General features: G+C 43.2%; 99 protein-coding genes, 1 tRNA gene and 1 pseudogene (1 of these 101 running past the window's edge). 47 read left to right on the plus strand and 54 right to left on the minus strand.

The window, feature by feature from the left end; translation table 11 throughout:
- Nucleotides 1-402: 402 nt before the first annotated feature.
- Nucleotides 403-969, minus strand: coding sequence for a DNA glycosylase (locus tag ACI2IW_RS10460; protein ID WP_404693678.1), 567 nt, complete (start codon nt 967-969; stop codon nt 403-405).
- Between the two features lie 482 nt (nt 970-1,451).
- On the opposite strand from ACI2IW_RS10460, the gene upp reads away from it, so the two are divergent.
- Nucleotides 1,452-2,111: a uracil phosphoribosyltransferase gene (upp, locus tag ACI2IW_RS10465; RefSeq protein ID WP_057761878.1), complete on the plus strand. Its 660-nt coding sequence runs from the start codon at nt 1,452-1,454 to the stop codon at nt 2,109-2,111.
- A 73-nt stretch (nt 2,112-2,184) separates the two neighbouring features.
- Nucleotides 2,185-2,934, plus strand: coding sequence for an SDR family NAD(P)-dependent oxidoreductase (locus ACI2IW_RS10470; protein WP_404693606.1), 750 nt, complete (start codon nt 2,185-2,187; stop codon nt 2,932-2,934).
- A 69-nt stretch (nt 2,935-3,003) separates the two neighbouring features.
- Here the strand turns inward: ACI2IW_RS10470 and ACI2IW_RS10475 are convergent, their stop codons facing one another.
- Nucleotides 3,004-3,684 carry a hypothetical protein gene (locus ACI2IW_RS10475; protein ID WP_404693607.1) on the minus strand — a complete coding sequence of 227 codons (681 nt, stop codon included), beginning with the start codon at nt 3,682-3,684 and terminating at the stop codon, nt 3,004-3,006.
- 223 nt (nt 3,685-3,907) lie between these two features.
- Between ACI2IW_RS10475 and ACI2IW_RS10480 the strand changes: the two genes are divergently transcribed.
- Nucleotides 3,908-4,876, plus strand: a complete 969-nt coding sequence (locus ACI2IW_RS10480; protein ID WP_404693608.1) for an alpha/beta fold hydrolase — start codon at nt 3,908-3,910, stop codon at nt 4,874-4,876.
- Nucleotides 4,877-4,962: 86 nt separating this feature from the next.
- On the opposite strand, the gene ACI2IW_RS10485 is transcribed toward ACI2IW_RS10480, so the two are convergent.
- Together ACI2IW_RS10485 and tyrS are read right to left on the minus strand one after the other, a co-directional pair.
- Entirely contained in the window at nt 4,963-5,190 is a 228-nt protein-coding gene (locus tag ACI2IW_RS10485) for a DUF1653 domain-containing protein (RefSeq protein WP_404693609.1), read from the minus strand.
- A gap of 99 nt (nt 5,191-5,289) precedes the next feature.
- The gene (gene tyrS / locus ACI2IW_RS10490) at nt 5,290-6,501 is read right to left on the minus strand and encodes a tyrosine--tRNA ligase (RefSeq protein ID WP_404693610.1); all 1,212 of its coding nucleotides are present in this window, start codon (nt 6,499-6,501) and stop codon (nt 5,290-5,292) included.
- A 143-nt stretch (nt 6,502-6,644) separates the two neighbouring features.
- Here tyrS and ACI2IW_RS10495 point away from each other — a divergent pair, with 143 nt between their 5' ends.
- The 3 genes from ACI2IW_RS10495 to ACI2IW_RS10505 all read left to right on the plus strand — a co-directional run bounded on the left by ACI2IW_RS10495 (nt 6,645) and on the right by ACI2IW_RS10505 (nt 10,467).
- Nucleotides 6,645-8,003 (plus strand): anhydro-N-acetylmuramic acid kinase, encoded by a 1,359-nt coding sequence (locus ACI2IW_RS10495; RefSeq protein WP_404693611.1) that lies wholly within the window; start codon nt 6,645-6,647, stop codon nt 8,001-8,003.
- Nucleotides 8,004-8,156: 153 nt separating this feature from the next.
- Nucleotides 8,157-9,491: a beta-ketoacyl-ACP synthase II gene (fabF, locus tag ACI2IW_RS10500; protein ID WP_404693679.1), complete on the plus strand. Its 1,335-nt coding sequence runs from the start codon at nt 8,157-8,159 to the stop codon at nt 9,489-9,491.
- Between the two features lie 130 nt (nt 9,492-9,621).
- Complete coding sequence (locus ACI2IW_RS10505) at nt 9,622-10,467, plus strand: hypothetical protein (RefSeq protein ID WP_404693612.1); 846 nt, start codon at nt 9,622-9,624, stop codon at nt 10,465-10,467.
- Nucleotides 10,468-10,605: 138 nt separating this feature from the next.
- Here the strand turns inward: ACI2IW_RS10505 and ACI2IW_RS10510 are convergent, their stop codons facing one another.
- From ACI2IW_RS10510 to ACI2IW_RS10530, 5 genes are all read right to left on the minus strand, one after another.
- The gene (locus tag ACI2IW_RS10510; protein ID WP_404693613.1) at nt 10,606-12,423 is read right to left on the minus strand and encodes an aminopeptidase P family protein; all 1,818 of its coding nucleotides are present in this window, start codon (nt 12,421-12,423) and stop codon (nt 10,606-10,608) included.
- A gap of 435 nt (nt 12,424-12,858) precedes the next feature.
- Nucleotides 12,859-14,427 (minus strand): peptide MFS transporter, encoded by a 1,569-nt coding sequence (locus ACI2IW_RS10515; protein WP_404693614.1) that lies wholly within the window; start codon nt 14,425-14,427, stop codon nt 12,859-12,861.
- A gap of 299 nt (nt 14,428-14,726) precedes the next feature.
- Nucleotides 14,727-15,191 (minus strand): hypothetical protein, encoded by a 465-nt coding sequence (locus ACI2IW_RS10520; protein ID WP_404693615.1) that lies wholly within the window; start codon nt 15,189-15,191, stop codon nt 14,727-14,729.
- Nucleotides 15,192-15,383: 192 nt separating this feature from the next.
- Complete coding sequence (lnt, locus tag ACI2IW_RS10525; protein ID WP_404693616.1) at nt 15,384-16,958, minus strand: apolipoprotein N-acyltransferase; 1,575 nt, start codon at nt 16,956-16,958, stop codon at nt 15,384-15,386.
- 275 nt (nt 16,959-17,233) lie between these two features.
- Nucleotides 17,234-18,133, minus strand: a complete 900-nt coding sequence (locus ACI2IW_RS10530) for a CBS domain-containing protein (RefSeq protein ID WP_290178559.1) — start codon at nt 18,131-18,133, stop codon at nt 17,234-17,236.
- 288 nt (nt 18,134-18,421) lie between these two features.
- Here ACI2IW_RS10530 and ACI2IW_RS10535 point away from each other — a divergent pair, with 288 nt between their 5' ends.
- Entirely contained in the window at nt 18,422-19,756 is a 1,335-nt protein-coding gene (locus tag ACI2IW_RS10535; RefSeq protein ID WP_404693617.1) for a DUF4105 domain-containing protein, read from the plus strand.
- A 7-nt stretch (nt 19,757-19,763) separates the two neighbouring features.
- Here ACI2IW_RS10535 and ACI2IW_RS10540 read toward each other — a convergent pair whose 3' ends face one another.
- Entirely contained in the window at nt 19,764-20,288 is a 525-nt protein-coding gene (locus ACI2IW_RS10540; RefSeq protein ID WP_404693680.1) for a YcgN family cysteine cluster protein, read from the minus strand.
- Between the two features lie 234 nt (nt 20,289-20,522).
- On the opposite strand from ACI2IW_RS10540, the gene ACI2IW_RS10545 reads away from it, so the two are divergent.
- The 5 genes from ACI2IW_RS10545 (at nt 20,523) to mutY (ending at nt 28,641) form a co-directional block, all read left to right on the plus strand.
- Entirely contained in the window at nt 20,523-21,260 is a 738-nt protein-coding gene (locus tag ACI2IW_RS10545; RefSeq protein WP_102078159.1) for a dienelactone hydrolase family protein, read from the plus strand.
- Between the two features lie 172 nt (nt 21,261-21,432).
- Nucleotides 21,433-24,645, plus strand: a complete 3,213-nt coding sequence (locus tag ACI2IW_RS10550; protein WP_404693618.1) for a DUF2339 domain-containing protein — start codon at nt 21,433-21,435, stop codon at nt 24,643-24,645.
- A 131-nt stretch (nt 24,646-24,776) separates the two neighbouring features.
- Nucleotides 24,777-25,733, plus strand: coding sequence for a ribosome biogenesis GTPase YlqF (gene ylqF, locus ACI2IW_RS10555; RefSeq protein ID WP_057761911.1), 957 nt, complete (start codon nt 24,777-24,779; stop codon nt 25,731-25,733).
- Between the two features lie 130 nt (nt 25,734-25,863).
- Nucleotides 25,864-27,261 (plus strand): P-loop NTPase fold protein, encoded by a 1,398-nt coding sequence (locus ACI2IW_RS10560; protein WP_404693619.1) that lies wholly within the window; start codon nt 25,864-25,866, stop codon nt 27,259-27,261.
- Nucleotides 27,262-27,366: 105 nt separating this feature from the next.
- Nucleotides 27,367-28,641, plus strand: a complete 1,275-nt coding sequence (gene mutY / locus ACI2IW_RS10565) for an A/G-specific adenine glycosylase (protein WP_404693620.1) — start codon at nt 27,367-27,369, stop codon at nt 28,639-28,641.
- 86 nt (nt 28,642-28,727) lie between these two features.
- Here mutY and ACI2IW_RS10570 read toward each other — a convergent pair whose 3' ends face one another.
- Nucleotides 28,728-29,630 carry an acyl-CoA thioesterase II gene (locus ACI2IW_RS10570; protein ID WP_057761915.1) on the minus strand — a complete coding sequence of 301 codons (903 nt, stop codon included), beginning with the start codon at nt 29,628-29,630 and terminating at the stop codon, nt 28,728-28,730.
- A gap of 360 nt (nt 29,631-29,990) precedes the next feature.
- Nucleotides 29,991-32,879, minus strand: coding sequence for an RNA polymerase-associated protein RapA (rapA, locus tag ACI2IW_RS10575; protein WP_185156624.1), 2,889 nt, complete (start codon nt 32,877-32,879; stop codon nt 29,991-29,993).
- 434 nt (nt 32,880-33,313) lie between these two features.
- On the opposite strand from rapA, the gene ACI2IW_RS10580 reads away from it, so the two are divergent.
- Nucleotides 33,314-34,261: an NAD(P)-dependent oxidoreductase gene (locus tag ACI2IW_RS10580; protein ID WP_404693621.1), complete on the plus strand. Its 948-nt coding sequence runs from the start codon at nt 33,314-33,316 to the stop codon at nt 34,259-34,261.
- Nucleotides 34,262-34,272: 11 nt separating this feature from the next.
- Here ACI2IW_RS10580 and ACI2IW_RS10585 read toward each other — a convergent pair whose 3' ends face one another.
- Entirely contained in the window at nt 34,273-35,898 is a 1,626-nt protein-coding gene (locus tag ACI2IW_RS10585; RefSeq protein ID WP_404693622.1) for a flavin-containing monooxygenase, read from the minus strand.
- A gap of 93 nt (nt 35,899-35,991) precedes the next feature.
- Nucleotides 35,992-36,705 (minus strand): RluA family pseudouridine synthase, encoded by a 714-nt coding sequence (locus ACI2IW_RS10590; RefSeq protein ID WP_404693623.1) that lies wholly within the window; start codon nt 36,703-36,705, stop codon nt 35,992-35,994.
- 476 nt (nt 36,706-37,181) lie between these two features.
- Between ACI2IW_RS10590 and trxA the strand changes: the two genes are divergently transcribed.
- From trxA to ACI2IW_RS10605, 3 genes are all read left to right on the plus strand, one after another.
- On the plus strand, nt 37,182-37,508 hold the full coding sequence (gene trxA / locus ACI2IW_RS10595; RefSeq protein WP_057761928.1) for a thioredoxin: 327 nt from the start codon (nt 37,182-37,184) through the stop codon (nt 37,506-37,508).
- A gap of 525 nt (nt 37,509-38,033) precedes the next feature.
- Nucleotides 38,034-39,302 carry a transcription termination factor Rho gene (gene rho, locus ACI2IW_RS10600; protein ID WP_055125334.1) on the plus strand — a complete coding sequence of 423 codons (1,269 nt, stop codon included), beginning with the start codon at nt 38,034-38,036 and terminating at the stop codon, nt 39,300-39,302.
- Nucleotides 39,303-39,621: 319 nt separating this feature from the next.
- Nucleotides 39,622-39,849: a hypothetical protein gene (locus ACI2IW_RS10605; RefSeq protein ID WP_057761930.1), complete on the plus strand. Its 228-nt coding sequence runs from the start codon at nt 39,622-39,624 to the stop codon at nt 39,847-39,849.
- 194 nt (nt 39,850-40,043) lie between these two features.
- Here ACI2IW_RS10605 and ACI2IW_RS10610 read toward each other — a convergent pair whose 3' ends face one another.
- Nucleotides 40,044-40,931 (minus strand): neutral zinc metallopeptidase, encoded by an 888-nt coding sequence (locus ACI2IW_RS10610; protein ID WP_201580081.1) that lies wholly within the window; start codon nt 40,929-40,931, stop codon nt 40,044-40,046.
- A 544-nt stretch (nt 40,932-41,475) separates the two neighbouring features.
- Between ACI2IW_RS10610 and ACI2IW_RS10615 the strand changes: the two genes are divergently transcribed.
- Nucleotides 41,476-41,832: a hypothetical protein gene (locus ACI2IW_RS10615; protein WP_165598186.1), complete on the plus strand. Its 357-nt coding sequence runs from the start codon at nt 41,476-41,478 to the stop codon at nt 41,830-41,832.
- 246 nt (nt 41,833-42,078) lie between these two features.
- Here the strand turns inward: ACI2IW_RS10615 and ACI2IW_RS10620 are convergent, their stop codons facing one another.
- The 5 genes from ACI2IW_RS10620 to rpmI form a co-directional block, all read right to left on the minus strand.
- Nucleotides 42,079-42,378 (minus strand): integration host factor subunit alpha, encoded by a 300-nt coding sequence (locus ACI2IW_RS10620; RefSeq protein WP_057761935.1) that lies wholly within the window; start codon nt 42,376-42,378, stop codon nt 42,079-42,081.
- 215 nt (nt 42,379-42,593) lie between these two features.
- Entirely contained in the window at nt 42,594-44,993 is a 2,400-nt protein-coding gene (gene pheT, locus ACI2IW_RS10625; RefSeq protein WP_404693624.1) for a phenylalanine--tRNA ligase subunit beta, read from the minus strand.
- Between the two features lie 188 nt (nt 44,994-45,181).
- Nucleotides 45,182-46,237 carry a phenylalanine--tRNA ligase subunit alpha gene (gene pheS / locus ACI2IW_RS10630; RefSeq protein WP_057761938.1) on the minus strand — a complete coding sequence of 352 codons (1,056 nt, stop codon included), beginning with the start codon at nt 46,235-46,237 and terminating at the stop codon, nt 45,182-45,184.
- A gap of 327 nt (nt 46,238-46,564) precedes the next feature.
- Nucleotides 46,565-46,921, minus strand: a complete 357-nt coding sequence (gene rplT, locus ACI2IW_RS10635) for a 50S ribosomal protein L20 (RefSeq protein WP_011281252.1) — start codon at nt 46,919-46,921, stop codon at nt 46,565-46,567.
- 119 nt (nt 46,922-47,040) lie between these two features.
- Nucleotides 47,041-47,238 (minus strand): 50S ribosomal protein L35, encoded by a 198-nt coding sequence (gene rpmI / locus ACI2IW_RS10640; RefSeq protein WP_057761939.1) that lies wholly within the window; start codon nt 47,236-47,238, stop codon nt 47,041-47,043.
- A 435-nt stretch (nt 47,239-47,673) separates the two neighbouring features.
- On the opposite strand from rpmI, the gene ACI2IW_RS10645 reads away from it, so the two are divergent.
- The 7 genes from ACI2IW_RS10645 to ACI2IW_RS10675 all read left to right on the plus strand — a co-directional run bounded on the left by ACI2IW_RS10645 (nt 47,674) and on the right by ACI2IW_RS10675 (nt 54,047).
- Nucleotides 47,674-48,117: a thioesterase family protein gene (locus tag ACI2IW_RS10645; RefSeq protein ID WP_102093896.1), complete on the plus strand. Its 444-nt coding sequence runs from the start codon at nt 47,674-47,676 to the stop codon at nt 48,115-48,117.
- Nucleotides 48,118-48,305: 188 nt separating this feature from the next.
- Nucleotides 48,306-49,163: a bifunctional phosphoribosyl-AMP cyclohydrolase/phosphoribosyl-ATP diphosphatase HisIE gene (gene hisIE / locus ACI2IW_RS10650; RefSeq protein WP_404693625.1), complete on the plus strand. Its 858-nt coding sequence runs from the start codon at nt 48,306-48,308 to the stop codon at nt 49,161-49,163.
- 205 nt (nt 49,164-49,368) lie between these two features.
- A complete protein-coding gene (gene tatA / locus ACI2IW_RS10655; RefSeq protein WP_057761945.1) occupies nt 49,369-49,608 on the plus strand; it encodes a Sec-independent protein translocase subunit TatA in 240 nt (79 codons plus the stop codon).
- A 26-nt stretch (nt 49,609-49,634) separates the two neighbouring features.
- Entirely contained in the window at nt 49,635-50,336 is a 702-nt protein-coding gene (gene tatB, locus ACI2IW_RS10660; protein WP_404693626.1) for a Sec-independent protein translocase protein TatB, read from the plus strand.
- Nucleotides 50,336-51,223 (plus strand): twin-arginine translocase subunit TatC, encoded by an 888-nt coding sequence (tatC, locus tag ACI2IW_RS10665; protein ID WP_404693627.1) that lies wholly within the window; start codon nt 50,336-50,338, stop codon nt 51,221-51,223. The genes tatB and tatC overlap by 1 nt, the downstream gene beginning before the upstream one ends.
- A 216-nt stretch (nt 51,224-51,439) precedes the next feature.
- On the plus strand, nt 51,440-52,939 hold the full coding sequence (locus ACI2IW_RS10670; RefSeq protein ID WP_057761950.1) for a UvrD-helicase domain-containing protein: 1,500 nt from the start codon (nt 51,440-51,442) through the stop codon (nt 52,937-52,939).
- Nucleotides 52,940-53,012: 73 nt separating this feature from the next.
- Nucleotides 53,013-54,047, plus strand: coding sequence for a tRNA dihydrouridine synthase (locus ACI2IW_RS10675; RefSeq protein WP_404693628.1), 1,035 nt, complete (start codon nt 53,013-53,015; stop codon nt 54,045-54,047).
- Nucleotides 54,048-54,093: 46 nt separating this feature from the next.
- On the opposite strand, the gene ACI2IW_RS10680 is transcribed toward ACI2IW_RS10675, so the two are convergent.
- Together ACI2IW_RS10680 and ACI2IW_RS10685 are read right to left on the minus strand one after the other, a co-directional pair.
- Nucleotides 54,094-54,522, minus strand: coding sequence for an MAPEG family protein (locus ACI2IW_RS10680; protein ID WP_394125067.1), 429 nt, complete (start codon nt 54,520-54,522; stop codon nt 54,094-54,096).
- A gap of 11 nt (nt 54,523-54,533) precedes the next feature.
- Entirely contained in the window at nt 54,534-54,947 is a 414-nt protein-coding gene (locus ACI2IW_RS10685) for an OsmC family protein (protein ID WP_114701777.1), read from the minus strand.
- 475 nt (nt 54,948-55,422) lie between these two features.
- On the opposite strand from ACI2IW_RS10685, the gene ACI2IW_RS10690 reads away from it, so the two are divergent.
- Nucleotides 55,423-55,941 (plus strand): RNA pyrophosphohydrolase, encoded by a 519-nt coding sequence (locus ACI2IW_RS10690; RefSeq protein WP_057761956.1) that lies wholly within the window; start codon nt 55,423-55,425, stop codon nt 55,939-55,941.
- A 96-nt stretch (nt 55,942-56,037) separates the two neighbouring features.
- Here the strand turns inward: ACI2IW_RS10690 and ACI2IW_RS10695 are convergent, their stop codons facing one another.
- Both ACI2IW_RS10695 and ACI2IW_RS10700 read right to left on the minus strand, forming a co-directional pair.
- Nucleotides 56,038-56,865 (minus strand): NRDE family protein, encoded by an 828-nt coding sequence (locus ACI2IW_RS10695; protein ID WP_404693629.1) that lies wholly within the window; start codon nt 56,863-56,865, stop codon nt 56,038-56,040.
- 108 nt (nt 56,866-56,973) lie between these two features.
- Entirely contained in the window at nt 56,974-58,626 is a 1,653-nt protein-coding gene (locus ACI2IW_RS10700) for a DUF4139 domain-containing protein (protein WP_404693630.1), read from the minus strand.
- A 412-nt stretch (nt 58,627-59,038) separates the two neighbouring features.
- Here ACI2IW_RS10700 and urtA point away from each other — a divergent pair, with 412 nt between their 5' ends.
- From urtA to ACI2IW_RS10740, 8 genes and pseudogenes are all read left to right on the plus strand, one after another.
- Nucleotides 59,039-60,391, plus strand: coding sequence for an urea ABC transporter substrate-binding protein (gene urtA / locus ACI2IW_RS10705; RefSeq protein ID WP_347163574.1), 1,353 nt, complete (start codon nt 59,039-59,041; stop codon nt 60,389-60,391).
- Nucleotides 60,392-60,703: 312 nt separating this feature from the next.
- Nucleotides 60,704-62,449, plus strand: coding sequence for an urea ABC transporter permease subunit UrtB (gene urtB / locus ACI2IW_RS10710; RefSeq protein WP_404693681.1), 1,746 nt, complete (start codon nt 60,704-60,706; stop codon nt 62,447-62,449).
- Nucleotides 62,450-62,459: 10 nt separating this feature from the next.
- A complete protein-coding gene (gene urtC, locus ACI2IW_RS10715) occupies nt 62,460-63,530 on the plus strand; it encodes an urea ABC transporter permease subunit UrtC (protein WP_404693631.1) in 1,071 nt (356 codons plus the stop codon).
- Nucleotides 63,531-63,628: 98 nt separating this feature from the next.
- Nucleotides 63,629-64,384 (plus strand): annotated as a pseudogene (gene urtD / locus ACI2IW_RS10720) (urea ABC transporter ATP-binding protein UrtD); the annotation flags it as partial.
- A 78-nt stretch (nt 64,385-64,462) separates the two neighbouring features.
- A complete protein-coding gene (gene urtE, locus ACI2IW_RS10725) occupies nt 64,463-65,161 on the plus strand; it encodes an urea ABC transporter ATP-binding subunit UrtE (RefSeq protein WP_101204888.1) in 699 nt (232 codons plus the stop codon).
- A gap of 305 nt (nt 65,162-65,466) precedes the next feature.
- Complete coding sequence (gene lgt, locus ACI2IW_RS10730) at nt 65,467-66,351, plus strand: prolipoprotein diacylglyceryl transferase (RefSeq protein ID WP_404693632.1); 885 nt, start codon at nt 65,467-65,469, stop codon at nt 66,349-66,351.
- A 148-nt stretch (nt 66,352-66,499) separates the two neighbouring features.
- Nucleotides 66,500-67,369 (plus strand): thymidylate synthase, encoded by an 870-nt coding sequence (locus ACI2IW_RS10735; RefSeq protein ID WP_404693633.1) that lies wholly within the window; start codon nt 66,500-66,502, stop codon nt 67,367-67,369.
- A gap of 64 nt (nt 67,370-67,433) precedes the next feature.
- Complete coding sequence (locus tag ACI2IW_RS10740) at nt 67,434-68,006, plus strand: dihydrofolate reductase (protein WP_404693634.1); 573 nt, start codon at nt 67,434-67,436, stop codon at nt 68,004-68,006.
- A gap of 133 nt (nt 68,007-68,139) precedes the next feature.
- On the opposite strand, the gene uvrC is transcribed toward ACI2IW_RS10740, so the two are convergent.
- Complete coding sequence (gene uvrC, locus ACI2IW_RS10745; protein ID WP_404693635.1) at nt 68,140-69,984, minus strand: excinuclease ABC subunit UvrC; 1,845 nt, start codon at nt 69,982-69,984, stop codon at nt 68,140-68,142.
- Nucleotides 69,985-70,138: 154 nt separating this feature from the next.
- The gene (locus tag ACI2IW_RS10750) at nt 70,139-71,662 is read right to left on the minus strand and encodes a DUF3360 family protein (protein WP_404693636.1); all 1,524 of its coding nucleotides are present in this window, start codon (nt 71,660-71,662) and stop codon (nt 70,139-70,141) included.
- Between the two features lie 512 nt (nt 71,663-72,174).
- Here ACI2IW_RS10750 and ACI2IW_RS10755 point away from each other — a divergent pair.
- Entirely contained in the window at nt 72,175-72,735 is a 561-nt protein-coding gene (locus ACI2IW_RS10755) for a DUF4442 domain-containing protein (protein WP_102093128.1), read from the plus strand.
- A gap of 239 nt (nt 72,736-72,974) precedes the next feature.
- Here ACI2IW_RS10755 and rplS read toward each other — a convergent pair whose 3' ends face one another.
- The 4 genes from rplS to rpsP all read right to left on the minus strand — a co-directional run bounded on the left by rplS (nt 72,975) and on the right by rpsP (nt 75,413).
- Entirely contained in the window at nt 72,975-73,397 is a 423-nt protein-coding gene (gene rplS / locus ACI2IW_RS10760; protein ID WP_057761981.1) for a 50S ribosomal protein L19, read from the minus strand.
- 205 nt (nt 73,398-73,602) lie between these two features.
- Nucleotides 73,603-74,367, minus strand: a complete 765-nt coding sequence (gene trmD / locus ACI2IW_RS10765; RefSeq protein WP_102092093.1) for a tRNA (guanosine(37)-N1)-methyltransferase TrmD — start codon at nt 74,365-74,367, stop codon at nt 73,603-73,605.
- A 77-nt stretch (nt 74,368-74,444) separates the two neighbouring features.
- Nucleotides 74,445-74,978, minus strand: coding sequence for a ribosome maturation factor RimM (gene rimM / locus ACI2IW_RS10770; protein WP_101205950.1), 534 nt, complete (start codon nt 74,976-74,978; stop codon nt 74,445-74,447).
- Between the two features lie 165 nt (nt 74,979-75,143).
- Nucleotides 75,144-75,413 (minus strand): 30S ribosomal protein S16, encoded by a 270-nt coding sequence (gene rpsP / locus ACI2IW_RS10775; protein WP_021812802.1) that lies wholly within the window; start codon nt 75,411-75,413, stop codon nt 75,144-75,146.
- Nucleotides 75,414-75,839: 426 nt separating this feature from the next.
- Between rpsP and ACI2IW_RS10780 the strand changes: the two genes are divergently transcribed.
- Entirely contained in the window at nt 75,840-77,315 is a 1,476-nt protein-coding gene (locus ACI2IW_RS10780) for an ATP-binding protein (RefSeq protein ID WP_404693637.1), read from the plus strand.
- A 38-nt stretch (nt 77,316-77,353) separates the two neighbouring features.
- Here ACI2IW_RS10780 and ACI2IW_RS10785 read toward each other — a convergent pair whose 3' ends face one another.
- From ACI2IW_RS10785 to ACI2IW_RS10845, 13 genes are all read right to left on the minus strand, one after another.
- Nucleotides 77,354-77,533, minus strand: a complete 180-nt coding sequence (locus ACI2IW_RS10785; protein ID WP_057761990.1) for a hypothetical protein — start codon at nt 77,531-77,533, stop codon at nt 77,354-77,356.
- A 191-nt stretch (nt 77,534-77,724) separates the two neighbouring features.
- Nucleotides 77,725-79,422: an ATP-binding protein gene (locus ACI2IW_RS10790; protein WP_290178526.1), complete on the minus strand. Its 1,698-nt coding sequence runs from the start codon at nt 79,420-79,422 to the stop codon at nt 77,725-77,727.
- 329 nt (nt 79,423-79,751) lie between these two features.
- Nucleotides 79,752-80,468 carry a response regulator gene (locus ACI2IW_RS10795; RefSeq protein ID WP_057761994.1) on the minus strand — a complete coding sequence of 239 codons (717 nt, stop codon included), beginning with the start codon at nt 80,466-80,468 and terminating at the stop codon, nt 79,752-79,754.
- A gap of 600 nt (nt 80,469-81,068) precedes the next feature.
- Nucleotides 81,069-81,485 carry a F0F1 ATP synthase subunit epsilon gene (locus ACI2IW_RS10800; protein WP_057761996.1) on the minus strand — a complete coding sequence of 139 codons (417 nt, stop codon included), beginning with the start codon at nt 81,483-81,485 and terminating at the stop codon, nt 81,069-81,071.
- Between the two features lie 114 nt (nt 81,486-81,599).
- On the minus strand, nt 81,600-83,033 hold the full coding sequence (gene atpD, locus ACI2IW_RS10805) for a F0F1 ATP synthase subunit beta (RefSeq protein ID WP_057761998.1): 1,434 nt from the start codon (nt 83,031-83,033) through the stop codon (nt 81,600-81,602).
- A 38-nt stretch (nt 83,034-83,071) separates the two neighbouring features.
- Entirely contained in the window at nt 83,072-83,953 is an 882-nt protein-coding gene (gene atpG, locus ACI2IW_RS10810) for a F0F1 ATP synthase subunit gamma (RefSeq protein ID WP_102093132.1), read from the minus strand.
- Nucleotides 83,954-84,169: 216 nt separating this feature from the next.
- The gene (atpA, locus tag ACI2IW_RS10815; RefSeq protein ID WP_057762002.1) at nt 84,170-85,714 is read right to left on the minus strand and encodes a F0F1 ATP synthase subunit alpha; all 1,545 of its coding nucleotides are present in this window, start codon (nt 85,712-85,714) and stop codon (nt 84,170-84,172) included.
- Nucleotides 85,715-85,807: 93 nt separating this feature from the next.
- Entirely contained in the window at nt 85,808-86,431 is a 624-nt protein-coding gene (locus tag ACI2IW_RS10820) for a F0F1 ATP synthase subunit delta (RefSeq protein ID WP_057762004.1), read from the minus strand.
- A 13-nt stretch (nt 86,432-86,444) separates the two neighbouring features.
- Entirely contained in the window at nt 86,445-86,915 is a 471-nt protein-coding gene (locus ACI2IW_RS10825; RefSeq protein WP_101205956.1) for a F0F1 ATP synthase subunit B, read from the minus strand.
- 117 nt (nt 86,916-87,032) lie between these two features.
- On the minus strand, nt 87,033-87,281 hold the full coding sequence (gene atpE, locus ACI2IW_RS10830; RefSeq protein WP_010197960.1) for a F0F1 ATP synthase subunit C: 249 nt from the start codon (nt 87,279-87,281) through the stop codon (nt 87,033-87,035).
- Between the two features lie 33 nt (nt 87,282-87,314).
- Nucleotides 87,315-88,181 (minus strand): F0F1 ATP synthase subunit A, encoded by an 867-nt coding sequence (atpB, locus tag ACI2IW_RS10835; protein WP_101205957.1) that lies wholly within the window; start codon nt 88,179-88,181, stop codon nt 87,315-87,317.
- Between the two features lie 677 nt (nt 88,182-88,858).
- Nucleotides 88,859-89,257 carry an ATP synthase subunit I gene (locus ACI2IW_RS10840; protein WP_102093133.1) on the minus strand — a complete coding sequence of 133 codons (399 nt, stop codon included), beginning with the start codon at nt 89,255-89,257 and terminating at the stop codon, nt 88,859-88,861.
- 277 nt (nt 89,258-89,534) lie between these two features.
- On the minus strand, nt 89,535-90,428 hold the full coding sequence (locus tag ACI2IW_RS10845) for a metal ABC transporter solute-binding protein, Zn/Mn family (protein WP_404693638.1): 894 nt from the start codon (nt 90,426-90,428) through the stop codon (nt 89,535-89,537).
- 210 nt (nt 90,429-90,638) lie between these two features.
- On the opposite strand from ACI2IW_RS10845, the gene ACI2IW_RS10850 reads away from it, so the two are divergent.
- The 6 genes from ACI2IW_RS10850 to gluQRS all read left to right on the plus strand — a co-directional run bounded on the left by ACI2IW_RS10850 (nt 90,639) and on the right by gluQRS (nt 96,333).
- The gene (locus ACI2IW_RS10850; protein ID WP_404693639.1) at nt 90,639-91,217 is read left to right on the plus strand and encodes a Fur family transcriptional regulator; all 579 of its coding nucleotides are present in this window, start codon (nt 90,639-90,641) and stop codon (nt 91,215-91,217) included.
- A gap of 78 nt (nt 91,218-91,295) precedes the next feature.
- A complete protein-coding gene (locus ACI2IW_RS10855; RefSeq protein WP_404693640.1) occupies nt 91,296-92,093 on the plus strand; it encodes a metal ABC transporter ATP-binding protein in 798 nt (265 codons plus the stop codon).
- Nucleotides 92,094-92,204: 111 nt separating this feature from the next.
- Nucleotides 92,205-93,008: a metal ABC transporter permease gene (locus ACI2IW_RS10860; RefSeq protein ID WP_114701802.1), complete on the plus strand. Its 804-nt coding sequence runs from the start codon at nt 92,205-92,207 to the stop codon at nt 93,006-93,008.
- A gap of 316 nt (nt 93,009-93,324) precedes the next feature.
- Complete coding sequence (locus ACI2IW_RS10865; protein ID WP_404693641.1) at nt 93,325-94,164, plus strand: metallophosphoesterase; 840 nt, start codon at nt 93,325-93,327, stop codon at nt 94,162-94,164.
- Between the two features lie 493 nt (nt 94,165-94,657).
- Nucleotides 94,658-95,095, plus strand: a complete 438-nt coding sequence (gene dksA / locus ACI2IW_RS10870) for an RNA polymerase-binding protein DksA (protein WP_057762021.1) — start codon at nt 94,658-94,660, stop codon at nt 95,093-95,095.
- 242 nt (nt 95,096-95,337) lie between these two features.
- The gene (gene gluQRS / locus ACI2IW_RS10875) at nt 95,338-96,333 is read left to right on the plus strand and encodes a tRNA glutamyl-Q(34) synthetase GluQRS (protein ID WP_404693642.1); all 996 of its coding nucleotides are present in this window, start codon (nt 95,338-95,340) and stop codon (nt 96,331-96,333) included.
- Nucleotides 96,334-96,465: 132 nt separating this feature from the next.
- On the opposite strand, the gene ACI2IW_RS10880 is transcribed toward gluQRS, so the two are convergent.
- Nucleotides 96,466-97,662, minus strand: a complete 1,197-nt coding sequence (locus ACI2IW_RS10880) for an FtsW/RodA/SpoVE family cell cycle protein (protein WP_182176715.1) — start codon at nt 97,660-97,662, stop codon at nt 96,466-96,468.
- A gap of 277 nt (nt 97,663-97,939) precedes the next feature.
- Nucleotides 97,940-99,364: a UDP-N-acetylmuramoyl-L-alanine--D-glutamate ligase gene (murD, locus tag ACI2IW_RS10885; RefSeq protein WP_404693643.1), complete on the minus strand. Its 1,425-nt coding sequence runs from the start codon at nt 99,362-99,364 to the stop codon at nt 97,940-97,942.
- A 708-nt stretch (nt 99,365-100,072) separates the two neighbouring features.
- On the opposite strand from murD, the gene ACI2IW_RS10890 reads away from it, so the two are divergent.
- The 4 genes from ACI2IW_RS10890 to ACI2IW_RS10905 all read left to right on the plus strand — a co-directional run bounded on the left by ACI2IW_RS10890 (nt 100,073) and on the right by ACI2IW_RS10905 (nt 104,788).
- Complete coding sequence (locus ACI2IW_RS10890; protein ID WP_057762027.1) at nt 100,073-101,572, plus strand: SulP family inorganic anion transporter; 1,500 nt, start codon at nt 100,073-100,075, stop codon at nt 101,570-101,572.
- A 174-nt stretch (nt 101,573-101,746) separates the two neighbouring features.
- On the plus strand, nt 101,747-102,601 hold the full coding sequence (locus ACI2IW_RS10895; RefSeq protein WP_057762029.1) for a universal stress protein: 855 nt from the start codon (nt 101,747-101,749) through the stop codon (nt 102,599-102,601).
- Nucleotides 102,602-103,080: 479 nt separating this feature from the next.
- Complete coding sequence (locus tag ACI2IW_RS10900) at nt 103,081-103,419, plus strand: P-II family nitrogen regulator (protein WP_010197981.1); 339 nt, start codon at nt 103,081-103,083, stop codon at nt 103,417-103,419.
- 106 nt (nt 103,420-103,525) lie between these two features.
- The gene (locus ACI2IW_RS10905; protein WP_057762031.1) at nt 103,526-104,788 is read left to right on the plus strand and encodes an ammonium transporter; all 1,263 of its coding nucleotides are present in this window, start codon (nt 103,526-103,528) and stop codon (nt 104,786-104,788) included.
- A gap of 194 nt (nt 104,789-104,982) precedes the next feature.
- Here ACI2IW_RS10905 and ACI2IW_RS10910 read toward each other — a convergent pair whose 3' ends face one another.
- The 3 genes from ACI2IW_RS10910 to ACI2IW_RS10920 form a co-directional block, all read right to left on the minus strand.
- Nucleotides 104,983-105,366, minus strand: coding sequence for a DUF2147 domain-containing protein (locus tag ACI2IW_RS10910; RefSeq protein WP_057762037.1), 384 nt, complete (start codon nt 105,364-105,366; stop codon nt 104,983-104,985).
- A gap of 261 nt (nt 105,367-105,627) precedes the next feature.
- On the minus strand, nt 105,628-105,891 hold the full coding sequence (locus ACI2IW_RS10915; RefSeq protein WP_057762038.1) for a hypothetical protein: 264 nt from the start codon (nt 105,889-105,891) through the stop codon (nt 105,628-105,630).
- 71 nt (nt 105,892-105,962) lie between these two features.
- Nucleotides 105,963-106,808 (minus strand): DNA/RNA non-specific endonuclease, encoded by an 846-nt coding sequence (locus ACI2IW_RS10920; protein WP_404693644.1) that lies wholly within the window; start codon nt 106,806-106,808, stop codon nt 105,963-105,965.
- 177 nt (nt 106,809-106,985) lie between these two features.
- On the opposite strand from ACI2IW_RS10920, the gene ACI2IW_RS10925 reads away from it, so the two are divergent.
- Nucleotides 106,986-107,076, plus strand: a tRNA-Ser gene (locus ACI2IW_RS10925).
- Nucleotides 107,077-107,425: 349 nt separating this feature from the next.
- Here the strand turns inward: ACI2IW_RS10925 and ACI2IW_RS10930 are convergent.
- Both ACI2IW_RS10930 and ACI2IW_RS10935 read right to left on the minus strand, forming a co-directional pair.
- A complete protein-coding gene (locus tag ACI2IW_RS10930) occupies nt 107,426-108,742 on the minus strand; it encodes a DUF3100 domain-containing protein (RefSeq protein WP_404693645.1) in 1,317 nt (438 codons plus the stop codon).
- Nucleotides 108,743-108,820: 78 nt separating this feature from the next.
- A complete protein-coding gene (locus ACI2IW_RS10935; RefSeq protein WP_404693646.1) occupies nt 108,821-109,984 on the minus strand; it encodes a M20 aminoacylase family protein in 1,164 nt (387 codons plus the stop codon).
- Nucleotides 109,985-110,556: 572 nt separating this feature from the next.
- On the opposite strand from ACI2IW_RS10935, the gene ACI2IW_RS10940 reads away from it, so the two are divergent.
- The gene (locus tag ACI2IW_RS10940; RefSeq protein WP_404693647.1) at nt 110,557-111,276 is read left to right on the plus strand and encodes a hypothetical protein; all 720 of its coding nucleotides are present in this window, start codon (nt 110,557-110,559) and stop codon (nt 111,274-111,276) included.
- A 94-nt stretch (nt 111,277-111,370) separates the two neighbouring features.
- Here ACI2IW_RS10940 and ACI2IW_RS10945 read toward each other — a convergent pair whose 3' ends face one another.
- The 4 genes from ACI2IW_RS10945 to murF all read right to left on the minus strand — a co-directional run.
- Nucleotides 111,371-111,655, minus strand: a complete 285-nt coding sequence (locus tag ACI2IW_RS10945; protein ID WP_404693648.1) for a hypothetical protein — start codon at nt 111,653-111,655, stop codon at nt 111,371-111,373.
- Nucleotides 111,656-112,031: 376 nt separating this feature from the next.
- Nucleotides 112,032-112,979 (minus strand): putative RNA methyltransferase, encoded by a 948-nt coding sequence (locus ACI2IW_RS10950; RefSeq protein WP_404693649.1) that lies wholly within the window; start codon nt 112,977-112,979, stop codon nt 112,032-112,034.
- 139 nt (nt 112,980-113,118) lie between these two features.
- Nucleotides 113,119-114,237 carry a phospho-N-acetylmuramoyl-pentapeptide-transferase gene (gene mraY, locus ACI2IW_RS10955; protein WP_101205970.1) on the minus strand — a complete coding sequence of 373 codons (1,119 nt, stop codon included), beginning with the start codon at nt 114,235-114,237 and terminating at the stop codon, nt 113,119-113,121.
- 3 nt (nt 114,238-114,240) lie between these two features.
- Nucleotides 114,241-115,343, minus strand: the 3' portion of a protein-coding gene (gene murF, locus ACI2IW_RS10960; RefSeq protein WP_404693650.1) for a UDP-N-acetylmuramoyl-tripeptide--D-alanyl-D-alanine ligase. Its footprint extends 343 nt past the window's final position; the window shows 1,103 of its 1,446 coding nt (coding positions 344-1,446); the start codon falls outside the window, past its right edge — the gene reads right to left on this strand; it ends in the stop codon at nt 114,241-114,243.

Genomic DNA, 115,343 nt, shown 5'->3' on the forward strand with positions numbered 1-115,343 from the left:
CCAATGTGGCTTATCCTATTTAGCGAGCTGACCATCATATCATGTTTTAATAGTCTGTCAACTTCTTTTTTTAATTTGTTTCAACAAGTTAACTGAGTTATTTATATGTAATCTACACACTAGCTACTTCCAGCTCGTCTTGATGAGGTGCGTATTATAGACGGTTTAACTTTTGTGTCAACCCGTTTTATTAATGTTTTTAATCTTATTTTAAGAAAGAAATAAATCTGTATTTCTTTCAATGGGTTATCATTTAATTAATTTCAATAGGTTTAAAGACTGACTATAGATGTACTATTTACTATAATTTATAACACCAAAAACTCCGCTTTACTAGATAGATATCTCATACTATCTCTGAGCCTTATCTTCTATTAAAGCGACCACTTCTCTATTTGCACCTTATAACTTACCCATCTTTTCAAAAAACGCTTTATACGCCGCTACTTTCTTATCCAACGATAACGGATAGGCACGTGAGGTTGAAGGCAATCTATATAAGGTTAGATTATTCACATCAGCTTTCTGATTATCTGTACTCTGCCATTGATAAGGGTAATCCATACTTTGATTGGTTTTCGGATGCTTTGATTTGGCAATTGGCTCGTCTAATAACCCAAGCAGTACTTCGGTCGCCTTGCCTCCTGTCGTAAATAATGACTCTACCTTTGGCACTTGCGGCAAAATAACATCTAGATCAACAGGTGTGACTACTGTTAAATTTTTATCCGAAGCATTACCCGTCTCACGGATGGCCTGTTTTACTGTCGGGCAAGAAGCAATGCCACGTTCAAACATAAAATCTCGGATACGCTCAGGGTCAAAGCGTTTTTCATCGCCTACTCTAAAGTAGTCAGCATCGTCAAAAAACACTCGGCCATATATCCGCCACATATCATTATAAAAATTAGGATAATGAAAGCTCATCGCCCATTTATCAGCAGTCGGTGGAAACGTACCCATCATCATGACTGTGGCATTGGGCGGTAAGACAGGCTCAAAAGGATGGGTTTCAAGCTCTGTGGCCCCTCCTTCAAGTGAGGTCAGTTCAATATTAGTGGTTTTTTGAGTGCTTGGCGTTTTTATAGTCATGATATTCTTCATCAGAAAAGCGGTTTTTTTGGTATCATAGCAAGTCTAAACACTACCTCACTTATAATCACGTTATATAGTCAAACTTAGTCGGTTCAATCAGTTGACTTAAGACAGCGCGATGTCATCTTACTTAGCCTGAATTGCTTAGGCTTTGATGGCAGCTGTGAACGCAAATATTGTCATTGCGATAAATGAGCACTGTCGTAAAGTAGTTTATTAGCTTAATTGTGAAGGATTCAACTTTACTATTTATGAGCTAAGGATATGGTTAAAGTGCGGTAAGTGTTTGTATCTTTTATACTAATAGCAACCGCAGTAACTGCGCAAGCATCAGACAAGAAACCAAGAGAGTACTTATGAGTGACTTAAACAGCGATTTAAAAATTACGGTAATCGATCATCCACTAGTCCGTCATAAACTCAGCCTTATGCGCGAAAAAGACTGTAGTACTTATAAATTTCGTACATTGACCAAAGAGCTTGCGCGCTTGATGGCTTATGAAGCAAGCCGTGACTTTGAAATCGAAACTTTCCCAATGGAAGGCTGGTGTGGCGAGATCACTGGTGAGCAAATCATCGGTAAGACGGCGACGATCGTACCGATTTTACGCGCAGGTATTGGCATGCTTGATGGGGTGCTCGACCTGATCCCTACTGCTAAGATTTCTGTGGTCGGTCTACAACGTGACGAAGAAACGTTGCAGCCAGTACCGTTCTTTGAAAAATTCGTGAGCCACATGGACAAACGTCCTGCGCTGATCATTGATCCAATGCTAGCCACGGGCGGCTCAATGGTTGCGACCATCGAGATGCTCAAGAAAAACGGCTGTACTAATATTAAAGCATTGGTATTGGTTGCTGCACCTGAAGGCGTACGCTTGGTAAATGAAGCGCATCCTGACGTGACTATCTATACCGCGGCCCTAGATAGCCATTTAGATGAGCACGGTTACATCATTCCAGGTCTAGGCGATGCTGGTGATAAGATTTTTGGTAAGCAGTTATCGAATAGATAAGTCTCATTAGGGTAAATAAAGCCGTCATCAAAGTTATGGCAACAGCAGACAGCATCAATAATAAGGATAGATCATGAATGTATTGATTACAGGAGCTAGCGCGGGTTTTGGTAAAGCGTTGGCAGAGCGTTTGGTTGCTAACGGCCATCGCGTGATTGGTTGCGCCAGACGCCTTGATAAACTGAATGCTTTGGCAGAGACTTTAGGTGAGGCTTTTTTACCCGTGGTTATGGATGTGAGTGATACAACTTCTATCCCGCAAATCATTGCTGACTTGCCTGATGATTTTAAACAAATCGATGTCTTGGTCAATAATGCAGGATTGGCACTGGGTACAGAGCCTGCTCACAAAGCCAGTCTAGATGACTGGATGCGTATGACTGATACCAACATTAAAGGCTTGATGGCGTTGACTCATGCGGTCTTGCCAGCGATGGTCGCTCGCGATAGCGGTTATATTATCAATGTCGGTTCGATTGCTGGTAGCTGGCCTTACTTTGGTGGCAACGTTTACGGCGCAACTAAAGCGTTTGTAAAACAGTTCAGCTTAAACTTGCGAGCAGATCTGATTGGTACCCAAGTGCGTGTGACCAATCTTGAACCTGGTAATGTGGCTGGCACTGAGTTTTCAAACGTGCGCTATCACGGCGACGATGACAAAGCTGCCAAGGTGTATGACGGTTTTAGAACCATGACAGGTGAAGATATTGGCGATATTTTATTATGGCTAATTGAGTCACCTGCTCATATCAACGTCAACCGTCTAGAAGTAATGCCAGTCGCCCAGACCTATAATGGACTGACGATTGCCAAGCAAGATTAATATTAACTGTTCGGCTAGTTATAGTATTAACGTTGATTATCAATATATCTCTTATTAACACCGAACCTGTTAGCGTATCTCATAAGATCGAAGCAATATAGAGTCATCTATATTGCTTTTTTTTATGTCTTCAATGGCTTGCTCATTGACCAAACGCAAATCCTGAAAGTCCAAAATCAGCACTTCGTTACGCAGACGTTTGCTAGTACGTTTATTGTGACGTATCGCAAACCCTAATACTTGCTTACCAGTGATGGTTATCTGATTAATAATTATCCTTGAATTATTCACTTTCAGCTTTTTGGACAAATTCTCAGACATTGTCTGAGCATTTATTATTGCCGTCGCTGGATTCACCGTCGTGGTTAACGTCTTAGTCTGTCGTACACTTTTGGGCATATCTCCTGCAAAAAACAATACCTGACCTAATGGTAAATACTGCGCGTGCCGTACTAATTCTTGTCGGAACAATGCAGGCATATCTGTATTAAAACTGTCTTCTGTCTGCTGATAAAATGCGGTAAAGTTACGATGCAAATAACGCCCGAACACCGTAGTATTAATCCATTCTTGATAAACATCATCTGCCAATAACTGCTTAGTAAAAGCACTGGCATCAATTGTGACCTCCCTACTCAAAGTAGCAGACAGCATCGATAGTAAAAGCGCTTGCGGACTGGCAAATGTTTGCTGCTGCCACACTTGTGGATATAGGCTACTATCGAGTAATGGCAATGTTGATTTACTCATGCACTTGGATCCTCAACGATAATTTCTAGCCACTACATAGCACTAGTATAGTCTCACTGTTGACTTTTACCCTTAGCCAAATTCTATGCTATGGTCAGGTGACAGCTTTAATATAGCAGTCTTTTATTCGCGGTATAACTATTTTGTAGCGGTGTACTCTACCGCAATACTTTCTTAGCTAAATTGACCGAGACAGCTTGAAAAATCAAAGAGATATCACTCTATGAAAAAAGACCTTATACCCCTTCCTACTCCTTACCAGCTAAAGACCATTACTGTCCAAACAGCTGATGGAACGTTGCTGCCCGTCTCTGTCATTGGCAAAGGTAAACCCGTCCTATTAATGCACGCTTTTGGTATGGATGCGAGGCAATTTCTACCATTTATTTTACCGCTAATTCAGCACTACTGTTTTTACTTGCCGCATTTTAGAAGGTTTGGTTTGGCCAGTGACCTAACGTTGCCAACGTTTGATTTTATTGAGCAATATGCACAGGATACCCAAGATGTGTTTGAGTACGTGAGTAAAGAAACTGGTGTTGAGGCTTTTCCTGTTGCCGCGATATCAATGGGGGCATTGGTCATGTGGGCGTATTTTCAGCGCTTTGGCACTCAGCGCGTGAGTCGTTATCTGAACATTGACCAAGCACCGATTATTCATAATCAGCCAGACTGGCAAGGTGGCGGTGTATTTGGTACACGACAAACCGAATTGTTTGCGCAATTTACGCGGTTGATTACTGACACTGCTCCTTATCTACAAGCCGAGCAAATAGTTGACTTCCGTCACCTGCCCTATCGATTAAAAGTGAATTTGTTAGACATGGAACGCTCTTTTTCTCTACTCTCTGTCAGTAGCAAACCTTCGCAATTATTGGTAACAGCCCTCAGTTATCGGGCACCACACAAAATCTCACTAATGGAGCACGCGACTTGGCAACACAAACTGCGCTGTCTATCTGCTTATGTTGCGCTGCCCTACGATTACCGCGATGTGTTGCCAACGGTCAATATTCCGACTACCTTACTGATTGGTGCGCGCTCGCAGTTATATAATGCAGAGTGGCAACAGCGTTTGACCACTCTGCTGCCCAATGCGCACAGTATTATCTTGCCGACATCAGGCCATGCCGTGCCGATGGATGCACCTGTGGCATTTTATAAAGTATTGAAAGAGTTTCTGAACGCTTAATTGTGAGTTTGCGATAATGCACAAAAAAAACGACCTCAACGGGTCGTTTTTTTGCGCTAAATTCAATCTAAATCATTGGCTAAGTATTAATCATTTAATGGTTTAATCAATTCAAATCGCGGAATTTCTTTACCATCGACCGTTACTGTTTCAGCGAACATCGCAAGCGGACGTGCCCACACGCCGTATTCACCGTATAGGCAACGATATACCACTAGCGACTCTTCGGTTTCTGAATGCTGCGCCGTATGCAATACTTGATACAAACTGCCTTTATAGTGGCGGTAAATGCCTTGGGGAATGGTTTTAGTCATAGCAAACTCCTACTATTAAAAAATGGCTGCTAATTATCGCTTCATAAAAAAGGTCGACAATTACTGCCGACCTCACTCTTAATCATTTTTATAGATTATCTAACCAACCGTCACTTTCGCATAAGCTTTTTTACCTGCTTGAATCACGACCGTCTGACCTGAGGTTAGACTAAAGCCGCCATCAACGACTTCGCCATCTACTTTTACCGCGCCACGTTTTACCATGTCTTTGGCAGCTGAGTTGTTTTTAGCGAGCTTAGCTTGGTTCAAGATCTGGGTGATAAATAACGCATCTTGCCCTTCTAGATCCAACATGATTTCTGGCAAGTCAACCGGTAGCTCGCCATCTGCTAAGACGTTACCCGCAGATTTGTGCGCATTAGCAGCGGCATCAGCATCATGGAAGCGCTCGATTAACTCTTCGGCTAAGATACGTTTGATTTCTTGTGGGTTACGGCCACCTTCCATGTCTGCCATCAAGCTTGCCACTTCCTCCATTGGCTTAAAGCTTAAGAACTCAAAGTAACGATGAATCAGTGTGTCCGGCATAGACAGGATTTTTTGATACATGGTGCCTGGTGCGTCGTAGATAGCGACATAGTTGCCCAGTGATTTGGACATTTTATTGACACCATCTAGCCCTTCTAAGATTGGCACAGTAATACAAACTTGTGGTTCTTGGCCATAGCGTCCTTGCAGCGTGCGACCCATTAGCAAGTTAAAGGTCTGATCGGTACCGCCAAGCTCAACATCGGCTTTAAGTGCAATAGAATCGTAGCCTTGTACTAACGGATAAAGAAACTCATGGATTGAGATGGGCGTTTGTGATGCATAGCGTTTTGAAAAATCATCACGCTCTAGCATACGCGAGACGGTTTGCTGACTGGCTAGCTGAATCATATCAGCGGCACTCATGTCATTGAACCACTCAGAGTTAAAGACCACGCGAGTCTTTTCTTTGTCCAAGATTTTAAATACTTGCTCAGCATAAGTCGTAGCGTTGGCTTTGATTTGCTCATCAGTCAACGGTGGACGCGTGCTGTTTTTGCCAGAAGGGTCACCAATCTTGGCCGTATAATCGCCAATTAAGAAATAAATCTCATGACCCAAATCTTGAAAATGCTTAAGCTTATTAATCAATACTGTATGACCTAAATGCAGATCAGGTGCGGTAGGATCAAAGCCTGCCTTGATACGTAATGGACGATTGAGCTTTAGCTTAGCCACTAAATCATCTTCAGATAATATCTCTTGCGTACCACGCTGAATAAGGGCCAGTTGTTCTTCTAGGGTGTAAGTTTGATTGGTCATGATGCTCTCTATATATCACTTTAATTGGGATTTTTATGAATGACGGTTACTGGCTCAACACCTTAGGAAGTTTAGAACCTCAAAAGGTCAGAAAAAATGCTAGAATTTGACGGATATACTAGCGTTTTTTAAGGTAAATTGCCATGACCAACCCCGCATCGATTGCTGATACTGACCATAATGCCCTCGCAGACTTGCTTATGAATAGTGGTTTGGATAACCCTTCAGACGATATTGATGATTTGACCTCTGATAATTCGAATTATGCCACCCTAACGGATGCCCTTGAGCAAACGGTGTTTGAAAGCTTCGATGATGGCTTATATATCGGCATGATGTCTGGCACCAGTTTGGACGGTATGGATGCTGTTCTTTGTCAATTTAATCCTGAGATGAGCACCGAAGATAGTACCCAACCGCCAATGCGACTGCTTGCGACCTATAGCCAAGATTTTCCGCCACGTCTGCGTGAAGTATTATTAGCATTGTGTCAGCCGAATGGTGTGAATCAACTCGTACCAGAGACTGATGAACCAAGCAGTGAGTTGGATTGGTTCGGCTGGGCAAGTCGCGCGTATGCTGAGTTCGCGAGTGAAGTGGTCAATACGCTATTGCAGCAATCAAATACCGATCCTGAGTCAGTGTTAGCGATTGGCTGTCATGGACAGACCGTACGCCATCGCCCGCATATGGGATTCACGTTGCAACTGGTCGATGCCAATATCATCGCGGAGCGCACAGGCATCAGCGTGGTCAATGATTTCCGACGTCGTGACATGGCAGTTGGTGGTCAAGGTGCGCCTTTAGTACCTGCGTTTCATCAGGCACTATTTGCCAATCCTGATAGCACACGTGTGCTATTAAACTTAGGCGGTATTGCCAATATAACCATCTTGCCAGCCAATGAAGAAATTCAAGTTGTTGGCTACGATACTGGACCTGCCAACTTGTTATTGGATGCGTGGACAGCGTTGCATACTGATAATAGCTATGATGCGAGCGGTGCTTGGGCGCAGTCTGGAACACTCATTGAGCCATTATTACAGCAACTTTTGGCACATCAGTTTTTTGCTCAGTCTCATCCAAAAAGCACAGGCCGTGAGGACTTTAATTTAACTTGGTTGCAAGATGAGCTACAGGCTTTTGAGCAAGCCAATGCTAACATCAGTTATTCAGCAGCCGATGTGCAAGCAACCTTGACTGAGCTAACGGCTACCAGTGCCAGTACGCAAATCAATACGTTTATCAGTCATGCAAAAAACAGCTCGGTTTATGTTTGCGGTGGCGGCGCATTGAATGGCTATTTAATGACGCGCCTGCAAGCTCATCTACCTCATTGCACAGTAAAAACCACTGAACATTTAGGACTTGCGCCAACATGGGTCGAGGCCGTTGCTTTTGCATGGTTGGCTAGACAAACATTGATGGGTGAAACTGGTAATTTACCGGCGGTAACTGGTGCAAATAAAGGCGTGGTATTGGGTCAAGTATGTTTTGCCTGACCAGTTAAATTTTAGTTTACATACGTGCACCTATGTGTTTTATAATGACTTTTGAAACGCCATCCTCTTAGGACCTGTAAGTATAGGATATATCGCATGAGCCAGAATAGTAGTTCACCTATCGACCAAGCCACCACTGATGACACAAATAATATGACTGCAGCACCTGTACATAAATCGCGTCAAAAACCACCTCACTACGAGCGTTCTGATGATACGCGTGTGGTAGTCACAGGTATGGGCGCCATTACGCCGCTCGGTCTAGACGTCGATAGCTCATGGACCAAATTGCTCAATGGCGAGAGTGGTATCTCACCGATTACGCATTTCGATGCCACAGGTTACCGTGCGCAAATCGCAGGCGTGATCAAAGACTTTGATGCCAAGCAATATATGAATGCTAAAGATGCACGTCGTTATGATGAGTTCATGCATTATGGGGTTGCCGCTTCTGCCATGGCCCTAAAGCACGCTGGTTTTATCGATGAAGTCAGTGCTGCTGATGCGCCTGTGCAAGGCGTTGACCAAGATCGCTTTGGTATTATTTTAGGTTCAGGTATTGGCGGTATCCAAACGATTGAAAACAGTCGTGATACCCTACACGAAAAAGGCGCGGGCAAAGTCTCACCTTTTATTATCCCAGGCTCTATCGTTAATATGGCCGCTGGACTGGTAGCAATTAAGCATAAGTTAAAAGGCCCAAACCTTGCGACATCAACAGCTTGTACCACGGCGACTCATGCTATGGGTCTTGCTGCTCGTTTGATTGCTTATGGTGATGCTGACGTTATGTTGGCTGGCGGCAGTGAAAAAGGCTCTAGCCCACTTGGTATAGCTGGCTTTAGTGCTATGCATGCACTCTCTACACGCAATGACGAGCCAACCAAAGCCTCGCGTCCATTTGATAAAGGTCGTGACGGATTTGTCCTTGGTGATGGTGCTGGCGTGGTGGTATTAGAAAGTCTTGCCCATGCCAAAGCGCGTGGTGCAACAATATTGGCAGAACTAGTCGGTTTCGGTATGAGCGATGATGCCAGTCATATTACTGCACCACCAGAAGACGGTAGCGGTGCGGCCAGAGCGATGCAAAATGCGCTAAACGATGCGGGTATCGAGTCATCAAGCGTCGGTTATGTCAACGCTCATGGTACTAGTACTCCTGCGGGTGACGTGGCTGAGTCTATTGCTATCGAAACTGTGTTCTCTCCTGTAAAAGACAGCATCTTAGTTAGCTCAACCAAGTCAATGACCGGTCACTTACTTGGTGCCGCTGGCGGAGTTGAAGCTATCTTTACAGTATTAGCGCTACAGCATCAGCATGTACCACCTACGATCAATCTAGACGATATCGAGGACAACTGTAATCTTGATTATGTGGCTAATCAATCGCGCAAAGTTGATAACTTGCAGTATGCAGTATCTAACAGCTTTGGCTTTGGTGGTACCAATGGCTCATTGGTATTTGCTCGCTGGCCTATCAGTCAATAACAGCCACCCAACTACCTCGCAGCGCATGGTAATGAAAGCGTTGTAACGTTGGTGTCAGATTTGCTACGTTTGTCCACTTGCAGCCCCTTATCGTACTTGCGTATGATAAGGGGTAATTTTTGGAACATTTATGGAAGATACCATGTCAAGCTACTCATTTTCCCATCAGTTTTATCAACGCTGGACGTGTGCACCTGAGCCAGTACGCGCAGCGATTACCCAAGAACTAAAAGACATCACTACTCTGCTGCAATCTGACACCTCATTTGAAGACTTCACTTTTAATACCCATGACTTAGATGCGCATGTAGACGAGCTATACGACAACTACAATGCTGAGCAAGCCATTGCTAAAGCAATTACGGACAAACAAGATCTAGAAGACGCGGCCGCTGCAAAACAAAAGCTAGAAGAAGAGCAGAAGAAAAAAGAAGCAGAAGAAGCCACGCGCAAGGCAGAAGCGACTCAAAAAGAACAAGAGAAAAATGAGCAGTCAGCGTTAGAGGCAGACAATGACAAAGAACTGGCTGCTACCGACGTAGCTAAATCAAACACAGATAAAGTCGTGACAGATAGCGCCGTTACTGACGATTTTGTTACTGATAATTCTAGTGCAAAGACTGAAAAAGCGGCATTAGAAGTCGTAAATACTGAAGGCAATACTAGCGATAGTAAAAATGCTGATAACAAAACCATTGGCGAACAGGCACATACGCTTAGCGATAACCACATTAAAGATATTAATAATAAAGCCAGTGCAGCGATTAATTTGGCCTTAAAAGACGCTAAGCTAGATGCAACACATCAACAGCTAATCCGCGAGCTAGAAACACAGGTCGATGACTATCTCAGTGAGCAAATGATGCTAATGTCTGAAAATCTAAAGTCTTGGCTACGTGCTGAGGTCACTCAACACTTTAGCGAACAGAATGACTCAACTACTAATAATGAAGCTGTTAAGAAAAGCATCCACTAACAGTAATTATTTTTCAGTGTTGAACCTACAGTTAGAAACAGACACTCAATAGTAAGTATTAAATAACGAACATTAAAAAGCCCCGTAAATAATTTACGGGGCTTTTTAGTACTTTTAGTTAATGTTTTGAGCTTGGTATTAAATGGCTTTGGTACGTTCAGTCAACCATTCAAGCGCTGACCCTTCAACACGATCTTTTAGCTCTGCAAAGACTTGGCTATGATAGCTATTTAACCAATTAATCTCGGTTTGATCCAATAATGATGGCTCAATCAGACGCGTATCAATTGGGCAGTAAGTGATGGTCTCAAAGTTCAAGAAATTACCAAACTCTGTCTCAGTAGGCTTAGCAACTGGCGTATTTACTACCAAGTTCTCGATACGAATACCCCATTTGCCTTCGCGGTACAGACCTGGCTCATTACTAGAAATCATACCGACTTTCATCGCGCGCTCTTTTGGCGTGCTAGCGCTATAGGCAATGACTTGTGGGCCTTCATGTACATTCAAGAAATACCCAACGCCATGACCTGTACCATGACCATAGTCCATCTGTGCTTGCCACAACGGCGCACGGCAAATGGCATCAATCAACGGTGAGGCGATACCATCAGGGAAATGAGCGCGAGCCAGCGCAATGTGGGCTTTTAACACAATCGTAAAGTCGCGTTTATGCTCAGCAGTGACTTGTCCAATACCAACTACGCGGGTGATATCAGTCGTACCATTCTGATATTGTGCGCCTGAGTCAATCAGTAGCAATCCGCCTTCGCCCTCGGCCACATCAAGGTAGCTGAATTTTTCTGGCGTTGCACGGTAATGTGGCAATGCGCCATTTTCGTTAAAGCCTGCGATGGTTGGGAAGCTTGGCGAGACATAATGCGGCTGACGACTGCGCACGTCTATCAACATGCTATCAACATCTAGTTCACTTAAACGCTCGCCGTTTGCTAGACGCTGCTCAAATGTGGCAAAAAACTCAGCCAAAGCAGCACCATCTTGACGCATCGCTTCACGGACATGATCGATATCTGCATCAGATTTTACAGATTTGAGTAATGTGCTAGGTGCCATTTGCTCAATGAAGCCAACATCGTCTGCCATTTTTGAGAGTGTGCCTACTGCGACTTTACTCGGATCTAACAATAATAAATCGTCTGGCGTTAATGCACTTAATGCATCTTGCACAGCAGAATAGTCAGCCAATGCGATACCGCTGTCTTTTAGACTCTGTGCGATATCTTCGCTTACTTTATTAATATCAACAAACAACGTTGCTTTGTCTTCGTCAATCAACATATGTGACAAGAATACCGGATTATAATCAACATCAGCGCCGCGCAAGTTCGTCAACCAAGCGATATCGTCTAGACTTGAGAGTAAATGATGGGTCGCACCTGCTTCTGCCATGCCTTCGCGTACTGCAGTCAGCTTTGAGGTGGCAGACTGAGCAAGGAACTGCTCATCATGAGTATATAATTTGGCCGCTGGTAGTGCTGGGCGATCTGTCCAAATCTCTGTCAGCACATCACGCTCAGTAATCAAAGTAATATCATTGGCATCAAAAGCATTTAACAGGCGATCTTGCTCAGCGATAGATAACACATTGCCATCCACTGCTACGCTATCCCCTTCTTGCAAATGCTCGGCTAGCCAATCGATATGATTTGGCTGACCTGGCGCAAGCTTTTCTAAAGTAATACCTGTGCCTTCTAGCTGGTCGGCAGCATGTACCCAATAACGGCTGTCCGTCCATAGACCTGCAAAATCAGCAGTCACGACCAGCGTACCGACAGAACCGGTAAACCCTGACAGCCATAAGCGTGCTTGCCAGTACTCTGGTAAATATTCAGATAAATGGGGATCAGCAGAGGGTACGATGATTGCGGTGAGATCTTGCGCTGCTAAGGTGCTACGTAAATTAGCAATACGTTCGTGAATGGCTTGTTTATTCATTGAATGTGTCCTTATAGAAATTATAAAAATATAATGAGGGAGCGATTATTTACAATCGTCTTGTTCTAATAGTCATCTTGTTCTAATAGTCGTCTTGTTTGAGTTGTTGATACCGCTTTAGTTTTAATAAGACATTTATTATCGATAGCAATTATTCAAGCAAACAATCTACTTATTTAGCTATCTAACTATGCTTGCTTGGGTAATTACTTCTACCTATTGAGAGTATAAAATTGAATTAATATAGGCTTATAAAACGCTGTACTACTGTTTATCGTGAGCTATCATTAGATGTTTGGTCAGATAGTAAGCTTTCAATAGCTCGTGCCAAATATCTCACCAACTAAAACAATAAAACGTGCTACCAGTAATGGTAACACGTCTCACCATGTGTCACTTGTGCTGTTGTTAATCACAAATGTACATCAGACTATCTTATTGCTTAGCCAGTTGTTTCTCATGCTCGCTTTCTTTAAGCATTTTGTTTATAGGTTTTGCTAGTATCAATAATAGTACAGCGGTAACTACCAAGAAGATGGTCATGGTAGTAAATAGACCTGGTAAGCCTTCGATTTTGTCAGCAGATACATGCCCACCAAAGAAGGCGGCAACCAAGTTACCCATAGCGATAGAAGCAAAGAACAGCCCCATCATTTGGCCTTGCATACCTTCTGGCGCCAGCTTCGTCATTGCAGACAAACCAACTGGGCTTAGTGCTAACTCACCTAGTGTCAATAGTAATAAACTACCAACCAACCATAGTGGTGATGCCAAGCCAGCACCCGGCGCTAAAATACTTTTTGAAGCAAAAATCATTAAGGCGAAACCTGCGGCTGCCAGTAGCATACCGAGTGCAAACTTAGCCATACTGCTCGGCTCAAGTCCTCGGTTACCAAGCTTGACCCAAACAATACTAATGATGGGAGCTAAGATCAGAATAAATAAAGGGTTCAATGACTGAAACCAAATACTCGGTATCTCAAAACCTAAAACATTCAGATCAGTATAACGATCGGCAAATAAGTTAAAAGACGTTGGCTGCTGCTCAAAGCTTGACCAAAATAGCGTCGAGCCAATGATTAAAACAAAGCAAATTAGCAAGCGTAGTTTGTCTGTCTTATCCAATCGTGGTGAGATAAACATAATAGCGAAATACAAGATGACCACCGCAGCAATGATATACGTCATATACTCTGCAACCATCTCAGGATTGAACGATATCATGCCGGTAGACACTAATAGCACTGCGGCTACTAGCAAGGCGACAAAACCACCAACCCAGCGACCGATGTTTTTGTAATGGTCGTTAGATTTTTCCCACTCGGCTGAGATACCTTTAGCACGTGCATAACGCGTTAAGTTCTTTTGCGCGAAAAAACGATAGATCAATAATGAAACCAGCATACCCAGACCACCAACGCCAAAGCCGACATGCCACATGCCTTTTTCTTTGAATACGCCGACGATAAGTGCTGCCAGTAACGCACCGATGTTAATACCCATATAAAACAAGGTAAAACCGCCATCACGGCGAGAATCGCCTTTGGGGTATAAGGCGCCAACCATCACTGAGATACAGGTCTTAAATAACCCTGAACCTAAGACAATACAGATTAAACCAACGAAGAACAGCGTCATGCCAAACATCGCTGAAAGCGCGATACACAAGTGACCAAGGGCAATAATAATACTGCCCCACCATAACGCACGCTCTTGACCTAACCAGTTATCTGCCAGCCAACCACCTGGTACTGCTGCTAAGTATAACGAACCAGCAAAAATACCATAAATAGCAGAAGCGGTGACTTCATCGAAGCCAAAACCGCCACTGCTCACTGTTGCCACCATAAATAGAACTAATAGTGGACGGATACTATAATAGGAGAATCGCTCCCACATTTCGGTAAAAAACAATGAGCGTAAGGGCGCAGGATGTCCCATAAAGCCATTGTCTAGTGCTTCTAGCTCTGCTGCACTAGCCCCCGATTTTGTTTCTGTGCCCATAACTTTATTCCTTTAAAGATCATATTTGTAATGACCAAACCCCTGATTATCCAGATGGACGGTCATATAGGCGGAACATTGTTTCACTTGGCTATAATCAAGTAAAGAAAAAATTGGTCAAAAATTACACAAATACCTATAAAAAAAGCCCGCTCTCAATGGTTGAGAACGGACTCTTTTTATAGGTATCTAAGACAGTAATATTATGCTTATAGCACTGTTGATACAGACTTCATAATGCAGCTCATTTAACAATCGAGTAGCACTATTTTAGCTCATTTACATAGCCATACTACAGTTTATTGTGCTGCGGCCTCATCAGTAGCGGCGCTAGCATTCCCAGCATCTACATCACCATCCGCTTGCTCAGCTGTCAAATCAGCATCGGCAACAGCGGCTTGGCTTACAGTACCAGAGGCCGTTGCTGTACCAGCTTCTGCGGTGACAACTGCACTATCTGCATCTGCATCTGCCGCTGGTGTTACGGTTGCATCTGCTGCAGTATCAGGCGCTGTAGCATCTGACGCTTCTTCTGTTGTCGCAGCTTCTGCATCGGCTGGAGCCGCTTCTTCTTCAGTAGCAGTAGCTTCTGCTTCATCTGCCGCAGCTGATGCTTCAGTTGTCTCAGCAGTGATATGCTCGCCTGCTGGACGCAAAAATGCAGAAACACCAATAAGTAAGACAATACCTAAGAACATGGCAATGCCACCTAAAGCGAATAACAGCTCTTTTTTTGGATTGTTATTAACGATACCTTCTGACATACCTTATCCACCTTGCACAAAATATTTGAAATATTGACCTATTATATCGCAATTTATACTGATTTGTGAAAACCCTTAAGTATTTAAAGGGTTTATTATCCACAATTTAAATATTCGTTTTTGACACTTATGTCAGCCAACTACTTAATCAGTTATCTATTATTCGCTATCAACACGTCTTACTTAACAATACTACTTAACCAAACGTACTGGAGTCTTCGGACGTTTACCTAAATAGCTGAGTATCAGTAACAGTGCCATGATAAACAAAATAGGATATTGACCAAAGCGCATGAATGGCGTGTTGCCAACTCGTGCCTGAATATCACCGCGCAATACAGTACGTTCAAACTGCGGTGCACGCTCTACGATACGACCTTTGTGATCAATGATAGCTGTCACACCTGTATTGGTCGCACGCATAAACCAGCGACCGTTCTCTAATGCGCGCATCTGCACCATTTGTAAATGCTGCAATGGGCCTGCCGACGTACCAAACCAAGCATCGTTTGAGATGGTCAATAAGAAGTCCGTACCAATGGCATTTTTGCGCGTGGTATCTGGATACGCCACTTCGTAACAGATGGCTGCGCCTAAATTATGCCCTCGCACACGTAGCGGTGACTGCTGATCACTGCCGCGACTATAGCTCATAATGTCTTGGCTACCTGCTAGATTAGGCAAAATATCGAGCACACCTTGGAATGGAATATATTCTCCAAATGGCACCAGACGTTGCTTTTTATACAGCCCTTCTGCCTGTGCCCCTAGCGCAACCACACTATTATAAAATGGCGGATATTTATCTGTACTGGCATCAAACGCTGCTTCATCCTTATAAGGAATACCTGTCACCCATGTCGTATCAGTCTCTTTGGCCATCGCGACCATTTCACTGATAAACCCAACAGCTTCTGTCTGAAACATAGGAATCGACGATTCAGGCCACAGCACGATGTCACGTCCCCACTCGTCACGAGTCAACGTTGCATAGATTTTTAACGTTTCAATCTGATACTCGGTGAGCCATTTTAGGTCTTGTGGGATATTACCTTGAATCAAAGATACCGATAGATCAGGAGTGCCTTTTGGTTTGGTCCACTGCGGATTGATCAACCATAGTGCGCTACTAATGATTAGCAATGCTATCGATGGAATCATATATCCACCGCGGCGACGCAATAGCTCAACGATACTGGCAGCCAATAATACCGCCACAAAAGAAACCGCAAAGACACCAGCCACAGGCGCGAGCGACGACAACCAGTACTGCTCAGTAAACGCATAACCAACGAATAGCCAAGGAAAACCAGTAAATAGCCACGTTTTCATCCACTCTTGGAGTATCCACAGAGCGGCAAAAGATAACGGCTGCTTGCCGACCACACGATTAAAGATGAACGCCAAAAAGCCATGGAACAAACCCATGCCCAGACCCATAAGCGCAATCATAATCAGTGCCAGCCATGCGGGCGTATCGCCATAAACGTGTATAGAAGTATATAGCCAAAACGCGCCAACACACCACAGCCCTGTACCGTACGCTTGACCAATCAGAAAGGCGCGGCGACCTGTCATCGCTGGTACCAGTAATGCATATAAAATAGCAGGTGACACCAAGGCAACTGGCCAAATCCCATAAGGCGCGAGCGCGAGTATAAAAGCTGCCCCTGCCAGCCAAGCTATTAGTACCGTCAACCCCATATGTAAACCTTTTGGCTTATCGGGGTTCAGACGTTTTTGCAAATCAACAGTAGACAGACGCATAGCAGTTATCCAAAACCATATTTACTAAAATTTCTCAGCTAAGCGATGAGATAACACTCACGCAAAACCTGACTGCATAATGCTTTATGCAGGGCCACAAATAAAACCCACCCATGATACCAGTCAAAACCTACAAGTGGGTAAATTTGCGTAGCTAAAACCTCATTCTAAAGTTCAAAAGGCAGAAAGCAAAAAACACGATTTTTCATCGTGTTTTCTGTTAATTTGCTAACAAGTTTTATTCATTGACCAACTATCGTGACACTATAAGCAAGCTAATGGCTGCCTATCAATATCTGTTGCTCGGAATTGGTTTTGGTCAGCTCTAGATTTTGGATAAATCGCCCTTCGACATCGGTAATGGTAATTTTCCAATCATCTATCACGACGCTCTCGCCTTCTAGATCACCAACGAAGCCAAGTGCTTGCATGACCAGACCGCCCATCGTATCGACATCGGTGTCGTCAAAACGGCTACCCAGCTCATCATTACAGTCTTCAATCACCGTAGATGCTTGGACACGCCATGTATTTGGTTTTTCTGGATCAGGGACGATGTTATTGATATCGCTGTCTTCATCAAAGTCATCATGCTCATCGACGATGTCGCCAACGATTTCTTCCAACAAGTCTTCCATGGTGACGACACCACCAAAGTTACCAAACTCATCAACGACAATCGCCATATGTACTTGGGTGCGCTGCAATGAGCGTAGCAAGGTATCAGAACGAGCCGTCTCACTGATATATAACGGCTGGCGCACCAAGTCTCTGAGACGCTTACTGTCAATTTTGTCTTCTTGGTTACGAACCATATGTACCAGAATCGGAATCAAGTCTTTTGCCAATAAGATACCGATAACGGCGTCATCATCTTGACTGTCAAAAACAGGATAGCGCGAGTGGGTGGTCTCAAGAATGATGTCCATCACTTCAGCAAGACTGGTGCTCTCGTGCAGACCAATCACTTGCGGACGCGGTGTCATGATTTCGCGGACTTGTGTCGCAGGCAAATCTAGCACGCCTTCTAACATATCGACAGTATCAGGCTCTAAAAACTGGCGCGAGTCTTGTACCAGACGAATCAATTCATCACGGGTTTCGGGGGCGGTCGATAGCCAGCGTTTTAAGCCGCGCATCGACCAACTACTCGGGCTGGGAGTGTCGTCAGACATGGTGGTGTGATTTAACCTCTTTAGTTAATAAAAATTAGAATAGTATTCAATAGAAAAACGAACAATACTCAATAAAAAAACAAGTAGAGCCTAGATGGGGATAAAAGTAGCAAATAAAACGGCTGGTTTGTTATTAATTAATGGATGAATAACAAATTTGCTAGTACAAATTAGCTTCACTTTATCGCAAGGCTCACTGACATTCAACGACAAATTCACTCAAATTGTATTGTCAGCGTGTTATAAACTTTGCTATGGTCAAAGCCTTTATTTATCAAAGCAAACCCTATGTCGCTACGTTCCGTTTTTTCTCGCTTACTCTCGTCGCGTTCACGCAGTCGACTGTCAGACAGTCGTGGCTTAGAGAGCCGTGGTTTAGAGAACCTTGACTTAAAATGCGAAACATTAGAACGTAAACAGCCAAAGCCTACATGGCGCCAGCGTCTTGTGACTTTTTTAATTGCCGTTACGTTATTGTTATCAGCGCTATGGTTATTACTCGCGATTTGGTATCAGTACGGCGTCAGCTCAGTATTGACTTGGCTTGCGACAATAGTGATTGTAGGCATATTAGCTACGCTGCTAAGTACACGTTACTGGGATGCCGTCACAAGAGTATTACATAGTGACTCATTATCTAATAAAAAATCAATTGGTAAAGGCACAGCAACCAAGCTAATTATCGGCGTATATAGCGCTATTTGGCTCATAGGTTTAGGTTGGTTTTTTTCTATCGAACCGAAACAAGATCGAGAATGGATGGCTGAAGTCGACCAGCGAGTCTCCTATGAGCGCGATGCGACCAACCCTGATTTGATTACTTTAACCAATGTTCGTAACTTTGATTGGCAAACTGAGGAAGACGCTACCGAGCACTGGGATACCCGTACGATTGATTTGTCTAAGTTATCCGGCGTTGATGTGACTAACTCTTATTGGATGGGACCGCTGATTGCTCATACCTTGGTTAGCTTTCGATTTGAAGATGATAGGCCACTTGCCTTCTCATTTGAGATTCGTAAAGAAGACGGCGAGTCTTTTTCAGCGTTGGCTGGGTTTTTTCGACGTTATGAGCTGAGCCTGATTGCCGCAGAAGAGCGCGATATTATTTACACCCGCAGCAACGCGCGCGGCGAGCAGGTTTATCTGTTTCCTATTAGCAATTTGCAACAGCATGAAGTGAGGTCACTGTTTGAGTCTTATCTAACGGCGGCTGATGATTTGAACGCTAAACCTGCTTGGTACAATACATTGATTAGCAACTGTACCAATATCATCTTTTATATGGCGCGTATTGTTAGTGGCGATCGTTTGCCATGGGATTATCGGATTTGGGTCTCTGGATGGTTACCTAACTATCTATATGATGTAGGCATGTTGGATGCGGCACCCGAAAAGGACAACCAGCCTTGGTCAATGAACACGTGGTATGAGCGCACTCATATCAACCCAAAAGCAAAAGGCTTTGATAATCAGAACAACCTAAAGTCTAGCGTTAGTAGAGATGAAAACAGCCGTAAATTCTCACAGCAGATTCGTCAAGATATTCCGATACCAGCATTGGCTAACTCGCAAGCCAGTGCGGAAGCAAAAGCCAAGTCTACTGCTCAGGCATCTAACTAACTGTCGACTAAGGATTAACCCAGTTAACCACCCGCGTCTCCATTTCTTCATCAGACATACCGATTTCCGTGACACAGCGACCAGCGACGCCCACGTTGGCAGCTCGCATTTGTTGTTGTGTCACCACAGCATCCCCAGTCAATAATAAATGCCAACTTGGTAAGCCTTGCCCTTTATACAAACGCTTATAGGCGCAGTGCGATGGTAGCCACATCATCTTGGGCAAGTTGTCCATAGTCAGCTGAATACAGTCTGGCACGTGCTCTTGACGCGTTGCATAGTGACTACAATATCCTGTTGTGCAGTCCATCAACTGGCAGGTGACATCGGTATATTCGACCAGCTCTTCATCCACATTGCCGCTTTCATCTTCATCGATATACTTAATCAAGCAGCAACTGCCGCAACCATCGCACAACGCTTCCCACTCGCTATGGTTTAATTCTGTTAACGCAAATCGCGACCAGAACTGCGGGCGTAGTGGTTCAGACTTAGAATTAACAAAATCGACAACGGTACTATCAGGGAACAAACTCACCGATTGCGCAGGCTTGGCCGCCGCATCGAGACCTGAGTTCAAGTCAGATTGGTCATTATTTTTGTTTAACAAATTTATAGTCATAAAGTCGCAGTAGCATTTTGATAAAGAGCGTTACAGTATTATAGCTGTTTTTGCTAGACATGGGCGTTAAGGTAGTACGAGTTAGAAAAACGAACGATCACAATGACGAATAATTAAAACTCACAACATAAAAAGGACAATAATATGTCAATTAAGACGTTTGAATTAATCAGTACTACCGAAAACGGTGTAGAACTTATCAGTTATGTAGCACTACCAGAAAACGCTTCAGATGAAAATCCAGCAGCAGGTATCTTGGTTGCACCAGAATGGTGGGGCGTGGTCGATCATCCAAAATCAGTGGTTGAGCGTTTGGCAGAGGCAGGTTATGCAGCAGTCGCTATGGACGTTTACGGTGAGGGCAAATTAACTACTGATGCAGCGCAGGCAAACATGTGGATGGAGCAAGTACTGGCCGATCAAGATATGCTAATGGCACGCTGCCGCTTAATTCTTAATGATTTCAGCGATCAGTTATCAGTCGATGGTGATAACCTAGGCGCAATCGGTTACTGCTTCGGTGGTAAAGTTGTACTAGATATGGCTCGCGAAGGCATGCCGCTAAAAGCGGTTGCTACTTTCCATGGTAACCCAACGCCAAAACAACCAGCTGACAAAAACTTTGCGGCAAAAGTGTTGGTTGCTCATGGCCGTGATGACTCAATGGTATCAATGGATGCTATCGAAGGTCTAAAATCTGAGCTAGACGCTGCTGATGTTGACTACACTATCGACGTCTATGACAACGCTAAGCATGGCTTTACCAATCCGCACGCCGATGAGCGTGCCGCCAAAAATGAAGTAGATCTTGGCTACAATGAAGCCGCTGCTAAACAAAGCTGGGAAAACATGCTTGAGTTTATGAAAGCCAATTTAGCATAAGAAACGATTTGGTATAAAGATCATTAAAAAGGGTAGCTTAATCATTAAGCTGCCCTTTTATTTTGAGTGTCATTATAGCATTTGTCTTTTAGCCCAGTAATCAGAGTAGTCTTGTGCTTCTTATTAAATCACGTCATTATCACTTTACTATAAACTGGATTGAGTGACGAAGATGTTGTATCTAATGGTGACCCAGTTGGGCTGGCTGGCTTTTACGATTTTATTGATCGTAGTGGTCGCGTTATATACTAGGATAGCTCGAAAAATCGAGCATTTACGCCGTGATGTGATGACGCTGCAAGCTGAGCTTGAGCAGCAAAGACATCGTAGTATGACGCCTCCATCTGTACCTTTCGTCAATAAAAATGATTATGCACGCAACACTGCTACTGACGATCATGATCTTAAAGACAATGTTTCTAAAGACAGTGATGCTAAAGAAATAGCTTTTGACTCACAACCATTCTCTCCAGATAATCGGCTGCCTGTATCACCACCACCGCTTCCTACCGTTGCTTCAAACTCAACCATACATGCAGCATCAAACATCTATGACGATAAATATATAGACAATAATGCCTCGATAAATACGCAAAACACAGTGCCTACCGCACCGATTGAGCCTGATGAACGCTCATTGCCTATTGTGACCTCGCTGATTCATTCAATCAAAAACTGGTTTTTCGGTGGCAATTTGGTTGTGCGAGTCGGCGTACTGGTACTATTAGTAGGTGTGGTGCTCTTGCTTCGCTTATTAAGCGAATATATCGAGATTTCGATTGCCACAAAGCTGATAGCAGTCGGTGTTACAGGGTTAGCATTGGCAGCGCTTGGATTAAAGCTGACCGCAAAACGCTTCTCATATGGGATTACGCTACAGGGCGCAGGCTTAGCAATTGCCTATCTAAGCACCTTTTTTGCTTACAGTGTTTATGAAATCATTCCTAGTATCCCAAGCTTTATCGGGCTTGGGTTATTGTCTGCCATTACCATTGCCCTCGCCGTACGTCAAAACGCATTTCCATTAGCATTATTGGCATTATCGGGTGGATTTTTTGCACCGATTTTGACCAGTGAAGATATTGGCAGCTTGGTTACCTTATTCAGCTATTATCTACTGCTAAATGTCACGATTGCTGTTATTGCTCACTATCGACCGTGGAAAATATTAAATCTATTCGGTGTGACTGTGACATTTGGCTTAGCATACTATTGGGGTATTAGCGAAAACCTGAGCGCCGTCATTGAGACGCAGCGCTGGGCATTGGTAGCGTTAGTAACCTTACACTGGCTGCTTTACTTATTTGTCGTCATTCGTTATGCGCAGCAAATCATTACCTATAACGCGCTAAACGAAAAAGACCTCAGTCATGCTGATAATGTAGATAATACAAAACACTTGGACAAAGCCCATGTAGGCAGCTCCTATGTATTCCCCATTGATACGGGTTTACTGTTTTCAGTACCGCTACTGGCCTTTGGCTTATTTTCTGCCTTACTAAACGACATCTCTAATGCCCTCACGATTACCAGTGCCATTTTGGCTATGGTTTATCTTGGGATGGGCTGGTTGTTCATCCAGCGCAGTAGACGCTATGCTTTAATCACCGAAGGGATGCTGGCATTAGGATTAGGATTTTTTGCGCTCGTTATTCCGTTGGCGCTAGATGCTGAATGGATTGCTTTTGGCTGGTCAGTACAAGGATTGGCGCTAGTATGGTTTGGACGACGCTCACTACGCTCATGGTCGGTATTACTCGGCTTACTATTGCAGCTCGTCAGTATTGGGATGCTAGTGACGACAGCGATATTCTCTATCGAAGACTATCCCGTTTTAGCCTTTAGTATTTCAGCAATCGCTTATCTGGCTACCGTCTTTATCTTACGCGCTAGCAACTCCCCTGCCGCCCTGATTAATAGCTTAGATAGTAGTAATAACCTTAGTAGCCTTAACAATAAAGGTCCTACAAAATCCTCGGTCATACAATCTCAATCCTCAGTCATACAATCACAAACATTGGACGGTACATCAGATGTATTGACCAGCTATGCGCGTGCGCTGGGTGTCAGTACTCAAGCTGCACAGCAATGGCTGACCTCAATCAATAGTCAGAGCCGAGTATTCAAATTCGTTTGGCATAGCCCTAGATTAGTCAAATTTTTAACATTGACCGCGATGGCTTGGATGCTAAAAGTACTAATGCTTGATTTGCATCATTGGTTTGATATCTGGCAATCAAGTACCACGGTAATTGCACTGGCAGCACTCATCAGCCTGATCGCTTATTGGGTCATCAATCGCTATCGTCCGTGGGCGGAAATTAGACAGCTTAGTCATGGATTACTAGCCCTGTTCTACTTCATGCTAGTACTACAACTGCCGCAAAAGTTTGAGCGCAATCTAACATGGGCAACAGCGGAATGGTTGGTGTTTGTAGGCTTAATAATCGGTTGGCTGGTTATGGGTCAGCTATGGCTAAAAACGTGGTCTGATACATTGTCCGATAACAACAATACCTCACGCTATACTGCTGCAAGTTGGCTAGGTACAGGCATCTTACTCATTGCTGCCGCTGCGCATTATGGCTTACCAAACTCTGGTGGCGTAATGGCTTTCTTGTTTCCAGCAGTACTCATATTATTTGGGTTATGGTTCAATCATCGTTATCTTAGTCAAAATGAAGAAAATACCTCAACCAATAAAACTGTAGGACAAGGACTGCTGTACTGGTTTGATTGGCAGCAGGCACTATTAGGATGCGCTGCCATCTTTGCTCCCATTGCTTTACTGTGGGTTGTTCTGACCAATTGGTCTTATGACGGTGTGATTTGGGGAATGTCTTATTTTCCATTGTTCAACCTATATGACATCACATCATGGTTGACACTATCGGTTGGTTTTAGTCTGTATTACATCAGCCAACGCCGCCACAATGAAACCATTACTGAGCCAAGTGCAGCTGCCAAATCTAAGCGCGTATTCACCGCTGAGAATTTGCTAATTATATTGGGACTGATCAGCTTTTGGTTAATCTCCAGCATGTTGGTCAGAACGCTACACGCCTTTATTGGCACGCCACTTTGGAATGACTATCAAGGCGGCGCATGGCAGAGTGAGCAAGTACAAACAGGATTGACGATTTTATGGACACTCTTGGCATTGGTTGCCACCATCATGGCAAGTCGCTACTGGCAACGCGCGCTTTGGTTTATGGGTATGGGGTTGTTAGGTATCGTCGTACTCAAGCTAGTCTTGGTCGATTTGTCACAGACCGAGGCAATTTGGCGAGTGATATCCTTCCTTGGCGCAGGCAGCTTAATACTATTAATTGGTTACCTTGCCCCATTACCACCCGCGCACGAGGGAAAAGAAAACCAAAATTAGGCGTAATGACAAATCTGGTTAAGTGAAATTGTGCCGTGAGCAAGGTGGTTCTGTAGTAAACTGGACACCATTAGAAAGTAAACGTTGATTGTTTTACTTTTAGCATTTTTTATAAAAGGTTATGAAAGCAGATGGATAAGAGAGCAAGTATTCAGTGGTTCCCTGGGCATATGAACAAAGCCCGTAACGAAATCAAAGAAGTCATGCCGCAGATGGATTTGGTCATCGAGGTCATCGATGCGCGTATTCCATATAGTAGTGAAAACCCAATGGTTGCAGCACTACGCGGCGAAAAACCTGTTATCAAAATCCTAAACAAAGCTGACCTTGCCGATCCTGAGTTGACTCAAGCATGGATGGATTATCTTGAGCAGCAAGATGGGGTCAAAGCCATTGCTTGCGATACTGAAAAAGCCAATGATGTAAAACGTATCATCGCCATCTGTAAGCATCTTGTACCTAATAAAGTCGGGACTGGTCGTCAAATCAAAGCGATGATTATGGGTATCCCAAACGTTGGCAAATCAACGCTGATCAATACGCTAGCAGGACGCGCTGTGGCAAAAACAGGCGACGAGCCAGCCGTGACCAAGTCGCAGCAGCTGATTAAGCTTGACGATGACATCATGCTCTATGACACACCTGGTATGCTATGGCCAAAAGTCGAAAACGAAAACTCAGGCTATCGTTTAGCAGCGACAGGCGGTATTCGTGATACGGCTTTTGACTTCGCTGATGTGGCAAGCTATACCGCTGAGTACCTAATGCAAGCCTATCCTGAGCTGCTAAAAACCCGCTATAAAATTGAAGAGCTGCCAAAGACTGATTGGGAGTTTTTTGAAGTGGCTGGACGTAATCGCGGCTGTGTACGCGCGGGCAACCAAGTCGATACTTATCGTATGTCTGAGATTCTCATTAACGAATTGCGTAGCGCGAAGATTGGTCGCATCACGCTAGAAACACCAGCAATGACTGAAGCTGAAGAAATCGTCGTCGCTGAACAACGACTCGCTGCTGAAGAGAAGAAAAAAGCGAAAGAGGAAGAAAAGCGCTTACGTCGTCTAAAAACGCGGAAGAATCGGAAGTAGCATTTATTTAAAAAATCATTGCTCAAAAAGCTACTACCTATATAAAAGCCCTTATGGGCTTTTTTTATGTCTGTATTATCTGTATAACATCAGTATCGTATATCAGAATTATAAATATAGAGAGTGCTTAATGACAGATTACAGCGTAATGAAAGAGTTAACTTTTTCTAGCAGAGATGAGTTCACACGTAAGCCTATCGCTGAAAAAATCATTAAACTCTTGGACTCAGATATTGATGTCTCACCACTTATCATCGACGGTAAATGGGGTACAGGTAAAACCGAGTTTTGCTTCAAACTTAAAAATTTGATTGAAGCGAACAATACGAATAATTATAAAGTTGGTTACGTTAATGCCTTTCAAGCTGACCATGCAAATGAGCCACTGTTAACGCTGATTGCAGAAGTGGCTGGATTCTATGATAAGAACGACGATAGGCGAAAAAGCTTTATCAAAAACGCAATTCCCTATTTGCGTTTAGTCTCAGGTATAGGTATCAAGGCAATAGCGAGCTTGGCATTTGGCAAATATGCAGCAGATATTCCTGACGACTTTCAAGAGGGTATGGAAGCTATAGAAGATGGTTCAGACTCATTTATTGACCAATCTCTTGAGTCAATGATTAAAGATCAAGTAGAAGCTGAAAAGAACTTATCAACTCTTAGAGAAGCCTTAAAAAATATAGCAGCTATTAATCCAGTTATCCTTCTAATTGATGAACTTGACCGCTGTCGTCCAGATTTTGCAGTAATGATGTTAGAGACGATCAAGCATGTGTTTGATGTAGATAATGTACAAATTATATTAATTACCAATGCTGAGCAGCTTAAAGCCACTATAAAACATAGCTATGGTAGCGAGACTGACTCACACAGCTATTTATATAAATTTTTTAAATATCAAATTAACCTGCCAACGACCATCAAAGATGTTGAAGGCAGGTCTATTGAAAATAACGTCACTTATTTCAAAGCGACAGTTCAAGCTAGCAGGGTAATTCCTCAAGACTTTAAAGACAACGAATTTATCTATGAGATTCCAACATTTCTTGATGTTGGTACGCTGTCTCTACGAAATATTGAGCAAATCGTCCGCTGTATAGAGACTCTAGTAGTATTTGAAAATATTGAGCGGAGTAAATCATTGACTATTGAACAGATTTTAATGGTCTTTCTATCATTTGTTTATATGATGGATAGAGATTTACTAAATCAAATCATAACAAGACATATAAATCCGACTAAATTTTCAAATTTTATCAGAGGCACTAGGTTAGATATGAGGCAACCGTATTCTAGGTCTGACATCCTTAATGATTTGTCCGTCAAAAATCTTTTCTCGATTGCATTTGATAAGTATTTTGTAAATTCTTTTCTAGACCTACCAAGTAGTACTATTGAACAACAAGAAGTGCAAAGGCATATCAAGATTAGTTTAGGCAAATATGATTATATCAGCGATATACATAATGATGAATACATTAAGCAGATAATCAATAACCTCCTACTATTCGACATCGTTAAGTAGTTATTTTTATTATATTATTTCATAGAAACACGTCAAAACTGGGTCGTAGCAAATACGTATATCAGGTATAATTGTTTACCTTCAAAAAATCAAATATAAGAGCCTATGACCCAGCTAACTGCCAACTCTATACCTTCTGATACCGATTTTAGCCATTCTCCAACATCCCTAAACTCCTTCGCCCCACGCCTACTCGATTGGTTTGCCGAAAATGGTCGCCATGATTTGCCGTGGCAGCAGCACCAAACTGATACGCCCAATCCCTATATCGTTTGGCTATCTGAAGTCATGCTCCAGCAGACGCAAGTGACTACCGTACTGCCATACTTTGCGCGCTTTATGGCATCGTTTCCGACTGTGCAGGATTTAGCCGCAGCAGAATGGGATACCGTAGCAGAGCATTGGGCAGGGCTTGGCTACTATGCGCGCGCGCGTAATTTGCATAAAGGAGCTAAGCAGTTGGTTGAGGTAATCGATGAGACAGGCGAGTTTCCGCAGACACTAGCAGGATGGGAAGCGATTTCTGGCGTTGGGCCATCGACCGCTGGCGCGATTATGGCGATGGGATTACATCATTATGGCGTCATTTGCGATGGTAACGTCAAACGAGTGCTGACACGTTGGGCCGCTATCGACGGCGATATCACTAAATCTGCTACCACCAAAGATTTATGGGTATTGGCAGAGCGACTGACACCGACAGAAAACTCAGGACTATTTGCGCAAGCTATGATGGATATGGGCGCGACGTTATGTACCCGTAGCAAGCCTTCGTGTCTATTATGTCCATTAAAAGAAGACTGCCTAGCCCATGCGCAAGGACGCGAAACTGACTATCCCGTCAAAGCAAAAAAGCAGCCCAAACCCAGTAAGTTTAGTAATGCCTTATTGATTACAGACACGAATGGCAACATTCTATGGCTACAGCGCCCTGACGACGGTATCTGGGGCGGATTATGGAGTTTGCCATTACAGTTCGTGGAAAAAGTTGACGGTAAAACTAATAACAAGGCTACCGTTAAAAAGACACTAGCTAACGATGACAAACTATCGAATATGCCAAATGACGTACGTAGTAATGAAAAAGTATACGAAGCAGAATTTACCACTGCTGAGCAAATCATTAATGAGTGGCTCATAAAAAATGAACTGGTGGCAAAATCAGTTAGCAATACCTTGCTCGATGATGCTCCTATCAAGCATTCGCTGACGCACTTTCACTGGTATTTGACCCCGCGTAAATTGACGATTGACGCGACGCAGGTAACTGAGCTAAATCAAAAATTAGCAGCGGCTGAAATTGAATTTAAGTGGCTAACCGAACAAAAAGCGCAAGACAGCCTAGGACTGCCTCGCGCGATGGTTAAAATCTTAGAATAAAAATTGGAATAAAAAAAGCGACTCACTATTAATAACGAGTCGCTTTTTTATGATGATAATATAAAGATAACTAAGCCTACAGTACTCTAAGACTTTGGCACACGTAAACGCATGAGTCCTTCTTGTTGCACGGTAGCGACCAGTTTGCCATCTTGCCAAAACTGACCATGATTCAAGCCTTTCGCATTAGACGTGGTATCGCTCCACATGTCGTACAGCATCCATTTATTCAAATCAAAATCACGATGGAAATGCATTGAGTGATCGATACTAGCAGCCTGTAGACCACTGGTCATAAAACTCACACCATGTGACATTAGCCCTGTGCCAACCAAATAAAAGTCCGACGAGAATGCCAAGAGTGCTTGCTGAATAGCCACTGGCTGATTGCCCAATTCACGAATACGTAGCCAGTTTGCTTGCTTGGGTTTCATAGGTTCTGGGCTAATCGGATTACGCGGCTTAACTGGCTTAATCTCGACATGACGGCGGCGCATAAATCTTGCTTTTAGCGCTTCTGGCACTTTTCCGACATTTTCTTCTTTTAGATCTTGCTCTGTCAGCAAGTCTTCTGGCGGTGGATAGACAGGCATATCTTCTTGATACTCAAGCCCATCTTCCATCGGTGAAAACGAAGCAATCATTGAAAATATTACTTGCTCAACAGGCGGCTTACCGCGTACTTCTTTGTACTGAATAGCCGTGACTTCACGTGCAGACAAGCTACGACCATCACGCAATCGACGGACTTGGTATATCACTGGTTGGTTGATATCGCCACCACGCAAAAAATACCCATGCAGTGAGTGACAAGGTTTGTCTTTATCTAATGTATGCGCCGCTGCCATAATCGCTTGAGCGAGCACTTGCCCACCAAATATACGACTGCCCACATAGTCATGGCTTTTACCCTCAAACACATCAGGGGTAACTTCAATAAGCGCGATAGTAGCCAGCAGCTCATCAATCAGTTGTAGATTATCGGACATGACGATATGTTTCCTTATTTTTATCAAAAACGCTCAGCATCTGATGATATTGATGCCATATAGCCATCATATTTGAATGTAAAATAATGCGAGATCACTTGTTAAGATCTGTCGAAGGAGACCTTAAAATAAACATACAGACATCGTTAGCGATGTTATCACCGAATATTTATTTTCTATAGAAAAGGTAAACATCTTACCCAATATTGGTGGCTTTGACTAGTTACTGTCGGCTTACTCATAAGTATTGCTTGTCTGTTTTTGCCAGACACATCGCAACTAAAGAGCAAAGCAAGCAATCTCAACCATAAAAAAACGAGATGTATAATAACACCTCGTTTTTGACAAATACGTCGATATTTATGGCTTAACTGCTACGAGTACGCGGATAGAATCCGGCACTAATGACAAGTTACCAAGTGCTTGCTCACCTTGAGCTTTAAGCTGCTCTAAACGCTCAATCTCTTCAGGACGTACGTTTGGATTGATCGTCTGTAGATGTTTTAGACGCTTGATTTCGCGTGACCACTGCTGACTAAAGCGGCTACTGGCTTGCTCACCAATCTCAGCAATCTGCTGGCGAGCAATATCTTCAGCTTCGTAATAACGCTGCTCAATCACATCGCCGCGTACTTTAATGACTTGGCGAGCACGGTTTTTGTCTAATCGCTCAACGTGCGGCATAATCATCTCAGCGCTGATACGAGCCGATAAATCACTGCCCTGCTCACTGATAAAGACACGGATATTTTGCGTAGACAAAGTCGCTGGCAGATTGAGCACTTTTGGCGCGATTGCTTCAACACGGAAGTTTACCTCTAGCAGTACCATACCTTGCGGAACAGCGGCACTTTTTAGCATAGCAACTGTCGTATTACCAAAGGTGCTAGTGCTCGCTAGCTCATAAATCGCACGCATCAATGGATGCTCGTGAGTGATAAATTCGATGTCTTCACGTTGGAGCGCTTGCTCACGCTCAAAGGTCAACGTCATACCGTCTTCATCACCAAGTGGCAAACCATCAATATAGTCACTGATCTCGGTGCTATCGATAGGCGCGATAACCCACGAGCCATCACGCTGGATATTGTGATCGATATTGGCAGATGCAAAGAAACGCTCGATAAAGTGCGGCAGCAAATTATTACCATCGAAGTCACGCATAGCATCAGCGATACGACCTGCGACACGCGGACGGCATGAGTTGTACTCTAGCAGACGGTCACGACCAGCTTGTAGCTGTGCTTCTAGTCCCAAACGTGTCTGTAGCGCCTCGTCAATGATGTCTTGCAAGATGACATTATTTTCAGCGGTATCAGCACCCTCAAGCATTGGTTTTAGCTCTTGGATATATTGCTCTTGCACGCTTTGTGCGGTTGGCGATATCTGATTGAACATGTTCAGCGCATCGTTGTACCACTGATACAGACGCTCTTGCGCTGTACCCTGTACATAAGGTACATGTAGCATGATTTGCTGCGTCTGACCGATACGATCTAGACGGCCGATACGCTGCTCTAACGTATCTGGGTTAGCAGGCAAATCCCATAGTATTAATTGGCTTGCAAACTGGAAGTTACGACCTTCTGAACCAATTTCTGAACATAGTAGTATCTGCGCGCCTTCACTATCAGCAAAGAATGCGGCCGCTTGGTCACGCTCAAGCAAAGTCATCTGCTCAGTAAAGATAGCTGTTTTGATACCTGCATGCAGACGCAATACCGCTTCTAAACTCTCTACCGTCGCACCACTACGAGCGATTAATAGGACTTTTTGATGCTTAAGCTCACCGCGTAAGATATCAATCAACCAAGAAACACGTGGATCATCTTCTAGCCAGCCACCGTCTGGTTGGTTTTCTTCGCCCCATAGCTGCTCACGCAACTTACCATTGGTTTGATAGCTGTCTTTCCATGCTTCAGGTAATGGCAGTGGATATGGTTGGCTACTACGGCCATAAAAACCTTTCACACTCTCACGAGTATTGCGGAACAAAATACGACCTGTACCATGACGATCTAATAGCTCGTTTAGCGCATGTGTACGCAGTTTTTCATCTTCATTGATTGAAGATAGTTCTTCAATACTAATGTCTAGTAAGCTACTTAAAGCAGCAATTTGACCTTCATTTAATGGCTTTTCTTCTATCAAGACACCAGCAACTGCTGCTGTCTCTGCAAAAGCTTCTTGCCCATCGATAAACTCATCCAAATCATCAAAGCGATCTGGATCAAGCAAACGCAGACGGGCAAAGTGACTCTGCGCACCAAGCTGCTCCGGCGTTGCTGTCAATAGCATCACGCCTGGCGTTTCTTCGGCGAAATCCGCAATCAAGTCATACTTATCATTGCCGCCCTGTGCTTCATCCCAATGCAGATGATGCGCTTCATCAACGACCAATAAATCAAACCCTGCATCCATCGCTTGGTCATATAAGTCTGGGTGATCGAGCAATAGATCCATACCACCGATGATACATTGCTCAGTGGCAAAGACGTTTTGTTCAGGATCGTGTTCTTTAATAGCCGCAGTACGCACTAGATCAAACAATGCGAAATTTAGATTAAAGCGACGACGCAGCTCAATCATCCATTGATACTGCAAACTATCGGGCACTAAAATCAATACACGCTCAGCTTTGCCTGTTAGCAACTGCTGATGAATAATCATGCCCGCTTCGATGGTTTTACCAAGGCCAACTTCATCAGCCAATAGTACACGCGGCGCGATACGCTTGCCAACTTCATGTGCGATATATAGCTGATGCTCGATGATATCGACACGTGCACCCATTAGACCTTTTAATGGATGACCTGCTAGCGCTGACTGCATGCGCAGGATATCTTGACGCAGCTCATACCAGTCACCGCGCTCAATACGGCCAGCAAGCAAACGCTCAAGTGGCTTGGCCAACGTAATATTGGCAGCAAGGCGGGTTTCCATGATGCCGCGCTCGTGCTCATCGACGCCATATTTAAGTACGCCCATCACTTCATCAACGGCATTGACCGTATAGCTTTTGCCATCTTGATCGTAGATGCTATCGCCCACTTTAAACACCACGCGCGATAATGGCGCAGAGTTTTTTGCGTAGACGCGTGTCTCTTCACTTTGCGGAAATAAAATATGCACACATCGGTCGTCAACATCGATGACCACACCTAAGCCAAGCTCAGACTCCGTATCAGATAAATAACGTTGACCAACGGCGAATTCAGTACTGTGCAATGAAGCAATAGAGATAGTCATAAGGCGATGTCTTTTGTACTCAGATAATGAAATTTAGATAGCAATGGTAGATTGTGATAGCGGTAAGATTACAAAGAACATAAATCGTCAATAGACGCGAAATAAATGTCGTAATCTTAGTAGAGCCAGCAGCTCAGTCACACCATTATATAACGTTAGCGGGTAGATGAGTGCGTTAAGTTGAATTTTCAAGAGGCAGCTTACGATAGCTATGATTTTATAAGTTATTTATCGATACTATGTCAGACGAATACGTGATTGTTAAATAATGCAGATTATCCTATTTTATCAGTAGCTTATATCTATTCGATCGATATTTGGCTAATTCGTTTTTGACTAAAAATACCAACGTGCTACATTAAGCCGATAAGGATTCATGCGATAGCCGTTTATTCGCTAATTATCTATAAGACAACAATAAGTAAGGACTAGCCATGCAAGCCGTTTTTTTAGATAAAGGTACGTTTTCTGAAGGTATTGACCTTCCCGCGCCAATGGGTGTGAGCGATTACATCACTTATAACGACACGCCAAAAGACACGGCTGTCCTCATTGAGCGTTGCAAAGATGCTGACATTATTATCACTAATAAAGTACAAATTGGCGCTGAGGTGATAGAGCAACTACCGAAACTTAAGCTGATCCAACTGACTGCTACTGGTATGAATAACGTCGATCAAGCCGCTTGCGATAAGCACGGTGTTACGCTTTTTAATGTCGCTGGTTATGCGGTGAAAAGCGTGCCCGAGCATACCTTTATGCTTATGTTAAATGCAATGCGTGCTGGTATTCATTATCATCAGAAAGTCGCTGATGGCACATGGCTGGCAAACGGTAATTTTTGCCTGCTGGATATTCCGCTGATTGATTTGGAAGATAAGACGTTAGGTATTATTGGTATTGGCACCATCGGCAAGCGCGTAACCGAAATCGCTCGTGCCTTTGGTATGACCGTACTGTGGGCGGAGCACCAAGGACGTGAACCACGCAGCGACGACTATACTGCGTTTGATGAAGTGCTAGCGCGGGCAGATGTAGTCAGTCTGCACTGTCCATTGAATGAACAAACTGAGCATCTTATTAATAAAGATACTCTGGCGAAAATGGTTAAACAGCCGCTCATCGTTAACGTCGCACGTGGCGGCATCGTTGATAGCCAGGCATTAACTGACGCAATCAATAGTGAGCAAATCATCGGTTATGCTAGCGATGTGTTTGAACAAGAACCGATCGCTGATAATGACCCTTTGCTCAGTATCAGCGACCATCCGCGTGTTATTTTTAGTCCGCACAATGCATGGGGCAGCAAAAGCGCCCAAGAGACCTTGTGGCAGATGTTAAGCAAGCAAGTGGCCGATTTCATCAACAACCATCATCAATAACTACCAAGATACTAACGACTAAACCGTAACCAGTCGTCTTTTATCTTACGATACTTAAGCATAATTCGATCGCTTAGATAGTTGTTGGTCACGAACCAAGGATAGCGATCGCCTTGCTTAGGTAGCTCGTCTTTACCGCGTCTGACATAACCAGACGATAGCGAACCCATCACGGTATCTGCTTGAGCATAGGCTGTCATATCTGCAGTCTGTGCTTGTGGTAATGCGACTTGATAGCGATTTTTATGCATATACCCCAGTAGCCTCACTACATACTGACAAGCCAAATCGATTTTTAGTGTCCATGAGGCATTGGTATAGCCAAAGAGTGCCGCCATATTAGGTATGCCTTCTATCATGACTGCTTTGTAGGTCATACGCGTGCCAATATCGACAGATTGACCGTCGATATATACCGCTGCCCCGCCCAGCATCTGTAGCTTTAAGCCAGTCGCAGTAACGATGATATCAGCGTCGAGATGCTGGCCAGATTGCAGCATAACCCCTGTTGCAGTAAAGCGACTAATTTGATCAGTCACCACTGTTGCGCGTTTGTCCTGCAAGGCTTTAAATAAATCACCATCAGGCACCGCACATACTCGTTGATCCCATGGATTATAGTCAGGCATAAAATACTTGCTATCAACGCCGCTACCTTTCAGCTCTTTTTTCACCCCACTTCTTAAGACTGCCTTCATTACCTTGGGTGCATGAGTCGCAACTTTGTACAGGCCTTGCTGTCTCAACACATTGCGCGCGCGTAGTACCGTATAGGCTTGCTCTTTTGATAAAGGAGAAAACTTGCCTGATAGCCAGTCGATAGCATGATCATCGCCCGGTACGCTTGCCACATAGGTCGGCGTACGCTGTAGCATCGTGACATGACGCGCACACTGATTACTGTCTTTATCTACTAGCGCAGGTAGCAACGTCATCGCCGTGGCACCACTACCAATAACGACAACTTTTTTATCATCATAGTCTAGATTATTCCAATGCTGTGGATGAATGATTTGACCGTGGAAATTCTCTTCTCCATCAAAATGAGGGCGATAGCCTTGCTCATAATCATAATAACCAGTGGCACCTACGATAAACTTGGCAGTCTTAACAAACATCTCACCGCTTGCATGGTTTTTAATAGTTGCTGACCACTGTTGATCCTCACTAGACCATGATATCTGCTGAACTTCATGCTGATAGTGGATATGTTCGGTCACCCCAAACTCGTTTGCCGTATCGGCAATATAGCGCTTGATATCATCGCCTGCTGCAAGCATTCTATAATCAAGCCACGGCTTAAAGTTATAACCAAAGGTCAGGGCGTCAGAGTCAGAGCGAATCCCCGGATAGGTAAATAAATCCCATGTTCCACCCAAATCAGCACGCTTTTCTAAGATAGCAAAGCGCTGTGGAGATTTTTGCTTATTAGTCGGTTTTGCCTGCTTTTTCTTTTTGGGAGCTTTATGACCGAATAGGCCTTTATGCTGCTGTTGCTGTAAACGGCAAGCCATGCCAATACCTGCGATACCCGCACCGATGATCAATACTTCATAGTCGGCTACCTTATCCGTCTTTGACTTTTTACCTTTAAGGCGGTTTTTAATGACCTGTTTGGTCGTGGTGATATCAAGCATACTTTCATCCTTGTATTTGCATGACTGGCATTTTATAGCTGGCTTTAGAGCCGTTTATCGCATCTATTAACAGCACACGGCAAAATCTCACTCTTAAAATGGGCAGGGACTCTCCCAGTCCATCCAAGCACCCAGTACCGGATGCTTTAAACGCAATTGCTGTGCATGTAAGTTGAGCCTTGGCGCTATCTCTAGTGCGGCACCTTCAGCATAAATCGGATCGCCAATCATCACATGATCGACGTGCACCATATGTACGCGTAGCTGATGACTGCGGCCTGTGACTGGCTTTAGCATGACCCTAGTAACTACCTCGCCATTACAGGTTTCGTGAGCCACAACTTCATATAACGTCAGTGCATGCTTCGACCAGTCGTGATCGACGATATGGCGCGGTTTGGTACTTGGCTCATAGCGTACTGGCACTGATATCTCACCAGTTGCGCCGACTTGCTCCCACTCACCAAAGACACGTGCTTGGTATTTCTTTTGCGGTAAACGTTCGATGAATTGCTTACTGATATTGGTTTGCGCTGCTGCATTTTTTGCAAAAATAAGCAGTCCCGAGGTGTCCATATCTAAGCGGTGAATCAACTTGACGGCTGGATTGGCACGCTCAAGACGAGCAAGCAGACTGACTTTGAGTGTTTTACCATCGACGCTTAATAGGCCTGCAGGTTTATCAACCACCCAAATATCATCGTCTTCGTAAACCGTAATTTCTTGCGCAAAATTTTTAAAAAATTCAAGCGGATAAGCGCTTTCTTGGGTATTGAGGGCATTAACTTCTTCATCGGTAAAAGGCATAAATTTAACTACTTATGTAAATTGGTTTTAAGATAAGGATTTTTGGTGGCTAATCTTTTAGACATGATAGCCATTTTGGAAACGACAGTTATTTGGATAAAAGGGCAAAACTTTGACTGATTTTCAAATTTATTAATATCGCTAGTTGCTAATCAATAACTACTAATCAATAACTACTATATAAACGAGGTAAACATAAAACTTCTATCGCACTGAGATACATACTTTGATAAGGATAATCGTATTAAATAACAGATTAGACACTCTTGTGCTGCACCGTTTCGATTTATTGTGCTAATACTAGTTGTTAAACAATTTAACCAGCCTGTATCTGTCAAATTAGGGCAAACATGTTAATATAATGGCACATTTTCACCCCTTCTAAACAATTCTTTGACCACCAACTGATTTATTATTAAACCAATATATAGGTTGATGAGTGGTGATAGAAGTAATAAAACAAGAGAGATAAAATTATGTCAGACCTTATTGTACATACTACCGACACAGACTTTGATCAAGACGTTCTACAATCAGACGTACCTGTACTAGTAGACTTCTGGGCGCCATGGTGTGGTCCTTGTAAAGCCATTGCTCCTATTTTAGAAGATCTAGCGACTGAGTACCAAGGTAAAGTTAAAATCGTCAAAGTAGACGTAGACAACAACCCACAAGCGGCCAGCCGTTTTGGTATTCGTAACATCCCAACGCTATTTGTATTCAAAGATGGCGAAAAAGTTGACTCAGTAATGGGCCTACAGCCAAAAGCTGAATTGGCTAAAGTATTAGACAAGCATTTATAAGTTACATTTGCCAGCTCTAGACTATCTTGAGCGAGTAAAATAGAATAACCGAGAAAGCCATTATCTAACCAAGATAGTGGCTTTTTTGCTTGTTTTTTGTGCAAAAAACTCGATAATGTGACTTTTTTGGCAAAATTTATTGACAACGCTATTGTGAAGACCGTATAGTCTGCTGACAAGAGAAAACCAACTGTTTTCCTAAGTATCTTGTCGCTATTCTCCTCGTGTTTATCAACAAAAACACAATCGTCATTATAAACACCATTGCTGAACAAAATGACTAAACGCAATTACTGATATTGAGTTTTTGACGCAGACTCTTATGTAGCCTTTTTTATCCTTATTTCTTATTACCTTGCATCCAATGATGGCAATGCGTACATAAGCAGACATATAAAACCAAAACTACATAAACTACAGCGCTGTGCACACACCCATATCATCATATTACCGTTATTTTAATCACTGTCGTGACTTGTGCTGCTAATGGCATCTCTCATCTGATCAATTGCTAATGACCTATCTATGAATCTTACTGAATTAAAGAAAAAATCAATCGCTGAGCTATTGGCTATCGCCAAAGAAATGGGTCTTGATAATATGGCGCGTAGCCGTAAACAGGACATTATCTTTGCTATTCTAAAAACCCATGCGCGTAACGGTGAAGCCATTTATGGTGACGGCGTACTTGAGGTTCTTCCTGATGGTTTTGGATTTTTGCGCTCATCAGAAGGCTCATATTTAGCCGGTCCTGATGATATTTATGTCAGCCCAAGCCAGATTCGCCGTTTCAGTCTAAAAACTGGTGACAGTATCGCTGGTACTATTCGTCCACCAAAAGATTCTGAGCGTTATTTTGCGTTATTAAAAGTTGGCGAAATCAACTTTGATACGCCAGATCGCTCACGTCATAAGCTTATCTTTGAGAACCTGACACCCCTATTCCCAACTGAGCATTTAAAACTTGAGCTTGGTAACGGAACCACTGAAGATTTGACTGGTCGTATCATCGATCTAATCGCTCCGATTGGTAAAGGTCAGCGTTCTATCATCGTCGCACCGCCAAAAGCGGGTAAAACGATGTTGCTACAAACCATCGCACAATCAATTACTCGTAATAATCCTGAATGCTATTTGATCGTACTATTGATTGATGAGCGTCCAGAAGAAGTCACCGAAATGGTACGTACAGTACGCGGTGAAGTGGTTGCTTCTACTTTTGATGAGCCGCCACAGCGTCACGTACAAGTCGCTGAAATGGTCATCGAAAAGGCCAAACGTTTGGTCGAGCATAAGCAAGACGTGGTGATTTTACTTGATTCGATTACGCGTCTAGCACGTGCTTATAATACGGTTATCCCATCATCAGGCAAAGTATTGACGGGTGGTCTAGATGCCAATGCTCTAGAACGTCCAAAACGCTTCTTTGGTGCTGCGCGTAACGTGGAAGAAGGTGGTAGTTTGACCATTATTGCCAGTGCATTGATTGATACTGGTAGTAAGATGGATAGCGTCATTTTTGAAGAATTTAAGGGAACGGGTAACCAAGAGATTACGCTTGAGCGTGACTTGGCTGAAAAACGTGTATTCCCTGCGATTAATATCAAAAAATCTGGTACACGCCGCGAAGAGCGTCTATTGGACGAAGATAAGCTGCGTAAAGTATGGATTTTACGTAAACTGCTTCAACCGATGGATGGCGTACAAGCCACTGAGTTCTTGTTGGATCGCTTAAAAGAAGCGAAGACCAATGATGAATTCTTTGAGCAAATGAAGCGTAAATCACAAAACTAATTCTTAGTTAGTTTGCTAGAGATATTCAGCTTTGATTCAATATTAAGACTACCTATAGGTAGTCTTTTTTATAGCAGTATCGAAGTATTAATAGTTAAACCCATTAGGACGTAATCTGCACTGTCGTTCACAGGCGTTTCTGATGATACAGTACGGCAACATCGCTTACATCTCGTTTGCAAAGTTTAGCGTTTTTACTACGACTATATTATTAGTAACCGACTATTATGACAGACAGTAGGAATATACTTGAAAATATCATGGACACAGTATTTTGAAGGTATTGTATTTTAAACTTGATGACTTAATAGGTGATAATATGAAATTTGCTAAAACGATCGCAATGACTGCCATTACTAGCTCAGCACTAATCATGACTGGTTGTAACTCTTATAGTGGTATGAGCAACACTGCTAAAGGTGCTACTGCTGGCGCAGCAGCTGGTGCTCTTATTAAAAGCAAAGGCGACAGCAAAGATATCGCTCGTGGCGCATTGGCTGGTGCAGCGATCGGCGGTGCTGGTGGTTATGTTCTTGACAACAATTAAATCTTCTACGCTGATGTTACTTGATAATTGATTGAGTAATATCAGATAAAAGATGATAAAAAAGCCTGCAATTCGTTGCAGGCTTTTTTATGTCTTAATTTTTATTATAAGTCCATGCACTAGACTTATAATAAAAAACATCAACCTTAAAAAACATCGTTAGTCAAATACACGATTATTAATATATATGGCCATTAAAGTGCACCGCTGAACGTATCGCAAGATTGTACATTACCGCTTTCTAGACCACGGGTGAACCATTCGACACGTTGTTGACTGGTGCCGTGAGTAAAGTTATCGGGCACTACTGCACCACCACTCGCTTTCGCTAGACGATCATCACCGATTTGACCAGCAGCATTTACCGCTTCGTCAATATCACCTGCCTCTAAAAACTGTACACGCTCTTGATTGCGCTGTGCCCATACACCAGCAAAACAATCCGCTTGCAACTCTTGCAATACTGATAGCTTATTGGACTGTGCTTGGGTCACTTGCTGACGAGCTTCATTAACCTGTTGGCTAATGCCCAGTAGCGTCTGAACATGATGACCTACCTCATGCGCTATCACGTAGGCCTGTGCGAAATCGCCAGCCTTGCCTTGGTTCTCTTCACCACCAGAGCCTTGCTGATCGCCTGAAATACCAAGATTCTGACGCATCTCTACAAAGAATGACGTATCCAAATAGACAGTCTGATCCCCTGGACAATAAAATGGACCTGTTGCAGAGCTAGCACTACCACATGCTGAGCTGACCTGACCATTAAACAAAATCAATGACGGCTCTTGATAAGTGCTACCAGCTTCATTAAAGATTTGATGCCAGACTTCTTCTGTATCTGCTAGTACAACTTTTACAAATTGCGTGTCTCGGTCTGTGCTGGTTGCCAGCTCGGTAGATGACTCACTGCCACCACCTGTAACCGCTTGACCTGTCTGTAATGCGGTCATTGGGTTTACCCCAAATACCAACCACAAGATACCAGCGATGATAATACCACCGATACCACCGCCGATCATCTTACCGCCACCTGTGCTAGAGCGCACATTCGAGCTACCTCGTCTACCTTGCCATTTCATAATTCTATTCCTCAAATATAGATTGATTCATTACTTCCATTAGCCACTGTCTCTATTAGCCACTACTTTTATTAATTATTACTTATGTTATATATTATTTAGCCAGTCAATTTACGCTATGACCTAGTCTACTATCCTAAAAGCAAGTAGAAACCTATAAAATTGCTAACTTAACTAGGATTTATGTAATATAGGACGATAATCAGACTATTTAATTCAATTCTTACCCATAAAAACGGGGCTAATATCGACTATTTCAGATAAGAAACAGGAACCAGAAAAGCTCTCCACCCTTCTCATGTCTTTGATTATACGTCGATTAATTTGGCTTCTTGTATTAAAAAGTATATCGGATAGACAAAGTAAAATATTATTTTAAATTTTATTGTTACTTAATTGTACAGGCTATTTCTATTTACTTAGAAAACCTATAGAATGCGTGGAAGCTGAGTAGCTGTGACTAAGACTAGTTGAATTCTGAAAAATCTCGGATTTCGACCTTTGTTGCTGCTACTGCTCATTTCATTTTTCCGGAGAAAACCATATGAAACTTAAATTACTTGCTCTAGCTGGTATCATGACTGCAACTATGGGCCTTACTGCCTGTGATAGCAGCAAAGAAAACGCTGCTGAAGATTTATCTGACGCGCAAGAAGAAGTGCAAGACGCTTCTGAAGAGCTAAACGAAGCTGCTGCTGAAGGCGAAATGACTGCTGATGCTGACGCTGCTGTTGCTGGCGCTGAAGCTGACATCGCTGATGCTCAAGAAGCAACTGCTACTGACGAAATGGACGCTGAAGTTCCTGTAGACGGCGACACCACTAGCGTAGACGTAGCTAGCGAAACTGATACTGCTGCTGTTGAAGCTTCTGACGAAGTAGTAGTTGAAGAAGCTCAGTAATTTATTGTTCATACAATAGATAAACTGTAGTAAAAAAAAGAGAGCCTATGCTCTCTTTTTTTATGTCTATCATTTATGATCTTAGTAGGATTTTACTTTATAGATAACCCTAATATACGATGCGTGCTGCAATATCGAAATACATAGATGTACGCAAAAATAGCTAAGTGCAAATACGCACTAGCATTCTTATCAACTCACGATAAAACAGACACACTATCGTTCAGCGCAGTGCCAAACTAGGTATTAGCTATCAAACAAACGCTCGTCAACCTTCTGACGAAATTTCTGCCCTGTTTTGAAAGTAACCACACGGCGCGCGGATACTGCAACAGGCTCCCCTGTTTTCGGGTTACGGCCTGGACGGCTGTTTTTATCTTTAAGCTCAAAGTTGCCAAAGCCTGAAAGCTTGACCTCTTTGCCATCAATCAAACTCTCTGACAGCTCATCAAAAAAGTTCTCCACCAGACAGCGGCCTTCTTGGCGTGTTAGGTTTAGGTGACTCATCAAATGCTCAATCATGTCAGATTTGGTTAAGGTGCTCACAGTACGACTCCTATGCTATGTCGTGATGTCGAATATCATGGTTTAGCGGTATGAGGGTTAAGGCTAGCTATTATAAAGGTTTTTTGACCGTTTTTTAACAAAGTCTTCATTAAAATCCTTTATTAATAACCACTTAACTTATTCTATGAATAGCAATGCTCCGTAGCCTCATGGTAAAAAGACTACAGAGCATTGGGTATAATACTTACTAAATGTTAACTGTCGCGCAGCTGTACAGAATGCTGGTCAGTTAGCGCTTGTACCACTTTATCTGTGGCAGTCTTGACGGCTTCGTCAGACAACGTTTGCGTACTGTCTTGCCATATCAGTGCAAACGCTAGTGAGCGCTGACCTGCTGGTACTTTGTCACCTTGATAAACATCAAATAACCAAAGATCAGTCAACAAATCACCTGCCGCAGTTCGCACCGTTGTCTCTAGTGTCTGCAAACTGATGTCACTGTCTACCAAGATAGCAATATCGCGGCGTACTTGCGGGAACTTGCTTGGTGTCGTGATAGCATGCTGCTCACGTGCAATCGTCAATAGCGGTGCCAGTGACAATTGAGCGACCCATGTAGTCGGCAGATCTAATTGCTTAGCAGTGTTTGGGTGCAACTGGCCCAACCAACCAACATATACATCATCGATATATAACTCAGCGCTTTGTCCTGGATGCAGGAAGCTCAGCGTACTACGCTCGTAGCGGATACGTGCACTATCGATTTGTGCTGGTAATAGCTGCTCAATATCATGCTTTAAATCATAAAAATCTAAGGCACGGTTTTGATAAGCTTGCTCGCTCCATATATCACCAACTGCGACTAAAGCAATACTTGGCGTTTGTACTAAGTCACTAATACTTTGTCCAACAAAGCTAAGACCCGTCTCAAAGAAACGTACACGTGGCTGTTGACGATTCAAGTTATACTGCACGCAAGGCAGTAAGCTCGATAGCAAAGTACGACGCATAACGGCCAAATCACTAGAGATAGGGTTTGCCAGTGCCAACACTTCCCCTAGCGCTTCGTCGTCAAGCAATGCTTCTAGTTTTGCATCACTAAAGCTAAAGCTGATCGCTTCCATATAGCCGTTGTCGACCAATGCGAGCTTCATCTCATGCGTCAAATCTGCAGTATCATCATAATCCATACTTACTTGCAAATGTGGCAGGACGCTTGGAATATTGTCATAGCCATAGATACGAGCAATTTCTTCGATTAAGTCTTCTTTAATACTCATATCAAAACGATAAGATGGCGGCTTGCAAACCAGTACATCGCTCTGCTGCTCTACGTCAAAACCCAGTTGGGTCAAGATACGTACCATCTCAGATGGCTCAATATCAATCCCAATGACATCACGAACTTTCGCGATTGGCAATGTAATTGGCGCGCGTGCTGGCAAATGCTCAAGGTTTTCGGCCGTGACTATTTGTCCTGCTTCCCCGCCAGTAATACTAGTGATTAAATCACAAGCTCGTGCCAACGCTAATGCTGGCAATTCAAAGTCGACGCCACGCTCAAAACGCTGTGATGCGTCCGTATGTAGCCCAAAACGGCGTGCGCGCGCAGCGATAGCTAGCTGATTAAAGAAAGCACTTTCTACAAAGATATTGGTAGTGCTATCAGTGACACTGCTACGCTGACCACCCATAATACCAGCCAGTGCCAAGGCACCTTTATCATCAGCAATCACCAGCTCATCACCCGTCAAGGTAACGGTTTGCTCATTTAGCAAAGTAATGGTTTCATCAGGCTGTGCCAAACGTACAACGATATCACCTTCGATCGTGTCTGCGTCAAACGCATGTAACGGTTGACCCAATTCCATCAATACATAGTTGGTCACATCTACCAAGAAATTGTGTGAACGTAGCCCTGACTGTACTAGCGCATCTTGCATCCATTTCGGAGTATCGACGCTACGGTCAATATTGCGAATCGACTGCAACAGATAGCGAGGGCACGCTTCCTTTGCCTCGACTGTCACAGCTGGTGTTGCGGCAGTGCCAGCGGTATTGGCCGAGATTTCTGGCATTTGTACAGGTAAGTCGTTGATGACAGATATTTCACGAGCGATACCACGTACGCTAAAGCAGTCACCACGGTTTGGGGTGATTGAGATATCCAATACTTGATTATCTAAACCTAGATATTCACGAATATCGGTACCAACTGGTGCATCTTCAGGCAGCTCAAGCAAGCCATCTATATCATCGACTAAATCAATTTCAGAAGCGCCACATAGCATACCGTTTGAGGCCACACCGCGTAGCTTACTCTTTTTGATTTTAAACCCTTTCTTATCATCGCTTGGCAATACCGCACCAACGGTAGCAACCGGTGCTTTCATACCGACGGTCACATTAGGAGCACCGCAGACAATTTGTAATGGCTCAGCGTCACCGATATTTACCTGAGTAACACGTAATTTATCTGCATCAGGATGCTGCTCAACGCTGATGACTTCACCGACAACCACACCGCTAAAAGTACGGGCAACCGCATAGCGATCATCAATCTCAAGACCTGCCATAGTCAACTGTTCGGCTAACTGTTCGCTAGTATTTGTAGGATTTACCCACTGACGTAGCCACTGTTCGCTAATTTTCATAAATATCTCGGATCAGAATTTTATAATAAAGATGTTGGAGTAAAGCTTGGCGAATTCGCTTGCTATAGTCGATCTTATATAAATTAGATACAGCGTCAGGCTCGCTCAGTCTACGATTTGTAGCACTTTCACTCACTTTCCTTGGATCTAAATTATCTTGAACTAACTATATAGGTATAAAGAAAACTCTAGCCAAATTGCTTTAAGAAGCGCACGTCATTTTGGAAAAACAAGCGCAAGTCATCAATACCGTAATACAGCATCGCAAAGCGCTCGATACCCATACCAAAAGCAAAGCCAGTGTATTTATCGCTATCAATACCGCAATTGGTCAATACTTGTGGATGCACCATGCCGCAGCCCATCACTTCAAGCCACTTGCCATTGTCATCTAAGATATCCACTTCTGCTGAAGGCTCAGTGAACGGGAAAAATGACGGACGGAAACGTACGGTCAGCTCTTTGGCAAAAAACGCTTCTAGAAACTCACTGATTAAACCTTTTAGCTCAGCAAAAGTGCTCGACTCGGTGACCATAAGGCCTTCTAGCTGATGGAACATCGGCGAATGAGTCTGGTCTGAGTCGTTACGATAAACACGGCCTGGGCAAATGATGCGAATCGGCGGCTCATTTTTTTCCATGGTACGAATCTGGACAGGACTGGTATGCGTACGCAATAGATAATGCGCATCAAAATAAAAGGTATCATGCATCGCGCGCGCAGGATGGTGCGACGGGATATTTAACGCTTCAAAATTATAGTAGTCGCTCTCGACTTCAGGACCGGTTGCGACATTGAAACCCGCTTGAATAAAATACTGCTGCATACGCTGAGTAATCATGGTTACTGGATGCAGATGACCTTTTTGACCACCGCGAGCAGGCAAAGTAATATCAATGCTTTCGCTTTCTAGCTTGGCATTGAGCGCTGCGACTTCTAGTTGCTGCTGTTGGTCTGTCAGTGCTTGCTGAATGCGACTACGCACTTGATGCAACCAGCCGCCATAGGTTTTTTTATCATCAGCATCGAGCTTGCCCATCTGCTTTGACCAGCCCGTTAACGGACTCTTTTTACCAGTCAATTGCACACGCAAATCTTGCAGTGTACGCGCATCAGTTACTTGTAGGATTAGAGCTTCAGCAGCACTCGCAAATTCGGTAAGCTGAGCTTCGTTAAGCTCATTGAGCTCTGAAGACAAAGTCGGTAGCGCCGACAAGTCGTTGGTGGCAGCAGGGTTAGTCATAAGACGCATTATTCCTGATTTGAACGGACTATTAATTGTAGGGATTTGACCAAATATTGCAAACCATTTATCCAGTTATGTTTATATAAAAGATTAATATAAAGGCTGGTTATAAGAATGGCTTGAATATTTAGACGATGATAAGCGTATTTTTGCTCGACAAAGTTCAATATAGAGCACTCTTAAAATAATTTAATATAAAAAAAGCCACCGACCAGCGGTAGCTTTTATTAATATCATACTATTAATCAATATTAGTCCTATCCATTTAGACAATTGCTCATAAATAATTATTTAAAAGCATCATACCCAAAGGATGGTTAATATTTAGGCCAATTCCGCTTTTGCTTTTTCGACCAATGCTGTGAAAGTCGCTGCATCATGCATAGCGATGTCTGCTAGAACGCGACGATCGATTGCGATGTTTGCTTTTTTCATGCCATTGATGAAGCGGCTATAGCTTAAGCCGTTTAAGCGTGCACCAGCATTGATACGTGCGATCCAAAGACGACGGAAAGTACGTTTCTTGTTGCGACGGTCACGATAAGCATATTGACCAGCTTTGGTCACTGCCTGTACCGCTACGCGGTAAACACGTGAACGGGCACCGTAGTAGCCTTTTGCGCGCTTTAAGATTTTTTTGTGACGGCGATTTGCCTGTACACCACGTTTTACACGGGCCATAATTTACTCCAAGATTTTTTAATCACTGTTAAGCGAGTGATGATGCCGTTAAATAACAAACATCATTGTCAGATTGCAAAGTCAAATATTTTCAATCAAAGATAGATGACGGTAGGCTATTAAATGTATGGGCACATACGACGAACTGCTGCTTCGTCAGACTTGTGCACCAACTTAAGACCACGCAATTGGCGAATACGCTTAGCTGATTTCTTGGTCAAAATATGGCTTTTGAATGCTTGCTTACGCTTGAAGCCATTCGCTGTTTTTTTGAAGCGTTTAGCTGCGCCGCTTCTGGTTTTCATCTTAACTTTCATGATGATTTGCCTCTTTTTCTGTTTTAGAACCTGGTCGTCAAATAGTCATACTGAATAATCGTTATATAAATAACCACTAAACCTCTATTTGCCTCGAGGTGGGAGGCGCTATTTTAGCAGATAGTGCCTTGTTTTGCCAAGTAAAGTTTTGGCGAGGTTTTAGTAGACAATATAGACAAGTAATCAGCATCAAATAAGCGATAGCAGCTCTCTTAAAAGCCTTAATAAAACGGCTGATTTTTATTCAAATAGATTGAATGTCAGCCTAAGCTGTGCTTAAGTAGAGACTGAGCTATATCTTCATATAAACCCTATTAAAACCCACTTATTTACTATAAATATTTAGGCTGTAATGTATAGCTATAACGATAACAATGCTGCCAACCTACAGCACGATAAGTAGAATAATCTTTGGCCATCACTCTAGGAGATAGTGTGTCAAAACAAGAGTTAGTATTCGACGACGACTTGTTTGTTTTTGAGACAGTGATGCGTGTACGTCATACGGAAGCCGACGCAGGACAGCATATGACGGTCGAATCTCTGACAGCGCTATTGTCCGAAGCACGGCTAAGGTTTCTATACGCTAAGGGTGTCAAAGAAATCAACGCAGACCATCAAGGCTTGATTATTGATAAATTGCAGCTAGATATTGTGAGCCGTATCCGCGTACGAGAAGAGTTGTTATTTGAAGTTGGTGTTGAGCCAATATATGATAATGGCGGTAATATAATCCTAAAAGTCACACGGATGCACACGGGCGAGATAGTAGCAAAAGCGCGCCAGCATTTTAGAGGTTACGACTTTAACCTCAATAAAGTGACCAAGCTTGATAACACGATCAAAGAAGCGCTGTATCCGCATTTATTTAGACTGTAGAATCGCTTGTCATAAATAGTATGCTGTCATTTAGCATAGTTGCACTCTATAGCGCATTTAGCTGACATCATATTGCTAGCTGTTAGTATATTGCAGAGCATTTCAGATAATCTCCCCGCTTTAATCATAAGTAGTATAATTGCTTATCACTCTTTTCCACTTTCTACCTATAAGACGACAAATACATTATGACTTTACCTGCTTGGCTGACTGCCGTAACTTTTAATGATGATGGTTTGATTCCTGCAATTGCTCAAGATCATCAAACAGGTCGTATTTTGATGATGGCATGGATGAATGCAGAAGCATTACAGCTCACTGCACAAACACAAACAGCGGTTTATTTTTCGCGCTCGCGTGCCAAACTATGGCATAAAGGTGAGTCATCAGGTCATACGCAAACTGTGCATGATATTCGTCTAGACTGTGATGCAGATGTGATTGTGCTTAGTGTCACTCAGGCTGGCGGCATTGCTTGCCATACGGGACGTGAGTCGTGCTTTTATCAGCGTCTAGATTTATCAGGCCAAACGCCTGAATGGCAAACCGTCGATAAAGTATTAAAAGACCCTGCAGATATTTATCATTCTCATAAATCTACTAACGACACTCATGAAACGGAAAACACTGGCGCGAATACTGACTCTGATACTATCCAAACACAATCTGATACTGCTCAAGCACAAGTCGATAAAGCCTCTGTATTGCAGCAGCTTGATAGCGTATTAGCAGAGCGCAAACAAGCCGATGCCGACAGCTCTTATGTGGCCAGTCTATATGCTAAAGGATTAAATAAGATATTAGAAAAAGTTGGTGAAGAGAGCACAGAGAGTATCATCGCTGCCAAAGATTTTGCTAACTGCGATGAGAGTACAGACAAAGCAAGCTACGATGAAGCGCGTCATGAGCTGATCTATGAAGTCGCCGATGTCTGGTTCCATACCTTGGTTGGGCTAGCATGGTTTGATATAGAGTCGGATGCTGTGTTAAACGAGCTAGGCAGACGTTTTGGGTTATCCGGTATCGATGAAAAAGCCGCTAGATAAGCCTAAATAAAAAATAAACGTCTATTTTATTGGATTATTGTTGCTTTCACCTATTTGTAATAAGTGCAGGTTATAATATAGCTCTGTTTTATCTCGCATTATATGTCGATGCTTTTTGTTTGCTAGATAGACCTTTTTGCAAACTAAAAGCAGGCATATAAAGACTGAAAACCAAGTCACAAAACCAAGTCACAAGGATACCATTATGGGTAGTTTTTCTATTACACATTGGCTGATACTATTGGTCGTTGTCGTTGTCGTGTTTGGCACCTCAAAACTCAGAAATGCTGGTAAAGATTTGGGCGGTGCTGTCAAAGGCTTTAAAGAAGCTGTTAAAGATGAAAATACAGAGCATGCCAAAAAACACGCGGTTCTTGACCACGATGCAACGGCACACACTGAAGAGCGCTCAACCACCAAGGTTGATGATAAGCATAACGTATAGCATCTAAACAGTGACATCGGACCATTATGTTTGATATCGGGTTTTCTGAACTACTTCTCTTTGGCGTTATCGCCCTAATCGTACTGGGCCCAGAAAAACTGCCACAGGCAGCGCGCACGGCTGGGCAATGGTATGCCAAAATTCGCCGTACAGTCTCAACATTGCAGTCTGAAATAGAGGCTGAGCTTGACTTGGCTGAGACACGCCAGCAAATGCAGAAAGAACTTGCCAAAATTCGCCAGACTGAAGCCGAAATGAGGCGTGAGATGGCTGAGATGCGCGGCAATATGAAAGCTTTTGAAAGCTCACATAGTCCTGCTTCTGAAGCATCTACGAATGCTGAAAACAGCAAGGGTGACGAAGCTGATGAAAATAACCGCACACAAAAGCAGCAATCAGGCACGCCAAAAGCGTTCGACTATGCTTATACCACTGACGAGCAGCCAGATACATTAGAAAACGGTCAATTATCGAAGCGCGGTCACAGCGGTGACAATATAAATGATCCAAATGTAGATGATGCAAATGTGAGTGAAAACGCCAAAGCAGCACCAGTTGTTCAGACCATCACTACCCGACCTTGGGAAAACATGTGGTTTCGACTTGGCGCTTATGACAAAGCACGTCGGCTCCCAATGCCACCATATGTGCCAAATTATAAAGCGGATGCCCTACTCAACAGTCCTGCCAACATGCAGACTTCTGACCATAAGCAGGAGACTGACTGATGCAACTACTCAAACGCAAAAAAAGTCGTCAAGAGAAAATCGCTGTTTCTGCCATTACTGACCAAGACGTTATTGATCAAGATACTGAAACAAAAACCAATACCACTCAAGATCAAAAATCAGAGGATGTTTTAAGCCCTTTGGCCGATATGCCTATTACCGAGCATTTGATTGAGCTGCGTCGGCATTTGATCAAAATATGTGTGGCAGTACTGATAATATTTTTAGGTTTGGTCGGTTATTCGCGCGAGCTATACAACTTGTTGTCTGACCCGTTGGTTGCGCAGTTACCTGCCAATTCGACCATGATTGCCACCGATATCACGTCAAACTTTATGGCACCGATACGTTTGACCGTATTCGTAGCTGCGTTTTTGGCGATGCCCTACATTCTTTATCAAATTTGGTCATTTGTAGCGCCCGGTCTGTATAAAAAAGAAAAGAAAATTGCTATTCCAGTGCTGCTATCCTCTATATTTTTGTTTTATGCTGGCGTGGCTTTTTCTTACTTTATTGTGCTCAAAGGGGTCTTAAAGTTCTTCATTATGTTTGCCCCGCAAAACGTACTACCCATGACGGATATCGACAGCTATCTTAGTTTTGCCTTAAAACTATTTATGGTATTCGGCTTAACGTTTGAGATTCCAGTTGTCACTTTGCTATTGATATTGGCAGGTATTGTCTCCATTCAGAGCTTAGAAGAAAAACGTCGTTATATCATTGTGGGTTGTTTTGCTGTGGCTGCCGTTGTCACGCCGCCAGATGGCGTATCGATGCTCATGCTAGCGATTCCGATGTGGTTGTTGTTTGAGCTTGGTTTGTTTTTGGCGAAGATTTTAATCAAAGAAGAGCCCAGTCCTACTCTTGTATCGACAGACAAAGAATAAAACACTTGTCATTCTAATCCAGACTAAAATAAAGTTATTGATTACATATAGCTATGCGTTAAACTACCATTACACCGTTTTATTCTTGCCTCATTAGTAAGCTGATTGCTTACTATCACGTTTTAGCATCACCATCATTTATAAGCCATTGTTTACCCAGTGGCTTTTTTTGCCCCTTTTATTTTTAATCAATTTTTGTATTTAGGTAGCTTTATTATGTCCGCATCTATGCCAGCTTATATGAGCGATCCCACTGACGAGCAGCTGAGCGCGCTGAATATGGCGATGGATCACAAGTCGTTTAAAGTGGTTGCTTATGCGGGCGCCGGTAAGACAACGACGCTCAAGCTAATTGGTGAGCGCTTACGTGGCCGCGGACTATATCTGGCCTTCAACAAAGCGATTGCCAATGATGCTCGTTCAAAGTTTCCGCCACATGTAGAGTGCCGTACTTTTCATTCACTTGCGTATCGTCATGTTGCTCGTGATATTACCGCCAAGCTATCTCTGCCGCGCTTTTCACCCAAGCGCCTCGGTGATGATTTGGGACTACAGCCTGTGCAAGTGCGTCGGCAAATGGATGGGGTTAATAAATACATTACGCTGACACCCGCACGATTGTCTCGGTTCGTCAGCGACGCAGTGAGTAATTTTTGCAGCACGCATGCCAGCTATCCTGCACCAAGGCACATACTGTTCCCAAGCTGGCTCGATGACTCAGATGCAGAACAGTTACGCGAGATGCTCTACCCTGCTGTCGAGCAGCGCTGGTTACAGTCGATTGATGCGCGTCACCCTGCTGGTATTGGCCATGATATTTATCTCAAGCTCTGGGCACTATCTAAGCCTAGTATTCCAGCGGACTTTATCTTGTTCGATGAAGCACAGGATGCGGACCCATTGATGATGGGTATCTTGACTCAGCAGTCGAGACAAGTCATCTATGTGGGCGATGCGCATCAGCAGATTTATGAATGGCGCGGCGCGGTCAATGCGATGAAAAAGTTGCCATTGCCGCAGACATTATTGACGCAATCTTTTCGCTTTGGTGAGCCGATTGCAGAAGTGGCCAATACTCTACTAAAAGCACTACAAGAGGACGTACCGCTAAAAGGTAACCCGAATAAGCAGTCTTCTACCGATAAGGGCATGGTACATAGCAAAAAAGATGCTATTTTGTGCCGTACCAATGCTGCTGCCATGTCACAACTGTTGACAGGGCTAAAGCACGGACATCGCGTGGCGCTACAAGCGGATACCGACCGTATGCTCAAATTCTGTCAGGCAGCCGAAAACTTAAAAAATGGTAAATCAGCTTACGGTGTTCCTGAGCTAGCATATTTTTATAATTGGGGTGATGTACAAGAGTATGCCGAAACCAATGAGGGCAGCGATCTCAAAACACTGGTCAAACTGGTCGATGACCATGGTACCAATGTCTTGAGCCAAGCGGTCAATAGTCTGACCAGCATTGAAAACGCTGACTATGTCATCTCCACCGCTCATAAAGCCAAAGGGCTCGAGTGGGGCAAAGTACAACTAGATGATGATTTTTACTATGATGTGACTACTAATGCAGTCAAGATTAGCCCAGAAGAGTTGCGCCTGCTCTATGTCGCCTGTACTCGCGCGCAAAGCAATTTGGATATTCATAATATTAAAGACCTGATCTCCGGATTGCAGACGGGCAAAAAAGTGATTTTTGGTAATACTTAATTACCCTCCACCTTTGTCAGCCTCAAGTTTTATTCAATCTCTCATAGTGACCCTTTAGCAGTGAATCACCAGCATGAATAATAACCAACAACTTCAAACGCGTCGAAATACTATTAATCAGTTATTTGCAGCTCCCGTGCGTTTGCTCGCGCCTATGGAAGGCTTAACCGATCCATTAATGCGTCAAATCTTAACCCAAATTGCGTCTGACTTAGGCCGTCCTTATGATTGGTCAGTCAGTGAATTTATCCGTATCACTCAGCACGTCTTGCCTGCGCATGTTTTTTATAAATATGTGCCTGAACTACATCATGATGCCAAAACGGCTTCTGGTACGCCCATTCATGTACAGATTTTGGGTAGCGAAGCGCAGCTGATGGCCGAAAACGCCACTTATGCTTGCGAGCTTGGTGCACCTGCGATTGATATCAATTTTGGCTGTCCTGCAAAAACTGTAAATAGCCACCGCGGTGGTTCTGTATTGTTAGATGAACCTGAAACAATGTATCAGATTATCAGTGCCGTACGCCAAGCCGTTCCCGCCCATATACCAGTATCAGCTAAGATTCGTCTGGGCTATACCGACACCAGTCGAATGGATGATATCCGAGGCGCAATTAACGACAGTGGTGCCGACTGGCTAACCATTCATGCGCGCACTAAGACCCAAGGCTATAAGCCGCCCGCCTATTGGGACAAAATCCAGAGTTTTAATGCGCTCGCCATTCCAGTCATTGCCAATGGAGAAATTTGGAACTTTGAGCATGCGCAAAACTGTATGACGCAAGCAGGTACACAGCACTTAATGTTAGGTCGCGGTGCAGTAACACGTCCTGATTTAGTGGCACAGGTTGATAATGATACTGAAAACAGTGCTGACAACGGAGATAATACGGCTACATTATTATGGCAAGATTTGATTGCCCATCAGATTAAGTTTTTGGAAGGTGAGGCAAAGAACGATGTGGTATTAGTCGGACGCTATAAGCAATGGCTAGGTATGCTCACCAAAGGCTATGTTGAGGCGCAGACAGTGTGGGAAGGTATCAAACGAGAAAAAAATAAAGCGGTGATTATTAGCGCACTACAAGCAAGCGTACGAGATTAATCACCTATTCTGATCTGATGTATTTGATAAGTATGGATGGGTGGCGCTATACACTGACTCGTATCGCTAAATAAAATAGCATCAGACAGCATGCCATTGATAATACCCAGAGGATAGAGCGGAACATTGCCAAATTAGTAATATATGCCACACAAAAACCAATTCGTATCATCACATACAGCCAAGCCAATACGTTGATAATCGATTGCGGTACAAAGAAAAGCATAGCTACCAATACTGCTGCCAAGAATACTGGCAAGGTTTCATAGCTGTTTTGTTGTGCTGCATTAGCACGTGCTGCCATGCCTGTCGCATTTTGAAAAAATTCGCGAGGATGTGCATTATTTCTGACTCTAAAGCCACCAGATACTTTTGCAACGATTGACACCGCCCATGGCAATAGACTTGCTACCACCATGGCCAAAATGGCAGACGCCACTTTATCAGTTACCAACTCAAAAAATGCACTTATCATTATATAAGTCCCTAGCCTGCAACCACTTCGAAATCATGGGTGATATTGACCCCACCTGCTACTAACATACGGCTGGCAGAACAGTATTTTTCTGCTGATAACTGGATGGCTTTTTCGACTTGTTTTTCTTTGACATCTTGACCAGTGACAATGAAATGCATATGAATATCGGTATAGACCGCTGGTACGGTTTCAGCGCGCTGGGCGGTTAGCTCACAACGTACATCCGTCACTGCTTGGCGTGATTTCTGTAAAATCTCTACGACATCATAACTGGCACACCCACCTAGTCCTAGCAAAATGAGCTCCATTGGGCTTGAGCCTTTTTCTTTATCAGCATCGATTTGTACATTATGTCCTGATGGTGACACACCCATAAAGGCTTTGTTCTCTTGCCATATTACGCTTGCTTTTGATTCTGACATTGTAGATGTTCCTTATTTTAAATGGCGTATTGCCTATTATTATTGTGTGAATAATATATTGCCCAGCTAGTGTAGCATAAGCCAAAGCAAGATTTTATAGGCTCATTGTTTTGCTGCTAACTCACCAGTGAAATCTGTACTTTTACCACTTTATACATATCGAAATAGTGGAGTTCGATATTTTACTGAATAATCGTACGTCCATACGCCTATTACTACTCTTCGACACTTGCCTAAAAATACTGTATAAAAACCTACAAAAGTTTGCTTATAAATAGTTGATTTTAAAAGGTAAAACTCGTGAAACATTTTATAGCAAAATACTGTTACACATTTTGCTTGTTTCTTGGTTTAATAACGGTAATGAATCTTGTTTTGAGCGGATATCGATAACAATCACCTTATAATAATTACGATTGCTGTCACGGTTTCAAGTCAAAACAAGCTATTTTTAAACAAATTAAAAGGTTTAGTCATGATAGATGCAGACGGCTTTCGCGCCAACGTCGGCATCATCTTGGCAAATACACAAGGGCAGGTTCTGTGGGCAAAACGTATTGGTCACAACGCTTGGCAATTTCCGCAGGGTGGTATCGACCGCGGGGAAACGCCGATGGATGCAATGTATCGCGAGCTCTGGGAAGAGGTCGGCTTACATCCGCGTCACGTAGACTTATTGGCAGTCACGCAAGACTGGTTGCGCTATCGTTTGCCAAAACGTTATGTACGTCATGGTCAGCATCCCTTATGTATTGGGCAAAAACAAAAATGGTTTTTGCTACGCTTAGATGAGCCAAATACTCAACATATCCGCTTTGATGAAGGGAAACCTGAATTTGATCATTGGCAATGGGTCAGCTACTGGTATCCACTCGGACAAGTGATTCACTTTAAACGAGGCGTTTATCGTCGTGCCTTACAAGAATTGGTACGCGAACTCCCGCTAAAGCAAGAGCTGATCATTCCTGAGCAAAATAATCATTTGCTTATGTAATGAGTCACTCAATAGTACAATGCAAAACACCCACGATAGTAGCTAGAATATTAGCAATTACCGTGGGTGTTTTTTATTATCTACTAACAGTCATTGTCAGTGATTACGATTATGATTGCCAAACTCACGGCTAATCATATTAGCAATACAATCTGCATCGCTCTCTTTGCGCAACGTTAAGATGCTTTGAGTGCGGGTACCATAAGTAGGTTTGCTAGTTTCAGTATCGCCAAAAGCGACGGGTTCAATATAAACAGACGATAACATCTGCTCCACTTCAAATGCCACGCCAGTCACAGGCAGTTTGTCTTCTGGTGCTTTGGTACTATCTGACAAGACATTAAAAGCCGCCACTTGCCAGTACGCAGGCGAGCTATCCTCTGCAATCAATGGCAGCACTTCTTGACGTAGTCGCCCGCGCAACTGCTCTGTCTTAAACCAACTGTCCTCTGGTTGACCATTAGAGATAACATGTAGACCTGCATATAATGGCGTGGGTACATGACCACGATTATTGACGATCACAGCTTGCGCAGCGTCACCAATAATCAGATTAAAACCCGCATAATCCTGCAAATCAATCTGCCGTGCAAAATCCATCGGACTTAAAGTCCCTGTCAAGAATTCAGTGACCAGCGCACCACGTGAGCGCTCATCACTGCTTGCCTGCACCCCATCGCGAAAGTTCAATACCGCAGCCCAACGACCATTTTGTTCATGATACTCTGGACTCTGCGCTGGCGATGCTTGCTGATGAATGCCTAACCACGTACCACCGCTTTGTTTATCGCGTCCAGCATAAATAGGTTGGTCAGACCACTGGTGGAGCGGCTCAGTTGGACGCTGCAAAAACTCATCACGGTTAGACAGTAGTACCAGCGGTAACTCATCAAATAATTGCCAAGCAATAGCGACAATACACATAGCTTTCCTTTTATAATAATTTTCGTTATGCAGGTAATTTTTAATAAAGGCAAAAATATTATTTCTGACTTTACCTATTAATAAGTTAGCCTTTATAGGCAGTACTTATTAATTGCCAGTCAGTAATTTATTAGCAGGATAACTAATTTGGGAGGTTGAACGTATTACTTGTGATTGTTTACTTGGTAAGTCAAACTCCCACGCTACCATGCCTTGATTGTCATTCCAATCTCGCTCAGTGACAGGCGGCGTATGCGTCACCGTAACCTTTAAACTATCGTCACGACTGATAGGTTCACTGCCCAGTACTTGCAAGCGTACGTTGCGATTGTGCTGATTGGTAAACTGATAGGCCTTGGTAGTCGTCAGTGTTTGCGTACGGTTTAGCACGCCTTTTTCACCTTGCTTATCTTCATTGGTCAGCTCTTTTACGAGCATATTTGAGTCACGACCAAATCCAATCCCCTGCTCCTTTAGCACTTGATAATTATAACGCGACTGACCCACATAATTGTCATCACGGTACAACTGTAGCGAACCATCGACCCAGTCCGGCGTCAAAAACGGCGCTGACGCATACCAGTAGGCAGCAGTCTCAACACTTGGCGTACTGCGAATCCAAAGCTTACTATTACCTGTCTGCTCGCCAATCACTGTGCGTACGCGTCTCCCGTCACTCGGAATACTGACCAACTGCGGTAAACGATACTCGATAATGCCATTTTTATTTTGGCTACTGACCCTAAAATTAGGTAGCGGTGCCATAGCTACCCCTGCTCCTTTGTTATAAGCAGGCTCTTCCATCATAACAGGGGACGCATCCATCATAGGTAGCTCACGTCTTACTCGAGCATCTTCGCTCTCTTCATACAATGATAGACGCTGCACATACGGCAATTGCCCCGTCGTACTTTGATTGGGGTTCACGGTGCTAAGTGTCAGTGGTACGTTTGTCCAGTTCTCGCCAGTTTGCTGAGCGATAATCGCAGAAGCTGTGATACTTAACTGCTCACTATTTGTGTTTAGACGAGCTTGATACGCAGGCTCCCAACCTGCACCTTGCACTTGATAATGCAACTTAATACTACTTGGCGAGCGACTTGCCGTACGTACACTCACCTGTGTCACCTTGTTAAAGGTCGATGTCGCGCTACCTGCCATCAGTTGATTCAGTGCGTCTTGGGCACGCGCTTGTCGCTGTTGAATCTCTAAAATCCTTTGGTTAAGACTGGTCGCTTGAGTTTCTATATCGCGGGCATTATTGGCAATCGTGCTGTCTGTATTGACTTGCGTGGCTTTGGTCAAATTCTGCAAGTAAGCCTTTGCTAACCGTGCTGCTTCTAATTCAGCATTGATATTGGCTAGAGTATTTTGCTGCGTCTGTACCTTGGCGTCACCTTGATATTGGCACTGGGCTGCCTGCTCACCTGTCAGCTCTTCGATACTGACTTCCCCAATATTGACCCTACCTGTCGCCTGTACGCTTAGACTTTCTTTATCCATATAAGGTGACAAGCACGAAAACACCACCATTTGCTCACCGCTACCTGTGACTGGCAATGCGCGCGTCACGCTCGCCAGCCCCTGATAAATGGTCACTTGCTCGACGCTACTGGTTGCTGCTTGTGCCGAAGACAATCCCAAGATGCCACTACTACCAAGTACAAATGGCAAGATAGCAAATCTGGTCATTTGATTAAGTGGCGGCAATACGCTGCCATGCCCTGTTGAGACAGGCGAATCCGTTAATTGTGCGTTCATACATCATTCCTTAGCAGTAAAATCCATCATGGCAGACACGCATTGGCTCAACGTGCAAAATAGTAACTATCTTAGAGATATTACCGTAGCCGTTTTGCAGGTCTTTGGCAATAAATGCTTTTGGCAGACAGCATTTTTAGTAAACAGCGCCTTTAGTGTTAAATCTCTTCATATGGTAGCTCTTCAATTTTAAAAATTTGGTTTTCTGTATTGCACCATTTTTTTGTTCATCTCCCCTTTATGGTGCAATTTATTAACCACCCTGCACTAAATTAATGAATATATTAATCAGAACTTAATTATTGCTCAATTATTACTCGATTATTGGCTTTTTTAACTTGGCACGGAACTTGAACTCTTAATGAGTGTTCAGGAACATTATTTTACCTTTTGCATTTATTAGGAGATGTCCATGTTTTCGTTACCAATTTTAGCCAATACTCAAGTAGTAGACCCTCAATCACACGGAAAAATAAAATCACGTTTTTCGTTACTAGCGGTGGCCGTCGTTGGCAGCTTAAGTCTTATTGGTTGTCAAAAACCTGCCGAAACTGCAGCATCGACAGAGACAACCACTGAAACCAGCACAGAAACAACCACCGAGCCTGCTGCTGATGGCGACACTATCAAAGTCGGCATACTACATTCGCTGTCTGGCACCATGGCCATCTCTGAAACCTCTCTAAAAGATACCGCGTTGATGACGATTGATGAAATCAATGCCAATGGCGGCGTGCTTGGTAAGCAGCTAGAACCAGTCGTCGTCGACCCTGCTTCTGATTGGCCATTATTCGCTGAAAAAGCCCGCCAGCTACTTACTCAAGACAAAGTAGATGTTATCTTTGGCGGTTGGACATCAGTATCACGCAAATCCGTATTACCTGTGGTTGAAGAGTTAAACGGATTGATGTTCTATCCAGTACAGTACGAAGGACAAGAGCAGTCAGAAAACATTTTTTACACTGGTGCGGCACCAAACCAACAAGCCATTCCAGCAGTAGAGTACTTGATGAGTGAAGAAGGCGGCGGTGCAGAGCGCTTTGTACTGTTAGGTACTGATTACGTCTATCCACGCACTACCAACCAGATTTTAAAGGCATTTTTGAAATCGAAAGGTGTGGCTGATGCAGACATAATGGAAGAGTACACGCCATTTGGTTTCAGCAATTATCAAACCATCGTATCTAACGTTAAAAAGTTCTCAACGGGCAAAAAGACCGCGGTTATCTCGACCATCAATGGCGACTCAAACGTTCCGTTCTATCGTGAACTAGCGAACCAAGGTATCAAAGCCTCAGATATTCCAGTCATGGCATTCTCAGTCGGTGAAGAAGAGCTACGCGGTATCGATACCAGTCTGCTACAAGGGCATTTGGCGGCGTGGAACTACTTCATGTCGATCAAAAACCCAACCAACAGTGCCTTCACCAAACGCTATAAGCAGTATGCATTGGACCAAAAACTACCGAATGCTGAAAAAGTCGTGACCAATGATCCAATGGAAGCTACTTATGTCGGTATCAACATGTGGAAGCAAGCTGTCGAAAAAGCAGGTACGACTGATGTCGATAAAGTACGTATTAGCATGGCGGGACAAACGTTCGACGCACCTTCAGGTTATACATTAAAAATGGATGAAGAAAATCATCACCTATGGAAGCCTGTCATGATTGGACAAATTCGTGCCGATGGACAGTTTGATACGATTTTCAAAACGCCAGAAGTCATCCAAGCCCAGCCATGGAGCGAGTACATTCCTAAATAGGCTATTCCCTAAATAAATCAGCACTGAAAAGCACGTGGATAGTCATTGAATAGTAGGCGGATGGATAAACGACACTAATAACAATCCTAAAGCCTACTTTTCACATTTATTTTCAACACTTATTCTCAACTTTTAAATAACACCAAACCTTATCAACTCTTCTATCGCTTAATCCGTTAAGCAGTAGTGGCTAAGGGTTTGTTGTCTGTGAAAAACAGGGAGCCGCACATGCCGCACCATACTTTACGCCCGTTTGTAGGGCCAACATCGTCCAAAAATGGTAGTAACCCACAAGCATCAGCCAGTGAAGTCATGCAGTATGCGCCTCGTTTTTCAATTTATGCGCCTCTGCGATTACTTGCATTGATGGCATTATGCATAACAACCTTCACCACCACAGCATATGCGGATCATGATGGTCAGGTACATGACCACGATACGGATATCGCTCATAGTGAGCAATCTTTGGTCACACCTGTCAACGTAGCCACTTCTACTCAAGTCAGCACCTCAAATATTTCAACAGCAACTTCTACAAGTTCAGGCGATGCCATTCAACAATTTGTGGCCGGCGATTTTAGTAAGCGCCAAGCCATGCTAAGTGGTTGGCCAGGATCCGTTGAGAGTTTAGATAGTTTGGTTGAATTCATTGCCAATGATGAGCTATATCAAGGCAACGGTGGGCAAACGTATCTGCTCAATGCAGATGATCAGCTATTTACTTATCCTGATAAAAAAGAGACTGACAATTGGCCAAGTGATTTATCACAAATCACCCTAACCAATGCCCTTCGCTCAGCGCTCATCTTTGGTCAAGCCAAGGTAAAACTAGCATCTGACAAGCCAGCACAGCGCCTGCAGGCTGTAGAGATTTTGGCCGATAATATTGACCAAGTAGATCCAGCCATTATTACGACAGCAGCGGCAAATGAAGACAGCGCTAAAGTTCAAAAAGCACTAACGGCACTACAAGCTCGTATTGATTTCAAAAACGGTGACCTGCCCACTCAGATTGCAGCGGTCAATCTACTTGCAGATAGTGATAATCCGCAAGTTTTGGTCGATATCGAGTCTGCCCTCGCTGCGGATAACTTAGATACCTCGCTCAAAGCCGCGCTTATCGATGCTGAATCTAGCGTGTCACGCCGTATCGAGATCAGCACATGGACGGGTCATATCTTCACCGGTATGAGTACCGCCAGCATTTTACTGCTAGCGGCACTTGGTCTCGCCATTACTTTTGGTTTGCTCGGCGTCATCAATATGGCGCATGGTGAGCTAATCATGATTGGCGCGTATACCACTTATATGGTACAAAACTTCTTTCAAGCTTATATGCCAGATATGGCAGGTTGGTATTTGCTTGCTGCTATTCCAGCTGCTTTTTTAGTCAGCGCTGTCATCGGTATGATTATTGAGCGCATTGTTATTCGTCCATTATATGGTCGTGAGCTAGAGACTTTGTTAGCGACCTTTGGCGTCAGTCTGATTTTGATGCAATTAGTTCGGATGATTTTTGGTGCGCAGAACGTTGAAGTCAGTAACGTGGCATGGCTCAGCGGTGCGTATCAGGTGTCATCAAGCTTGGTACTTCCTTACAACCGCATCGCCATTATTGGCTTTACCGTCATTATCGTGGCGCTACTGGTGTACTTACTCAACAAAACGCGATTTGGATTATTTATACGAGCCGTTACCCAAAACCGTCAAATGGCGCGTGCTGTTGGTATTCCTTCTGCACGTATCGATATGATGGCATTTGGTCTGGGATCTGGGCTGGCTGGTATGGCTGGCTGTGCCCTTGCCCAAGTAGGCAATGTAGGTCCTGATTTGGGACAAACCTATATCATTGATACGTTTTTGGTCGTCGTCGTTGGCGGGGTTGGCCAAGTATGGGGTGCAGTACTAGCCGCCTTAGGACTTGGAGTCAGCGGTACGATACTCGAGATTGGTATCGGTGCGGTATTGGCAAAGATTGTATTGTTGGTTCTTGTGATTCTGTTTATTCAGAAACGGCCACAAGGTTTATTTGCACTCAAAGGCCGCTTTGTCGAATAAGGAGACTCCTATGATACTGACCAAATTACTGTCTGATAAGCCGCGTAGTGCTGTTTTAATTGGCTTATGTTTTGCCATACTATTGATACTGCCTTGGCTACATCTTATGCCAGAGACCTCAGCCTTTCACCTTTCAGCCTACTGGATTACCCTGATTGGCAAAATCATGGCGCTAGCGATGGTGGCTTTAGCACTAGATCTCGTCTGGGGCTATGCCGGTATTTTGAGCTTGGGACATGGCCTGTACTTTGCCTTAGGGGGTTATGCGTTTGGCATGTACCTAACACGTGAGACTGCTGGCGACGCGCTTCCTGATTTTATGCGCTTTTTGAGCTGGACCGAAATGCCATGGTACTGGGCTGGCACGCAGCATTTTTGGTGGGCAGTCGCACTGGTTGTATTAGTGCCTGGCTTGGTTGCTTTTCTCTTTGGTTTCTTTGCCTTTCGCTCAAAAATTAAAGGCGTTTATTTTTCTATCATCACCCAGGCTATGGTCTATGCGGCAGCCTTACTATTCTTCCGTAATGAGACAGGTTTCGGTGGTAACAATGGTTTTACTGGTTTTACCACCTTACTCGGCTATGACATTACCGCTGCCTCTACTCGTTCAATGCTGTGCTTTGTCACGGCCGTAGCATTATTAGTCTCTTATATGGGTTTGCGTCATTTAATGAATCAGCCTTATGGTCGAGTACTTGGTGCCATTCGTGACAGCGAAAACCGCTTGCAGTATTTAGGTTACCGTACGTTGTGGTACAAGCTATCCGCTTGGGTATTATCCGCAGTCATCGCTGGTATCGCAGGTGCCCTATACGTACCGCAAGTAGGCATTATCAATCCGAGTGAGATGAACCCTGTCAACTCAATTGAGATAGCCGTCTGGGTAGCGACTGGTGGGAGAGGAAGCTTAATTGGCGCGATTTTAGGAACTGGTGTGGTTAATGCTGTGAAAACCTACTTTACGGTCGCCTACCCTGAATTTTGGCTGTTGATATTAGGCGGGCTATTCGTCGTCGTGACATTGTTTTTACCCAATGGCATTATGGGCTTGTTCGATCGATTCAAAAAGGAGAAACAATAATGCTAAACGAGAAGTCCTCATCGACTGAACAATCGACCAAAGCGCTATCCGAATATGATCATACTGATGGACGTGACGGTCTCAGTCATCCCAAAAAATCAGGCGTCGATTTTAGCCATGGTATTGCTCTGTATTTAGAAGATGTGAGCGTTTGGTTTGACTCGTTTCGCGCACTTAATAATTTGTCGCTCTATATCGAAGAAGGCGAGCTACGCTGTATCATCGGCCCCAACGGCGCTGGCAAAACCACACTAATGGATGTCATTACAGGTAAAACCCGCCCTACCGAAGGCAGCGTGTTTTTTGGTCAAACTCATAACCTTGCCAGCTTATCTACTGAAGAAATCGCTGAAGCGGGTATCGGCCGTAAGTTTCAAAAACCTACTGTCTTTGAGAACTTTACGGTAATGGATAATTTGTTACTTGCTGCGCCAAAAGACAAACGGGTGGTTAAAAGCTTGTTCAACAAACTCAATGCCGATACTCGCGATACCCTCGACGCGACCCTACAACAAATCCGCCTGACCGATAAGATCAACAAGCCCGCTGGTTTGCTTTCACATGGGCAGAAACAGTGGTTAGAGATTGGCATGCTGCTGATGCAGAGTCCCAAACTGATTCTGCTTGATGAGCCTGTGGCAGGTATGACCGATGCCGAAACAGAACATACAGCCGAGCTGTGTCTACGGCTTAAAAAGAACCACACTTTAGTAGTAGTCGAGCACGATATGACCTTTATCGATGCCATCAGTGAAAAAGTCACGGTATTGGCACAAGGGGCGATTTTGGCTGAAGGTACGTTAGCTGAAGTACAAGCCAATGAAGCAGTGATTGAGTCCTACTTAGGTCGATAGCCGAAAAAATCATCTAGACGAGCCAAACGAATATTCCCTTTAAAATATTAAAAAAGTTTTAGAGTTTAGGAGACAGCCATGTTACAAGTGAACGATATCAACCAGTATTACGGCGGCAGTCATATTTTACGAGACGTCTCGTTTACAGCGCCCGTAGGCGCATGCAGCGTGGTACTTGGACGCAATGGCGTGGGCAAAACTACTCTGCTTAAATGCCTGATGGGGATACTACCGATTAAATCAGGAGAGATTTTGCTCAATGATAAAGATATCAGCAAGATGTCTCCCGAGCAACGTGTCCGAGCAGGGCTGGCTTATGTACCACAAGGACGCGATATTTTTTCGACACTGACCGTAGAAGAGAACATATTAATTGGTATGGCCAAGTTTTCACGCAGTAAGGCCAAACACGTACCCAAGCATTTATACGATATTTTCCCGGTACTCGATGAGATGAAGCATCGGCGCGGTGGTGATTTGTCTGGTGGTCAGCAGCAGCAGCTTGCTATCGCCCGTGCCCTAGCCTCCGAGCCGACTGTGCTCATTTTAGATGAGCCAACTGAAGGTATCCAACCTTCTATCATCAAAGATATTGGCCGAGTTCTACGAGACCTAGCAGATAAAGGTGATATGGCCATTGTACTGGTTGAGCAATTCTATGAATTCGCCGAAGAGCTTGCTGACAATTACACCGTACTATCACGTGGTAAGGTAGTGTCACAAGGCGCAGGTGACACGATGGTCGAAAATAACGTACAAGATTTGGTCGCCATCTGATCTTTTTTAATAATAGATGTAATAATACAACTTGGTAGCGAACGCTTGATAACGCTAAAAATAGCGTTCTTATCCTAAGCTGCTAGCTACCAAGATTACATATCATCACGAAAACACTCTCTAATTAAAGTCACTTTTTTCACCTCACTTCTTATCTTTTTTGACTCTTAGCCTATATATTCTGTGCCATTTCAAAAACTCACATTACCAATACCCTCTGATTGGCGTCATAGCAATTATGTATGCCCAGCGAACGAAATTTGCTATTATAGTCAGCATTTTATTATCAATATTATGATGCCCTTATGATGATTCATCCTCAGTACGATCCTGTAGCATTAGCAGTTGGACCTGTCGAAGTCCATTGGTATGGGCTGATGTATTTGTTGGCATTTGCCGCCGCCTACGGACTGGCATGGTACCGCAGTACCAAGCGTGAAGGCTGGACGACAGATATGGTCTCAGACCTAGTGTTTTTTGGCGCACTTGGTGTGATATTAGGTGGCCGTGTCGGCTATGTATTATTTTATCAGTTCGGTGAGCTACTCCAAAACCCTGCCTATCTGTTCAAGGTCTGGGAAGGCGGTATGTCATTCCATGGCGGCCTGATTGGTGTCATGTTGGGTATGCTGTATTTTGCCCGCAAATATAAAAAGACACCTTTCCAAGTGCTCGATTTTGTCGTTCCCTGTGTACCAACTGGTTTATTGTTCGGACGTATTGGTAACTATATCAATGCCGAGCTATGGGGCCGCGTTTCTGATGGTGGCTACAACTGGTTGACCTACTTCCCGCAGGCCGCTAGCGTTGATATGCAGCAGCTACAAGCTAACCCTGCGCTACAAGATCTGATGACTGAAGTCAATGGCCAATACCTGTTGCCTCGTCATCCGTCGCAATTGTATGAAGCCCTTGCAGAAGGTCTGCTGTTGTTTCTATTTTTGTGGTGGTACTCATCGAAACCCCGTCCTCGGATGGCAGTGACCGGTGTCTTTATGCTTGGTTATGGCTTTAGCCGCTTTATCATTGAGTTCTTCCGCCAGCCAGACATCGACCAAGGATTTATTTTGCTAGGTTGGATGACCAAAGGTCAGATACTAAGCGCCCCAATGATAATTATTGGTCTGTTCTTGATCGGTTGTGCCTACAAACGCGGCATCTACGACTGGGGTAAGCAAGCTGCTTATTAAGCCTACCCTTTTGTGATAAAGGTTGAGGACTTAAAATAGGGTAAGCTGTTCAAACACCTACCCTAGCAATACTTTCAATAATGACAGTGTATATATCGACTACCCATCTAGCCTGTATGCGCTGTCAGCAGTAACTAAAGAGCATTTTATGATCAATGGCACCCAAAGTAATAATGAGCAAGGCTATTTAGATTTATTACGCCACGTTCTCGACAATGGCACTGAAAAAGGCGATCGTACTGGTACTGGTACGCTTAGCCATTTCGGCGCACAGCTACGCTTTGACTTAGCAGAAGGCTTTCCACTGCTAACGACCAAAAAGGTTCACTTTAAATCTATCGCTTATGAGCTATTGTGGTTTTTAAGTGGCAGCACTCATGTCGATTATCTACAACAGAATAACGTTCGTATCTGGAATGAGTGGGCGACAGCTGAACAGACCGCGCGCTTTAACAGACCTGCTGGTGATTTGGGCCCTATTTATGGTCATCAATGGCGTAACTATGGCGCGACCAAAAATGAAGATGCCAGTTATAACGCTGATGGTGTAGATCAAATCGCACAAGTCGTTGAACAGATAAAGACCAATCCAAATTCCCGTCGTTTGATTGTTTCTGGCTGGAATCCGGGTGAAGCAGAGCAAGTGGCCCTACCACCATGTCATACGTTATTTCAGTTCTTTGTCGCAGACAATAAGCTGTCGTGCCAGCTATATCAACGTTCGGCTGACTTATTCCTAGGCGTGCCTTTCAACATTGCGAGCTATGCGCTATTGACTCATATGATCGCGCAGGTGTGTGGTCTAGAAGTTGGAGAATTTGTTTGGACAGGTGGTGATTGTCACATCTATCAAAACCACCGTGAGCAGGCTGAGCTACAGTTAATTCGCTCGCTATATAAATTGCCGACATTGTCTTTGAACCCTAAAGTGAAAGACATATTTGCGTTTGAGTACGAAGACATTAGTGTCAATGACTATGAGTCGCACCCTGCTATCAAAGCCAAAGTTGCCGTATAAAGTTAGTCTGGTTAACTACGCCAAATAAGAGCAAAATTTAAGAATATAATAAAAAGGATATATTATGAGCTATGCCCATACCGAAGTTGCCCAAATCGCTGCTATTAGTAGCAATCGCTGTATCGGCAAAAACAATGAGCTGCCGTGGCATATCTCAGCAGATTTGCAACATTTCAAAAGCATGACGACCAAAGAAAACGATAGTAAGATTCAAGGTATCGTGATCATGGGTCGCAAAACATTTGAGTCAATGGGTAGCAAACCATTACCAAAGCGTGTGAGCTTCATTGTCACGACACAGATGGATTATGCTGAGACAAAAGGTCTAGCAGATAGCAGCAATGCTTATGTGGTACACAACTTAGACGATGCTCTGACACAAGCAGCGAGCCTTGCACATGGCGCGCATCTCGATACGATTTGGGTGATTGGCGGCGAGCGAGTATTTAGTGATGCTCTGATGTACACCGACCGTATTGAGCTGACTCATGTAAATACTGATATTGCAGACGGCGATGCATTTTACCCTGAGTTGCCAGAACGCTTTAAAGTAGCAGACGAATCTGAGCAAATGCACGATGAAAAAAGCGATTTAAGCTTTAAGTTTACGACTTATGAAGTAGAAACTGATAAGTAGTAAAAGCCTATTAAAAGAGGGGCAGTCTTGGATAATTTTACTTATCCAAGACTGCCCCTCTTTTTGTTTAATCTTCACACAGTCTTATTTATAGACAATCAATAAAAACTGCTGCTTGATAACATCTAATCCGTTACTCGTGCAATACTTTATAAACCGTTTTTGCGAGTACTGGTCCGATGCCTTGTACGCCTGCCAACTCCTGCTGCGAAGCGCCTAATAGCTGCTGCATACCACCAAAGTGATTGAGCAAATCACGACGACGTTTCTCACCCAGTCCCGGTATTACCTCTAGCACTGATGACGAGCGACGCTTATCGCGTTTTTTACGGTGAGCGGTAATTGCAAAACGATGCGCCTCATCACGAATATGCATCAGCAAGTGCAGTGCTTTGCTATCCATCGGTAGATCTAACGGCTCATGATCGATAAAGTGCAATACCTCAAGCCCAGCCTTGCGCCCTTCCCCTTTTGCCACACTGATGAGCAAGGTGTCACCAAGAATACCCAACTCAGTTAATACTTCTTTGGCAATACCAAGCTGACCTTTACCACCATCAACCAATAGCAAATCCGGTAACGGCTGCTTCTTATAACGTCGAGTCAGTACTTGTTTCATCGCCGCATAATCATCGCCACCTTGGATATCATGGATAGCATACTGACGGTAATCGCGACGGCGCGAGCCACCTTGATCAAATACCACGCAGCTACCAATGGTCGCCTCACCCATCGTATGTGAAATATCAAAACACTCAATGCGATCAATCGTCCGATCAGTGACAGTCGCCAGTACGTCTTTTAGTGCGCCAAATCGTGCATGCAGCTCCAAATAATCGCCAAGTTTGGTTTTTAATGCATTACTGGTATTCAGTGTGGCTAAGTCTAGCCACTCTGAACGGTGCTCACGCACATTGGTCTTGATGACTACTTTATTACCAAAGTGTGTTGCCAATGCTTCACTCACTGCCACCTGATCTGGTATCTGATGGCTCAATATGATTTCAGCTGGCAGATCATCGGTCACTTGGAAATAAAATGACGTAATGAAGGCCGATAAGTTATCTGCTAACGACTCACTACTATCCACATCTGGGAAATAGTTTTTTCCGCCCAATACACGGCCCCCACGTACCGTCAGCACGTTCACACAGGTCATGCCAGCCTGACTGGCAATGGCAATCACATCTGCCTCACCTTGTACGGTATAGACCGCTTGCCTTGCTTGTACTTCACGTAACATGGACAGCTGATCGCGATAAAATACTGCTTTCTCAAAATCTAACGCTTCAGCTGACGCTTCCATCTTTTCAATCAGCGTACTATGGATATCGCTAGAATCTCCCTTTAAAAAACGAATGGTATTATTCACGTCTTCTGCGTACTCTTCTGGCGACACCAAACCGACACAAGGCGCACGGCAACGTTTGATCTGATACTCAAGGCAAGGACGCTGACGCTGCTTAAAAAAGGTATTGGTACATTGACGCATTTGAAACATCTTTTGCATCAAGACCAACGTTTCTTTTGCCGCATGTGCAGAGGGAAACGGGCCAAAGAATCGACCCTTTTGGTGATTGCCCTTGCCGCGACCGTAAGCCAAACGTGGATAAGGTTTATCGGCTGAGATAAACACATAAAGATAGGATTTATCATCACGCAGCAGCACGTTATAGGGCGGACGATGCTCTTTGATTAGATTCTGTTCAAGCAACAGCGCTTCGGTCTCACTACGCGTAATAATAGTCTCAATATTATGAATCCGCGCCACTAGCGCCTGTGTCTTTGGATGGTCAATCGTCTTGGCAAAATAGCTATTTACTCGACTCTTTAGCGACTTAGCTTTACCAACGTATAATATATCGCCGTTCTTACCCAGCATCTTATATACCCCTGGCAAGTTAGGCAGGCGTTTAATCAGATGCTTAAGACGGGCTTTTTTATCATCGACAGGACTCGATTCTGAGACATTAACCATAGAATTTATTGCTCTTAAAAATCTTAGTAATACTGCTAGTTATGGGGCGGGAGTCATTGTTTTACAAGCCAATTATTATCGCAGCGCTACCCATAAAAAAGCCAGCTTTCGCCGGCTTAGTTTGTTCTATTATCGTTTATCCAATCACATACTATTAATGACGAAAGTTTGCCATCAATGCTGGGATACCCGGCAGCATACCAACGATAGCCATAACACCTGTCAATACCACAAACATAATACCTGGTATGATCCAGCGGCTCATCTTAGTCAAATTGGCACTACGTTCTTTAGAGCCAATCAAGCCCAAGTTATCAAGCAATAACGTGAGCGACCAACCAAAGGCTGGGTTAACCAATGCCGACGCAAATACCACGATAGCAGCAGATTGCGTGGTTTTACCTTCACGCGTCATCTCCATACCAGCTTCTAGTAATGGAATAAACACCCCAACGATCAAGGCCACACACATCACTGGCTGCCAAATGGCCAAATCCATCGGATAGCCCCAAACTCCTGCGATAATACAGAATAGAGCCGTCAATAAAGCGCCGGCAGGAATCGGACGTTTAGCAATCGCTGCAGGAACAATATACGTTCCCCACGATGACGCAAAGTTAGCACCGCCCAATACAGAGCCGACTACCTGACGAAATGAAGCGCTAGTCATGGTGTCATCGATATCCATAAGCACTTTTTCAGTACGCTTAGGATAGCTGATTTTTTGGAATACTTGATGGCCCAAGAAATCTGGCGACCACATCGCCACGGCCAAAATAGCAAATGGCAATACTACAATGAAGCTTTCAATCGTCGGCAGACCTAACATCCAACCTGTGTTTTCGCCCCACCAATACATTGGATTCATGTTTGGTAGACCTGGTGCTGTTTTGAACTCAAAAGGTGCGCCCAATGCGAAGGCAAGACCACCACCCAACACACAGCTTAGCGGAACCGCGAGCCAGCGTTTTTGCCAATGCTCAAGCAATGCATACAGCAGGATAGTCGCCAGAATAATAAAGAAAGCGATATGCGACATGCCAATCCCTTCGGCCCAAGCGAAAAGGTTTTTGACCTGTGATGTGGTTCCAATAAAGCCCAAGTAAATCAAGAGGCCACCGCACACACCTTTACTGGTTAAGTTAGCAAGCAGACTCCCCCCTTTACTAATTGCGAGGAGCAGACCAAAAGCACCGATAAGCAAACCAAAAGCCATCGGGTGTCCACCAGCTGCTACCACAATAGGAATCAGAGGAATAAGTGGACCGTGAGTACCTGCGAGGTTGGCTGTCGGCAGTAGAAAGCCCGAAAATAAGATAATAAAGAAAGAGACGATCAATAGCTCATAGCGCACGTTTTCTAAGACAAACGCATCACCTAAGCCGAGTGGACCTGCAAAGGTTGCTGCAATGGCGCCCACCATAACAACTTTACCGATGGTCGCGGCCATTGCTGGAATAGTATCTTCGTATTCAAAACGGTAATCACGGAATGGTAAATTAGGACGCCAGCGTTTCGGCTGCATGATTTGTAATTCATGGTTTAAATAAGCATCACGACTGTCAAAACTAGAACTGGGTTTATGTAAATCTACATAACTGCCTTGTGCTTGACTGTCGTGGTTTACGTTCGAGGTCGGCGTATTAGACCCTGAAGAGGGGGTCTGAGGGTTACTCATCACATTTCCTTGTGTCGATTACGTCTTTGATTGACTACACACGCTCTGCTCTAATGTCATAGACCAAAGCGCCTATTACAAACTGCGAACTATTGTATGCCAAGATTTGATGAAATGCGAACCTAAAACCATTTAAAGATACTATGTATCTCATTATAATATATAAACTAAAGTTTCTATTTGAGACAAAATTGACCTTAATAGAAAACCATGAGGAAAAAATCTCTCTGTTATAGATGTTGAATTAGAATAAACGACCGTTTTATTGATAATGGTTTACATCTAGGTAGATTTTTATCACATAGATGAATAGCAAAGATAGTTATAATAAATAACGATCGTTACTTATAAGTGGGCATAAATATGTCATTTTGGTTACGCTTTAGAGCTAGCGGGCTGAGTACTTTTTAATTATGATAAATACTTTTTATCGATTTATTTCTCAGTGATACTGTTTAAAATCGCATTATTGATACAATCAAAAAATTGAGAAAAGGCAACAGGACAAGTTTATGAGCGTATTACCTACCAACCTTGAGACTTTGAAACGACGGGCCAAGCAAAGCATCATGCCACTGCTGACACCGCATTTATTAAAGCTGCGGCTTAATACTTATGCACCATATATTGGCGCAGGTATCAAAATCGATCATATCAGTCTTGATCAGGGTTTGTGCGTGGTAAGCATGGGGCTAAATACCCTAAACAAAAACATCGTCGGTACTCAGTTCGGTGGTAGCTTGTATTCAATGGTCGACCCTTTTTATATGCTTATGCTGATGCATCAACTGGGTAGCAATTACGTGGTATGGGACAAAAGCTCGCACATTGATTTTGTTGCGCCTGGCAGTAGCAAAGTCACTGCACGCATGAAAATACCTAGCTCTGAAATCATTACTATTCAAGAGTTGGCAAAAGAAGGCGAAGCAGTATTCCGTGAATACAAAGTCGATATCGTTGATGAGCAGCAAAAGCTCATTGCGACCGTTACCAAGACGTTATACATTAGACTGCGCAAATACAGTAAGTCCAAAGAGCAAGTAAATCGCATCGATACATTTGATGCTCAATAAGCTTTAGCTTATAACTGGCACTATTAGAGCTGATAATATCGGAGCTGATAAAACTCAAATTATTAATGCTATACATACAAAAACCCCAATCTAGCTTTCGCATAGATTGGGGTTTCGTCTTTTTTGGTATGGCCCGCTTATTTATAAATAAACCTATGAATAAGGGCTTGTATCTACTATTACCTTGTCTTGAGCCAATCCTAACATTATAGGATTAACTCAAAACGGCAAACTTGTGCTTAGATACCAGGTGCAGTATCAACTGCATCAGGTACGCCAGCGTCAGTTTTTTTCTTAGCAACTGGACGAGCACCAAGTTTTTCGCGGATACGTGCTGATTTACCAGAGCGCTCACGTAAGTAGTATAGTTTCGCACGGCGAACAGCACCGCGACGTTTCACTTCGATGCTCTCGATGATTGGTGAATGCAATTGGAATGCACGCTCAACGCCAACGCCGCTTGAGATTTTACGTACGGTAAACGCTGAGTTTAAACCGCGGTTACGCTTAGCAATTACAACGCCTTCAAAAGCCTGTAAACGCTCACGCTCACCTTCACGTACTTTTACTTGTACCACAACGGTATCGCCGGGTGCAAAGCTTGGGCGCTCAAGCAATTGAGCGTTTTCGATGACCTGAACCAATGGATGCTTGTTGCTCATGAGAGTTATCTCCTCACATTAGATAATAGAGGCTTGACGCATATCACCTGTTTGTAATAATTAATCGCATCTCTTTATAGTGAGACACAACGTAAATGGGTTATAACCAACGGCCACTATGCTATGACTCGTTTTATTATTGCTCAAAATTCTGTTTCTTAACTGTTTATCAAACTTACTAACGATAAAATCAGATTCTAAAAATCTACTTTTTATCTGCTTTGGCCAATGCTTTCAACCACTTTGCTTGCTCTACCGTTGGGGTAAACGCTTGCCATAAGTCTGGACGACGCGTTTGCGTACGACTGACTTGCTGACTAAAACGCCACTTAGCGATATTGGCATGGTGACCTGAAAGTAATACCTCAGGAACTGCCATACCCGCAAACTCATGCGGCTTAGTATAGTGTGGACAGTCAAGCAAGCCATCGACAAAAGAGTCTTGCTCCGCTGACTTGTCATCACCCATGATATCGGGCAGACGACGTATCACACTATCCATCAGCACCATTGCTGGCAACTCGCCACCAGTCAACACGTAATCACCTAGCGATACTTCCATATCGACATATTGTGATAGTAAACGCTCGTCAATACCTTCATAACGACCGCATAATAAAATCATGCCATCGTAATCAGTCATATTGACTACGCTACTCTCACTAAGCGTCTGTCCTTGCGGCGACATATAAATCACCGGACAGTGCTCACTATCGACACGGCAACCATGTTGACTGGCACGCAATCGTGCATCCTCAATGGCTTTCGATAATGGCTCAGCCATCATCACCATTCCAGGACCACCCCCATAAGGGCGCTCATCAATACGGCGATAGTTATCGGTGGTATAATCACGTGGATTAATGCATTCAATCGTAACTTGCTCTTGAGTCACTGCTCGGCCCGTGATTCCAAATTCACGAATCGTGGCAAACATCTCAGGAAAAATACTAATTACGGCAAAATACATCTGATGTCTACTTGCGTTAAGGCTAAAACAATCGGTGTAAGTAATAACAACGTCTGACTAAAAAGCCAGAAACGCTATCAGTAATCACTCGGCCATGCCACAAGCACTGTTTTTTCAGTCATATTGACTTCTATCACAGTTTGCTTATGCCATGGAATCAGGCGTTCTTCATTGTCCAAACTGTCTGAATTTGCCGTTACGCGCATGATGTCATGGGCACCGGTTTCAAACATTTCAGTGATATTACCTAGATACTCATCCTGCTCGTTCATCACGCGCAGACTGACCAAATCCGACCAATAATATTCGTCTTCAGCTGTTTCAGGTAGGACGTTTTGTTCGACCCAAACGGTAACACCGTTCATAGTCTCAGCAACATTACGATCAGGAATCTGCTCAAATTGAGCCACAATTCCTGTTCCTTGCTCACGCCAAGCCTTCACAGTTAAAGGTTTCATGCCAGTGGCAGTTTTCATCCACCACGGCTTCATGTCGAATATCGCTGTACGGTCATCCGTATCACTGAATACCCAAAGCCAGCCTTTAATGCCGTAAGGCTTCTTAAGCTGACCAATTTTCATAAGGGCACTAGCGTTTGGAACAGATGACATAGCAGCTAACCTAACAATGATTAAAACAGCAATTGCAAAAACAATTGCGTCAAAAGCGATAAACAGTTAATGGCGCACCCTGGTCAGACCAGTTACGCTATGTATTCTAAAGTCTACTGAGTCATGTCATAGTTTTGCTACGAACGTCTCAGTAACAACCAAAACTTAAGCAGTTGCTTCAGTTTGAGCTGCAGACTTGTTGTAAGCTTTTGCTAATGAAGCAACGCGATCTGAAGGTTGTGCACCTTTTGCGATCCACGCATTGTACGCTTCCATGTTTAGGCGTACTGCTTCTTCAGACTCTTTAGCGAGTGGGTTAAAAAAGCCGATGTTTTCAATATAGCGACCGTCACGCGCGCGGCGTTGATCAGCAACAACTACTTGATAAAATGGGCGTTTCTTGGCACCGCCCCGTGCTAAACGAATAACAACCATGTGAATTCTCTCTTTCGCAGGTATACCAAAAAGGGCATAATTATATCACAGTCTTTATTTGTTGAAAACATAAACTGTGCATATTTAATTATTTATTAACAATAGCTTAAATGTCGACCTAAGTAAAATATAACTGATGATAATGGCTTATTTTTAAAGTTTTTCTTTAGATTCTATAAATTACTATCGCTCTTTCTGAAAAATAGACAATTGCTAAATACATTTATCCTTAAGCTTAACTTTATACCTATTTCAATAACTATCTGGCTCGCTCGTCGATTGCATACTGTATCAGTACTATTTATTGATTATGCTATTCTATGATATATCGCTATAGATTGATGCACAGACTAGCTTTAAGACAATCATATTTAGAGAACTACACGCTATATCACAATAACTTTTCTTTTACTCTGTTGGACACATATGATTTCCCCAAACCCAAAGCCGCGTCGTAAAGGTTGGCTGCCACGCTCTTATTCCAACACTTGGCTAACGACCTTGATGGTTGCCTTTATCGTGCTTATCAGTGTGAGCTTATCAATTTTGTTCTTTTGGCGCAGTCTATATCTGCCAGAGCTAAAAAACCATGCGCGTTATTTGACGAGTGAATTGCAGCTGATCAATAGTGTTAATAAAGACTGGCAAGGTCGTCCCGAAGTACGCCAATGGATTTACCAGCACTCTCATGTCGTCGTGGTAAACAACCCTAGCGACTTTCCAGAAGTCGCTGACAAGCCGTTCGTGAGCTTTTTTACGGACGTACTACAACGTGAAATCGGTGCACAGCTTGGTCGTCCTGTAGAGGTTTATTTTAAATTTAAGCCAACGCCGCAGCTATGGGTACAAGATAGCCGTGATGACAGTTTTTGGGTGCGTGAGCCTGTCGTCTACTATTCACAATATAGCCCGACATTATTGGTACTGTTTTTGATTGGACTGCCTATCCTATCGTTACTCACGATTATTCTATTAGCGCGTCAGTTAAATCGTCCGCTACGCTACCTACAGCGAGCAGCTACTAACTATATTCGTCTTGGTCATGCAACCACACTGCCCACTCAGAAAGGCCCCACAGAAATACGTCAGGTTAATATGGCGTTTAACCGACTGTTTACGACATTGAATCAAGCGCAGAAAGAGCGAACAATTATGCTTGCCGGTATCTCACACGATCTGCGGACGCCGTTGACACGTATGCGCTTGACCGCAGAAATGCTACCAGATGACTTCTTTCGTGAAGGGCTAATCTACGATATTGAGGATATGGATGCTATTTTGGAGCAGTTCATCTCATTTATGAAAGACGGTTCTGATGAGCCAGTCAGCTTGACCAACCTAGACACTATATTTAGTGAAATTATGGTGCAGTTTGCGCCAATGAAGTTTGTATATGAGTCAGAATGCAACAAGGTCGTTCCCGTACGTCCATTATCCATCAAGCGTCTGATTATCAACTTGGTCAATAATGCCAATCGTTATGGAAAGCCACCTATTTATTTATCGGCAACGGTTGTACCGACATTTATAGAAACTGTCGAAGACGAAGATACGGATGTGGTCAGCGAAAATGTGGTGAACAAAGAAGCTCAAGAACAACTAGTGATTTGTGTACGAGATTGCGGTGATGGTGTCGCTGACGATCAATTAGAGCGTATTATGCAACCGTTTGAACGTGGAGAGACGGCGCGTACTACTCAAGGTAGCGGACTAGGTCTTGCGATTGTTGATCGTATTGCACGATTACATCACGGTACCGTCGAAGCCATCAACCACCCTGAAGGTGGGTTACAAGTATGTGTACGTATTCCCCTACTCTCCAAAGTCGCTGGAGATACGACATTAGCGGCTGAAGTAGAAGAGGTATCTGAGGTAGACAGTACGGTGCCAAATTCAAAATAGCGATGAGACTTTAATCTGAATAAGCAAAGAGGTAAACGCTAGTCTTTGCTACCAATAGCCGGCGGAATATACTCAGCACTGTTAGTGAAAGCTAATGGTTGGGTAATTTCAGCCTGAGCTGTTTGTAGTGTTTGGGTCGTTGACGGCTGTTTTAAAAATAAATAATAGCCTAGCGTAATCGCATTCAACACTACCAAGCCACCAAATAAATATGGCATCCTATGCTCTCCTATGACATTGTCCAACTGTCTTAAAAATAGCGACAAGTGCGTCACCTAGCTATAAAGCACTATCGTGTTATACCATTAAAATGGCGCTAATTGTCTTTAGTATCATGACTAATAATTATGCCCTAGCCTGATGATTTAGCCTGATAGCTTGCTCTTGTAGATTAGCCCTATAACTTGACCTAATCTGACAACTTAGTATCGAAGTCGCGCTCGCTTTTCTCTTGCGTCAATTCATCAGCAGCAAGAATTTGCGTCAATGGTTTAATGGGCCACGTCATCACAAACCTTGCACCGCCTAACTCACGACTCTCATCTACTTTCATACTACCATTAAACCAAAAGGCGATACGCGATACAATAGATAACCCTAACCCATAGCCACCTGACGCGCGTGTACGGCTGTCATCTAAGCGTGAGAATGGAATGAATACTTTTTCACGATCCGCTTCAGGAATACCATGTCCATCATCTTCGACACTAACGAAGGCATTGCCTTTTTTGACACCTGCACTAATGATAATGGTTGTTTCTGCATAGCGTAACGCATTACCTGCAAGGTTCTGAATCACACGGTGTAAGTAACGTCTATCTGCAACTGCCGTTACTTTTGCATTTGGCAAACTGGTTACTATTTTGATAGGTTTGCCTAGCGCATTGGTTTCGCGCTCGATCTGCTCTAACAGCTCTCTTAAGTTTACTGGTTCTAAATCTAACTTTGGTGACCCTTCCTCAAGCTTAGCATAAGTCAAAATCTCATCAATCAAACCATTAAGCGATTCAATATCTTCATCAATATAGTCACGCTGCATAAAACGTGAGTCTTCGTCATCCGTATCAGCAAGCATATCTACCGCAAATCGAATACGAGCCACTGGCGTACGCAGCTCATGTGAGACCGCTCGGGTAAGCTCTCGCTGTGATTCAATCAAACGCTTAATATGCGAGGTCATGGCGTTAAAAGTCGCTGACAAACGCGCTATTTCATCTTGACCAATAACCTGTACTTGAATATCAAGGTTACCTTGACTGACCTCATTTACACCTACCTGAATCAATTGTAGCTTACGTTCAAGCGGGAAGATGAGCGCATATACACCTAAGCTAATTAGGAACATGCTGATAAGAATCATACTAATAATTAAGTTAAGCGGAAACCAATTAAATAACGGTATAGGCCCAATCAAAATTGCCATATCATTGATTTCAGAGGGTACCACTACTCTAATCGCCGAGTTACTTGTACTACTATTAGTATCTTGCAGTGATATGACGACTTCGTCACGACGCAGACGAGACATCTGATCTGAATCTAACTCAAGTGTATTGACTGCTTTGAACGCTAAAGGAAAAGAAAACTTTTTCTCCAATTCAGCCAAACGTGCACGCTTGTCCGATAATGTCATGTGATAAGACAAGTCATCTAATAAAAAGACCGCGATTGCCCGTACTTGCTGTTCGGTGACTTGAGAGATTCTTGCTGTTAACACACTCTTGTTATCCGGCAAACGATAATAAACATCTGCATATACAGGCTGGTTGAAATAACGTACAACGGTATTATCATTTTTAAAACGGCGTAGCTCACTGGCGCTAAAATCTACTTCGTCAATAGGCAAGACTTTAAAAGTAGTACCAAACAAACTACTCGCATCTGATAACCAATATTCACGCTCTTCTTCGCTATTTTGGTGAGCAATTCCTTCACTCACCAAATGGAACGCCCCCATTGCCATATTTTCACGATAGGACTGCACACGCTCCTTATTAATGGTATCCATCAATAACTGCGCAAACAGTGCCACACACAAGCAGACTATAAGTAGCCCAGCATAGATACGAACAAAAATACTGTGTTTTAAAGAAGAGACTAATGACATACGTGCCGTGACCAACTTAATAAATAGAGATTGCCAATATCATCAAACATATAGGCAGTACTATGTGATTGATAATATCGAACATGATCGAATAGGGATAGACTTTAACTTTGACTTTTAACTACCGCATTTTAATCCATATGCAGCAATCATCCAAAGACTTATATGTATGACATATATTTAGTCAGCGTATATAATAATGGGTTAATTAAACCACATAACACTACATTTAAGTTTAAAAATTAAAATTTAGCCACAAAAAAACCAGCATCGTTGCTGGTTTTTTCAAATAGCGATTAATAATTAATCAACCTATAGAAGCAACAATATTAGTTGCCTTCTTTTACGAATAGATAGCCTTTACTACGTACGGTCTTAATACGCTTTGGATTTTCTGGATCATCACCGATTTTTGGACGAATACGTGAGATACGTACATCAATTGAACGATCTTGACCATCATACTCAATACCGCGTAGACGCTCAAAGATATCTTCACGTGACAAGATGCGACCTGCATTAGAAGCAAGTAACCATAGTAGATCATATTCAGCACTAGTGAAATCAACCAACTCATCACCTAGGTTAACTGAACGACCACCATTATCAATTACTAACTCGCCAAACTCTAGACGTTGTGGCACATCTTCTGATGGTGCATTTTCTGAGCGGCGTAATAGCGCACGAATACGAGCAAGCAATACACGTGGTTGAGCAGGCTTGGCAACATAATCGTCAGCACCCATCTCAAGACCCAATACCTGATCCATGTCTTCAGTACGTGCAGTCAACATCAAAATCGGATTTTGATAATGCGGGCGCACTTCACGGCAGACAGTCAGACCATCACTACCAGGTAGCATGACATCAAGTACAACCATATCTGGTTGCTCATTGACGATACGGCGAATAGCACGATTACCATCAGTTTCAATTGCCACTTCTAAACCATTTTTGACCAAGTAATCTTGAGTCAACATGGCCAGACGCTCATCATCTTCAACAATCAAGATTCGGGGGGTGTTGTCTTCTTCATTCGTTGTCATTGTTATATCCTCTAATACATCTAATTTAAAAGTAGTAAAAGTAAGAGCGGTAAAATTAATAGCACCATATAGTGGCACAATTGATGTTCGTATAGCTGTTACAAACTTGGTAGCACAGTATACTATTAAATTATCAGCTTCCTATACTATAGCTTATAGTCGGTAACAAAACCTATAAACTACCCCTATCAAAACTTTAGTTTGCGTCCAGAAATTATGTCAATTACTTTGTCAGTACATCGCAATCTGTATTATCTATCGGTTGCTAATTATCCAAACCATCGAGCCAACATTATCGCGTACAGTTACTGCTCGTTACTTATAATACGTTATGTCTAATATAACCATATATTAACGTTGTCGCCAGTGTCTTTTTAAGAAAATTCTAATAGGCGATGATTCATTGATAATAAAAGATTTTTCTTGAGAATAGATTGAACTGCCATAAATAATAGACAAGTCATAACTATATGTATTTACTGCAGAACAGTTAATTTCATAATGAGTAGACATAAAAAAACAGCCCATATAATGGACTGTCTTTTTATTATTACTTCTAGCGATAACTCTAGACGATTAGCTAGAGCTATCAGTAATAAATTACGCGCGGTTTTTGTACTTACGAATAGTCTGTAATTGTCCTACTGACTCTGCAAGTGAAGCCAAAGCCGCATTAGTTTGTAGTGTATCAGACTGGTTAACTAGCATTTGCTCAGCCTTTTTACGTGCTTCGACGATTTTGCTTTCGTCAAGATTGTGTGCACGCATGGCTGTATCAGCCAATACCGTAACCATCTTAGGCTGTACTTCTAGTACACCGCCTGAGACGTAAATTACTTCTTCTTCACCGTTTGGTGTTTGCACTCGCATTGCACCTGGCTTTAGCAAAGTAATAAGCGGTGTGTGACCTGGCAATACACCAATCTCGCCTTCGGTACCAGTAGCTATTAACATGCTAATTTCGCCTGAATACAACTCTTCACGAGCACTTACGACGCGACATTGTAACGTTGCCATACTTAATTCCTTACCATCAAAGCGCGATCAAAAAACAGTAAAACTGCGATGCGTTACTGAAGAGTAGATACAAGATTTATATTATATCTACTCGTTAGCTTATGCTTATACAACTTACGCTGACTTAGACTTCATTTTTTCAGCTTTAGCGACTACTTCATCGATGCTACCAGCCATGTAGAACGCTTGCTCTGGTAGGTCATCGTATTCACCAGCGATGATTGCTTTAAAGCTAGCAATGGTATCGCGTAGTGGTACGTATTTACCAGGTGCACCAGTGAAGACTTCGGCTACGTGGAATGGCTGAGACAAGAAGCGCTGAATCTTACGAGCACGATAAACAACCAGCTTATCTTCTTCTGATAACTCATCCATACCCAAGATAGCGATGATGTCTTTAAGCTCTTTATAACGCTGTAGAACTTCCTGAACACCGCGAGCAACATTGTAATGATCTTCACCGATTACTTGTGGATCTAACTGACGTGATGTTGAATCCAATGGATCAACCGCAGGATAGATACCTTGTGATGCAATATCACGGCTTAGTACAACTGTTGCATCTAAGTGAGCAAACGTTGTAGCAGGTGATGGATCGGTCAAATCATCCGCAGGTACGTATACCGCTTGAACTGAAGTAATAGAGCCTGACTGAGTTGACGTAATACGTTCTTGCAGTAAGCCCATCTCTTCAGCTAGTGTTGGCTGATAACCAACCGCTGACGGCATACGACCAAGTAGTGCTGATACTTCTGTACCCGCTAGTGTATAACGGTAGATGTTATCAACAAACAATAGTACGTCACGACCTTTGCCAGTAACAGGATCTTTGGTATCACGGAAGTACTCAGCCATGGTCAAACCAGACAGTGCAACACGTAAACGGTTACCCGGTGGCTCATTCATCTGGCCATATACCATTGCTACTTTAGACTTACTGAAGTCTTCAGTGTTTACAACGCCAGCTTCCTGCATTTCGTGATAGAAATCGTTACCTTCACGAGTACGCTCACCAACACCAGCAAATACTGACAAACCTTCATGTTTTAGAGCGATGTTGTTGATCAGCTCCATCATGTTAACGGTTTTACCAACACCAGCACCACCGAACAGACCAACTTTACCACCTTTAGCGAACGGGCAAAGTAGATCGATAACTTTAATACCAGTCTCTAGTAGCTCAGTGCTGTTTGACTGATCCGCGTAGCTTGGCGCTTCACGGTGGATAGACCATTTTTCGTCAGCAACAACAGGACCTTCTTCATCGATAGGACGACCAAGAACATCCATGATGCGACCTAGCGTACCAGTACCTACAGGCACAGAGATAGGTGCGCCAGTATTAGTAACAGGTAGGTTACGCTTTAAACCTTCGGTTGAACCCATTGCAATAGTACGTACGATACCATCACCTAGCTGTTGCTGTACTTCTAGGGTAGTTTCGGTACCATCTACTTGCAAGGCATCAAAAATTTGAGGAACTTCATTACGGTTGAACTCAACGTCAAGAACCGCGCCAATAATCTGTACAATACGACCGCTACTCATTGCGTTCTCCTTGAACTTCTATATATAGGTGTAGTCAATTATGAAACAGCAGCAGCACCGCCAACGATTTCCGAGATTTCTCGGGTAATCGCCGCTTGACGCAGCTTGTTATAAACCAACTGTAAATCGTTAATAAGGTCACCAGCATTATCTGTTGCCGCTTTCATCGCAACCATACGTGAAGACTGCTCAGAGGCAATGTTTTCCATTACCGCTTGATAAACAATCGACTCAATATAGCGACCAAGCAATTCATCAATCAAAGTCTTGATGTCAGGCTCGTAGATATAATCCCAGCTAAGTTCTGTCTGTAGACCACTGTCTTCATCATCAAATGACTGCTCTGGTAGAGGAACCAACTGATTGACTGTTGGTTTCTGAGTCATCGCATTGACGAATCGGTTGTAGACCACATAGATACGGTCAATATTGCCGTTACTATAGTCTTCAAGCATCGCTTGAACCGGTGCATTTAATTGTTCAAACGTTGGTTTATCGCCATAATCGGTCACAGCCGATGTAACTTTACCACCAAAGTTTTTAAAGAAACTCACACCTTTGGCACCGATGACTGCAAACTCAGCTTGTACAGACTGATCTTGATAATCTTGGATACTTTTAGTTAGGGCTTTGAATAAGTTAATATTCAAACCACCCGCTAGGCCACGGTCAGAGGTAATGACAATATAGCCAACCTTATTGACTGGACGCGATACCATATACGGATGTTTGTAGTCTGATGAGGCATGCACCAAATGTGAAATAACCCGGCGCATACTATCAGCATACGGGCGACCCACTTCCATGCGCTCTTGTGCACGGCGCATTTTACTTGCCGCTACCATTTGCATAGCACGAGTAATTTTCTGGGTGCTTTTAATACTGGTGACTTTGGCACGTATCTCTTTTAAGCTTGCCATAATGATTCCAATATAAGAGGGTTAAAAAGCATTGGCGCATGCGACAATCGTTCGATATACAACATCAATCCTACAGAATAACATTTTATATCTTGTGGCATTACGCGATCTAATACCGGTAATGGTTAAAACAGTGGCGCAAATATCTGGTCAGACAACGCGCCACTTTATCAGCTCTAAGCTACAGTTATAACCAATTCGGCTTAACCCGTTAAATTAATAACTGTGATTTTGTTTAAAGGTCTCTAGAGATGACTTTAAACGACCTGCGATATCATCATTGTAGTTCGCAGTGTCATCAATTTCACGCATCAATTCACTTTGCTCATCATGCATATAACGTAGGTACGCTTCTTCGAAAGAACCAATCTTTTCGACAGGTACGTCAGCTAAGAAGCCTTCGTTTGAAGCATAGATAACGGCTGCTTGCTCAGAGATTGACATCGGCTGATATTGCTTCTGCTTCATCAATTCAGTCACACGCTCACCATGATCAAGCTGCTCGCGAGTTGCGTCATCAAGATCTGATGCAAACTGAGCGAATGCTGCTAGTTCACGATACTGAGCTAGAGCGGTACGAATACCACCAGATAGCTTTTTGATGATCTTAGTCTGAGCGGCACCACCAACACGAGATACCGAGATACCAGCGTTTACTGCTGGACGGATACCTGAGGCGAATAAGCTAGACTCTAGGAAAATCTGACCATCAGTGATCGAAATCACGTTAGTTGGTACGAATGCAGATACATCACCAGCTTGTGTTTCAATGATTGGTAGAGCGGTTAAAGAACCAGTTTTACCTTTCACTTCACCGTTAGTGAACTTTTCTACATAATCAGCATTTACACGTGATGCACGCTCAAGTAGGCGTGAGTGTAAATAGAATACGTCACCAGGATAAGCTTCACGACCTGGCGGACGACGTAATAGTAGTGAAATCTGACGGTAAGCAACTGCTTGCTTTGATAAGTCATCAAATACAATCAGTGCATCTTCGCCGCGGTCACGGAAGTATTCGCCCATCGTACAACCTGAGTACGGTGCGATATACTGAAGTGCTGCAGGCTCTGATGCTGAAGCAACCACAACAGTGGTATATTCTAGTGCACCAGTTTGCTCAAGCTTACGTACGACGTTAGCGATAGTCGAACGTTTCTGTCCGATAGCCACGTATACACATTTAATGCCTGACGCTTTCTGTGCGATGATCGCATCGATAGCCATCGCTGTTTTACCAGTCTGACGGTCACCAATGATAAGCTCACGCTGACCACGACCAATTGGGATCATAGTATCAACGGCTTTATAACCAGTCATTACTGGTTGATCTACTGATTGACGGTCGATAACGCCTGGAGCGATCTTTTCGACTTTATCAGTCATCTTGGCATCGATAGGACCTTTGCCATCAATAGGATTACCCAAAGCATCAACAACACGGCCTAACAGCTCAGGACCTACTGGTACTTCAAGAATACGACCAGTACAATAGGCTTTTTGACCTTCTTGCAGCTTTAGGTAATCACCAAGTACTACCGCGCCAACAGAATCACGCTCTAAGTTTAGAGCCATTCCGTAGATTTCGCCTTCAAACTCAATCATTTCGCCGTACATGGCATCTTCAAGACCATGAATCTGCACGATACCGTCAGATACTTTGACAATCGTGCCTTCATTCTTTGCAGTTGCACCCGCATCAAGGTCTTGAATACGCTGCTTAATCAGGTTACTGATTTCCGCTGGATTCAATTGTTGCATTGCCTTGTTTCCTTTAATTTATGATAACCCGCCCACTGACTTAATTGCTCTTATAATCATACAGTCAATATTTGACTGTATTGATGATTGGCATTAGGCAGTTAGCTGTGTTTTTAACTGTTGTAACTTGCCGCGCATCGAATCATCAATGACTTTGTCACCGACTTTGATTGTAGCGCCTGCCAATAGACTTGGATCAACTGATTCGTGAATCACTACACTAGCATTTAGCGAGGCAGCAAGACGCGTTTGTAGCGTTTGACGCTGTTCATCAGTCAATGGGTAGGCAGAGGTCACATATGCGTCAAGCTGCTTTAAGCTTATTGCCTTGTGACGGCGATAATGCTCATAAACTTCAGGAAGCAGCGCCAGACGCTCTTGTTCTGATAACTGTTTAACGAAGTTACTAAGTGCTACTGATACTTTTGGATAGCTTACGTTACTGTCAAGGCTAGTCCCTTGAGCTTCGCTTAATAACTGCTTAAAAGCAGAATCATTAGCGCTAGCTACTTGCGTATCATAAAGATCGACCAAAGCAGCTGACTTATGCTCAGCAGAAACAGCTGGATTGTCTAGCCAAGTACTGAACGACTTGTCATTGACAACAGTGCTAGCAACAAGTAAGAAGTTTTCCCACTCGTTGACTGCGCCGTTTTCGTTGGCATAGTCAAACGCGGCTTTAGCGTACGGTCGTGCTAAGGTTGATAAGTCAGCCATTATATCCTCACAATTACAGCTTCGCCGCCAGTTGGTCTAACATACTGGCATGTTTTTGCACATCGACTTTGTCTTGCAAAATCTTCTCTGCACCAAGTACAGCCAGTTCAGCAACTTGGGCACGTAATGATTCACGCGCTTGATTGATTTCTTGATCGATAGATGCTTGCGCTTGTTGACGAATGCGCTCGCCTTCCGCTTGGGCTTGCGATTTTGCATCTTCGACGAGCTGATTGGCACTCTTGTTCGCTTGCTCGATTAGAGCGGCAGCCTTGGTCTTTGCAAGATCAAGTTCCTGCTGGACATTTTGCTCCGCGGTCGCCAAATCTGCTTTTGCTTTTTCTGCGGCATTCAGACCTTCAGCAATTTTACGCTGACGCTCATTGATGGCACCGATAAGTGGTGGCCACACGAATTTCATGCAAAAAATCACAAATATTGCAAAAGCAATGGCTTGACCGACGAGGGTAAAATTGATATTCACGTGATCACCTCTTTGTTAATGAAAAATCAGTTTCATTGATCATGTTTGGTAGTCAAATCTTGACTATATTTGATAGAAAGTCTCCGAATACCAAACATTTACAACTGAGCTTTCGGATTAACCTGCTAGAGGGTTAGCGAACAACAATAGCATAGCAATACCAACACCGATCATCGGAATAGCATCAAGAAGACCTGCTACGATGAACATACGAGTTTGCAATTGTGAGCCAAGCTCTGGTTGACGCGCAACGCCTTCTAAGAATTTTCCACCTAGAATAGCAAAACCAATACCTGTGCCAAGTGCGCCAAGACCGATAAGTAGTGCTACTGCGATAACTGTGTAACCACCTAATACTGGATCCATTGATGTATCCTCATTTACCTATTGAATGTCTAATTAATGTTCAGTTGATGATGCAAGCGACATGTAAACTATCGTCAGCATCATGAATACGAACGCTTGAAGTGTAATAACTAAGATGTGGAAGATAGCCCACGGTACCGATAACGCCCATTGAATCCAAAACGGCATTAGAGCAATCAGTATGAAAATCAATTCCCCAGCATACATGTTGCCGAATAGACGCAAACCAAGTGATACAGGTTTGGCTATTAGAGTAACTGCTTCTAGGATGAAGTTGATGGGAATCAAAATCGCTTGTACGATTGGGTTTTTGGCGCCAAACGGATGTAGTGTTAACTCACCGATAAAGCCGCCCAAACCTTTTTCTTTAATGCTATAAAAGATAATCAGTGCAAAGACAGAGAACGACATGCCAAGCGTGATGTTAGGATCAGTCGTTGGAACAATCTTAAAGAAAACATGATGTGGATCATGGCCCATAGCGGCACCGATTTGCCCAGCAATACCTGGAATGAAATCAACAGGTATCAAATCCATCAAGTTCATCAAAAAGATCCAGACAAAAATGGTCAACGCCAATGGCGCAATCAGTTTTGATGTACCACTGTATGAATCACGAACGTTGTTATCAACAAACTCAACGATCATCTCAACTGCTGCCTGAGTTTTTCCTGGCACGCCTGAAGTGACTTTTTTGGCAACCATCCAAAAGACGGCGCAAAATAAGATACCTAGACCAATCGACCATAGCATAGAATCAAGATGGATAGCGTTAAAGCCCATTGCCCCTGCTTCTTCAGCAGTATGAGCAACTTTCCAACCTTCGCCCGGCAGATAGCCATACGTCCAATTCGTTAAGTGGTGAGAGATATATTCTGATGATGTTTGCTCGGATGCCATAATGTAAGCTTCTTATTAATCAACGATTTAATCAACTACCAAAAATATGGTTGTCATCTGATGAGGTGTAGTATTTATATCTATCTTGCTATTAAGCAGACAAATAAACCGTACTAAATCACTCATGTAACCAACAACATCCAACCCATAGTTCTATTACTAATATGCAGTATTTGATAGCGTGAGATAAATTTTAGCTATCAAAAAAGGGCTTATGATAACTCAGTAATAGCCCTTGCATTTTTATACGCAAAATTATTATATATGTGCTTGCCCACTGACCGTTTTTTTACGATCGGCGCTTAATGTAGCGCTTATAAGCAAAATATTTAGCCGCCTATATTAATGCAGCGTTGTATTCGTGTAAAGTCAATTGTGATTTTTTTATCCACTGTATGAATAAGTTAGCCACCAGTTTTACTTGCTAATATAGCTACTAACCATAATTAGATAACAGTACTCTAATTATCAGCAATACAGATAGTTGAATAACCCCTACCCTCTCACTGCATACTACGTCTAACATTGAGACTCATAGTGCGGTCTTTATAATCACTGGTGCTATCCTAAGACAGCGTTGTGCTTCGACTTTTCGAACTAGTCATAGAGAAGCTGGACGGCAGGGTGACTTGCCAGTACTATTAATAAACCATCTGTTTAGCGATCATTTATTAGCGCTAGCGTATATGCCACAACATCCAACTGTGACTAATTTGCATTACCATAAAACCGATAAACAGCGCTGGCGCAGATAGGGGTTGTACGGTAATAAAAATTAGTGCAAAACCAAACACGGTCAATAACCATTTTGACATTTGACCCCGATATAGCTGGCTAACGATGTGTTGGCGCGCGCGATATCCGGTGTACCAAAAAATAAAAAACGCAAATACTGCTTGAGTGATAAAACTTAGTAGCGCACCAATTGCAGCGCTTTTTGCTATCGTAAGCTCACTATGTAGCCAAATAGTATCTACTATCCAAGCAATGATAATAAGGATAAATAGTATCCATGCTTGTCGTTTAATATAAATGCCAATCTTGTCTTTTTGCGTGCGTTTGGCAGGCTTGGTCATCGGTATTCCTATAGCCCTTACAGCATTGGGACAATATATCATACTTATGATAATTTTATCCGTGAATGACTTACTCTACAGGCATTACCTTTCGGCCAAAATAAAACGCTACTTATTATAGGTAGAGCGTAACTATTAAGCAAGTAAAATATGACTTTTATCAGTCACCTAACGCATTTTGCTAAGATTATTATATTATTTAGTCTGTAATAAATGCTTGAAGCGAAGCTATACAACCAACTTAAACAATCCTAGCAAATTGCTGTTCTTGATTACATTACGAGATACATTGATATATCTGTTTGGCCATACTCTGCCAACCGCTGATAAAGTCATCACTACTACTCATATCTTCGGGTTGTACCGTACTTTTCACTGGTTGCAATTTCGCAAGTAAGCCTTTTGCTGGCTCACTTGGACTAACCAAACACATTTGCTTGGCTGGGCGCTGCTCCTTCAACCAACGGAGTTGGCTTGCTTTGGGTGATAGATGATGATCCACGCTAAGGCTACCTACGAGCGTTAAGTGTAAGCTGTCTTCGATATATTGATAAGCATCATGATAAGCCCAATAAGGTCGTGTTTTTGAGGCACTTTGAATAGAGGTTTGCTCAAATGCAGTAACTTCTTTGTCTAGTTGCTGTGCAAATTTTTTCGCGTTGGCTTGGTATAGATCTTTATATTGCGGATTGGCATGGCTATGAATTACAGCCAATGCACGAGTAATGGCTTTGGCATTTTCAGGATCTAGCCAAATATGTGGATCTAGTGTGCCCGCGATAGCGTCGCCCTTTACATCACGTAATGGATGACGATTGAATGCATCAAACTCAAATAAAGCAATGGCATTCGGGGCTGTTTTTAGGCTTGCTGCTAGATTGTTTTCTAGCGGCTCACCGAACCATACGACGAACTTGCTGTCTTTGATTGCCTTGATATCACCTGGGCTGATACTACCATGATGACCCACCTCCCCCGCTTGCAATAGTCGATTGGCTGATGGCGCGCCTTCTGTTACTGCTTCACTTAACAAGAATAGCGGATAATTACTAACACTGACCGTTGCAGCTTGTGCATTCAGTGTGAAAGTTCCTAGAACTATCAGTCCTGTCATTAGCAAGCGCTGTAATGTGATAAGCGAACGTACGGAGTAAGTAAAAACAGCGTTCATAGTAAGCTCTTTTATTGTTAGATAGCATTGTTGGATAACGAACGTATAAGTAATAGTGTCCTGCCCCACTCCTGTGAAAAGAGTAGATATACAAGACTACTATAAGACAATTAACTCAGTTCTTATTTTAGTATGTTATACTATAACAATAAAAAACGCTATCATAAAAAATGTCATGCGATTACCATGCTATTTTTAGGAACTTGTACCATGTCTATTACTTCATCGATCTGCGAACATTTGCATGATGTGCAAGATCTGACTCCGCATGATGTCCATGAACGCTTAGCAGCAGCTAAAGAGCATTGCCGTCTAAATGGCGCGCGATTTACGCCTTTGCGTCAGCAGATATACCAATTGGTCTTAGAGGCAGATCAGCCCGTTGGCGCTTATGACCTAATCACTCAGTTGCAGCAAATGCGACTGTCTATACCTGATGATAGCGATATTCAAAAAGTAGCGAGCTCACCGACACTGTCAGTGGACACTAAGACAACCAAAAAACGCGCGCCGAAAAATGTCGCGCCACCGACGGTTTATCGCAGTTTAGAGTTCTTACTAAGTGAAGGGTTGATTCATCAGTTAACCTCTATTAATGCTTATGTTCCTTGCTGTCATCCTCGCGCCCAGCATACAGCTGCCTTCTTAATCTGCGATCAGTGTCAACGAGTGCAAGAATGCAGCAGCCTGCCCGTTCAGGAAATGATGAGCTTTGCCGAGCAAGATGTGGGGTTTGTGGTTGAGCGTAGCGTCATTGAGCTTAGCGGTCGTTGCCAAGCTTGCCAGTAAAATTAAAGCTACTATAGTTTGTGTAAACGTTTTAAGCATGATTCGTCGATTGTCTATTTACCTATGCGTTGTCATATTATGAATACCTCTACCCTACCTTCTAATCAGTCAAATACTGCTGTTGCGAATAGCAGTACTGTGAGTAATGCTGACAAATTATTGAGCTTAAACAATATCAGTTATCATATCGGGCCTCAACGTCTGCTCTCTCACATCGATATTGACATTGCTGTTAATGAGACGGTCAGCCTTATCGGTCCCAATGGTGCTGGTAAGTCAACGCTAGTCAAACTTATCTTAGGTTTGATTGAGTCAACTGATGGCTCTATGACAGCACATCAGCCGCTACAGCTTGGTTACGTACCGCAGCGATTTGCTGTGCCACCGATATTGCCACTGCGCGTTTGCGATTTGTTGGGGCAAGCAGATAAGAAACGTCTAACCACTGAGCAGCGGCAGTTTATCTTTGATAACTTATCATTAACGCACTTACTGTCACGGCAGATGTTGCATTTATCAGGTGGTGAGACGCAGCGCGTACTATTGGCCAGAGCGCTACTAGACAAACCCAACTTGCTTATTTTAGACGAGCCAATGCAAGGTCTCGATCCTGAGACTGAAGTTTGGCTATATCAGTTTATTGACGAGCTGCCTGATTTCTTACGTTGCGCCATGCTGGTGGTGTCTCACGATTTGCATTGGGTCATGAAAGGCAGCCGCCGCGTCATTTGTTTGAATAAGCATATTTGCTGTGAAGGACAACCAAGCGAGCTGGCTATTAGTACTGAATTTCAAAAGCTATTTGGTCATCATTATGAACAACCATACGTGCATCAGCCCCATGCCTGTGAACACCATGCACCAAGCGAGTTATAGCGTTAGTAATCAAGGCTCGAAATCGCTAAAATCTAGCTCATTAAAGCCAAAATATCAAACATATAAATAATACGGCTTTACTCTTTTATAAAAATTTTACGGACATTTATTATGACTGCTTGGTTAGCCATCATTGCGCCTGCTTGGATCGCTGGCAGTATATTAGCGTTGTTATCAGCGCCGTTAGGTTGCTTAGTATTATGGCGGCGCATGGCGTTCTTCGCTGATGCCTTAGCCCATGGCACGTTGTTAGGTGTGGCTTTGGCTGTGTGGTGGCAACTGCCAATGGGTATCGGCATTGCATTGATCAGTGTCATGGTCGTGCTGGGACTGGTCTTGATTGATGATGAGCGTCTGCCAGTGGATGCTGTATTGGCAGTCGTGTCAGTGTCGCTCTTGTGCCTAGGCTTACTGGCTTTGACCCAATTGACTGACCAACAGGCCAATGTGCTCGGGTTTTTATTCGGCAACTTGCTAGACCTTGATTGGGCAGATTTGCCTTTGCTTGCTGGTAGCGTGTTAGCTGGCTTGGGACTGCTTATTTATATTTGGCCCGCGCAAATCAAGCTGGCAACGCATGAAGCATTGGCACGTATTCAAGGTATCAACCCAACACGGCAACGGCTGTTTTTTATGGGTGTGCTGGCAGGGTTTTGTGCGATTGCACTACAAGCGGTTGGAAGTCTATTAATCAGCGGATTATTAGTGTTACCTGCACTGACCGCACGTCTATGGTCGGCATCGCCAAAACAAATGGTGATTATAGCGTTGATAATCGCTCAACTAGGTGTGACACTTGGTGTGTGGGGTAGTATTTGGCTAGATATTCAGACAGGTCTTTCTATCGTCTTGATATTAGCTGCTTTATTTTTTACTGCACTCATTTTTTCGAAGCTAATAAAGATAAAACTTTAGTTAGCGTCGCTGTAAATACGTTATAATAAATAAAACATGACTGTTTTTCGCTACCTTTTTGTTCGACTTTATTTTATTAATATAATGAATGCTTTAGCTCGATAATACTATAAGGTGGCTCTAGACTTTAAATTTGCTATTGCTAGTTGATAGTATAAATATCGTTGATTCGAGTCAAAGTAAGCTCTAGGCAAACGCTGTGCTCTTTTATAGTAGATTCATGATGATTATAAATACCCAGTGAAAAATAGTAGCTCATTTATCCAGACTCGCGCTAACAATACTTATTGTTGTGATTCGATAAGGGACTGAACCAATGCCAAATTATCCTGCCAATAAGTTAAGCACCTCTGACCAAACGATAAATATTTTACAGATTACTGATTTGCATTTATCGACGCCTGTCCTTGTTGATGAGAGTAATACCTATAGTGATGACGTGACTTGTCAGCATAGTTTTGAAGCCGTGCTTCAACAGGCGCTTAGTGAAGATATTCGCTGTGATTTGATTATTGTGACTGGTGACTTGGTCAATCGAGTAAAGTCTTCAATTTATGATCATATCTTTACTGTATTACAGGCGACTCAGATTCCTTTTGCTTGTATTGCTGGTAATCATGATGTGACGGACGAGAATGGTAAAGACTTGCCGTTTTTTCAGCGAGAGCTTGTCGCTCAGCCTGCTGACTCACGTTTGTTAAGTCGTCATGTCATTGAGACTGAATACTGGCAGCTGTTGTTATTAGACTCCTCCATTTCTGGTAAGGTCGCAGGCGAGATTACGCCTACTGATATCAATTGGTTATGTGAGAGACTCAGCACCTGTGATAAGCCCGCATTAATCGCCCTACACCATCATATTGTTCCAGTTGACTCTGACTGGATTGATACCCATATGGCAGAAAACACTGAGAGTTTTTGGCAGCATATGGCACCATTTGAACAGCTACAAGTGGTGATTAGTGGGCATACTCACCAAGAGCAAGTTCGACTGCGCCAAGGCGTCACGGTGTACAGCACGCCATCCACCTGCTATCAGTTCAAACCCTACGAAGATGATTTTTCTTATGATGAACATGCATTACCAGGATATCGCTGGTTGCAATTAGCCAACAATGGAACAGTTGCAAGCTGGGTTGAAAGACTGGATACTTGATGCCCAGAATTATTGGTACTAGTAAAAGCTATAACCCTTTATACTTATAGCTTTCGTCAATAATTCCTAATCAAAAATGCAGTGATGAACAAATAAAAGATGCATTCAATATAAAAAATCACTTCATTATTATTACAAACAATGATACAACTTATGAAATAAAGCAAGGGTGGCCAAATATCTAATATGAAGTCACTGCACGATAGCTAGGATGGCCCATTAACCACAAGCTCAGTTTTCACAATCAATGACCTACGGCATGCTTTAGACAGTATTATTAAATACCGAAGTTTATATAACAACCTATCTAACAATCGGTATATAACTGTCAAGATATAAAGTCTACGATATTATTTGATCAGCTGTGTTACTTGTATTACCAAGTGGTGAAACGTTTGATAAAAGGACAAATTGTAGCGTTTGTAGCATTAATAACGTCTTGTCTTTTGATACGTCGTTTTATTGAATTAATTTGAAAAAGTAGGATACCCATATGAGCACCCTGACCACGAATCCGAGTGAAGTTAAATTTACTCCTTATGTGCCGGCCAAAGACGAAGAGTATATGTCTGATGCGCAGTTGGAGCACTTTAAGGCTATTTTATTGGATTGGAAAAACCAACTGATTGGCGAAGCGGATCGTACCAAAAACTACATCCAAGATGAGTCAAGCGCCATGCCAGACATCAATGACCGTGCCACTCAAGAAGAAGAGTTTGCATTGGCATTACGTACTCGCGACCGTGAGCGCAAACTTATCCGCAAAATTGACAAATCTATGTTAGAAATCGAAAATGATGACTATGGATTTTGTGAGACTTGTGGTGTAGAGATTGGATTACGTCGCCTTGAAGCACGTCCAACCGCTACCCAATGTATCGACTGCAAAACCTTATCTGAAATCAAAGAACGTCAAAACCAAGGCGCTTAGATCAGATATTACAGATATGAATGTAAGCAGAAGCGACCTTATAATAGGTCGCTTTTTGCATTTTAGACTGTCACTACTTTGCTGTATTGCTGACTTTGTTCTGAAAAACACAATCGCTTGAATAATGACATGACTAACAAAACAATCTCATTTAATGAATATCTTTTGATACTCATATTTATTATTCTATCTTTATTACCTCTTATAGACAGCCATTTATTTTGAAAACAATGCCTACCACCATGCCAACTCAAACGCCACCATCACAGCCCATTGGCCGCTTTGCGCCTTCACCAACGGGTGAGTTACATCTTGGCTCTCTAACCACCGCGCTTGCCAGCTTTTGCCATATCAAATCAATCGGTGGTAAGTGGCTGTTGCGTATGGAAGATACCGATACTGAACGCTGTGACAGGCAGTTCACTGAGCAAATTTTAATGGATCTTGAGGCACTTGGGCTACATTGGGATGGTGATGTTATTTATCAGTCTGAGCGCATTGATATCTACAACGATTATCTATCATCATACCTAGGGCCGTTGACCTATGGCTGCCAATGCTCCCGTAAAGACTTAGAACAGTACTGGGCGCAAGAAGAGATAAGTAGAAACCATAGTCGTGCTAGCTTAGCCGCGGTGACCGATCAAACGTCATTAAACGAACAAGTTTCATCAATTGATCAAGTACAGCCAAATAGACAGCGGTATCCACGTCGCTGTGTGGCAGCTGACCTTGATAGACAGCAGCATAAGCTACGTATTCGACTACCAGACTATCGGATTGGCTTCAATGACGGTATTCAGGGACTACAATGGGATAATCCGCAGCAGACACTAGGCGATATGGTCGCTCGTCGCCAAGATGGTATGATCAATTACATACTGGCAGCCAGTCTCGATGATGGTCTACAGCAGGTTACTCATATCATGCGTGGCCTTGATATTCTACCTATGACGACTGCACAGATCGGCATTATGCAAGCCGCCCGCCTACCCACTATTGACCAATGGTATCATTTGCCATTGATTAATAATGCTGACGGTCAAAAACTCTCTAAACAAAACCTTGCTCAACCAATCGACACATCAGATCCGAGTCAACTTATTGCTGAAGCCTTATCGCTATTACATCAAGCAAAGGTCGATGTCGATACCCCAGAAAACATGCTCAAACAAGCCATTGCTCAATGGGACAATACCCCACTACAAGGCAAGCAACAGTTAAACCTGTCCTATTAATAGGAGTTCAAAAGCTATAAGTAGACAATAAAAAGCGCCACTATGAGTGACGCTTTTATTGCAATAATGCTAGACGCTATTTACCGAAACTCTGAAGCTACATTATGCCAAGCCCATTGTATACAAAACCTATTAATAGTAACGGCATTGGCTTTTTTCTATTTCAGGGCTTTCTTTATATATCTTCAATAATAGCGCGACCATAACCAAGCTAATCAACATAGACGAACCGCCATAACTAAAGAACGGCATAGTGAGACCTTTGGTTGGAATGGCACCCATATTCATCGCAGCGTTAATAATCGTCTGGGCAATAAATACTACACCGATTCCGAAAGCGGTATAGCTCATACGCATTTGACGGCGTTTCAGCGCGTTGTAACTGATGCGCATCGCACTACCGATGATCAACGCTTCAAGTATCAGTACCATGCTGACACCGACGAACCCTAACTCTTCACCCGTAATGGCTAATAAAAAATCTGTATGTGCCTCAGGCAAATGCGACAGTTTCTGTACACTTTCGCCATAGCCGACACCTGTGAACTGGCCACGACCAAAGGCGATCAAACTACGTGCCAACTGATAATCGGTATCCTGCACGTCATCGAATGGATCCATAAACGACATCACACGCACCAATCGGTACTCTGCCGTAGTCACCATCAACACTGCACCGCCAACAGCAGCAGCACCCAAGGCTAAGAAATGCTTGTAAGGCGCCCCAGCGATATAAAAAATCGCGAACAGCGTACCAATAATGACGACAAAAGAACCAAAATCTGGCTGCGACAATAGCAGTATCGTTATCAGCGCCACTACCAACATAATTCGTAAAAAACCATCTAGGCCATTACGAACTTCAAAAGATCGGCGCACCACAAAGTCAGATACAAATACAATCATGACCAGTTTGGCTAACTCGGCTACCTGAAAGTTAAAACCGCCTACCGTAAGCCAGCGCTTAGAACCATTAATTGGCGTACTAAACAACGTAGCAACAAGTAATAGCCCTGTGATGCCTAACAAAGCAAACTGGGTCTCAGTTTTATAAAGTGTGCGCAAAGACACGCCATAATAAGGGATGACCGCAACGATTAAACCAATCGTCATATACAACAGCTGGTTTTTGAAAAAATACAGCTCAGTCATACCGCGGCTAAGCGCAAAAGGAATAGAAGCAGAAGCAACCATCAGCAGACTAAGCACCATCATACAGCCAACGCTCGATAATAAAATTGCGCGCGCTGACGGCATAGACAGAACACCGTCTGAGCCAGAGGTTTGCTTGGTTTGGGGCGAGGAACGAAAAAAAGAAGAGAGCGCCATAATTTTATATACACTAACAAACGAAAAAACACGGCGTCTATGAAACGCCACCGTTTAAAAAATCATAAAATAAATCGTACTAGATAGATGATAGAAAGCCCTTAACCATCGGCAAGCGCCTTAACTAGCATCTATTTCAGCAATCAGGATTATATGCTTGACAGTAGCAGCAATCTATAAGCAAAACAATCATTTATCGAGAAAATACTGGTTGTTGCTAGAGAATAGACATCTGCTATGCCAACCTATATAGCTGCTTAATATATTGGGCTACCTATCAAGCTTCTGATTGTGCGGTATCTAATTGATTGACCAATTGGCTAAAGTGGTCACCGCGAGCCGCATAACCACTATATTGGTCAAAGCTAGCACAAGCGGGTGACAACAATACAGCCTGTACTTGCGATAAACTACTGGTAGTGACTTGTTGGATAGTCGCAAAGGCATTCTCTAATGTCTGACACTGATGTAGTGCGACATCATCACTCAATTTCGCAGCTCTTAAGTGTTGTTCAATCTGCTGACCATCTTCACCAATAAACAAGACTTGGCTCACGTATTGATTGATAAAAGGCGTTAATTCACCAAACTGTTGACCTTTACCTTGCCCGCCTAAGAGCAGTAATAGCTTACCATCTTTTGGCGCATAGACTGCGCCCAAGCCTTCGATAGCGGCCATGGTCGAACCAATATTGGTGCCTTTAGAATCATTGAAATAATCAATACCAGCAGCATTTGCCACATATTGACAACGGTGTTCAAGGCCTGAGAACTGCTGCAAAGTGGTCAGCATACTCTCTAGCGGTAATCCTGCAAGCTCACCAAGTGCCAGAGCCGCTTGCGCATTCAGTAGATTATGACGACCTTTAATCAACAGTTTGTCTGCCGACAGTAATCGTTCTGTACCACGAGCAAGATAAGTTTGGCCCTCTGTGTCGGTAATCAGACCATACTGACCTTTATCAGGGGCATGAATACCCGTACTAATTCTCGGTAGATTGTCTGCGACCAATGGACGAGTAAGTGCATCTTCACGGTTAATCATCACCGATTTAGCACCTTGGAATATACGGTGTTTGGCTTGATGGTAGCCAAGCATATCTCCATGACGATCTAAGTGATCAGGCGACATATTGAGCACAGTTGCTACTTTTGCGCCCAAGTTGGTGACGGTTTCTAACTGAAAGCTAGACAGCTCAAGCACCGCAAGCTCCATATCAGGATTCGCTAGCAATGTTAAAGCTGGTACACCTATATTGCCGCCGACACCCACGTTAACGCCAGCATCTGCTGCCATTTGGCCAACTAACGTAGTGACCGTACTTTTAGCGTTAGAACCTGTAATCGCTACGATTGGTACGGTACACGCTTCACAGAACAGTTGAATATCACTAACTACAGGAATATTGGCTTGGCGAGCAGCAGCCACAGCGGCAGTCTCAAGAGAAATACCTGGGCTAATAATAATACGTGCCGCTTGCTGCAATAAATCGGCATCTATCGCACCAAACTGACGAATCTCTATCTCGGCTGGCAACTGATCGGCCAATTTAGGGGTAACTTGAGCATCAGTAACTGCGACTTGATAGCCTTGCTTGGCCAGATAATGCGCGACTGACAATCCAGACTGCCCCAAACCGACCACGACTTGTAGACCACTACCCTTATGAAGTAAGGCTTCTGTTGCTGTATTAGTGGTCATATCTATTCCTTCTATTAAACGAGAAAAATTGCATCAAATAAGTATGCTGTATAGCGACTCTAAACGACGCCGCTAAGATATGCAGCATCTTAACGCCATCGTTCAGATTTCGGTACTGATTTTTTATGAGTTTATGCTATTATTCGCCTGTTTTTATATTAAGTGGCTAATGCTATAATAGTCAGCTTGATTAATATTTATCAGTATTTTGCTGAGCGCATTGCTCAAGCATTTTAGTTTAGCATGTTGTCACATTTATCGCGCTATTGTCACGCCTCTTCATCAACGATTCTTGTTGTGATAAGGGTGTATCAGACAATTTTGATAATTTGACGAGTGATATATCACCTTCTACTACAGCAAGTGATTGCTGACTCTATATATTATTGTAGGTACATCTATCTAGTTGCCTATTTTAAGCAATCTTTTAAAAAATATTTTTAGGTAATTTACTGCCCTTATCATCGTATTGATTATTGATGAGCGTATTTTTGATACCAAAAAAATCAGTAGATACCTCGGTTATTAGTTAGATACCTCGGTTATTAGTTAGATATCTTGGTTATTAGTTTCTCACAATTCAACACAGCAACATGACTTAGTGCATGTTGAAGTAAAAGAAAAATGAATAGCTATTATTAGCGACGCGATCATTTTATAAATGAGTAATGATTACTTTTTTTGCCTCTAACCCTATGTAGTTTACTTATGACATCTTTTATTGATAACTTGCGTGACGAGTGGTTTTCCAATGTTCGCGGTGACGTTTTATCGGGTTTGGTTGTAGCCCTAGCCCTCATTCCAGAAGCCATTGCCTTTTCTATTATCGCTGGTGTTGATCCAAAGGTTGGCTTATATGCCTCATTTTGTATCGCGGTAGTGATCAGTTTTGTCGGTGGTCGTCCAGGTATGATTTCGGCAGCAACTGGCGCGATGGCATTGGTCATGGTCGATTTGGTTGCTGACCACGGTCTGCAATATTTGCTTGCCGCAACTTTGCTTTGTGGTGCCATTCAGGTCGTGATGGGCATTCTAAAGCTTGGTAATCTGATGCGCTTTGTCTCCCGCTCAGTGGTTATCGGTTTCGTCAACGCTTTAGCAATATTGATTTTTGCTGCGCAATTACCAGAATTAAACCCAATGACTGAGCGTGTTGGCATGACCGTTTATATCATGACGGCAGCTGGTTTGGCGATTATTTATCTGTTTCCACTTATTCCTAAAATCGGTCGCATCGTTCCTTCACCGCTTATTTGTATTGTAGGTTTGACCGCCGTTGCAATGTATATGAATCTCGACATTCGCAACGTTGGCAGCATGGGTGATTTGCCAGATTCATTGCCAGTATTCTTGTTGCCTGATATTCCATTAAACCTAAATACCTTGCTGATTATTGCACCTTATTCTATCGCGCTTGCCATTGTCGGTCTTTTAGAGTCTATGATGACAGCGACGATCGTCGATGAATTGACTGATACCCCAAGTGATAAAAACAAAGAGTGTCGTGGTCAAGGTATGGCTAACGTCGTATCAGGTTTCTTTGGTGGCATGGCAGGCTGTGCAATGATTGGCCAATCAATGATCAACGTCAAATCGGGTGGTCGTACACGTCTATCTACTTTGATGGCTGGTGTTGTTCTTCTTATTATGGTCGTGTTCTTAAGTGAATGGGTCAGTCAAATTCCAATGGCAGCCTTGGTTGCAGTCATGATTATGGTATCGATTGGTACGTTTAACTGGCAGTCTATTCGCGAGTTTAAGACGCATCCAATGTCGTTTAATATCGTTATGCTGGCGACTGTATTGACTACTGTCTTTACTCACAACTTAGCTTACGGTGTGGGCGTAGGTGTCTTGCTATCTGCTTTAGCATTTGCTAATAAAATTGGTCAGTTCTTAACGATCTTTAGTGAGTATGATGATAGCAGCAATACCCGTTACTATTATGTTCAAGGGCAGGTATTCTTTGCCTCTACCACCCAGTTCTTACATAGTTTCGATACTAAAGAAGCTGTAGATAGTATTCAGATTGATGTGAGCCAAGCACATTTTTGGGATGTCAGCGCTGTTGATACCTTAGACAAGCTAGTGATGCGCTTGCAACGTGAAGGCATTGATGTCAAAGTGGTAGGACTCAACAATGCGAGTCGAACACTAATTGATCGCTTCTCTGTTCATGACCGCCGAGACATTGGCTTGTTAGACTAAGCGAAACTGTTAAGCGAATCTACGCGGTTGCCATGTGGCTATATTCTTAGTCTATGGCTAATGTATCGGATATTAATAGACAGTTATATTGGTAAAAGGGTTGGATGTATTTTTCATACGCCAACCATAAACTGAGATAGCCGATTTTTATTACTAAAATGATGTGGTCGTTTTATGAGTAATTTAAAACCAGATAGTGTGATTGCTTGCTTGGACTGTCCTGATCATGTTCAAGCGGTACTAGAGGCCAGTATGTGGGCTTCTATTCGCCTGCGCGCACCTGTTGGCTTATTGCACTCGATGCCAAGCTTGCAGCAAAAAGCCGCTATTAATTACTCTGGTTGCCTCAATATTGATGACGAAAATGCTTTGCTCGAACAATTCACATCCAAAGAACATTTGAGCAACTGTGAGCTAAAAGCACAGGGCCGATTGCTATTATCTCAAGCAACCTCGTATTGTGAACAGCAACGCCATAAGCTAAAGACATATACACTGCATCGTCATGAGAACCTAAATCAGAGCATTGATTACGTCGATGACAAAGCACAAATGATCGTTATAGGTCATCATGTCACTTGCAAATCAACATTGAGCCAACTCATTCGAGTCAGTCACTGCCCCATTTTGGTGACACATGCACCATTTTTGCCCCCTACTACCGCTTTATTTGCGTTTGATAACAGTCCAACGTGCCATAAACTACTAAATTGGCTGTGTAAAACGCCACTGGTGCGTGCACTAACGGTTCATATTGTGATGGTTGGCAAGGAAACTTCTGATAACTGTGATGCGTTACGTGAAGCCTACGCCAAGCTCAAACAGGCGGGTATCAAATCTAAAAAGACATTGCTCGACTGCCGAGATGTAGCTGCAGCTTTGAACTACTATCAAAACCAACATGATATCGGTTTACTTATGACTGGGGCTTTTGGCCAATCTCGTCTACGCGAATTACTACAAGGTAGTGACACTAAAAAGCTATTGGTCAGTACAAAAACCCCTTATCTACTCTTTCCTAAAGCATAACGACGTATATATAAATACGCCTTAGTCCTTTATCTACCTAGGTTCAAGGGTCTGACTGCTATGTTAGTCTCTGCCGCTTATCTCTATTTTCTCTCTACCTTCCCACCATTCATCTTTGATACGCTTGCATGAAAAGGCCAAGCGAACGACCAAACTCAAGTTAGCAAATCGTCACATGAAATAAAGGGATAGCCTCCCCAAGCACTCAAAAAGTTGGTTATAATAAAGTTTTCGTTAACCAAACGCTAAAGATTGATTCACCTTTATTATGCTTGTAGCGATGGCTCTAATCGTTGCATCGTAGCCCATACTCTATGTTACTACTGTCATTACTTTTTAATGAATAACGCCAATTCTACCTCCCCCCTTGAGTAGGTTGGCACGGTTCTTGAATAACTTACAGTAAGCAAGGCAGAGATATGATAATGCACCATAGTACTTCTATCAATCTGCGGCATCACACAAATAAGGAATTTTTTATGAAGCTAATCACTGCGATCTTAAAACCGTTTAAGCTCGACGACGTGCGTGAAGCGCTTTCCGACATCGGTGTTAAAGGTGTCACTGTCACTGAAGTCAAAGGTTTCGGTCGTCAAAAAGGTCATACAGAGCTCTATCGCGGCGCAGAATACGTGGTGGACTTTTTACCTAAAGTAAAAGTCGAAGTCGCTGTGATCGACGAGATGGTTGAGCCCGCTATCGAGGCAATCACTCGTATCGCTAGCACTGGTAAGATTGGTGATGGCAAGATTTTCGTCACTGCACTTGAGCAAGTTATCCGCATCCGTACGGGTGAAACGGGACCTGACGCTATCTAAATTTGAAAACCTACCTACGGGCATAAACTTATAGGTACAGACTCTTACAGCATTTTATCTATCGGTAATGCCGATATCTATATTATAAATTCAAGGGGGAATTTAAATGGAAAGTCAAATCTTTGAGCTCCAATATGCGCTCGATACGTTTTACTTTTTGATATGTGGTGCGTTGGTCATGTGGATGGCAGCAGGCTTCACTATGTTAGAAGCCGGACTGGTCCGATCAAAAAATACAGTCGAAATCTTAACCAAAAACGTCGCACTATTTGCAACGGCTAGTATCATGTACATGGTATGCGGCTATGCGATTATGTATGGTGGCGATCTATTCTTAAGCGGAATTGCAGGCGGTGATACGTTAGTAGAAGACGCCCTAGCAGCCTCTGCTGAAAACGGCTTCGGTGGCGACTCTGTCTACTCTGCCGCATCAGACTTTTTCTTCCAAGTAGTCTTTGTAGCGACCTGTATGTCAATCGTATCAGGTGCTGTTGCTGAGCGCATGAAACTGTGGTCATTCTTATTATTCGCTGTGGTCATGACTGGTGTTATCTACCCACTAGAAGGTAGCTGGACATGGGGCGGCAACGATGTCTTTGGTCTATTCAACCTAGGCGACATGGGCTTCTCTGACTTTGCAGGCTCTGGTATTGTGCATATGGCAGGTGCAGCAGCAGCTCTAGCAGGTGTATTACTCTTAGGCTCACGTAAAGGTAAATATGGCCCTAATGGCGAGATACGCGCCATTCCTGGTGCCAATCTACCATTGGCAGCACTCGGTACACTAATCTTGTGGATGGGTTGGTTCGGTTTCAACGGTGGTTCAGTGCTCAAATTAGGCGACATCGCTAGTGCTAATGCTGTTGCAATGGTATTCTTGAACACCAATGCTGCTGCTGCTGGTGGTGCTGTCGGTGCCTTAATCTTAGCCCGCATCATCTTTGGTAAAGCGGATCTAACCATGCTCCTAAACGGTGCACTAGCTGGTCTAGTTGCCATTACTGCTGAGCCTTCAACGCCTTCTGCATTACAAGCTACTATCTTTGGTGTTATCGCCGGTATTATCGTGGTGTTATCAATCTTAGCCTTAGACAAAATCAAAATTGATGATCCAGTTGGTGCAATCTCAGTTCACGGTGTGGTTGGTCTATTTGGTCTGCTAATTGTACCTATCACTAACCCAGCATCTACCTTTATCGGTCAGATTGTGGGCGCTGCAACTATCTTTGCTTGGGTATTCATTGCCAGCCTAGTGGTTTGGTCTATCATCAAGTTGGTTATCGGTCTACGTATCTCTGAAGAAGACGAATACGAAGGTGCTGATATTGCAGAATGTGGTATGGAAGCTTACCCAGAATTTATAAGATAAGCTCCTTTCAAGTAAGCTAAAGATTGATGTCAAATGCGCTGATACTACCCACTGTAGTATCGGCGTTTATAATTTTAGTGCTTAAAGAATTCCCCTATTGCAGACATAAGCTTGAATCTAAAACGTAAAAAATCCCGCGAGACCTTTCGGTAACGCGGGATTTTTATGTATTACGCTGAAACTAGTTTTTTAGTTTATTTCTTTTTCCACTCTTGACTACGAGAGAATGGACCGATATAACCTTTTAGCTTTAATGTGTTGCCGCTTAAGCTTGCAGTCATACGATAGTCTTTACCTTTTGCTGGATCAGTAATCGTACCACCACTATATTTACCACCACCGTCAGCTTTTAGACCTCTAATAATGGTCGTACCAACGTGCTTTTTGCCTTTGGCAGTATTGGCAGCTATAAGAGTACCGGTCAGAACACCATTTGACTCAGTAATTTTTACCGTACCTTTTGGTTCACCGTCATCATATGTCTGCCAAGTAGTGTTGGCTAATGGGTCAGCGGCGAATGCCATGCTAGCAATACCAATACCAGCAACTGCTAAAGTGGTCTTTGTAAATAATTTCATAGATTGACTCCCTTCATACAATGATTACTCGAAACGTTATGTTTCTGTTGTCCTATGCTTATCCTTTGCTAGAACCTTTCATTACGAGCTTTACGGTTTCGACCTTTTTAAATGATAGTTACCATGACAACTTATAAGCTTTTGGTTAAAGATTCGAGCGACACAAGCGATGTCTTAACTCATTATAAGCAATTTTTAGGTTTTGCCTAGTAATTTTTTTACAGTTTCTTATTTCTATAAAAATAAAACCATATCAAAGACTTATAGGAAAGGATTGTCGATATCTTTATCTAATTGGTCATCATTTTCCTTTGACTTAGCATCATTCTTACTATATAGATTTTTATCTGCAAATGCTTGTACGATTTTCTCCGACAGCTCATGTAGCTGTTGGGCTTGCTCGTATCCTAACTCATCAAAAGTGAGATCAATATCACCATATATAATAATCTTGTCTTTTTGATTTTCAATGACAAGATCACCAATTTGCATGCTTTGATGGTCGTTGGCGAATGGCTCAATCATTTGATTATCCTTATTATCAGTAACATTTTATTTTTTTCAAAATGAGGCTATTTTAGGGGCTTACTTTCAGCTTAAGCCTGCAATTGTGCAATTAACCATTCTAAAATAGCCCAGACAAATAGCATCCACTCAGGCTCCTCCACTGGAGCCTGAGGTGTATCTGAGCTTTCACCTGCCTTCAATGGTAAATCAAACGCTTGAGATTTGGACTGACTATCTAGCATAGGTAATACATCGATACCAATCTCAGTGGTCAGCTTATCGATACTGATCACATCGATGCGTTCTGACTCATCATTTGGGGCGTAATACACACCTGCTTGATTGGTTGCTGGGATATATACAGCTTTGAAGAAGTGACTAGGCACAAGGACACGGTTAGCGAGCTGCTTGGTTTTTTTATCAGTAAATGCCACACCTGTGATGGTATACACCTCACCGTATTGCTGCGTTAAATACCGAGTGGCAGATTCAATATTACGCCAAATATAGCGATTATTACGTGGTGACTGCGGGGCAATATTGGCTAAACTAAAGCTATCATACTGCTGGCTGCGATTGGCCATATTGGCGTTGGGTGCCAAATGTCCTCTGTCATAGCCAGAACCTGAATAATCAGACAATGAGGCTCGTGCTGACTTTGGTAGTTTACTCTCTTCGTGGAAGCTATCTTCACGATCGATCTGCTTAGCTTGTTGTAGACGTGTACGATCGAGATGCTCTGCTGACCATAGCGGTGTACGCGATACCCCTGAATACATAACCGCAAAGCCATCCATGCACAGCGCTTGTGTGTCTTTTTTTAGCTTGGTATTGGTAAATTCAGGATAAACACCCCCATAAAAAGACTGGCTACACTGTGTCAAATCATCAGCGTGTGTTTGGGTAATACCCGTTGCGACAAGCAATACTGCCATCAGCGCACTATTCTTACATCCGTACTTAAGCCTACTAAAACTTATCATTCAACTCTCAACCATTTATACTTGCCGTTACATACTTGCTATCCTAGCAGGCGCTTGCCAATAAAGAAAGATAGCGCGCAAGTCGTGACATTCTAAATGGTATCCGCTATACTTAGGCGTTCAAAAAACGGTGAAGTGGGTGAGTGGCTGAAACCGCACGCCTGGAAAGTGTGTATACGTTCATAGCGTATCGAGGGTTCGAATCCCTCCTTCACCGCCAATCTTATTCTGCTTAAGCAAAACCTCAGTTTTTCTATCTTGTTCTACCCTTCTCTAAATATTCTTTATATTTTTTAACGGTAAGACTTTCAGTCTATACTCATCCTCTACTGCTGCCTGAAACATTCCTTTTAAGCCTTAATTCCGTGTGTTGTTTGAATCTAATAAATATATATCTACTCTAATAACACATTGATTGACCAAACTAAAAAACTCGTATCATGGACTGAGAGTGACTCATATAAGAGTTATAACACAAGATAACTATCTGCTCTTCTATAAGATCAAACAATAAAAACCCCAGTTGGTCAACTGGGGTTTTTTACTATCTTCAAATACTAACCTAGCTTTTAGAGCATGGCTTGCGCAATCATCGCTGATCCGATGAAAGTACCTGTAAAGGTTAATATCGCAACAATGGCAATTTTAAAGCCCGATTTCTTAAACAAATCGACTTCCATTTGCGAGATGGCAAAACCAGCGTAAGCAAGGACTGGTGTCAATAACTGCAATACGCCCAGTTTAGCGGTTTCTTCCAAAACATAAGCATTGAATGGAAACTGTGGTAGAGAGATTAAAATGGCTACAATAGATATCCAAGCAATTGCAGGTACATTGACTGGAATAAAACGCTTTAACAACATACCAATCACGCAACATGCAAACAAAATGAGCATGGCAGGTAATGCCGCTAATGGATTTACATCTTGCCCTACCCAATTGCTTAGTAGCAAGACTACGCAAATCACAGCCAATAAAATAAAAGACTGCATGATTGACAGACTGGCAGGCTCTTCCATGACTGCATTAAGATTGGTTTCTGTCGTAGTGACTGTCTGCTGGTTCTTCTTAAATTTACTGACTACTTTATACAAGAACTCTGTAAAAGGCAGCGCTACGAATAAACTAACAAATAAGCCAGTGGCATACGTTAGCAGGTTAGAAGTGGCGGCAAATGCAGTAATGGTTTCTGCTTGGGCAGGCACCGTCTCTGCCAATGCTGCTGAACAAGCACCCATCATACTACCGCTACCAATACCGCATGCCATAGCAAGTGCGCGTACATCCATGATGTCCATCGAAGCAATGATACCTGCCATTAGTGAGAAGTAAATCGCACCAAACAAAGTACCCATAACATAGACGCCCATGACACCGATGCCTTCTGGGCTTTGTAAACCATATTTATCAGCAATCAGAGCAACGTTGGGTTCACGAGCAACAGAGTGCGTGGCACCGATGGCTTCTCGGCCCATACCAAAGACAAGCACTGCAACGGGTAGCGCAATCAAAACGGTCGCTACATTCCCTAATTCTTGCAACAGTAGTGCTGGACCAGCAGCGATGATTTCTTCGATATTGGGACCAACGCCAACACCGAATTTGGCGATAAAAGGCATAATACTTAACAGAATGGCATAACTGGCGAACTTGGCGCGTTTTTTGGTTATAACCGCTTTCATCGAAGGCACGACATTGGGATTTAATAAAATCGCAAAGATGAAAGCATAAAGTAATGGCAATAACACTAAAATGCCAATACCGATAGGGATTTTGATAATGCCTATCCATTCTGCTAATAACGATACAGCAATCACTAATAAATGCAGTTTCCAATCAAGCAGGTGCTTTGTCATAGTAGGTGACAGCACGCTATTGTTGTTCATATGAATTCCCTTTGAGTTTGATGATGACTCTATTGATTGAACTTGGTCTGTTGAGTTTTATCTGTCGATAATAAAATTTTATTCAGCGTTCTTTAGTAACTCCGACTCAACCAAAGAAACCCATACTTTGATACCGGTCTCGATAGCATCATCATTGAAATCATAAGAGGCATTGTGCAGCGGCTTAGAAGGTATGCTGCCATCAACGCCCAACCAAAAATAGGCGCCTTTAACTACCTGACTCATAAATGAGAAGTCTTCAGAAGCCATCGAAGGTTCTACATCGGTATTGACTTTATCAACGCCCAACGCCTTAGTAGCCGCTTCTTTAATCTCAAGGTAAGCCTGACTGTCATTGGTGGTTACTGGATAACGAATATGGTAATCCATCTCGCCTTTGACACCATATAAAGGCGGCAAGGTGGCGACCATTTCTGTGAGCATCTCCTGCATAGTTTGGCGCACATCCATATCAAAGCTACGAACCGTGCCTTTTAAGATGGCAACATCTGGAATCACGTTGGTGGTATCGCCGCTGTTCATTTGCGTCACGCTGATAACGCCCGACTGCAATGGCGAGACGCGGCGAGAGATAATAGATTGAATATTGGTGATTAGTGCAGCACCTGCGGCGATAGGGTCAGCGCCCAAATGCGGCATGGCAGCATGCGTGCCTTTACCCGTCAATGTAATCTCAAAAGTATCGAAAGAAGCCATCATAGGACCATTGTTTACAGCGATTTCTCCTACTGGCAGCCCAGGCCAGTTATGCAAACCATAAACAGCATCCATCGGGAACTTATCAAATAGGCCATCATCAATCATGGCTTTGGCGCCGCCTAACACCTCTTCTGCCGGCTGAAAAACAAAGTGAATGGTGCCACTAAACTCTTTATGTTGGCTTAAGTATTTTGCCGCTCCTAGCAGAACAGAGGTATGACCATCGTGACCACAGGCGTGCATACAGTTTGCATGGGTAGATTTATGCTCAACGTCGTTTTGTTCTGCGATTGGCAACGCGTCAATATCGGCTCTTATACCGATAGTAGGGCCTGCACCGTTTTTCAAAGTGCCCACCACACCAGTGCCACCCAAGCCTTGATGAACTTCAATACCAAAAGATTGTAATTTATCTACGATAAATGAAGAGGTCTTAAATTCTTTGAATCCGAGCTCAGGCTGGCTATGAATCTGTTTGCGCCATTGTTTGACTTCATCTAATAATGCTTCATTAACTGACATTTATTTTTCCCTTTGAGAGTATGTATTGATATACCGACGTTGGCATTGATACGCGCTATCAACTTTTGAACAGCGAAAACCATCTAATCTTTTTGCATTCTTTTATTTTTACCAAATAAATAAGCCACTTAAAGTGGCTTATTTACGACGTACTAGAGATATATGTTCTTGGATAGCTATTGTAACCTATTTTCACGCATTCGAATAAAGCCGAGTCGTATTAGCAAGCTTCGTTTTTATCTCTTTTTGGATAGATTTTTTTACAGTCGCGCAGATTATAAGAATTTTTTCAGTCGTGTTTGGCTGTATAAAACTGCCATTAAATGAGTAGATACTCTATTACGATTCGTTTTACTATCAGCTTAATTTTATCCCTAGACCCTTATACGAAAAGGCCTCTAGTTTTTCTTTGAAATTCGATTTATCTTTATATCTATGTTTACCATCATTGCTATACCGTACAAAAATGTAATAACAGTAGAGTCACTAATACTCGGCAGATGCCATTGTCAAAAAATTGGATTATAGTAGATATCGGTAATATTTATTTAAATAAACTAAAGGATACAACAATGAAAACACTAGGAATGTGTATCGTAGCAGGACTCGGATTGAGTGCTTGCGCTACTGGCATGGGCGGCGTGGCAACAGGTAATACCAACCAAAATGACAGCTCTGCTAAAATTATCACTCAATACCCAATTGAGACTGCCCTACTCAATATCTATACCAAACAACGTAGTGAAAAACTGGTCGCTACTGTCGGCGGCCAAAACGTAGCCGCAGATATTCAAATCACCCCTAAAGGCAGCATGCGCTTTAATAATAAAATGGTACAAGGCGCAGAAGTCAGCACAATCAACACTGTGAATCAGCAGATCACGGATCAGTCAGTCGCTATCAATTACTTTACGCTAAATCCATTGGTGTTCCATGGTTTTACGGATAGTACGGGTGAGTATTCAATCGCTAACCAAACGACAAGTATCCCTAAGATAGCTACGGTGGGCGACTCAAATCAGCTCATCACTGAAAACGTATATGCTGACAGCAGTATGCGTCAGAAAACCGCCACTTATAAGCAGGACTGGTCGCTCACACAAGATACAAATAACACGGCGTGGCTCTGTATAAAAACTTCAGGCAATCTACTTTTGACTTCTGATGCTGCAGGTACTTCTTCAGAATGCTATAAAATCAATGCCAAAGGCGATGTTTTGAGTAGTAAAGTGACACTCACTCAGCCTAATAAAAGCGGCATATCCAAATCAATGACGTTTATCAGTCAGTAGCATTTGCTCAATTAGTAACGATCAATAGTGTCATATAAGAACAAAAAAATAGCGCCTCATTAAGGCGCTATTTTTGGATAGTAAAATCGGGTTTTTACGAGCGACGGTCATGATTGTTTTTGTCGTGGCTGTTTTTAGCATGAACATTTTTGGCTATTGCTTTGTGCTTAGCAGCCACTACGTTCGCTTTGTGATGTGACTTTGCTGCCTTAGCTTTGGCATGCTTATAGTTATTACTCGCTTTATTGCTGCTGTGTTTTTGTTGCTGTACTTGAGCTGAATGATGCTTATCAAAATTAGGTGCAGCATTGGCTTGACCCACCATCGACAAACAAGCAGTAGCGGCTAAAATCGAACTAACTAGTATCTTTTTCATCATTTTATTCCTTTGAATTCATATTTAGAGTAGTTATAGATAATTCACTTAGTGTTAAATGAACTATCGTGATAAAGCTTTACTCTATCGACAAAGAGAATGATAAATGATTCTAGTATTAAGTAGATTTATGAAACTTGAAGAAAGGTTGCGATTGTTACGAGGGCATGCGCGATCAAAGGCATATTAGGTATTGGCGTAATGTTTGGTTAAATGACAGCGTATTTAGGCTTTATCGGTAAGCATCGTAAACAGGATATTTATAAAAACGCGAATGACTAGCTGATTGTTGAAGAATGCAAATACGGAAACGGTGAAGTTGCTGGCTAATATTTAACACGAGCATAGCAATACTCCATACTGCTATGCTCTAAATGTGCTAAACAGACGTTTTCTGCAAAATATAAACCACAAACTTCGCCTCTGTGCTAAATGCTGCTGTTTCTACAGCTGCCAATAGTGCTTGCCTTTTTTCGCTGCGGGCACGGTACGCATACGGTGTCATCGTCATCAAATCAGCTAAATTACCTGCGGATAATGTCAGATCCGTACTGACACGGCAGGTCTCAACCAACGTAAAATATGGTGCCAATTCTTGCAAGAATTTATCAGAATCATGCTCACGCACATCATCAAATAACGCATCACGCATCGTTGCCAAATGCCCGATATCAGGTTTGGCAATGATCAGATAGCCACCATCCATCAATACATTATCAAATGCCTCGGGTAAGATAGGGCTAAAAATACTACTAATACCCGTCATACTGTGCGGGCGTAATGGTAGATGTGCAGCACTGGTCACTAATGGATAGACCGATGTTGTCTTGGCAGTATCTTCTTGGCGCGGCTGATACCATAGACGACCTGCTAGTTTACTGACTTTGGCCAGCTCAACCACTGCAGGCTTACTGATGTCAGCAGCTATCAGCGTATCTATAATATCCGAGCCCATTTGCGCCATTGCCTGTGTGTAATAGCCTTCTCCGCAGCCAATATCGAGCCAATTGACCGGCTTGCTATCTTGCTTATCTATTAACTCATCGTTAGACAGCAACTCTGTCATTTTTTGGCTAATTAGGTTTTGGAGCAAGGCATAGTGCCCATGATTCAAAAACCGTTTACGCGCATCGATAGACTCTTGACTGTCCCCAGGTGCTTTAGACTTTTTCTGTTGTACTGGTAGTAAATTAACATAGCCTTGACGCGCTACATCAAAGGGATGTGAAGTCTGTTTAGGGTGCAAACTACCATCACAGCGCCAAGTATTTGCGGCAGGCTGTAGTGGTGACTGACAAAGTGGACAAATAAATAACGACACGGGCATCTCAAAGTGATAGCAATATGCTTCGCATTTTAACAAAATTCATCTGCCTTGAGCGATAAAAAGCCGTCTCAATCATGATTGAAACGGCTTTTTGGAGTTATGCAAATTGATATCTATATAGATATTCGGCGGTTATAGCTTAACGTAGCTTCAAGGTCATTAGCCCGAGGATGACAAGGATAATGGCAATAATCCAGAATCTCGCTACCACTTGCGTTTCTTTCCAGCCAATTTCTTCAAAATGATGATGCAGCGGTGCCATACGGAAGACGCGTTTCTTGCGCAGTTTATACGAGCCAACTTGCAACATCACTGATAGCGCTTCTGCGACAAACAAACCACCCATAATTGCAAAGGCAATCTCTTGACGGGTCATCACGGCGATAGTACCTAGCATTGCACCCAGTGCTAGCGCGCCAACATCACCCATAAACACTTGTGCTGGATGCGCGTTGAACCATAGGAAACCAAGGCCTGCTCCCACCATTGAGCCACAGACGATGATGACTTCGGAGTTATAAGGAATATAAGGCACATGCAAGTAATCAGCAAAGCGTACATCGCCTGATACATAGGCCATCGCACCCAAACCTGCAGCGACGAGAACGACTGGCAAAATCGCCAAACCATCCAACCCATCGGTTAGATTGACTGCGTTAGAAGCACCATTAATCACAAAGTAAGTAAAGATGATAAAGCCAATACCAAATGGCACCGCTGAAAATGGAATCATCCAATCTTTGAATACTGGCAATAGCAGATCCTGCATCTCACGTGTGGTATTAATATCCGGTTGTAGCGTGGCGATATAGTACAAAGAAACACCGACAAACAATGCGCCCATAGACAACCAAAAATACTTTTTGCGAGCGATTAAGCCTTTTGGATCTTTGTACTTAATTTTTAGCCAATCATCAGCCCAACCTACGGCGCCGAAGATAACCATAACCACAAGCAAAATCCAAACATAGGGATTGTTCAATCGTGCCCACAGCAGCGTCGATATGCCAATCGCGCTTAGGATCAGTACCCCGCCCATGGTTGGCGTACCAGTCTTTGCCAAATGCGACTGAGGCCCATCATTACGAATGGCCTGACCGTATTTGAGCGATCGCAAGTGCCGAATGACACGACCACCAAACATCATGCTAAATACAAGGGCGGTAACAACGGCAAGCAATGCTCGCAGCGTCAACGAAGAAACCGCAGAAAACGGCGTATAATACTGGCCAAGCCAGCCGAACAACCAAACTAACACCGCCTACTCCTCTACTAGCGCATGAATAAGTGTTTCCATTCCCATGGAACGAGAGCCTTTGAACAACACAGTACAAGGCTTAGCTTGTTGCGCTTGCAAATACGGCTGTAAATACTGTAATAAACTGTCTTTGTCGGCAAAAGCATGAGCACTGATATCAGATACCTCTTGCGCACCCGCGACGGTATAAGGAGCATATTCGCCAACACAAAGCAGCACATTGATACCTGTGGTTGCGATAGTACGGCCCAAGCTTTGGTGCTCACTGATGGCCGCCTCGCCTAACTCACCGATATCGCCCAGTACCATGACCTGCGTACCTGTTTGCGCGGCCAATACTTTGGCGGCGGCACGTACCGAATGAGGGTTGGCATTATAAGTATCATCAATGAGACGATGCATACCAAGTATCTGGCTATTTAGACGACCTTTAGCAGGGCGCGCATTTTCGAGCCCAATGACAATGTCGCTTACTTCAATATTTAGCGCATGCGCACAGGCAGCAGCAGCCAAGGCATTATTGACATTGTGTTCACCTGCCAATGGCAAGTTGATATCATGGACTTGGTTACCGATATGTAGCTTAAATTCGCTACGCTCAGGCTCTACGTCTAGATGGCTTGCGCTTACATCCGTATTACCAAAGCCAATCACATGTGAGGTGTGCTTTTCAGCGATACGACGTAGCTGATTGGTAAAATCATCCTTATCAGGAACAATCGCAAACTGCGCGTCTGTCAATGTATGGTAAATCTCTGCTTTGGTCTGGCAAATACCTTCACGGCTACCAAATTCACCCAAATGCGCTGTACCGATGTTTAAGATACAGGCCACATCAGGCTGAACGATTTCAGTCGTATAAGCAATCTCGCCAATATGGTTTGCGCCTAGCTCTAAAATAGCATAACGATGATGTTCTGATAGCTCTAGTAGCATCATTGGTACACCCAAATCGTTATTAAGGTTACCACGAGTGATCAAGGTCGGTGCCAATCTACCAAAAATACTGCCAAGCATTTCTTTGCAAGTGGTCTTGCCGCTAGAGCCCGTAATCGCAATCACGGTTAAATCTGTATGCTGCTGACGACGATACGCTGCCAATTGAC

Source organism: Psychrobacter sp. NPDC078501 (assembly GCF_044900935.1).
GTDB lineage: Bacteria > Pseudomonadota > Gammaproteobacteria > Pseudomonadales > Moraxellaceae > Psychrobacter.

What these genes read in the sequence shown, in the direction of transcription:
- ACI2IW_RS10550 (WP_404693618.1), top strand. Translation starts at nt 21,433, where the DNA reads ATGTTGTATCTAATGGTGACCCAGTTGGGCTGGCTGGCTTTTACGATT.
- ACI2IW_RS10505 (WP_404693612.1), top strand. Translation starts at nt 9,622, where the DNA reads ATGGAAGATACCATGTCAAGCTACTCATTTTCCCATCAGTTTTATCAA.
- ACI2IW_RS10790 (WP_290178526.1), bottom strand. Translation starts at nt 79,422, where the DNA reads ATGTCATTAGTCTCTTCTTTAAAACACAGTATTTTTGTTCGTATCTAT.
- ACI2IW_RS10860 (WP_114701802.1), top strand. Translation starts at nt 92,205, where the DNA reads ATGACTGCTTGGTTAGCCATCATTGCGCCTGCTTGGATCGCTGGCAGT.
- ACI2IW_RS10700 (WP_404693630.1), bottom strand. Translation starts at nt 58,626, where the DNA reads ATGAACGCACAATTAACGGATTCGCCTGTCTCAACAGGGCATGGCAGC.
- murD (WP_404693643.1), bottom strand. Translation starts at nt 99,364, where the DNA reads ATGACCACTAATACAGCAACAGAAGCCTTACTTCATAAGGGTAGTGGT.
- ACI2IW_RS10865 (WP_404693641.1), top strand. Translation starts at nt 93,325, where the DNA reads ATGCCAAATTATCCTGCCAATAAGTTAAGCACCTCTGACCAAACGATA.
- mutY (WP_404693620.1), top strand. Translation starts at nt 27,367, where the DNA reads ATGACCCAGCTAACTGCCAACTCTATACCTTCTGATACCGATTTTAGC.
- ACI2IW_RS10510 (WP_404693613.1), bottom strand. Translation starts at nt 12,423, where the DNA reads ATGAATAAACAAGCCATTCACGAACGTATTGCTAATTTACGTAGCACC.
- ACI2IW_RS10785 (WP_057761990.1), bottom strand. Translation starts at nt 77,533, where the DNA reads ATGCCATATTTATTTGGTGGCTTGGTAGTGTTGAATGCGATTACGCTA.
- rpsP (WP_021812802.1), bottom strand. Translation starts at nt 75,413, where the DNA reads ATGGTTGTTATTCGTTTAGCACGGGGCGGTGCCAAGAAACGCCCATTT.
- atpD (WP_057761998.1), bottom strand. Translation starts at nt 83,033, where the DNA reads ATGAGTAGCGGTCGTATTGTACAGATTATTGGCGCGGTTCTTGACGTT.
- ACI2IW_RS10940 (WP_404693647.1), top strand. Translation starts at nt 110,557, where the DNA reads ATGAAAACACTAGGAATGTGTATCGTAGCAGGACTCGGATTGAGTGCT.
- ACI2IW_RS10855 (WP_404693640.1), top strand. Translation starts at nt 91,296, where the DNA reads ATGAATACCTCTACCCTACCTTCTAATCAGTCAAATACTGCTGTTGCG.
- rapA (WP_185156624.1), bottom strand. Translation starts at nt 32,879, where the DNA reads ATGACTATCTCTATTGCTTCATTGCACAGTACTGAATTCGCCGTTGGT.
- ACI2IW_RS10530 (WP_290178559.1), bottom strand. Translation starts at nt 18,133, where the DNA reads ATGTCTGACGACACTCCCAGCCCGAGTAGTTGGTCGATGCGCGGCTTA.
- tatB (WP_404693626.1), top strand. Translation starts at nt 49,635, where the DNA reads ATGTTTGATATCGGGTTTTCTGAACTACTTCTCTTTGGCGTTATCGCC.
- urtA (WP_347163574.1), top strand. Translation starts at nt 59,039, where the DNA reads ATGTTTTCGTTACCAATTTTAGCCAATACTCAAGTAGTAGACCCTCAA.
- ACI2IW_RS10735 (WP_404693633.1), top strand. Translation starts at nt 66,500, where the DNA reads ATGATCAATGGCACCCAAAGTAATAATGAGCAAGGCTATTTAGATTTA.
- ACI2IW_RS10750 (WP_404693636.1), bottom strand. Translation starts at nt 71,662, where the DNA reads ATGAGTAACCCTCAGACCCCCTCTTCAGGGTCTAATACGCCGACCTCG.
- ACI2IW_RS10915 (WP_057762038.1), bottom strand. Translation starts at nt 105,891, where the DNA reads ATGATTGAGCCATTCGCCAACGACCATCAAAGCATGCAAATTGGTGAT.
- urtB (WP_404693681.1), top strand. Translation starts at nt 60,704, where the DNA reads ATGCAGTATGCGCCTCGTTTTTCAATTTATGCGCCTCTGCGATTACTT.
- trmD (WP_102092093.1), bottom strand. Translation starts at nt 74,367, where the DNA reads ATGTATTTTGCCGTAATTAGTATTTTTCCTGAGATGTTTGCCACGATT.
- ACI2IW_RS10795 (WP_057761994.1), bottom strand. Translation starts at nt 80,468, where the DNA reads ATGACAACGAATGAAGAAGACAACACCCCCCGAATCTTGATTGTTGAA.
- ACI2IW_RS10680 (WP_394125067.1), bottom strand. Translation starts at nt 54,522, where the DNA reads ATGATAAGTGCATTTTTTGAGTTGGTAACTGATAAAGTGGCGTCTGCC.
- ACI2IW_RS10840 (WP_102093133.1), bottom strand. Translation starts at nt 89,257, where the DNA reads ATGACCAAGCCTGCCAAACGCACGCAAAAAGACAAGATTGGCATTTAT.
- ACI2IW_RS10820 (WP_057762004.1), bottom strand. Translation starts at nt 86,431, where the DNA reads ATGGCTGACTTATCAACCTTAGCACGACCGTACGCTAAAGCCGCGTTT.
- ACI2IW_RS10685 (WP_114701777.1), bottom strand. Translation starts at nt 54,947, where the DNA reads ATGTCAGAATCAAAAGCAAGCGTAATATGGCAAGAGAACAAAGCCTTT.
- ACI2IW_RS10910 (WP_057762037.1), bottom strand. Translation starts at nt 105,366, where the DNA reads ATGAAATTATTTACAAAGACCACTTTAGCAGTTGCTGGTATTGGTATT.
- hisIE (WP_404693625.1), top strand. Translation starts at nt 48,306, where the DNA reads ATGACTTTACCTGCTTGGCTGACTGCCGTAACTTTTAATGATGATGGT.
- ACI2IW_RS10470 (WP_404693606.1), top strand. Translation starts at nt 2,185, where the DNA reads ATGAATGTATTGATTACAGGAGCTAGCGCGGGTTTTGGTAAAGCGTTG.
- ACI2IW_RS10695 (WP_404693629.1), bottom strand. Translation starts at nt 56,865, where the DNA reads ATGTGTATTGTCGCTATTGCTTGGCAATTATTTGATGAGTTACCGCTG.
- ACI2IW_RS10755 (WP_102093128.1), top strand. Translation starts at nt 72,175, where the DNA reads ATGAGCGTATTACCTACCAACCTTGAGACTTTGAAACGACGGGCCAAG.
- rpmI (WP_057761939.1), bottom strand. Translation starts at nt 47,238, where the DNA reads ATGAAAGTTAAGATGAAAACCAGAAGCGGCGCAGCTAAACGCTTCAAA.
- ACI2IW_RS10950 (WP_404693649.1), bottom strand. Translation starts at nt 112,979, where the DNA reads ATGCCCGTGTCGTTATTTATTTGTCCACTTTGTCAGTCACCACTACAG.
- ACI2IW_RS10930 (WP_404693645.1), bottom strand. Translation starts at nt 108,742, where the DNA reads ATGAACAACAATAGCGTGCTGTCACCTACTATGACAAAGCACCTGCTT.
- pheS (WP_057761938.1), bottom strand. Translation starts at nt 46,237, where the DNA reads ATGACTAACCCTGCTGCCACCAACGACTTGTCGGCGCTACCGACTTTG.
- ACI2IW_RS10610 (WP_201580081.1), bottom strand. Translation starts at nt 40,931, where the DNA reads ATGAAATGGCAAGGTAGACGAGGTAGCTCGAATGTGCGCTCTAGCACA.
- ACI2IW_RS10880 (WP_182176715.1), bottom strand. Translation starts at nt 97,662, where the DNA reads ATGGCGCTCTCTTCTTTTTTTCGTTCCTCGCCCCAAACCAAGCAAACC.
- rplS (WP_057761981.1), bottom strand. Translation starts at nt 73,397, where the DNA reads ATGAGCAACAAGCATCCATTGGTTCAGGTCATCGAAAACGCTCAATTG.
- ACI2IW_RS10560 (WP_404693619.1), top strand. Translation starts at nt 25,864, where the DNA reads ATGACAGATTACAGCGTAATGAAAGAGTTAACTTTTTCTAGCAGAGAT.
- ACI2IW_RS10475 (WP_404693607.1), bottom strand. Translation starts at nt 3,684, where the DNA reads ATGAGTAAATCAACATTGCCATTACTCGATAGTAGCCTATATCCACAA.
- ACI2IW_RS10900 (WP_010197981.1), top strand. Translation starts at nt 103,081, where the DNA reads ATGAAGCTAATCACTGCGATCTTAAAACCGTTTAAGCTCGACGACGTG.
- ACI2IW_RS10740 (WP_404693634.1), top strand. Translation starts at nt 67,434, where the DNA reads ATGAGCTATGCCCATACCGAAGTTGCCCAAATCGCTGCTATTAGTAGC.
- ylqF (WP_057761911.1), top strand. Translation starts at nt 24,777, where the DNA reads ATGGATAAGAGAGCAAGTATTCAGTGGTTCCCTGGGCATATGAACAAA.
- ACI2IW_RS10920 (WP_404693644.1), bottom strand. Translation starts at nt 106,808, where the DNA reads ATGGCAGTATTGCTTGTCGCAACGGGTATTACCCAAACACACGCTGAT.
- urtE (WP_101204888.1), top strand. Translation starts at nt 64,463, where the DNA reads ATGTTACAAGTGAACGATATCAACCAGTATTACGGCGGCAGTCATATT.
- pheT (WP_404693624.1), bottom strand. Translation starts at nt 44,993, where the DNA reads ATGAAAATTAGCGAACAGTGGCTACGTCAGTGGGTAAATCCTACAAAT.
- ACI2IW_RS10495 (WP_404693611.1), top strand. Translation starts at nt 6,645, where the DNA reads ATGACCAACCCCGCATCGATTGCTGATACTGACCATAATGCCCTCGCA.
- lgt (WP_404693632.1), top strand. Translation starts at nt 65,467, where the DNA reads ATGATGATTCATCCTCAGTACGATCCTGTAGCATTAGCAGTTGGACCT.
- rimM (WP_101205950.1), bottom strand. Translation starts at nt 74,978, where the DNA reads ATGTCATCTGTTCCAAACGCTAGTGCCCTTATGAAAATTGGTCAGCTT.
- ACI2IW_RS10485 (WP_404693609.1), bottom strand. Translation starts at nt 5,190, where the DNA reads ATGACTAAAACCATTCCCCAAGGCATTTACCGCCACTATAAAGGCAGT.
- ACI2IW_RS10800 (WP_057761996.1), bottom strand. Translation starts at nt 81,485, where the DNA reads ATGGCAACGTTACAATGTCGCGTCGTAAGTGCTCGTGAAGAGTTGTAT.
- ACI2IW_RS10615 (WP_165598186.1), top strand. Translation starts at nt 41,476, where the DNA reads ATGAAACTTAAATTACTTGCTCTAGCTGGTATCATGACTGCAACTATG.
- ACI2IW_RS10675 (WP_404693628.1), top strand. Translation starts at nt 53,013, where the DNA reads ATGAATAATAACCAACAACTTCAAACGCGTCGAAATACTATTAATCAG.
- ACI2IW_RS10580 (WP_404693621.1), top strand. Translation starts at nt 33,314, where the DNA reads ATGCAAGCCGTTTTTTTAGATAAAGGTACGTTTTCTGAAGGTATTGAC.
- ACI2IW_RS10850 (WP_404693639.1), top strand. Translation starts at nt 90,639, where the DNA reads ATGTCTATTACTTCATCGATCTGCGAACATTTGCATGATGTGCAAGAT.
- lnt (WP_404693616.1), bottom strand. Translation starts at nt 16,958, where the DNA reads ATGCGTCTGTCTACTGTTGATTTGCAAAAACGTCTGAACCCCGATAAG.
- atpA (WP_057762002.1), bottom strand. Translation starts at nt 85,714, where the DNA reads ATGCAACAATTGAATCCAGCGGAAATCAGTAACCTGATTAAGCAGCGT.
- atpG (WP_102093132.1), bottom strand. Translation starts at nt 83,953, where the DNA reads ATGGCAAGCTTAAAAGAGATACGTGCCAAAGTCACCAGTATTAAAAGC.
- ACI2IW_RS10670 (WP_057761950.1), top strand. Translation starts at nt 51,440, where the DNA reads ATGTCCGCATCTATGCCAGCTTATATGAGCGATCCCACTGACGAGCAG.
- ACI2IW_RS10890 (WP_057762027.1), top strand. Translation starts at nt 100,073, where the DNA reads ATGACATCTTTTATTGATAACTTGCGTGACGAGTGGTTTTCCAATGTT.
- gluQRS (WP_404693642.1), top strand. Translation starts at nt 95,338, where the DNA reads ATGCCAACTCAAACGCCACCATCACAGCCCATTGGCCGCTTTGCGCCT.
- ACI2IW_RS10535 (WP_404693617.1), top strand. Translation starts at nt 18,422, where the DNA reads ATGTCGCTACGTTCCGTTTTTTCTCGCTTACTCTCGTCGCGTTCACGC.
- uvrC (WP_404693635.1), bottom strand. Translation starts at nt 69,984, where the DNA reads ATGGTTAATGTCTCAGAATCGAGTCCTGTCGATGATAAAAAAGCCCGT.
- ACI2IW_RS10515 (WP_404693614.1), bottom strand. Translation starts at nt 14,427, where the DNA reads ATGGGCACAGAAACAAAATCGGGGGCTAGTGCAGCAGAGCTAGAAGCA.
- tatC (WP_404693627.1), top strand. Translation starts at nt 50,336, where the DNA reads ATGCAACTACTCAAACGCAAAAAAAGTCGTCAAGAGAAAATCGCTGTT.
- ACI2IW_RS10935 (WP_404693646.1), bottom strand. Translation starts at nt 109,984, where the DNA reads ATGTCAGTTAATGAAGCATTATTAGATGAAGTCAAACAATGGCGCAAA.
- fabF (WP_404693679.1), top strand. Translation starts at nt 8,157, where the DNA reads ATGACTGCAGCACCTGTACATAAATCGCGTCAAAAACCACCTCACTAC.
- upp (WP_057761878.1), top strand. Translation starts at nt 1,452, where the DNA reads ATGAGTGACTTAAACAGCGATTTAAAAATTACGGTAATCGATCATCCA.
- ACI2IW_RS10945 (WP_404693648.1), bottom strand. Translation starts at nt 111,655, where the DNA reads ATGATGAAAAAGATACTAGTTAGTTCGATTTTAGCCGCTACTGCTTGT.
- trxA (WP_057761928.1), top strand. Translation starts at nt 37,182, where the DNA reads ATGTCAGACCTTATTGTACATACTACCGACACAGACTTTGATCAAGAC.
- tatA (WP_057761945.1), top strand. Translation starts at nt 49,369, where the DNA reads ATGGGTAGTTTTTCTATTACACATTGGCTGATACTATTGGTCGTTGTC.
- ACI2IW_RS10585 (WP_404693622.1), bottom strand. Translation starts at nt 35,898, where the DNA reads ATGCTTGATATCACCACGACCAAACAGGTCATTAAAAACCGCCTTAAA.
- atpE (WP_010197960.1), bottom strand. Translation starts at nt 87,281, where the DNA reads ATGGATCCAGTATTAGGTGGTTACACAGTTATCGCAGTAGCACTACTT.
- ACI2IW_RS10590 (WP_404693623.1), bottom strand. Translation starts at nt 36,705, where the DNA reads ATGCCTTTTACCGATGAAGAAGTTAATGCCCTCAATACCCAAGAAAGC.
- ACI2IW_RS10895 (WP_057762029.1), top strand. Translation starts at nt 101,747, where the DNA reads ATGAGTAATTTAAAACCAGATAGTGTGATTGCTTGCTTGGACTGTCCT.
- ACI2IW_RS10905 (WP_057762031.1), top strand. Translation starts at nt 103,526, where the DNA reads ATGGAAAGTCAAATCTTTGAGCTCCAATATGCGCTCGATACGTTTTAC.
- ACI2IW_RS10570 (WP_057761915.1), bottom strand. Translation starts at nt 29,630, where the DNA reads ATGTCCGATAATCTACAACTGATTGATGAGCTGCTGGCTACTATCGCG.
- ACI2IW_RS10480 (WP_404693608.1), top strand. Translation starts at nt 3,908, where the DNA reads ATGAAAAAAGACCTTATACCCCTTCCTACTCCTTACCAGCTAAAGACC.
- ACI2IW_RS10520 (WP_404693615.1), bottom strand. Translation starts at nt 15,191, where the DNA reads ATGTCAGAAGGTATCGTTAATAACAATCCAAAAAAAGAGCTGTTATTC.
- ACI2IW_RS10690 (WP_057761956.1), top strand. Translation starts at nt 55,423, where the DNA reads ATGATAGATGCAGACGGCTTTCGCGCCAACGTCGGCATCATCTTGGCA.
- urtC (WP_404693631.1), top strand. Translation starts at nt 62,460, where the DNA reads ATGATACTGACCAAATTACTGTCTGATAAGCCGCGTAGTGCTGTTTTA.
- atpB (WP_101205957.1), bottom strand. Translation starts at nt 88,181, where the DNA reads ATGGCATCCGAGCAAACATCATCAGAATATATCTCTCACCACTTAACG.
- rplT (WP_011281252.1), bottom strand. Translation starts at nt 46,921, where the DNA reads ATGGCCCGTGTAAAACGTGGTGTACAGGCAAATCGCCGTCACAAAAAA.
- dksA (WP_057762021.1), top strand. Translation starts at nt 94,658, where the DNA reads ATGAGCACCCTGACCACGAATCCGAGTGAAGTTAAATTTACTCCTTAT.
- rho (WP_055125334.1), top strand. Translation starts at nt 38,034, where the DNA reads ATGAATCTTACTGAATTAAAGAAAAAATCAATCGCTGAGCTATTGGCT.
- ACI2IW_RS10460 (WP_404693678.1), bottom strand. Translation starts at nt 969, where the DNA reads ATGATGATGGGTACGTTTCCACCGACTGCTGATAAATGGGCGATGAGC.
- ACI2IW_RS10845 (WP_404693638.1), bottom strand. Translation starts at nt 90,428, where the DNA reads ATGAACGCTGTTTTTACTTACTCCGTACGTTCGCTTATCACATTACAG.
- ACI2IW_RS10605 (WP_057761930.1), top strand. Translation starts at nt 39,622, where the DNA reads ATGAAATTTGCTAAAACGATCGCAATGACTGCCATTACTAGCTCAGCA.
- ACI2IW_RS10780 (WP_404693637.1), top strand. Translation starts at nt 75,840, where the DNA reads ATGATTTCCCCAAACCCAAAGCCGCGTCGTAAAGGTTGGCTGCCACGC.
- ACI2IW_RS10545 (WP_102078159.1), top strand. Translation starts at nt 20,523, where the DNA reads ATGTCAATTAAGACGTTTGAATTAATCAGTACTACCGAAAACGGTGTA.
- tyrS (WP_404693610.1), bottom strand. Translation starts at nt 6,501, where the DNA reads ATGACCAATCAAACTTACACCCTAGAAGAACAACTGGCCCTTATTCAG.